The organism is Scytonema hofmannii PCC 7110 (assembly GCF_000346485.2).
In the GTDB taxonomy this organism is placed as follows: domain Bacteria; phylum Cyanobacteriota; class Cyanobacteriia; order Cyanobacteriales; family Nostocaceae; genus Scytonema; species Scytonema hofmannii.
Genome location: NZ_KQ976354.1, coordinates 9,022,018 through 9,137,360 on the forward strand (window position 1 = coordinate 9,022,018; position 115,343 = coordinate 9,137,360).

The 115,343-nt window shown below is 40.6% G+C and carries 85 protein-coding genes, 7 pseudogenes and 1 CRISPR repeat array; of the genes and pseudogenes, 32 read left to right on the forward strand and 60 right to left on the reverse strand.

Going from position 1 to position 115,343, the window contains the following annotated elements:
• Window positions 1-526: 526 nt before the first annotated feature.
• The 5 genes from WA1_RS38150 to WA1_RS38165 form a co-directional block, all read right to left on the reverse strand.
• Window positions 527-1,507 (reverse strand): SMP-30/gluconolactonase/LRE family protein, encoded by a 981-nt coding sequence (locus tag WA1_RS38150; protein WP_017748037.1) that lies wholly within the window; start codon window positions 1,505-1,507, stop codon window positions 527-529.
• Window positions 1,508-1,587: 80 nt separating this feature from the next.
• Window positions 1,588-1,977, reverse strand: coding sequence for a hypothetical protein (locus WA1_RS38155; RefSeq protein WP_017748038.1), 390 nt, complete (start codon window positions 1,975-1,977; stop codon window positions 1,588-1,590).
• Between the two features lie 243 nt (window positions 1,978-2,220).
• On the reverse strand, window positions 2,221-2,457 hold the full coding sequence (locus tag WA1_RS60690; RefSeq protein ID WP_336389854.1) for a recombinase family protein: 237 nt from the start codon (window positions 2,455-2,457) through the stop codon (window positions 2,221-2,223).
• Window positions 2,458-2,463: 6 nt separating this feature from the next.
• Window positions 2,464-2,637, reverse strand: coding sequence for a helix-turn-helix domain-containing protein (locus WA1_RS60695; protein ID WP_272819319.1), 174 nt, complete (start codon window positions 2,635-2,637; stop codon window positions 2,464-2,466).
• 124 nt (window positions 2,638-2,761) lie between these two features.
• Window positions 2,762-3,697: an NAD-dependent epimerase/dehydratase family protein gene (locus WA1_RS38165; RefSeq protein WP_017748039.1), complete on the reverse strand. Its 936-nt coding sequence runs from the start codon at window positions 3,695-3,697 to the stop codon at window positions 2,762-2,764.
• A gap of 282 nt (window positions 3,698-3,979) precedes the next feature.
• On the opposite strand from WA1_RS38165, the gene WA1_RS38170 reads away from it, so the two are divergent.
• From WA1_RS38170 to WA1_RS38185, 4 genes are all read left to right on the forward strand, one after another.
• On the forward strand, window positions 3,980-5,122 hold the full coding sequence (locus tag WA1_RS38170) for a glycosyltransferase (RefSeq protein WP_017748040.1): 1,143 nt from the start codon (window positions 3,980-3,982) through the stop codon (window positions 5,120-5,122).
• Between the two features lie 100 nt (window positions 5,123-5,222).
• Complete coding sequence (locus WA1_RS38175) at window positions 5,223-5,954, forward strand: undecaprenyl-phosphate galactose phosphotransferase family protein (RefSeq protein ID WP_017748041.1); 732 nt, start codon at window positions 5,223-5,225, stop codon at window positions 5,952-5,954.
• A 402-nt stretch (window positions 5,955-6,356) separates the two neighbouring features.
• Window positions 6,357-7,436, forward strand: a complete 1,080-nt coding sequence (gene gmd, locus WA1_RS38180; RefSeq protein ID WP_017748042.1) for a GDP-mannose 4,6-dehydratase — start codon at window positions 6,357-6,359, stop codon at window positions 7,434-7,436.
• A 49-nt stretch (window positions 7,437-7,485) separates the two neighbouring features.
• Window positions 7,486-8,430: a GDP-L-fucose synthase family protein gene (locus WA1_RS38185; protein ID WP_017748043.1), complete on the forward strand. Its 945-nt coding sequence runs from the start codon at window positions 7,486-7,488 to the stop codon at window positions 8,428-8,430.
• 212 nt (window positions 8,431-8,642) lie between these two features.
• Here WA1_RS38185 and WA1_RS38190 read toward each other — a convergent pair whose 3' ends face one another.
• Together WA1_RS38190 and WA1_RS38195 are read right to left on the reverse strand one after the other, a co-directional pair.
• On the reverse strand, window positions 8,643-9,257 hold the full coding sequence (locus WA1_RS38190; RefSeq protein WP_017748044.1) for a hypothetical protein: 615 nt from the start codon (window positions 9,255-9,257) through the stop codon (window positions 8,643-8,645).
• Window positions 9,258-9,409: 152 nt separating this feature from the next.
• Entirely contained in the window at window positions 9,410-9,787 is a 378-nt protein-coding gene (locus WA1_RS38195) for an AAA family ATPase (RefSeq protein ID WP_017748045.1), read from the reverse strand.
• 95 nt (window positions 9,788-9,882) lie between these two features.
• Here WA1_RS38195 and mazE point away from each other — a divergent pair, with 95 nt between their 5' ends.
• The 3 genes from mazE to WA1_RS38210 all read left to right on the forward strand — a co-directional run bounded on the left by mazE (window position 9,883) and on the right by WA1_RS38210 (window position 11,537).
• The gene (gene mazE / locus WA1_RS38200) at window positions 9,883-10,131 is read left to right on the forward strand and encodes a type II toxin-antitoxin system MazE family antitoxin (RefSeq protein ID WP_017748046.1); all 249 of its coding nucleotides are present in this window, start codon (window positions 9,883-9,885) and stop codon (window positions 10,129-10,131) included.
• Window positions 10,118-10,471, forward strand: coding sequence for a type II toxin-antitoxin system PemK/MazF family toxin (locus WA1_RS38205; protein WP_017748047.1), 354 nt, complete (start codon window positions 10,118-10,120; stop codon window positions 10,469-10,471). The genes mazE and WA1_RS38205 overlap by 14 nt, the downstream gene beginning before the upstream one ends.
• Before the next feature lie 136 nt (window positions 10,472-10,607).
• The gene (locus WA1_RS38210; protein WP_017748048.1) at window positions 10,608-11,537 is read left to right on the forward strand and encodes an RpnC/YadD family protein; all 930 of its coding nucleotides are present in this window, start codon (window positions 10,608-10,610) and stop codon (window positions 11,535-11,537) included.
• 58 nt (window positions 11,538-11,595) lie between these two features.
• Here WA1_RS38210 and WA1_RS60700 read toward each other — a convergent pair whose 3' ends face one another.
• From WA1_RS60700 to WA1_RS38225, 4 genes are all read right to left on the reverse strand, one after another.
• A complete protein-coding gene (locus tag WA1_RS60700; protein WP_272819320.1) occupies window positions 11,596-11,727 on the reverse strand; it encodes a hypothetical protein in 132 nt (43 codons plus the stop codon).
• Window positions 11,728-12,005: 278 nt separating this feature from the next.
• A complete protein-coding gene (locus tag WA1_RS38215; RefSeq protein ID WP_066613158.1) occupies window positions 12,006-15,071 on the reverse strand; it encodes an ABC transporter substrate-binding protein in 3,066 nt (1,021 codons plus the stop codon).
• Window positions 15,072-15,093: 22 nt separating this feature from the next.
• On the reverse strand, window positions 15,094-18,135 hold the full coding sequence (locus WA1_RS53930; protein WP_081403021.1) for an ABC transporter substrate-binding protein: 3,042 nt from the start codon (window positions 18,133-18,135) through the stop codon (window positions 15,094-15,096).
• Between the two features lie 29 nt (window positions 18,136-18,164).
• Window positions 18,165-19,451, reverse strand: a complete 1,287-nt coding sequence (locus WA1_RS38225) for an ATP-binding protein (protein ID WP_017748051.1) — start codon at window positions 19,449-19,451, stop codon at window positions 18,165-18,167.
• A gap of 893 nt (window positions 19,452-20,344) precedes the next feature.
• Here WA1_RS38225 and WA1_RS38230 point away from each other — a divergent pair.
• The 4 genes from WA1_RS38230 (at window position 20,345) to WA1_RS38250 (ending at window position 24,601) form a co-directional block, all read left to right on the forward strand.
• Window positions 20,345-21,976 (forward strand): iron uptake porin, encoded by a 1,632-nt coding sequence (locus tag WA1_RS38230; protein WP_017748052.1) that lies wholly within the window; start codon window positions 20,345-20,347, stop codon window positions 21,974-21,976.
• 157 nt (window positions 21,977-22,133) lie between these two features.
• Complete coding sequence (locus tag WA1_RS38235) at window positions 22,134-22,694, forward strand: 5-formyltetrahydrofolate cyclo-ligase (RefSeq protein WP_017748053.1); 561 nt, start codon at window positions 22,134-22,136, stop codon at window positions 22,692-22,694.
• 48 nt (window positions 22,695-22,742) lie between these two features.
• A complete protein-coding gene (locus WA1_RS38240) occupies window positions 22,743-23,672 on the forward strand; it encodes an RpnC/YadD family protein (RefSeq protein WP_017748054.1) in 930 nt (309 codons plus the stop codon).
• A 473-nt stretch (window positions 23,673-24,145) separates the two neighbouring features.
• Window positions 24,146-24,601 carry a 5-formyltetrahydrofolate cyclo-ligase gene (locus WA1_RS38250; RefSeq protein WP_017748056.1) on the forward strand — a complete coding sequence of 152 codons (456 nt, stop codon included), beginning with the start codon at window positions 24,146-24,148 and terminating at the stop codon, window positions 24,599-24,601.
• A 65-nt stretch (window positions 24,602-24,666) separates the two neighbouring features.
• On the opposite strand, the gene WA1_RS38255 is transcribed toward WA1_RS38250, so the two are convergent.
• From WA1_RS38255 to WA1_RS38300, 9 genes are all read right to left on the reverse strand, one after another.
• Window positions 24,667-25,320, reverse strand: coding sequence for a Uma2 family endonuclease (locus tag WA1_RS38255; protein ID WP_017748057.1), 654 nt, complete (start codon window positions 25,318-25,320; stop codon window positions 24,667-24,669).
• 152 nt (window positions 25,321-25,472) lie between these two features.
• Window positions 25,473-26,627 (reverse strand): hypothetical protein, encoded by a 1,155-nt coding sequence (locus WA1_RS38260; RefSeq protein WP_017748058.1) that lies wholly within the window; start codon window positions 26,625-26,627, stop codon window positions 25,473-25,475.
• The gene (locus WA1_RS38265) at window positions 26,624-27,955 is read right to left on the reverse strand and encodes a F390 synthetase-related protein (protein ID WP_017748059.1); all 1,332 of its coding nucleotides are present in this window, start codon (window positions 27,953-27,955) and stop codon (window positions 26,624-26,626) included. Before WA1_RS38265 ends, WA1_RS38260 begins: the two co-directional genes overlap by 4 nt.
• 124 nt (window positions 27,956-28,079) lie before the next feature.
• Window positions 28,080-28,925, reverse strand: a complete 846-nt coding sequence (locus WA1_RS38270) for an MBL fold metallo-hydrolase (RefSeq protein ID WP_017748060.1) — start codon at window positions 28,923-28,925, stop codon at window positions 28,080-28,082.
• Between the two features lie 67 nt (window positions 28,926-28,992).
• A complete protein-coding gene (locus WA1_RS38275; protein WP_017748061.1) occupies window positions 28,993-29,973 on the reverse strand; it encodes an NAD-dependent epimerase/dehydratase family protein in 981 nt (326 codons plus the stop codon).
• A complete protein-coding gene (locus tag WA1_RS60705; RefSeq protein ID WP_026135171.1) occupies window positions 29,970-31,712 on the reverse strand; it encodes an ATP-binding cassette domain-containing protein in 1,743 nt (580 codons plus the stop codon). Before WA1_RS60705 ends, WA1_RS38275 begins: the two co-directional genes overlap by 4 nt.
• 427 nt (window positions 31,713-32,139) lie before the next feature.
• Window positions 32,140-33,162: an aromatic ring-hydroxylating oxygenase subunit alpha gene (locus WA1_RS38290; protein ID WP_017748064.1), complete on the reverse strand. Its 1,023-nt coding sequence runs from the start codon at window positions 33,160-33,162 to the stop codon at window positions 32,140-32,142.
• A gap of 119 nt (window positions 33,163-33,281) precedes the next feature.
• On the reverse strand, window positions 33,282-34,448 hold the full coding sequence (locus WA1_RS38295; protein ID WP_017748065.1) for an ATP-grasp domain-containing protein: 1,167 nt from the start codon (window positions 34,446-34,448) through the stop codon (window positions 33,282-33,284).
• Entirely contained in the window at window positions 34,438-35,430 is a 993-nt protein-coding gene (locus WA1_RS38300) for a beta-ketoacyl-ACP synthase III (RefSeq protein ID WP_017748066.1), read from the reverse strand. The genes WA1_RS38295 and WA1_RS38300 overlap by 11 nt, the downstream gene beginning before the upstream one ends.
• 185 nt (window positions 35,431-35,615) lie before the next feature.
• On the opposite strand from WA1_RS38300, the gene WA1_RS38305 reads away from it, so the two are divergent.
• The gene (locus WA1_RS38305; protein ID WP_017748067.1) at window positions 35,616-36,446 is read left to right on the forward strand and encodes a carbohydrate ABC transporter permease; all 831 of its coding nucleotides are present in this window, start codon (window positions 35,616-35,618) and stop codon (window positions 36,444-36,446) included.
• Between the two features lie 257 nt (window positions 36,447-36,703).
• On the opposite strand, the gene WA1_RS38310 is transcribed toward WA1_RS38305, so the two are convergent.
• Window positions 36,704-37,366, reverse strand: a complete 663-nt coding sequence (locus WA1_RS38310) for a sugar transferase (protein ID WP_051077121.1) — start codon at window positions 37,364-37,366, stop codon at window positions 36,704-36,706.
• A gap of 278 nt (window positions 37,367-37,644) precedes the next feature.
• Window positions 37,645-42,096: a hypothetical protein gene (locus tag WA1_RS38315; protein WP_017748069.1), complete on the reverse strand. Its 4,452-nt coding sequence runs from the start codon at window positions 42,094-42,096 to the stop codon at window positions 37,645-37,647.
• Window positions 42,097-42,508: 412 nt separating this feature from the next.
• Between WA1_RS38315 and WA1_RS38320 the strand changes: the two genes are divergently transcribed.
• The 3 genes from WA1_RS38320 to cobT all read left to right on the forward strand — a co-directional run bounded on the left by WA1_RS38320 (window position 42,509) and on the right by cobT (window position 45,264).
• Window positions 42,509-43,207 carry a Crp/Fnr family transcriptional regulator gene (locus WA1_RS38320; RefSeq protein WP_017748070.1) on the forward strand — a complete coding sequence of 233 codons (699 nt, stop codon included), beginning with the start codon at window positions 42,509-42,511 and terminating at the stop codon, window positions 43,205-43,207.
• A 113-nt stretch (window positions 43,208-43,320) separates the two neighbouring features.
• A complete protein-coding gene (locus tag WA1_RS38325) occupies window positions 43,321-43,944 on the forward strand; it encodes a DUF2232 domain-containing protein (protein WP_017748071.1) in 624 nt (207 codons plus the stop codon).
• 117 nt (window positions 43,945-44,061) lie between these two features.
• Complete coding sequence (gene cobT / locus WA1_RS38330) at window positions 44,062-45,264, forward strand: nicotinate mononucleotide-dependent phosphoribosyltransferase CobT (protein WP_017748072.1); 1,203 nt, start codon at window positions 44,062-44,064, stop codon at window positions 45,262-45,264.
• 698 nt (window positions 45,265-45,962) lie between these two features.
• Here the strand turns inward: cobT and WA1_RS38335 are convergent.
• A complete protein-coding gene (locus tag WA1_RS38335; protein ID WP_017748073.1) occupies window positions 45,963-46,340 on the reverse strand; it encodes a hypothetical protein in 378 nt (125 codons plus the stop codon).
• A 441-nt stretch (window positions 46,341-46,781) separates the two neighbouring features.
• Here WA1_RS38335 and WA1_RS38340 point away from each other — a divergent pair, with 441 nt between their 5' ends.
• A complete protein-coding gene (locus tag WA1_RS38340; protein ID WP_017748074.1) occupies window positions 46,782-47,924 on the forward strand; it encodes an extracellular solute-binding protein in 1,143 nt (380 codons plus the stop codon).
• Window positions 47,925-47,992: 68 nt separating this feature from the next.
• Here the strand turns inward: WA1_RS38340 and WA1_RS38345 are convergent, their stop codons facing one another.
• Window positions 47,993-48,499: a hypothetical protein gene (locus WA1_RS38345; RefSeq protein WP_017748075.1), complete on the reverse strand. Its 507-nt coding sequence runs from the start codon at window positions 48,497-48,499 to the stop codon at window positions 47,993-47,995.
• A 264-nt stretch (window positions 48,500-48,763) separates the two neighbouring features.
• The gene (locus WA1_RS38350; protein WP_336389825.1) at window positions 48,764-50,176 is read right to left on the reverse strand and encodes a sensor histidine kinase; all 1,413 of its coding nucleotides are present in this window, start codon (window positions 50,174-50,176) and stop codon (window positions 48,764-48,766) included.
• Between the two features lie 277 nt (window positions 50,177-50,453).
• Between WA1_RS38350 and WA1_RS38355 the strand changes: the two genes are divergently transcribed.
• On the forward strand, window positions 50,454-51,176 hold the full coding sequence (locus WA1_RS38355; protein ID WP_017748078.1) for a Nif3-like dinuclear metal center hexameric protein: 723 nt from the start codon (window positions 50,454-50,456) through the stop codon (window positions 51,174-51,176).
• 5,211 nt (window positions 51,177-56,387) lie between these two features.
• Here WA1_RS38355 and WA1_RS38365 read toward each other — a convergent pair.
• A complete protein-coding gene (locus WA1_RS38365; RefSeq protein WP_017749713.1) occupies window positions 56,388-57,314 on the reverse strand; it encodes an alpha/beta fold hydrolase in 927 nt (308 codons plus the stop codon).
• Between the two features lie 18 nt (window positions 57,315-57,332).
• Window positions 57,333-57,857, reverse strand: a complete 525-nt coding sequence (locus WA1_RS38370; RefSeq protein ID WP_017749714.1) for a DUF4112 domain-containing protein — start codon at window positions 57,855-57,857, stop codon at window positions 57,333-57,335.
• A 210-nt stretch (window positions 57,858-58,067) separates the two neighbouring features.
• Between WA1_RS38370 and WA1_RS38375 the strand changes: the two genes are divergently transcribed.
• Window positions 58,068-58,529 carry a hypothetical protein gene (locus tag WA1_RS38375; RefSeq protein ID WP_017749715.1) on the forward strand — a complete coding sequence of 154 codons (462 nt, stop codon included), beginning with the start codon at window positions 58,068-58,070 and terminating at the stop codon, window positions 58,527-58,529.
• A gap of 27 nt (window positions 58,530-58,556) precedes the next feature.
• Here WA1_RS38375 and thrC read toward each other — a convergent pair whose 3' ends face one another.
• The 4 genes and pseudogenes from thrC to WA1_RS38395 form a co-directional block, all read right to left on the reverse strand.
• Window positions 58,557-59,669, reverse strand: a complete 1,113-nt coding sequence (gene thrC / locus WA1_RS38380) for a threonine synthase (protein ID WP_017749716.1) — start codon at window positions 59,667-59,669, stop codon at window positions 58,557-58,559.
• 530 nt (window positions 59,670-60,199) lie between these two features.
• On the reverse strand, window positions 60,200-61,693 hold the full coding sequence (locus tag WA1_RS38390; protein WP_017749718.1) for a hypothetical protein: 1,494 nt from the start codon (window positions 61,691-61,693) through the stop codon (window positions 60,200-60,202).
• Window positions 61,694-62,283: 590 nt separating this feature from the next.
• Window positions 62,284-62,496 (reverse strand): annotated as a pseudogene (locus tag WA1_RS53945) (IS4 family transposase); the annotation flags it as partial.
• Window positions 62,497-62,591: 95 nt separating this feature from the next.
• Window positions 62,592-63,518 carry a nucleoside hydrolase gene (locus WA1_RS38395; protein WP_017749719.1) on the reverse strand — a complete coding sequence of 309 codons (927 nt, stop codon included), beginning with the start codon at window positions 63,516-63,518 and terminating at the stop codon, window positions 62,592-62,594.
• Window positions 63,519-63,760: 242 nt separating this feature from the next.
• Here WA1_RS38395 and WA1_RS38400 point away from each other — a divergent pair, with 242 nt between their 5' ends.
• On the forward strand, window positions 63,761-63,976 hold the full coding sequence (locus WA1_RS38400; protein ID WP_051077151.1) for a hypothetical protein: 216 nt from the start codon (window positions 63,761-63,763) through the stop codon (window positions 63,974-63,976).
• Between the two features lie 44 nt (window positions 63,977-64,020).
• On the opposite strand, the gene WA1_RS38405 is transcribed toward WA1_RS38400, so the two are convergent.
• Window positions 64,021-64,854, reverse strand: coding sequence for a DUF3370 family protein (locus tag WA1_RS38405; protein ID WP_017749721.1), 834 nt, complete (start codon window positions 64,852-64,854; stop codon window positions 64,021-64,023).
• Window positions 64,855-65,015: 161 nt separating this feature from the next.
• On the opposite strand from WA1_RS38405, the gene WA1_RS38410 reads away from it, so the two are divergent.
• Window positions 65,016-66,305: an FtsX-like permease family protein gene (locus tag WA1_RS38410; RefSeq protein ID WP_017749722.1), complete on the forward strand. Its 1,290-nt coding sequence runs from the start codon at window positions 65,016-65,018 to the stop codon at window positions 66,303-66,305.
• Window positions 66,306-66,412: 107 nt separating this feature from the next.
• Here the strand turns inward: WA1_RS38410 and WA1_RS38415 are convergent, their stop codons facing one another.
• The 17 genes from WA1_RS38415 to WA1_RS38495 all read right to left on the reverse strand — a co-directional run bounded on the left by WA1_RS38415 (window position 66,413) and on the right by WA1_RS38495 (window position 88,909).
• Window positions 66,413-67,372, reverse strand: coding sequence for an NAD-dependent epimerase/dehydratase family protein (locus WA1_RS38415; RefSeq protein ID WP_017749723.1), 960 nt, complete (start codon window positions 67,370-67,372; stop codon window positions 66,413-66,415).
• A gap of 111 nt (window positions 67,373-67,483) precedes the next feature.
• A complete protein-coding gene (locus WA1_RS38420) occupies window positions 67,484-68,632 on the reverse strand; it encodes a hypothetical protein (protein WP_017749724.1) in 1,149 nt (382 codons plus the stop codon).
• A 109-nt stretch (window positions 68,633-68,741) separates the two neighbouring features.
• On the reverse strand, window positions 68,742-70,301 hold the full coding sequence (locus WA1_RS38425; RefSeq protein ID WP_017749725.1) for a B12-binding domain-containing radical SAM protein: 1,560 nt from the start codon (window positions 70,299-70,301) through the stop codon (window positions 68,742-68,744).
• Window positions 70,302-70,865: 564 nt separating this feature from the next.
• The gene (locus WA1_RS38430; protein WP_017749726.1) at window positions 70,866-71,918 is read right to left on the reverse strand and encodes an aromatic ring-hydroxylating dioxygenase subunit alpha; all 1,053 of its coding nucleotides are present in this window, start codon (window positions 71,916-71,918) and stop codon (window positions 70,866-70,868) included.
• Window positions 71,919-71,925: 7 nt separating this feature from the next.
• Window positions 71,926-73,326 (reverse strand): amidohydrolase family protein, encoded by a 1,401-nt coding sequence (locus WA1_RS38435; RefSeq protein WP_017749727.1) that lies wholly within the window; start codon window positions 73,324-73,326, stop codon window positions 71,926-71,928.
• 33 nt (window positions 73,327-73,359) lie between these two features.
• A complete protein-coding gene (locus tag WA1_RS38440) occupies window positions 73,360-73,674 on the reverse strand; it encodes an Mpo1-like protein (RefSeq protein ID WP_033336769.1) in 315 nt (104 codons plus the stop codon).
• Window positions 73,675-73,691: 17 nt separating this feature from the next.
• Window positions 73,692-74,219 carry a sterol desaturase family protein gene (locus tag WA1_RS38445; protein ID WP_017749729.1) on the reverse strand — a complete coding sequence of 176 codons (528 nt, stop codon included), beginning with the start codon at window positions 74,217-74,219 and terminating at the stop codon, window positions 73,692-73,694.
• A gap of 248 nt (window positions 74,220-74,467) precedes the next feature.
• Window positions 74,468-75,421: a Tll0287-like domain-containing protein gene (locus tag WA1_RS38450; RefSeq protein WP_017749730.1), complete on the reverse strand. Its 954-nt coding sequence runs from the start codon at window positions 75,419-75,421 to the stop codon at window positions 74,468-74,470.
• 190 nt (window positions 75,422-75,611) lie between these two features.
• Complete coding sequence (locus WA1_RS38455; RefSeq protein ID WP_017749731.1) at window positions 75,612-76,853, reverse strand: MFS transporter; 1,242 nt, start codon at window positions 76,851-76,853, stop codon at window positions 75,612-75,614.
• A 296-nt stretch (window positions 76,854-77,149) separates the two neighbouring features.
• Complete coding sequence (locus WA1_RS38460; protein ID WP_017749732.1) at window positions 77,150-78,793, reverse strand: MFS transporter; 1,644 nt, start codon at window positions 78,791-78,793, stop codon at window positions 77,150-77,152.
• Between the two features lie 286 nt (window positions 78,794-79,079).
• A complete protein-coding gene (locus WA1_RS38465; protein WP_017749733.1) occupies window positions 79,080-80,396 on the reverse strand; it encodes a cytochrome P450 in 1,317 nt (438 codons plus the stop codon).
• 435 nt (window positions 80,397-80,831) lie between these two features.
• A complete protein-coding gene (locus WA1_RS38470; RefSeq protein ID WP_017749734.1) occupies window positions 80,832-81,203 on the reverse strand; it encodes a VOC family protein in 372 nt (123 codons plus the stop codon).
• A gap of 25 nt (window positions 81,204-81,228) precedes the next feature.
• Entirely contained in the window at window positions 81,229-81,516 is a 288-nt protein-coding gene (locus tag WA1_RS38475) for a cytochrome P450 (protein ID WP_017749735.1), read from the reverse strand.
• 151 nt (window positions 81,517-81,667) lie between these two features.
• A complete protein-coding gene (locus WA1_RS38480; RefSeq protein ID WP_017749736.1) occupies window positions 81,668-82,915 on the reverse strand; it encodes a cytochrome P450 in 1,248 nt (415 codons plus the stop codon).
• A 168-nt stretch (window positions 82,916-83,083) separates the two neighbouring features.
• Window positions 83,084-83,761, reverse strand: coding sequence for a glutathione S-transferase family protein (locus WA1_RS38485; protein WP_017749737.1), 678 nt, complete (start codon window positions 83,759-83,761; stop codon window positions 83,084-83,086).
• A gap of 2 nt (window positions 83,762-83,763) precedes the next feature.
• On the reverse strand, window positions 83,764-85,356 hold the full coding sequence (locus tag WA1_RS38490; protein WP_017749738.1) for an FAD-dependent monooxygenase: 1,593 nt from the start codon (window positions 85,354-85,356) through the stop codon (window positions 83,764-83,766).
• A gap of 202 nt (window positions 85,357-85,558) precedes the next feature.
• Window positions 85,559-88,909, reverse strand: a complete 3,351-nt coding sequence (locus WA1_RS38495; protein WP_017749739.1) for a ferritin-like domain-containing protein — start codon at window positions 88,907-88,909, stop codon at window positions 85,559-85,561.
• Window positions 88,910-89,836: 927 nt separating this feature from the next.
• Between WA1_RS38495 and WA1_RS38505 the strand changes: the two genes are divergently transcribed.
• The 3 genes from WA1_RS38505 to WA1_RS38515 all read left to right on the forward strand — a co-directional run bounded on the left by WA1_RS38505 (window position 89,837) and on the right by WA1_RS38515 (window position 91,209).
• Window positions 89,837-90,448, forward strand: coding sequence for a GNAT family N-acetyltransferase (locus WA1_RS38505; protein ID WP_017749741.1), 612 nt, complete (start codon window positions 89,837-89,839; stop codon window positions 90,446-90,448).
• Window positions 90,448-90,726: a hypothetical protein gene (locus WA1_RS38510; RefSeq protein WP_017749742.1), complete on the forward strand. Its 279-nt coding sequence runs from the start codon at window positions 90,448-90,450 to the stop codon at window positions 90,724-90,726. The genes WA1_RS38505 and WA1_RS38510 overlap by 1 nt, the downstream gene beginning before the upstream one ends.
• A 138-nt stretch (window positions 90,727-90,864) precedes the next feature.
• Complete coding sequence (locus WA1_RS38515; protein ID WP_201789148.1) at window positions 90,865-91,209, forward strand: OsmC family protein; 345 nt, start codon at window positions 90,865-90,867, stop codon at window positions 91,207-91,209.
• Between the two features lie 158 nt (window positions 91,210-91,367).
• Here the strand turns inward: WA1_RS38515 and WA1_RS38520 are convergent.
• Window positions 91,368-91,814, reverse strand: a pseudogene (locus WA1_RS38520) (DUF4351 domain-containing protein); the annotation flags it as partial.
• Window positions 91,815-92,071: 257 nt separating this feature from the next.
• Here WA1_RS38520 and WA1_RS38525 point away from each other — a divergent pair.
• Entirely contained in the window at window positions 92,072-92,983 is a 912-nt protein-coding gene (locus tag WA1_RS38525) for a DUF4351 domain-containing protein (protein WP_017749746.1), read from the forward strand.
• Between the two features lie 302 nt (window positions 92,984-93,285).
• Here the strand turns inward: WA1_RS38525 and WA1_RS38530 are convergent, their stop codons facing one another.
• The 5 genes from WA1_RS38530 to WA1_RS38550 all read right to left on the reverse strand — a co-directional run bounded on the left by WA1_RS38530 (window position 93,286) and on the right by WA1_RS38550 (window position 99,714).
• The gene (locus tag WA1_RS38530) at window positions 93,286-93,516 is read right to left on the reverse strand and encodes a PIN domain-containing protein (RefSeq protein WP_017749748.1); all 231 of its coding nucleotides are present in this window, start codon (window positions 93,514-93,516) and stop codon (window positions 93,286-93,288) included.
• 475 nt (window positions 93,517-93,991) lie between these two features.
• Window positions 93,992-96,811: an SUMF1/EgtB/PvdO family nonheme iron enzyme gene (locus tag WA1_RS38535; RefSeq protein WP_017749749.1), complete on the reverse strand. Its 2,820-nt coding sequence runs from the start codon at window positions 96,809-96,811 to the stop codon at window positions 93,992-93,994.
• Window positions 96,798-97,799 (reverse strand): AAA family ATPase, encoded by a 1,002-nt coding sequence (locus tag WA1_RS38540; protein WP_017749750.1) that lies wholly within the window; start codon window positions 97,797-97,799, stop codon window positions 96,798-96,800. Before WA1_RS38540 ends, WA1_RS38535 begins: the two co-directional genes overlap by 14 nt.
• The gene (locus WA1_RS38545) at window positions 97,796-98,713 is read right to left on the reverse strand and encodes a hypothetical protein (protein ID WP_148662860.1); all 918 of its coding nucleotides are present in this window, start codon (window positions 98,711-98,713) and stop codon (window positions 97,796-97,798) included. Before WA1_RS38545 ends, WA1_RS38540 begins: the two co-directional genes overlap by 4 nt.
• Before the next feature lie 41 nt (window positions 98,714-98,754).
• Complete coding sequence (locus tag WA1_RS38550) at window positions 98,755-99,714, reverse strand: 5'-methylthioadenosine/S-adenosylhomocysteine nucleosidase family protein (protein ID WP_017749752.1); 960 nt, start codon at window positions 99,712-99,714, stop codon at window positions 98,755-98,757.
• A gap of 166 nt (window positions 99,715-99,880) precedes the next feature.
• Between WA1_RS38550 and WA1_RS38555 the strand changes: the two genes are divergently transcribed.
• Complete coding sequence (locus tag WA1_RS38555) at window positions 99,881-100,447, forward strand: hypothetical protein (protein ID WP_017749753.1); 567 nt, start codon at window positions 99,881-99,883, stop codon at window positions 100,445-100,447.
• Between the two features lie 179 nt (window positions 100,448-100,626).
• Here WA1_RS38555 and WA1_RS38560 read toward each other — a convergent pair whose 3' ends face one another.
• A complete protein-coding gene (locus tag WA1_RS38560) occupies window positions 100,627-101,523 on the reverse strand; it encodes a DUF4351 domain-containing protein (protein WP_017749754.1) in 897 nt (298 codons plus the stop codon).
• Window positions 101,524-101,726: 203 nt separating this feature from the next.
• Entirely contained in the window at window positions 101,727-102,659 is a 933-nt protein-coding gene (locus WA1_RS38565; RefSeq protein WP_017749755.1) for a DUF4351 domain-containing protein, read from the reverse strand.
• A gap of 591 nt (window positions 102,660-103,250) precedes the next feature.
• Here WA1_RS38565 and petJ point away from each other — a divergent pair.
• The 5 genes and pseudogenes from petJ to WA1_RS38590 all read left to right on the forward strand — a co-directional run.
• Window positions 103,251-103,598, forward strand: a complete 348-nt coding sequence (gene petJ / locus WA1_RS38570; protein ID WP_026135347.1) for a cytochrome c6 PetJ — start codon at window positions 103,251-103,253, stop codon at window positions 103,596-103,598.
• 208 nt (window positions 103,599-103,806) lie between these two features.
• Window positions 103,807-104,205 (forward strand): annotated as a pseudogene (locus tag WA1_RS38575) (aldo/keto reductase); the annotation flags it as partial.
• A gap of 192 nt (window positions 104,206-104,397) precedes the next feature.
• Entirely contained in the window at window positions 104,398-105,870 is a 1,473-nt protein-coding gene (locus WA1_RS38580) for a TldD/PmbA family protein (RefSeq protein WP_017749758.1), read from the forward strand.
• Window positions 105,871-106,003: 133 nt separating this feature from the next.
• Window positions 106,004-107,347, forward strand: a complete 1,344-nt coding sequence (locus WA1_RS38585; RefSeq protein WP_017749759.1) for a TldD/PmbA family protein — start codon at window positions 106,004-106,006, stop codon at window positions 107,345-107,347.
• 239 nt (window positions 107,348-107,586) lie between these two features.
• A CRISPR array of direct repeats spans window positions 107,587-108,774; the repeat unit is 37 nt; unit sequence GTTGCAACTTATACTAATCCCTATTAGGGATTGAAAC.
• Between the two features lie 551 nt (window positions 108,775-109,325).
• Window positions 109,326-110,426 (forward strand): annotated as a pseudogene (locus WA1_RS38590) (reverse transcriptase domain-containing protein); the annotation flags it as partial.
• On the opposite strand, the pseudogene WA1_RS62115 reads toward WA1_RS38590, so the two are convergent.
• The 3 pseudogenes from WA1_RS62115 to WA1_RS60720 all read right to left on the reverse strand — a co-directional run.
• Window positions 110,421-110,579: pseudogene (locus WA1_RS62115) on the reverse strand (YdeI/OmpD-associated family protein); the annotation flags it as partial. The pseudogenes WA1_RS38590 and WA1_RS62115 overlap by 6 nt on opposite strands.
• Before the next feature lie 265 nt (window positions 110,580-110,844).
• A pseudogene (locus WA1_RS60715) lies at window positions 110,845-111,273 on the reverse strand (Clp protease N-terminal domain-containing protein); the annotation flags it as partial.
• Between the two features lie 159 nt (window positions 111,274-111,432).
• Window positions 111,433-111,681: pseudogene (locus WA1_RS60720) on the reverse strand (ArsR/SmtB family transcription factor); the annotation flags it as partial.
• 181 nt (window positions 111,682-111,862) lie between these two features.
• Between WA1_RS60720 and hisD the strand changes: the two are divergent.
• Window positions 111,863-113,191, forward strand: a complete 1,329-nt coding sequence (gene hisD / locus WA1_RS38600) for a histidinol dehydrogenase (RefSeq protein ID WP_201789149.1) — start codon at window positions 111,863-111,865, stop codon at window positions 113,189-113,191.
• Window positions 113,192-113,866: 675 nt separating this feature from the next.
• Window positions 113,867-115,198: an RNA-guided endonuclease IscB gene (gene iscB / locus WA1_RS38605; protein WP_017750198.1), complete on the forward strand. Its 1,332-nt coding sequence runs from the start codon at window positions 113,867-113,869 to the stop codon at window positions 115,196-115,198.
• The last annotated feature ends 145 nt before the right edge of the window (window positions 115,199-115,343 follow it).

Genomic DNA, 115,343 nt, shown 5'->3' on the forward strand with positions numbered 1-115,343 from the left:
AAGGCTGAAAGCCGCTACGATCCCTATCTCGTCATGGAAAAGGGTTTTACCTAAGGCCCTTTTCTCTTTTCATTCCCTAACTTCGTTGCAAATTCCAATTGGATTTTGCAATCTTTTCTAATCATTGAAACTTCTATTTTGAAAGCGTTTAAAGCAGACATTGGAGGTATTCTACAAATCGCAGAGCCAGATACTTGTGAATTGCTGTTCTCGATGTTTTGCAGTGGGTGTGGTTGACAAACTCCACACCCTATTTATTTGGAAGTCCCTAAGAGGATGTTTTAAAAGGGTCTTTTTCTCTCATACTGAGGACAGTGCGATCGCTACATCTCAATAATTATTCCCGCAGACAGTACTACCTTAGAGGTAGGTAATAAATGCTACTTTTGGAGGAGAAAAGTTCCTGGTAAATTAAACATACTTTAGTTATTCCTCTTCAGTGCAGGGTTCTTTCTTCTTCAGAACAGGGTGTACTCTTTTTCAAACTTTGTCTGACCTTTTATTCAGTTGGGTGTATCTACTTTTTTCATTGAGTCAAAGACTGAAAATGATAGGAAGGTAGCCCAGCAATATCGGTTTGCACTTCAAACAAGTCGCCAGAAGAAACACTTTTGTCAATTTCTGCTTGACTAAGCCCTACAGAGGCAGTTGTGATATAAAGTAATTTTAAATCTTCGCCAACGAAAGTGCAGTTGGTTGGAGATTTTACAGGGAATTTTACTCGCAAAATCTCTTTACCTGTGGAATCAAAGCGAATCACACATCCTCCTTCCCACATTGCTGACCAAATATGCCCTTCACTATCTACGGTTAATCCATCGGGAAAAAAGGGCGCTTTTGTTAAATCAACAAATATGCGACGGTTGCTAATTTTACCTGTTGGTGCATCAAAGTCATAAGCATAAATTTTTTGCTGCTCGGAATCGGTTAGGTAAAATACTTTTTCGTTGGGACTCCAGCCTAAACCGTTGGAAACCGTCAATCCTGTTTCCATTAAATGGAGTGAGTTGTCGGGGTCATACCGATAGAGACTGGCTTGAGATTTTTCTTGACTCATTGAACCAAACCAAAAGCGACCTTGAGGGTCACATTTGCCATCGTTAAAGCGGTTACTGGGCTTATCTGCTTCAACTTGGATGATTGGTGTAATTTCTCCTGTGTGGGTGTTGAGAAATGCTAAGCGATCGCGTTGCGCCATAATTAACCGATTTGCACCTGCAAGCGCCACACAACCAACAACATCTCCAACATCAAAAAACGAGTTTTGCCCAGTGACAGGGTTGAATTGATGGACTCGGTAGTTATAAATATCGACCCAGTAAAGCAGCTTTTGGGTTGCATCCCAAACCGGGCTTTCTCCCAAACGGGCGCGTGCGGCTAAAACGTTGTTTGGTTGGTATTGAGGGGTATTCATAATTACTTGGAGAATAAGCTTCCGCAAAGCGTTAAGGCGTAACAACATATCGCAGTAAATCGGAGTCAACCCCAAAACAAAACGATTGTTCATTTGTTTCGCAGTCTGATTGACGGTAGTAACTGATTCGTTGGTCAAACAAATCAATTCTCTGAGGACACCGTTTCTAGACCCTACCGCCTACGCCGTAACGGTTTACCTTGTTTGATATGTTTTTCATCCAACCATCCCATTGAGACAGCAGACTCCAAACTATGACCATGATCGGCAAGGAATGACGCAGTTCTCTCTAATAAGATTTTGTGTACCTGTTCCTTCTTCATAAAACGAGTTATTTGAAAGTCAGATGCTCGATTCTTAATTACGATTGCTGCGTTTTTATCTGCCTGCCATACCTCCCCATCAAAGGTGAAGAATCGTTCCGCAATACGTTTCCCTAGTAACGTGCCATTGCGATGATCGACCTGTGAAGAGCAGGCATTGATTAATGTAACTTTTGCACCTTTGCGAATAGATATTTCATCTAAATATTCAGTTGTCTGGACTACTTTCTTCCGTGCCATTGGTGTACTCAGTTCCGTGCATTAACTACACAATCCTACGTTTGACTCCGAATTAACAATCTCTTTTTCCATCTTTTTTTCAGATTTACGTAAAAAGTACAATCTTGAACTGAAACAATGCATGATACTCATAAAATCTTGCATTAGTTCTTGTTGTGGGCTTAGTTCGGCGTTATTGAGAACAGTAATAGTACAATTGTGCAATTGGCAAAACCACTCTATAAACTCAAATCCGAAACGACATCATCGATCTTTGTGTGCAACGACTCTCTCTTTAACCGAACCTTTGGTTACGTCCTCCATCAGGGCTATGAATTTTTTCCTTTTAAAGTTCATCCCTGACCCCATCTCAGATATACAAATACAGTTAGGGTAATTTTTCCCTAAATAATTAATTTGCTTCTCAAGTTCTGGTTTTTGGTTGCTTGTTGAAATTCTGGCGTACAGAACTACAATTCTTGTGTCTGTTCCCCCTTTAATGCGTTCTCAGGAGGCTTGACTATAACGCCTGTGACCGCCTGGGGAACGTACATATTCTATTTTTCCGGCGTCTGCCCAGTCAACCAGGGTCTTAGGGTGATAGCCATATTGTTTGTAAACGTGTTGTGGCGATAAGTATTGCATCACTAAAATGGAGTTAAATATTACGGTTAACTCCATTTTACTCCTAATTAAAGCTACCTAAGCTAATGGGATTTCCAAGAAATAAATTATTCATCTTGTGGTGCGGGCGTCCTGCCCGTTACTAATAGAGGACGGGCGGGACGCCCGTTCCACAAGAAATTCATAAAGACTGTAGAATTTCTTCATCTACTGAAAAATCTATTTCCGAGCGATCTCGACCAGAAGTCAGATAATCATTTTGGTAAGAGTCTTTGAGACCGGAAATCAGGTCATATTCGGGTTGCCAATTTAATTGTGTTTTTGCTTTATCCACTGAGGCGAAAAAGTGCTGTGGGCGCAAGGGAAAGGCTTTGCGCTTGCCGAAATCAAATTTTTTGGGGTCGTAATGTACGATTTTGATTTCCAGAGCTTCAATGCCAGCCGCCACAGCACAAGCGCGGGCTAAGCCATCAAATGTAACGTAGCGATCGCCGGATACATTGTAAATTTGTTTGACTGCATTCGGATTGCCCAAAACTTTGGACATTGCTGTTGCCAAGTCTTTAACGTGTCCAAATTGGGTAATGTGTAAGCCATTACCGGGAATGGGGATGGGACGATCGCGAGTGATTCTGTCAAAAAACCAAGCTTCCAGATCGTTGTAATTTAGAGCACCGTAAATGTAGGTAGGACGGATGGAGGTAAAAGGCAATCCCAGTTGTGTGAGGTAAGCCTCTGTTTCGTGCTTACCGAGATGGCGACTTTTGGGATCGATAGTATCCCCTTCTACATGAGGCATTTGGTCGGATTTAAGATACACCCCAGCCGAACTCATGTATACAAAATGTTGTATCCGGTCTTGAAAAATTTCCGCAAGTGGTTGAGTATCAGAAAGTTCCCTTCCGTTATTGTCAAAGATGACATCAAAATTTTCGTGGGATAATTTCTCCTTGAGTTGAGTAGCATCAGTGCGATCGCCTGTAATTTGTCCTACCCCTTCTACTGGTACCGGACGATTACCACGATTGAACAGAATAACTTCATGCCCCTGTTCCACTAGTAGTTTAGTTAGGTAAACACCAATGAACCGAGTGCCACCCACAATAAGAATTCTCATAAATTGTCATTTCCTTCGTCAGTTAATTTATGGACTGACCCAATTTGAGAGTATCAGGTTGTGGTGTTTCCCTGGAACCTCCGTTGAGAGGATTACGTCTTTTGGTAACAATGGGGCAGTTCCCATGAATGAGTTTCGTGCGGGAAACTTTATGAAGTCTGAAGGATAAAGGATAAAGGATGAAAACAATAAGGTGTAAAGGATAAACAATGAAATACTTTATACTTCATCCTTTAGGTGACTGACCGAAACGTGTTCTCTACCAAATACTCATAGTTAGCTGTGCCCTTGAAGTATGCCTTGGTTCATGAATGGCTGACACCGAAAGCCACTGGTGGTTCGGAACTAGTTGTGCAAGAGGTTCTCAATCACGTTGATGCTGATTTATACGCTCTCATCGACTTTGAATCCATCAATCCCAAAAGCTATTTATACAAGCGGAAAATTGGCACAACATTTCTTCAGCATCTCCCATTTGCCCGAAAAGGTGTACAAAAATACTTACCTTTGTTGCCACTAGCCATAGAACAGCTAGATTTGCGGGAATATGAGGTTATTCTGTCTTCATCTCACGCTGTTGCTAAAGGAGTCCTGACCACACCCGATCAAGTACACATTTGTTACTGTCACAGTCCCATGCGTTATGCCTGGGATCTCACCTTTGATTATCTAAATCACAGTAAGCTAGGTAATGGTATCCCTGGTTGGTTGACACGCTATTTGCTGCACGATCTACGCCAATGGGATGTATCGACAGCGAATCGCGTGGATTACTTTATCGCTAACTCTAAGCATACAGCTCGCCGTATCTGGCGCTGCTATCGACGAGAAGCGGAAGTTATTTACCCACCAGTTAATGTTGACAGTTGTCCATTTTTGCCTCACAAGGAGGAATTCTACCTAATCGTTTCCCGATTGGTAACTTATAAACAAGTATCGTTAATAGTCAGGGCATTTAATAAACTGCAACTCCCGTTAGTCATAATTGGAACAGGACCAGAGATGAAAACGATCCGCAGGATAGCAAACAGCAATATACAAGTACTGGGCTGGCAACCCGATGATGTTGTGAAAAAGTATATGGCAAATGCCAAAGGATTTGTATATGCAGCCTGTGAAGATTTTGGGATTGCCTTAGTAGAGGCGCAAGCTTGCGGCACTCCAGTGATCGCCTACGGTGCAGGAGGAGCGCTGGAAACAGTGCGAGATTTGCGATCAGCAGGTGATAGGGGAACTGGTATATTTTTCCAGGAGCAAACTGAAGCCGCACTAGTAGACGCAGTAGAAACCTTTGAAGCGTATCGAGGGAAATTCAATCCTGAGTATGCCCGAGTTCATGCTACGCAGTTTTCCCCGCAAATCTTTGCCAAGCGCTACCTAGGCTTCTTAAATATATGTATAGAAAAAAGACCATTACCCAATTGATGGTCTTGTTTTGCTAAGGATTGGCAATTTGCCAATCCTTAGCAACTCCTTTTAGCTTTAAGATTGGGACTATGTGTGGTGTGGATTGTTAAGGAGTATGATGACTGCCCAGAGCTCACTCCTCTCCGGGAAGCGCTCGCGTACCTTCTTTAAACGCGGTCAACCAAAAAAGACGCCTCGAATAAAACCCAAAGGTTTGTCTTTCCAGGCTGTAAACGGAGAGTTTGCCAAGCGACTATTCGACATTGTGTTTTCGCTATTGGTACTTATTTTGTTTTCCCCAGTGTATTTACTCTTGGGCTTGCTGATTGCTTTAAGCTCGAATGGTCCAATTTTTTATATTCAGGAACGGGTCGGTAAAAATTACAAACCTTTTAATTGTATTAAATTCCGAACAATGGTAACCAATGCCGATGAAGTTCTCGTTCAAATAATGGAAACATCGCCTCATCTGCGAGATGAGTTTGAGACAAACTTTAAGCTCAAACACGATCCGCGTATTACCAAGATTGGTCGTTTTTTGCGAATTACTAGCTTGGATGAATTTCCCCAGTTCTGGAATGTATTAAAAGGAGACATGAGTGTTGTAGGTCCGCGACCTTTAGTAGAAGAAGAGTTACCGAAATATGGTTGTTACATAGACCAGATTCTCACAATCAGACCGGGAATTACTGGATTGTGGCAAGTCTCCGGACGTAATGATATTCCTTATCCGCGACGGATTCAGATAGATCTGCATTATGTCAAATTCCGTAACTTATGGTTGGATTTGTGGATAATTTTTAAAACTATCGGCGTTGTCATTATTCCTAAAAATAATGGAGCGTATTGATATTGCGTCGATCTAGCTAATATCCTGAATAAATTACAAAGTCAAAAGTCAAAATTGGATGAGGAACTTTTTTTGACTTTTGACTTTTTGCCAGATCCCCGGTTTCTAGGAGAAGTCGGGGATCTAATCTACTCAAATTTTCATACAATCTTAACGAAAATCTATTATATTATGAATTTTCAGTAAAGATTACAAAAAAGTTACAAAAACAATGAAACTTTTTTCGTTATGTTAGGTAAGCCCTACAGCGAGCATTCAATTCAGCAGATTTACTTATGTCAACAAGCTAAGGTGCCAGTGAGACTCGTAGGTTTCCCGTTGGGCAATTGTACAAATACCTGTTAGGTTATACCAGAGTTTTCTGTAAACATTGTAAGCAGTAACAACAAGGAATAATTAAGCATGACGCAACGGAAACGAGCTTTAATTACTGGTATTACCGGTCAAGATGGTTCATACCTGAGCGAGTTTTTGCTAGAGCAAGGTTACGAAGTTCACGGTATCATCCGTCGAACTTCAACTTTTAATACAGACCGTATCGATCACCTGTATGAAGACCCTCATAAAGAGGGAGTACGATTACTTCTCCACTACGGGGACTTAACAGACGGTACCACTCTGCGCCGCATTCTCGAAGACGTTCAGCCAGTGGAAATTTATAACTTAGGTGCTCAATCTCACGTTCGGGTCAGCTTTGATTCGCCAGAATACACAGTGGATTCAGTGGGAATGGGAACCTTACGTCTGTTAGAAGCAATTCGCGACTATCAGCACCGCACTGGCATTCAAGTGAAATTTTACCAAGCGGGTTCTTCGGAAATGTATGGTTTGGTACAAGAAATCCCACAGAAAGAGACCACACGGTTTTATCCCCGCAGCCCTTACGCCTGTGCTAAGGTTTACGCTCACTGGCAAACAGTCAATTACCGGGAATCATTCGGGATGTTTGCTTGTAATGGTATTCTTTTCAATCATGAGTCACCCAGACGGGGTGAAACTTTTGTGACGCGCAAAATTACAATGGCAGTTGCCAGAATTTTTGCAGGCAAGCAGAAAAATCTTTACATGGGTAATCTAGATGCCAAGCGTGATTGGGGCTATGCCAAAGATTACGTGAGAGCCATGTGGTTGATGCTACAGCAAGATGAGGCAGATGATTACGTCATTGCAACTGGCGAAACTCATGCGGTACGGGAGTTTTTAGAACTGGCATTTGGTTACGTCAATCTCGATTGGCAAGACTATGTGGAGTTTGATGAGCGCTATCTTCGTCCGGCGGAAGTCGATTTGTTGATTGGGGATGCTACGAAAGCGCAGCAAAAGTTAAACTGGACACCGTCGGTAACATTTGAGCAACTGGTTGCCATCATGGTAGAAGCTGACCTGCAAGCATTGGGTCTCACCTCACCAAATGGTAAAGTCGCAAAGGTATTACAAGACAATGCCATGATTCGGCAAGAACTGGGTGTGCTCCACTTTTAATGAGCGGTTAGCGATGAGCTATCAGCTTTTTCTACTATGAGGACAAAAAATGAGCACCTTAGAACTTAAGAACAAACGTATTCTCGTAACTGGTGGAGCCGGTTTTTTGGGGCGTCAAACCATCGCCCAACTCTCTCAAGCTGGCGCTGACCAAAATAAAATTACAGTCACGCGATCGCGTGACTGCGACTTGCGTCTATGGGAAAATTGTCAAAGAGCCGTCGATCAACAAGACATTGTCATTCACCTAGCCGCCCATGTCGGTGGAATTGGTCTTAACCGTGAAAAACCAGCTGAATTGTTCTACGACAACTTAATGATGGGTACGCAGTTGATTCATGCTGCTTATCAAGCTGGAGTAGAAAAATTTATCTGTGTTGGTACCATCTGTGCCTATCCCAAATTTACCCCAGTTCCATTCAAAGAAGATGACCTGTGGAATGGCTACCCAGAGGAAACAAACGCGCCTTATGGAGTCGCCAAAAAAGCTCTTCTCGTTCAACTGCAAGCGTACCGCCAACAGTACAACTTTAATGGCATTTACCTGTTGCCAGTGAACTTGTACGGACCCGAAGACAACTTTGACCCCAGAAGTTCTCATGTCATCCCAGCGTTAATTCGTAAAGTTTATGAAGCGCAGGTGAAAGGAGAAAAGAAACTTCCAGTTTGGGGTGACGGTAGCCCAACACGTGAGTTTTTATATTCAGAAGACGCGGCAAGAGGTATCGTTATGGGTACCCAATACTATAATGAATCTGAACCCGTCAACTTGGGAACGGGTTATGAAATTTCTATTCGCGACTTGATTCATCTCATATGTGAGTTAATGGAGTTTGAAGGCGAAATTGTTTGGGAAACAGATAAACCTAACGGTCAACCCCGCCGTTGTTTAGATACAGAACGAGCGAAACAAGCTTTTGGTTTCACTGCCCAAGTAGACTTTAAGCAAGGGCTAAAGAATACAATTGACTGGTGGCGTAAAAACCCTGCTTAATCATGTAACTCCCGCTCCGTAGGGTGGGCATTGCCCACCTATTTGTTCAAAAATAAATCTACACAAACGCCAAAGTGGTCGGTAACAGGATTACCGTTAGTTTTATAAGCTTGCCATTTATTCACATTTTGTACTCTTTTTGCCCATTCCAAACTCAGGCAAATTAGGTTACCCACTTAACAAGAACCTACTTTATGTCATTACAATTTTTATCAAATATTCTTATTTATTTGCAACTCACATTGCTGAAAAACATAATTAACTGCAGCAAATAACTTATCTAAATCCTGAATTACATAGATATTTTTATTTCGAGTAAAAACATCAGCAGTCAACTTGCCAAACTGCCATATTTTGCCATTAGAAACAATTCCAAAAACATTCATTTGAAAATCATTATTTATTCGCTGTACTGCTATCATTTCAGCTAAGCACTGACCCCAACCTTCTTCAAATTTGTCTTGCTTTGCTTCAACCGTTAAAAAATAGGGTTTATCAAAAACAATCGTTGCTAAAGGATTTCGCTGTGTCACCGTGTAATCTGGAACGCCTGATAAGTCTTCATCATAGACTAATGTTTCATGACTCCAAAGTGTTAATTGACGACGATAAAGTTTCCAAACCTCTTTCAAGACTGGATAAATAAGATTTTCACAAATAGCATCTTCGGAATTATCAATAACTCCATCTGTAAATAACAAATCTAATTCTTCTTGGAAAGATTCTTTTACAGGAAAATCGACTTCCATTATAAAATTAGATTGTACGTACTTAATTTGAAACTTTTTAACAACTGCACTAATACTTTTGTAATTGCTAAATGCCATTGTAATTTACCTTCCGTAGAAAACTCTCTCACCGTCTAAACGTCAGTAATATAGACAACTATAGGAATCATAAATGATTTATGAAAAGTTTTAAGTACTGTAGGTAGGGCACTGCCAACCAAGGACATGGAATGCGATCGCCTTCCTCCTGGCTATTCATGAAGGCGTCCTAGACTCTGCTCTGTAATGACGCGTTTGGCGTCGGGAATATCTAAAATTCTCATAACTTGAGCATCGGCTCTACCCTCAAGGCGATAAGTTAATGAAGCATATTCTAGAGTTTTTTGGTTTACAAGCCTCAATAATTGCGAAGAATGAGTGGTTGCTATCATCTGAGTTGTTCCATCAGACAAGTTGCGCTCAATTAGTTGTAACAGTAGATGCAACCGGGTTGGATGAATGCCATTTTCTAATTCTTCAAAGAAGTAAAACGATGCTGGTTCTGGTCCTAGCAAAGCAGCGATTGTTGCTAGAAAGCGCAGTGTACCATCTGACGTACTTAGCGTTCGCTCCGCGCATAGACTACGCAACGTTCCCAGAACAATCGGCGTTCTCGTTGTACTAGCTCAATTTTTTGATAAGATACATGAGTAGGATAAACAAATAAGGTTAAAAAGAAATACCCTTGGCTAAGAAAGTAACAATTACTTTGGATGATGAAATTCTTGCCTTTATAGATCGGCAAGCCGCAATCACTGGAAAGACAGCAAATCGAAGTGGTTACATCAATGCAGTGCTATCAATACATCGTAGGGCTATTCTGGAAGCAGAAATGATAGCCGCTCTGAAGCAAGATGCTGAAGATCCAGACTACCAAGCTGAAATTGCCGCTTGGGATAGCGTAGTTGGAGATGGAATTGATGCCACAGGGTAATTTGACTTATCGACGTGGTGAGATTCGTTGGGTCAGACTCGATCCAACTGTAGGTGCAGAAGCACAAAAAACTCGTTCTTGCCTAATAGTTCAAAATGACGTGATGAACCAGTATGGTCTTCTGACCGTTGTGATACCACTTCGCCCTGGTAGCAAACAAGCTCCTTATGTTGTAAATGTGATAGCAACGCCTACGAATGGTTTAGATCGAGACCGTTATCTTGATGTTGGACAAATTCGTTCTATTGACAATAGTCGAGTTCTCAGTTTAGTGGGTGTCTTGGAGGAAGAATATTGGGAAATGATTCGCACAGCACTAGATGTAGTACTTGGTTTTTAACTACCACACGCTCATATCGTACTTTAAATAACATAGTCAACTTTGAGCCAGAGAAAAAATAGATTGAGACACTCCGGAATTTAACTTTAATGATAGTATCTTTTATTACTAGTAAACTGGAGTGCAGAGAAAATTTGTGACGGAGCAACAAGCAAGCTATGACTCGCCTTGGAAAGAGGCGTTGGAACTCTACTTTGAAGCATTTATTGACTTCTTCTTCCCGCAAGCTTACACAGAAATTGATTGGCAACGGGGTTATGAGTTTTTAGACAAAGAATTTCAGCAGATAGTCAAAGAAGCAGAGATTGGTAAACTTTTTGTAGACAAGTTAGTCAAAGTCTGGCGACGAGATGGAGAACAAGCGTGGGTGTTGATCCACGTAGAAATACAGAGCCAGGTAGATTCAAATCTTGCCAAGCGGATGTACCAATATCACTACCGGATTTTTGACCGTTATGACCAACAAGTCGTGAGTCTAGCAGTATTGGGAGACACCCAAGCTTCTTGGCGACCACAACAGTACAGCTATGAACTGTGGGGTTGTCAGATGAGTCTAAAGTTTCCCAGCGTGAAGCTATTAGACTACGACACACAATTAACAACATTAGAACAGAATCCTAACCCCTTTGCTGTGTTAGTCAAGGCACACTTGCGAACTCAAGCCACGACTCAAGATGCACAAGGGCGATTGCAATGGAAGTTGAGTTTGATAAGGCAGTTGTATGAGTTAGGGTACACTAGAAACAAAATCCTTCAGTTGTTCCGATTAATTGATTGGATGATGGCTTTGCCGGAGGAACTGGAGCGAGTCTTTGATAATGAAATGAATCGTTACGAGGAAGAAAAGAAAATGCCATATATCACCAGTGTCGAGCGAGTCGGAATGCTAAAAGTACAGCGAGAATATCTGATTGATACCCTAGAAACAAGGTTTGGAGAAGTGCCACCAGAGTTAATGGAAAAAATTGAGAATTTGTACGATATGCCTGTTCTTAAGCAACTCCATAGGCAAGCAATCACTATTGGTTCGCTAGAGGAATTTCAGCAGCTATTGGGACAAAATTGATATGGCTGCAAGATCCCCGACTTCTTTAAGAAGTCGGGGATCTGAACACAGCTAATTATCACAAATCAACTGTATCCCACTTTGCAAAGAACATATTGAGGTATTCTTGCAAAATCGCTTTGAGTTCGCTTCCTTTAAATTTATTATTCCACAGAGCGATCGCATCCCTTAGAGTATCAATTGCATCCAAGCACAGAACTAAATAATAAGTAATAATATTAAATAAATAACTACGTTATATTTCCATCTATACGTAGTTGGAGATATAGAGCCTATCTGATGCAAATTGAGATTTCAAATACTGCTGATAGGCTTGTGTAGCAAGTAGTAATAACGACATTAGTGAAGGATCTAAAAAATGCTCTTGGACTGATATATCTGACATATTTACTTATAATTCAATTAATCTTCATACTCTTTAAAATTATCCTCAATTATCAACAAGGTCTAAGAGCTAGGTCGCTTATTTTATCTGCATTCTAGCTCTTTTTTCGCCCCGTCAGGCGGCAAGCACCTAAACTGATTGTTCTCGACCTTAACAAGAATGGGTTTATTCTGACGTTCTCCTTCGTGATTAAATTTAAGTACATCTCCTGATGTTTGGTTGGCGGGAAGATTTATCTTCCGCAGTTCCTGCAAAATAGTTGCTCTCGAAGGGTTGAAGCGCAAAGATTTGATAAAAGCTTGAGTAGCATCAAAGCTAGTTGCTGTAGACCAACTAACAGCTCCTCCCCATAGTTGTTTTGCCTCCGAAGCAAATTTCTTTGATTGTGGTGCTTCCCTAAACCAAGGCACAACAATAACTAAGCCCTCAACAGCATTCCCTCCATCTTGTAATGTTTTCTGATTGTACAGACTCTCACCACCTAACAACTTTAGCCCTAACTTATTATTTGCATTGACTTTAGCAATCTCGAGCGCTACAGAAGTGTGATCTACATCTGAAAACAACATAACTGCCTGTACCTGTTGAGATACACTATCTTTAAGTTCTTGCTCGATATTCAGTTTTTCATCTGTCAAGTCTACCTTGCGAAAAATCCGCTCTTTATCTTTAAAGTTCTTGCTAAATTCTTCTCTGAAACTATTGCTATAAGGGTCGTTGGGATTATAAAAAATTACAACTTTCTTCAAAGCAACTCTTTGAGCGTATTCTGCTAATGTTTTAGCAGATGTCTCATCGGGAGGAGCTGTTCTAAAGAACACATTACCATCCAAAGTGTTGGCAGTGCTAGTGGAAGAAACGATTGGTATACCTTCTCGTTTGTATACAGGAAGAGCCGCTTGAGTCATTCTGCTAGAGTTATGCCCAATTATTCCTAGTACAGATTGATCATTCACCAGTTGTTGAGCGATTTGTTTGGCTTGGTCTGGGTTGTTACCATCGTTGGCAATGACAATTTCCAATAATCTACCATTTAAACCACCCTCAGTATTAAATTGCTCTTGTGCTTGTGCGACTCCACGCAAAATTTGTTGAGATATGGATTTAGCATTGTCTGCGGGTACAACCACTGCTAAAGTTAAGGGATTACTCTTTTTGCGAGCCTGAGCATTGTCGCGAGCCTGAGCATTGTTGTAGTAAATACGCACTTCTGGGTCTTTGCGATCGCGCACAATAGCTTTTTGAAATAATTCAACCGCTTGGGAATAATTACCTTTTTGAAATGCTTCTAGACCTTGGTCGCGCTCAGCATTGGTGATCGAGAAAAAGAGTGTGCGTTCGCCACGACTAATTTTACTCTCAATATTCCCTGGAATTGATGTTTGTGTAGGCGTCGGAATTGGTGTTGCTGTAATCAGAGGAATTGAAACACAACTACCATTTACTTTCTGTTGACCTCCAGAACAGGAAGTGGAAATTTGATAAATACCAATACCACCCACAAGGGCAATCACTGCTGCAATTATACTCAATATAATTGAGGGCTGGCGAATACGAGTTTTTGGAGTTTGTTCAGATAGAATTGGTAGATATTGTTCAGAGATGTCTAAGTCTCTGTCTAGTTGTTGTTGAGAAATTTCTGCTTCAATGTCTCGTAGTTTATATTTTGCTGATACTCTGTCAGGTTCAATTTCTAAAACTTTTTCAAACTGAATTTTTGCTTTTATAAATTCTCTTTGGTTTATCAAATTATTCCCATAGGTTTCTCTTGCAAGTAAAAGCCTTTCTTTATTATGTGTAGAATCTATTTGGTAAGCTCGCTGATATAGTTCTAAGGCTTTCTCAAAATTTCTCACATCTAAGTATCTCTCAGCTAAAACAAGTAGAGTACTAAAGTGATTAGGATTTAGGTTTAAAATTTTTACGTAACAGTCTATAGTCTCTTGTAAGTTTCCAGTTTTATGTAATTGAATTGCTTCTCCCTCGAGTTTATTGATTTCTTCTTTCCCAATTTCTTCCAATTTCCATATTGTTTCTTGTAGTGGGTGATATCTTACTAACCAACGGCGGACTAATTCAATTTTTACGCGGCGATGGGTATCATCTAAAAAGTCATTTAATGTTAGTTTTTGGGCAGCTTTCAGCAAATCGTCTGTCGGAATAACTCCAGATCTTCTTAGCAACGCGAAAGGGTCTTCTGGAAACGGTTGATTTTGCTCAATAGCTATTTGTTGAGCCTCTGCTATGGCTGAAAATACAACTTTTTCCGAAATAGACAGCCCATCCCAAAACCATGTTAATCCACCTGTAGCGCTTTCAATTGCTTTATCTACAATATCTTGAACATCAGAAGGAGTCACGGTTGATTTTTCTTCAATTGTTGCTTGTATAAAGAGATTAAAGCAGATAGCTTGGATTAAATAGGGATGCCCTGCTGAAAGTTGTAAAATTGCTTTGATTGCATCTTCCTCGTACTCAAGTATATCTTGTGCAGGTTTAGTAATAAGTCGTCTAGCACTTAGCTCGTCAAGTAAATCAACTTTTTGGTACGGCGCATTCTTAAACAAATCAAGCAGGTCTTGCAAGTCATCCTTAAACCGCCCTACTACCGGAATAATAAATAGTTTTTTCTGTTTATTTAAAAAGGATTGTAAATATCTTAAAAAACTATCGCCCTGATGTAGTATTTCACTGTCGCTACTGACAACATCAAATTCATCCAGTAATAGCACTAAATTTCTCTCACCTAATTCTTGAAAAACTTGTGCTAAAAAATTATTAGAAAATATATTAGGATCTTTATATAATTCTTCATTGGAAGGAATTGCGATCATTTCTGAGCTTAGATCTAAATCTTCTACAATGGCTTCAGCTAAATTATATAATATATCGCTCAGAGAAGAATGACTGTAACCTTGCAAATCAAAAAGAACGAAGGCAAATTTATCTTGAGCAACCTTGTGGGGAATCTGATGAAGTACGGAGGACACACCAATACGGCGTTGACCGTGCAACAAGATAACTTTTTTACCCCTACTCAGATTATGTTCAATAAACTGGAATAAACTTTCCCTTCCGAAAAATTTTTCCGGTTCATGGCTTGGACGACCGATGATGTAAGGATTTCTTCGAGAAGTAGAATTATTCATATAAAAAGCTACCCGTCGTCTCTTAAGGGGAACATTGTGGCTGCAAGCAGCTAAACTGACCTTTCACAAACGTAACAAGAATCGGTTTATTTTGGCGCTCTCCTTCGTGATTAAATTTGAGTACATCTCCTGATGTTTGCTTGGCGGAAAGATTTATCTTCCGCAGTTCCTGCAAAATAGTTGCTCTCGAAGGGTTGGAGCGCAGAGATTTGATAAAAGCTTGAGTTGCATCAAAGCTAGTTGCTGTACGCCAAGTAATCTTTTCTGTCCCATCTTCTGTCCTATCTCCTGTTCCATCTTTTGACCATAGTTGTTTTGCCTCCGAGGCAAAATTCTTTGATTGTGGTGCTTTCCTAAACCAAGGCACAACAATAACTAAGCCCTCAACAGCATTCCCTCCATCTTGTAATGTTTTCTGATTGTACAGACTCTCACCACCTAACAACTTTAGCCCTAACTTATTATTTGCATTGACTTTAGCAATCTCGAGCGCTACAGAAGTGTGATCTACATCTGAAAACAACATAACTGCCTGTACCTGTTGAGATACACTATCTTTAAGTTCTTGCTCGATATTCAGTTTTTCATCTGTCAAGTCTACCTTGCGAAAAATCCGCTCTTTATCTTTAAAGTTCTTGCTAAATTCTTCTCTGAAACTATTGCTATAAGGGTCGTTGGGATTATAAAAAATTACAACTTTCTTCAAAGCAACTCTTTGAGCGTATTCTGCTAATGTTTGAGCAGATGTTTCATCGGGAGGAGCCGTTCTAAAGAACACATTACCATCCAAAGTGTTGGCAGTGCTAGTGGAAGAAACAATCGGTATACCTTCTCGTTTGTATACAGGAAGAGCCGCTTGAGTCATTTTGCTAGAGCTATGCCCAATTATTCCTAGTACAGATTCATCCTTAACTAGTTGTCGAGCTATTTGTTTGGCTTGGTCTGGGTTGTTACCATCGTTGGCAATGACAATTTCCAATAATCTACCATTTAAACCACCCTCAGTATTAAATTGCTCTTGTGCTTGTGCGACTCCACGCAAAATTTGTTGAGATATGGATTTAGCATTGTCTGCAGGTACAACCACTGCTAAAGTTAAGGGATTACCCGTTTCGCGAGACTTGGCATTGTTGTGGTAAATTCGTACTTCTGGGTCTTTGCGATCGCGCTCTACAGCCTTTTGAAATAATTCAACCGCTTGGGAATAATTACTTTTTTGAAATGCGTCTATACCTCGATCGCGCTCAGGATTGGTGATAGAGAAAAAGAGTGTGCGCTCGCCACGACTAATTTTACTCTCAATATTGCCTGGACTTGATGTTGGTGTCGGTGTCGGAATTGGTATTGGTGTAGGCGTCGAAATTGGAACACAACTACCATTTACTTTCTGTTGACCTCCAGAACAGGAAGTGAAAATTTGATAAATACCAATACCACTCACAAGGGCAATCACTGCTGTAATTGTAGCCAATAGAACTGGTTGATTATTTAGTCTATGAGGTTTCACTGAGCGTTTCTCCACTTCTATTGAGATTAGTTGTTGTTTTTCCAGTTCAGTTTCAATTTTGCTAAGTTCCCGTTTTGCTGATTCCCTATCTGGAGCAATTTCTAAAACTCTCTCAAACTGAACTTTTGCCTTGATTAACTCTTGTTCTCCTATCAAATGTTTTCCATAAATTTCTAGTGCAAGCAAAAGCCCTTCTTTATTGCGTGTAGAATCTAGTTGGTAGGCTCGCTGATATAGTTCTAAGGCTTGGTCGAAATTTTTAGCCTCCAAGTATTTTTTAGCTAGAACAGGTAACGTACTAAAATGATTTGGGTTGAGTTGTAAGATTTTTTCATAATGGTCTATTAAATCTTGATTGTTACCACGACGATACAGTTCTGTTTCGTTTGCTAAAATGACATTAATTTCTTCTATCGCAATTTTCTCCAGTTCAGTTATCTCTTGTTCAAAGGGGTGATATTTTACTAACCAACGGCGAACTAATTCAACTTTTACTCGGCGCTCGGTATCATCTAAATAACCCTGTTTGGCTAGTTTTTGAGCAGCCTGAGTTAATAAATGTGTTGGAATAACTGCAGATCTGTTTAATAGCGTTAACGGGTCTTCTGGAAACTGTTTATTTTGCCCAATAGCTATTTTTTGAGCCTCTGCTACGGCTGAAAATACGACTTTTTCAGAGATAGACAGCCCATCCCAAAACCATGTTAATCCACCTGTAGCGCTTTCAATTGCTTTGTCTACAATATCTTGGACATCAGAAGGAGTCACGGTCGATTTTTCTTCAATTGTTGCTTGTATAAAGAGATTAAAGCAGATAACTTGGGTAAAATAGGGATGCCCTGCTGAGAGTTTCAAAATAGCTTTGATAGCATCCTCGTTATACTCCAACAGACCCTGCGCTGGTCTAGTAATGAGTCGTCTAGCACTTATCTCATTAAGTAAACCAATTTCTTGATATGGTGGGCTATTAAATAACTGAGACAGGTACTGAAAATCATCATTAGCCCGTCCTACTACTGGAATAAAAACTAATTTTGTTTGTTGCTTTAGCAGTGATTGTAAATATCTAAAAAAACTATTTGCCATATTTAATATCTCATCGTCGCTCCTGACAACATCAAATTCATCCAGTAATAGCACTAAATTTTTCTCACCTAACTTCTGAAAAACTTGTGGTAAAAAATGGTTAGAAAATATATTTATATTGTTTGTCAATTCTTCATGGGAAGGAATTGTTATAAGATTTGAATCTAGCTCTAAATCTTCTGCAATAGTTTCAGCTAAATTGTATAATATATCACTCAAAGAAGAATGACTGTGACCTTGCAAATCAAAAAAAACAAAGACAAACTCTTGGCAAGTAACTTGGTGGGGAATTTGTCTGAGTAAAGAGGATTTACCAATGCGCCGTTGACCGTGCAATAAGAGAAATTTTATATTCTCTTCGAGATTATCTTTAATAAACAGTAATAAATCTTCGCGGCCAAAAAATTTTTCCGGAGCATCAATTTGCTTACCGATTATGTAAGGATTTTTCCTAGTATTGATGTTCGTCATCTTCTTTCCACAGAGTTGTCTGGTTAACTTTAGATTAATCCTTTGGGGAACGCAGCTACTAACTTAGCAAACCATTCGATAGTAGATAGAACTTCATCTTTATGCTGCCAGATTGAGTTAATTTGACTGAGTTGTTTATGGCTTATTAATTTAAGAAATACCTTTTCTCTTTGTTGAATTAACGGAACATCAGTATTCCAAACTTCTTGAATTACCCATCGCTGCATCATTAAAGAAGCAAAGGAATATACGGTTTTCTCCTGCTCTTTTTTGCAAACAATCACACCTTGTTCTTCCAAGTTGGTCAATTCCCTTCCTCTTTGAGTAAATATCAGTTCAATATTACTCAAGTCAAAGTTTTTCTTCTTATGCAGACGACCATTTAAATGAAACAAAGCTAGCAACATCAAAAGACTCTGTTCTATTTCACTACACATACCCCAAGTAATTTGGAAAATATGCCTGGTACTTTTTTCAAAGTTTTTGATAAATTCTTGAACATCAGGAACTTTATTATTTTTTCTATCCGTTTCTAGCTGTGCGTATAACTGAAAACCAGCTATCTGTAGCAGAGTCGGATGTCCACCAGCGATTTCTTTAATTGCTTCTCGTAATTCTAGTGTCATTGGCATGACACCCAGTAATTGTTCAATTTCTCTGTCATTCAATAGCTTGAGGTGCTGAAACAGATAGTGGTTATACCACGGGGAAGCGTTGGGATTGAGTTTTGGACCGAGTTCACTTAAGCGCTTGAGTGAGGTCACAACCATTGCGAGAGATTTACCTCCAGGAGAAGCAACAGCCAAACTACGGCACTCGCTCAAGAATTGTTGCATATTTGCTTCGGTATATTCCTTATTTTCTTGCAAGGCTACATCAAAGTCGTTGACTAGCAGCACCAAGAATTTACCTTTTTTACCAAGCCTCTGCAATATTTTGTTGAGGCTATCTTTTGTTGTTTGCCCTTGTACCAAGATCTGCTCAATTTCAGCCTGCAATATAGGTTCACTCTCCAAGTTATCTTTCATAACACTCAATACTTCTCGCCAAAAACCTGAAGGAGTGAAAGGTTGGATATTCTCACAACTGAGAAGAGCAATTACAGCTTTTGATGGATCTAATCTATGTTCTTGCCAAACTGCGGGTGAAGCCAGTAAATCTAAGAAAGAAGATCTACCCATTCCTGGCCCAGCCCAAATAGCTAAGTGACCGCGCTGAGAGATTTGATCGAATGAAACTGCTATTTCATATTTCCGTCCTACAAAAAATTTTGAGGGAACTGGCTTTTTTGGGAAAAAGGGATTGTTTGATATCATGAATCTCTAAGCTTGTTATACATATTGGGAGCATCCAGTTTCGGAAGAAACATAATTCTTTGACGCCAGAACCAGGACTATATCCTTTGTCTAAACAAATCGATCTGCCAAAAGTGGATGCTCCCTAGATATTTTTAAGGATCGCTTCTTTCTAGACGTTCCTGATTTATCCAGGACTGACGTACTTTACAATCACGCTTAAATCTCAATCATGAAAGCGTTTTTTGCTTATCAAAACCACAGAAAGCTTTTGATAAATATCTCTGTCCGTAAATTTTTAATGACTACATTATTGTGTTTGAAAAATATTACTGGCTTTATGTATTAGATAACCCTTTATTTGTCTATTTACGTAAATTTTCTGTGAAGTTTCTGTGAATTTTAGATTTTTTATAAGTATTTTCACGTTGATATAAAGTTCTAGAGCGCCAGTACATGAATAACAATTAGGGCAAAAAGGGCTTGATTTCACCTCCTATTTTCCCTTAATCGAGCAGTTTTGAGAGTGTAGCAACAAAAAGTATCAGATCTTGCGATTTTTACTACGACCACGAATATTAAGATTCCTGTTTTCATCTAAATCTATTACATCCATCCAAGGTAATAATTGTATTATATCTCAGGAAATAGTTATAATTTTCACTAAAGATTGGGTGCTTCTCTATACACAACACTACAAGGAGAAGTTATTGCACAGTAGAACATGGCTGGTATCAAGCTTCATGAGCCGCTTTCATTACATTAACACGTGGGTCAAGAAGCTCCTGTACGTTCGCTCCCATATCTGATATTTTTCAGGCATTAGCAAGGTTCGATACTCAATTATTGAGAAACCTAGACATCAAAGATGGACGAAAAGGTTTCTACAAAATAATTATTTTCAGTAGAAAAATATGTTTAGTTTTTTCAAAGCTTCTATAGGTTTAGGTTCTGCTGTCTTGATTTTGATTTTGGTGCTAACTCAGATTGCAAGGGTTAAGGCTGAAGAGGCGATATCTGGTAACAATCCACCAGAAGTTTTGACAACTGACAAAAGCACTGATTCCCTTCAGCAAGTTAATCAATACGTTCAAATGAGTTCAGCACAAGTCACTTCAGTTTCTCAGCTTTCTGATGTGCAACCGACTGACTGGGCATTTCAAGCGTTACAGTCTCTAGTTGAGCGTTATGGCTGTATTGCTGGATATCCCAATGGTGGTTTCAAAGGGAATCGCGCCATGACTCGCTTTGAGTTTGCTACTGCATTAAACACCTGCTTAGACAGAGTTAATCAACGAATTGCTGTTGATACCGCAGGGACGGTTGCCAAAGAAGATTTGGCGACTGTGCAAAAGCTGCAAGAGGAATTCACAACAGAACTTGCCACCCTGCGGGGTAGAGTTGATGTTTTGGAAGCACATACCGCACAGCTAATGACACAAGAGTTTTCTACAACCACGGAACTCAATGGTCAGTTAATATTTGCTGCTGTAGATGCTTTTGGAGATGCTAGCCGTGGTGGAAATGGAGATAATAGCAACCCCACATTTTCTAGTCGGTTACGCCTCAACTTTAGAGCGAGCTTTACCGGAAAAGATAAGTTCCTGGCACGAATTCAAGCAAGTAGTGTTAATAATCCGTCTGCACCCGGAAATGAAGCTCGCTTAAGTTTCCAATCTGGTAGTAATTCAACTAATGATGCTTTGCTTAGTAAGCTTCATTATAGTTTTCCTATAGGTGATACAGTAAATGTTCTGGTTGCTACAGGCTTTAATACTTACTTTGATGATGGGGATGTAGTTAACCCTCTAAAAAACGATGGAGATGGTGCCATTTCTCGTTTTGGTCGATACAACTCTATCTACCGCCTGGGTGGAGATACGGGTGTAGTTGTGACTTTTGAGCCTAAGCCTAATACGAATATCAAAGCAGAGGTGATGTATCTAGCGAAAAATACCAACAACCCTGCTAGCGGCTTATTTAACGGTAACTATGGTGCATTGGGACAGATTATAATCTTTCCAAATAAAAAAGATACAGGTACCAAAATTGCCTTCACTTACGTCAATGCTTATAACGACGACGGTTTAGGACATAATACTGGCAGTTTATCATCAAACTTGGGAGGCAGAAAAGTTTCTTCTAATTCCTATGGTATTGAAACGAATGTAAAAATTACTAATGGTTTTCAACTTGGTGGATGGGTAGGCTATACGAATGCACGAGCGCTGACTGGAGAAGTGAAAGGCAATGCTAATATCTGGAACTGGGCTATTACCTTAGCCTTCCCTGATTTGGGCAAAAAGGGGAATTTGGGAGGGATGATCATCGGGATGCAGCCTAAATTGACTGGTACTTCAGCACCCTTATCAGACTTACCTCGCCGCGATCCAGATACTGGGTTTCACATTGAAGGGTTTTATCGGTATAAAATCAACGAAAAAATCAGCATTACTCCAGGTTTTATTTGGCTGACAGCACCAAATCATGATAATCAGAATGACGACATTTTTTTAGGAGTAGTTAGGACTACCTTCGAGATCTGAACAAAGACTCAAAGCATAAGTCATAGATTTATCTTTAATGCAATGTATAGGAAGTATTAAGTTAGGTTGAGGGGGTTACTTTCCATGTTTGACCGATAAATAGTTGTATATTGGGGTACAAGTTGGAGATGAAATTGCTGTGGTGTGAGATTTTTAAATGGAAAAAACGGAATTAAGGCGATCGCTCCTCAAAAAACGTCAGTCCATGTCTGTAGCAGAGTGGAAACAAAAGAGCGATCGCATTTGCCAAAACCTCCTACAGTCATCTATTTTTGCTCAGTCAAAAACAATACTTGCTTATTTCAGCTTTCGCCAAGAACCAGATCTCAGCTTTCTATTTACAGACACTTCTCACTATTGGGGATTTCCTCGGTGCGTTGATAATGAACTAAGCTGGCATTATTGGAAACCCAACGAGCCTGTAAAAACTGGTACTTACGGAATTATGGAACCATCACCTAACGCTCCTACCATAAACCCTATGGAAGTGGATTTAATTCTTGTACCCTGTGTTGCTTGTGACTATCAAGGTTATCGCTTGGGTTATGGCGGTGGATATTATGACCGATTGTTGAGTTCTGCTGAGTGGGAAAAAAAGCCAACCATAGGAATTGTATTTGAATTTGCTTATCTGCCCCAATTACCTGTAGACCCTTGGGATAAGCCTTTACAAGGAGTTTGTACAGAAATAGATTTAGACACTCCGGAATTTAACTGAAATAATAGTATATTTAATCACTACTAAACCGGAGTGCAGAGAACAGTTGTGACAGAGCCACAAGCAAACTATGACTCGCCTTGGAAAGAGGCGCTAGAACTCTACTTTGAAGCATTTATTGAATTTTTCTTCCCCCAAGCTCATCGAGAAATTGATTGGCAACGGGGTTATGAGTTTTTAGACAAAGAATTTCAGCAGATCGTCAAAGAAGCAGAAGTTGGTAAACTTTTTGTAGACAAGCTAGTCAAAGTCTGGCGACGAGATGGAGAACAAGCGTGGGTATTGATCCACGTAGAAATACAGAGTCAGGTGGATTCAAATCTTGCCAAGCGTATATATCAGTATCACTACCGAATTTTTGACCGCTATAACCAACAAGTGGTAAGTCTAGCAGTATTGGGAGACACGCAAGCTTCTTGGCGACCACAACAGTACAGCTATGAACTTTGGGGTTGTCAGATGAGTCTGAAGTTTCCCAGCGTGAAGCTATTAGACTACGAAACACAATTGACAACATTAGAACAGAATCCAAACCCCTTTGCTGTGTTAGTCATGGCACACTTGCGAACTCAAGCCACGACTCAAGATTCACAAGGGCGATTGCAATGGAAGTTGAGTTTGATAAGGCAGTTGTATGAGTTAGGGTACACTAGAAACAAAATCCTTCAGTTGTTCCGATTAATTGATTGGATGATGGCTTTGCCGGAGGAACTGGAGCGAGTCTTTGATAATGAAATGAATCGTTACGAGGAAGAAAAGAAAATGCCATACATCACCAGTGTCGAGCGGGTTGGAATGTTAAAAGTGCAACGAGAAGCCGTGATTGATGTTTTAACCACAAGGTTTGAAGAAGTGCCACCAGAGTTAATGGACCAAATTGACAACTTGTACGATATGCCTTTTCTCAAGCAACTGCTTAAGCAAGCAATTACTATTAGTTCGCTAGAGGAATTTCAGCAGCTACTGACACAAAATTGATTGCGCTGTAAGAATCCCAATTTCTCGAAGAAGTCGGGATTCGGAAATCAGGATTGAACCAAAAGCGAGTTATCAATAATTTGACATCAATTCTCTTCAAATTATAGTTTTGGTATTCTCGCAGATAGAAGTGGCTGTTAGGTTTGGAGATCGCACCACTTCAAAAGAACTTGGTTTCCAGGTATTAAGTATTGCTCTGATGGACTCTAAATCATTTAAATATTCATTGACTTCTATTCTCTGCTTCTCAAGCATGGCAATAATTTCAGGAGCCTCTACTTCCTTTATTGCTCGCCACTTCAATATAGAATCAAATTGAGACTGAAATCTATTAATATTGCTCCAATGATGGCATTTAAAAAGGTGCTTTTACCTGCTTTCATTGCTGCAATCACTGCAACATGATATTTTTGTGCTGTTGGTAGATATTTGAGGAACTGAGAGAATGCGATCCGGGTATAAAATGGCTGTGTGTGAAGTCATCTATTTTTGCTCAGTCAAAAACAATACTTGCTTATTTCAGCTTTCGTCAAGAACCAGATCTCAGCTTTCTATTTACAGACACTTCTCGCTGTTGGGGATTTCCTCGGTGCGTTGATAATGAACTAAGCTGGCATTATTGGAAACCCAACGAGCCTGTAAAAACTGGTACTTACGGAATTATGGAACCATCACCCAACGCTTCCACCATAAACCCTATGGAAGTGGATTTAATTCTTGTACCCTGTGTTGCTTGTGACTATCAAGGTTATCGCTTGGGTTATGGCGGTGGATATTATGACCGATTGTTGAGTTCTGCTGAGTGGGAAAAAAAGCCAACCATAGGAATTGTATTTGAATTTGCTTATCTGCCCCAATTACCTGTAGACCCTTGGGATAAGCCTTTGCAAGGAGTTTGTACAGAATTCAGCCACAAGCCTACCTGCTAAGCCATAGAGTAACAAGTTTACAGCCAGCAGTGGTTTGCGTCCTAGTTAGCATTATCTGTTTCCGTCTAGGAATTTATCTGCTTTCTAAGCTCTCTTAGAACTTTACTGCTACCTTCTTGAAACGCCTGCTTTACCAACTTAGGAATTAACTCAAGAATTGGTAAGTCGGGAAAGGTAGGGCTGGTATTAGATTCTACGTATTTGCCATTTGTGAGGACATTAATCGTAAATTTTTCCTGAGTATAGATCCAGACTTCAGGAACTGCTAAAGCTTCGTAGGCATCAAGGGTAGTACTAGAAGTTACATCCGCTTCAATTGCCAAGTCAGGCGGTGGATCGATTGTCAGATCGATTTTCATACGATCGCGAACTTTACGAGCATTTTGAATGTAAAAACAGGTATCGGGTTCAAGTCCTACAGCATTTGCTTGTTTTCTAAATGTCGTTGAGCCAAAATCTTCCCAATCTTGCTCTTGGACATCAAGCAAAATTTTCACGATATCTCCAATAATTCTATGGGGTCTTTCATGAGCAGGTAGGGGTGACATTATTTCTAAAATTCCTTGGCTGTAAGCAATTCTAGTTTTTATTCCCGTTGTTTCTCTTTCCTCCAAAATGGCTTCAAATTGCTCCCAGGTTATATCATGGATGGCGATCGTACTACCTGGGTTTAACTGAATATTTTTGATAGGAATTGTGACGGATGTTGCAGCTGCCATAAACTTGAATCTGACTATTATCGACGATCTTAATACCAATTCAAAAAATTTTTGCTGTTCATTAAGACACAGCCTTTTGCAGGGTATTAGCCCACCACTGACACAGAACGGGCGAGACGCCCGTACCACAACCACAAGAGTGCTGAAAACTTCTATAACTTATATTTCCTCATCAATGGTACAGCCATTTTATTAACCAACACTCCCAAAAATCGCCATACCAGTTGTCGCCACCAAGGTAAATGCTGATAAAAAACAGCACTGTACTCAATATTACTAATAAATCCTCTAAATCTTTTAAAAGAAGCTGCACCAGAACTTTGATGTAATATGATGCCTTTTTCTATAGCTTCTACTGTTAATAGAGCCGATAACATTCGATATAACCCAACTTCTTGGGGTAAGGTCGTGTCATATCCTAAAATTGGTGTAGTCATCACTCCATTGACTTCATAGAACCCGATCGCTCCATCAATTTTTCCCGCTTTTCTCAAGGCTTTGATTTGTAAAGCTTTATTTTCCAGAGCCAGTGCTAAGAAGCGATCGTTAAACTGAGGGTTGTGATAAGAGTATTTTTCTAAATACAAAGCATTATACAATTCTACCAATCGGGGAATTTCTTCAGAAGAAATTTGACTGCTATCAATTACCTCATAACCTTGCTGCTGAATGAGGTTTAAATCTTGCTTTAATCGCCACCTCATTTTTGACCGCATTGCCGATTGGTCTTTGGGATTAAAAAGGTAAATTTGCCTGCTACCTATCATGTGATAGCCGTTGTTTTTAAAGGCATTGAATAAGTCATCGCTAACAAAAGTATTAATAGAACGAGAAATTATAGCATGAGTTGGAAAATGTTTTTTTAAATATTTAGTAATTTCAGTAATTTGTTCTGAAGATAAATTTGGATATAAATTTGTTGAGAGTAGTAAATTATGGACAATAACCACTCGATTGATTTGACCCCAATTTAACAAGAAACCAAATATATTTATGATAATTTCTAAGATTTTTTCAAAAAAAGGATTTTCTAAAGTTTTCAGTTCTTCTTTAGAATAAGTTACATAATGATTGTAAGGAGAACACACATAGCAGTTTTCTAATTCTTTGGAATTAACGGTAACTGGTAAAACCAGGTCATCGATCGCCAGTGCTAAAAGCTGAGTATTGACATTATTGATAAAGTAGGATGAACCAGCTTTCATCATAGGTAACCAATAGTTTTTCGCTAGGATGGCTACTTCTGAGTTGGAATAAGATAAGTTATCTATTGTATCTTTATCGTAAAGATGAATTTCAGCATTCATAATTTGGTATCTACAGAAAATTCTCGTTGAACGCGTCGGAGTTTTTTATGATGTACGGTGCTTGTTTCGTATTCTTTATAACAAATTTCTGGAATTTGGCAATGTTTTTGTTCAAATAACTCTAGTAAATTTTTATAAACTATTGCTTGACTCTCTTGGCGGAATGCTGAAGGCACTTTTAAAGAAATTTCTATAAGGCTAGGGCTTTTCTGAACGACTGCGTATTCTTGAATGTTCTCTGAAGAAACAATAATTGCCCTGCGAATAAAATCTGGAAATAATGGTACTAATTTTTCTTCATTTTTGTGAGGTAAATAAAAAATATCATCCCGACGCCCTTCAACATTATGGATGGCTGTTAGAACTGAACCACACGGACAAGGTTTTTGACATTCAGTTAAAATATCATCGAGTCGATAACGAATAATCGGTTGGGTTTTGCGGTTAAAGTCAGTGATAATTGGCATGAATTTACCCGCATTGCGATCGATATACTCTTTTTGAATCGCTAAAATATCTTCATTGAGGTGTAAAGTACCATATTCACAAGTTCTCCCTAAAAATCCTTCAGTACATTGGTAGAGTTGATGAACTATTTGCTGAAAACAATGACTAATATAAGATTCATCTAAAGGATCTAAAACTTCTGCAACTGAGACAACTCTAATGGGTGTTATCTTTAAATTTCCTTGGACTCGAGCATCTGCTAATAGACGTAGCATAGATGGTGGTGCTACGAGAATACTTGGTGCATATTGATTTAACCGTTCAGTATGACTTTCAACGGAATTGAATAAATCAAAATATTCAAACTGGATGCGTTGTCGGTTAACCGTTTCATAAAGATTGCTATTTGATCGAAGAAAAAAAGCAATACGTTGGGGAGTCAAAATTGATTGGGGTAGTGCTTTTGCTAAAATCGTACCAGCCCAAGCTTGCTGTTCTTTTTGACTGACTATAAACAAGCCGCGATTACCACTTGTTCCGGAAGAAAGACCAACAGTGAAGCCTCGAAGTGTTGAGTTAAAGTTTCGTGTTTTCTCTGCTTCTAACGCCAGTGTTAGCGCTTCTGCTTTTTTGATACCTACTGTATTCAGTTGGTCAAAATTAGCCATCATGATCGCTTTATCAATGATGGGAAATTCTTGCCAGTTATGAAGGTTTAACCCTTGGTAGGAATTACGGTAAAAGGGGGATTTTGGTAGGATTTCTTGGAGGAATTTCTGGACTTTTGTGTCTTGCCATGTTAGTAGTGATTCACGGTTGCGGAAGGGTTGTCTGTATTTTGTTTGTAGGTAATACCTAAGGATTCTGAAAAGACTATTCATTGTATTTGAATGATAATTTTTTGAACCACAAAGACGCAAAGAGCGCAAAGAGAAGAAGAGGAGTTTTAAGATTACTACTCTTCTTTTCCTCTTTCTTCGTGCTCTTTGCGTCTTTGCGGTTGATTTAAGTAATTTTGGGAGGGGAAAGGATCTGCCAAGTATCTGCACAATGGGTGGGAATAATCTTGAGAGTTGGGTTTAACTTATGTAGTTGATGAATTCTTTGCAATGTATCTACATACTGGCGCTTATTGGAAAAGATAAGATTGGTTATGGGATGGGGTTGAAGGAATTCTTGATAAGCACGGCTTAACCAACAAGCATCGGCAATGAGAAAATAATCTTGATGGTCAGCATCTGTAAAAAATAATCCAAGTTGACCAGTTGCATGTCCGGGTAATTCAACGCCTATGAGGGTACTGTCTCCGAATAAATCAAATCCAGTCTTGAAACTATCATACTCTGGTGGTAATGATATTGTTTTTTTCTCCTCGACAAATACGACCCGTTGCTCAAAATCTGGCGGTAGCAACCCAGGTAAAAAACCTGCTTTGAGTGCTGCTATATTGCGGAGAGATTTGACAGCTTTATATGCCGATTTAAAACAGATAAATTGAGCATTTGGAAAGTCTCGCAAGCCGCCGATATGATCTGCGTGAAAGTGAGAAATAATGATATACCGAACAGTTTCTGGAGAAACACCATATTTTGTTAATTGACGGACTGCGCTATCTTCTGGCTGTAAATATACTGGCGTCGTTAGGGCGTAAAGACTAAAGGGAAAAGAGTGAGTTTCTTGGAAGAATCGGTCTGAATAGCCAGTATCAAACAAAATAGCGCCAAATTTTGGGTGTGATATGAGGGCAAAAATTGATGGAAAATTAGCAGTTTTCCAACGTCCGTCTCGGATAACGATCGCTTCAGGATGGGTACAATACCCTGCTTGAAAAAACTTCACTTTAACAGACATTATCTGATTTTGGATGCGTGGATTTTGGATTGGTTATTCAATGTTGGGTTTCGTTCCTCAACCCAACCTACTTCCACCATTGGGCAAAAATATTTAATCCTTCTTCAAGACTGACTCTTGGTTGATAGCCTAATTCTGTTCTTGCTGCTGTAATATCTAATGTTTGGCTAAAAGCTAATACTCCAACTTTATAGCGTGTGAGTATCGGTTCTTTTCCCAATAAAATAGTTTTTGATAAGAATTCCATTGCTGTGGCTGCTAGGTTGGCAGTTTTATAGGGGATGGGTTTGAATTTCAGGGGATAACCAAGTTGATGAGACAGCATTTCTAGCAAATTTCTCAACTCCATTGGTTGTCCGTTGGTAATGTTAAATTTTTTACCTAATAAAGTATCTGGGGCATTTTGACAAAGCAACAAAGCATCAACGACATTGTCAACATAGGTCACATCAATGCAAGCTTTACCTTGATTAATTAAAGGAATACCAGTACGCGAACTGGCTTGAAGCAATCTTGGAAAAATAGCTGTGTCGCCAGGACCAACAATGCTGCGAGGTCGGATGGTTATGACGGGTAAACCTTGCTGGTGTGCGCGGTCAATTTCTTGTTCTGCTAAAAGTTTTGTTTCAGCGTAGGCGTTAGCTGGTATCTTGGGCAATGGGTCGGTTTCAGAAATGTTAAAGCGATCGCAAAAATTAAAATAAATACTGGGAGTTGAAACGTGAATCAGTCTTTTGACTCTCGATTCCTGACAACCTTGGATAATATGGCGAGTTGCTAAAACATTAGAATCATAAAAATCCCGGTATTTTCCCCAAGGTGATGATAGGGCTGCACAATGAAACACGTAATCCTGTCCCTGACACGCTGCAATTGTTGCTTCTTTGTCTCGCAAATCAACTGGCAAAAATTTGAATCCCTCTGCTTCCAACTGTTTCCCAATTTTTTGATTGCGCCCTAATATACTGACGTTATGACCGAGGGATTGCAGCCTCAGCGCCAGATGCTTTCCTAAAAAGCCAGTACCACCAGTCACAAGAACATTCATATCAGTTTTCCATAATCTAGCTTAAGAATCCTATCAGCCAGATGAAAATAACGGTCATCGTGGCTAATCGCCAGCACTGTTTTACCTTTACTTTTCAGTTCTGGTAGCAACTGAGTGTAAAAGATTTCTTTAAATACAGGGTCTTGATCTGACGCCCATTCGTCAAATACATAAAAAGGACGGTCTTCTAAGTAAGCAGTCAGCAAAGCAAGGCGTTTGCGCTGTCCTTGGGACAAAGCAGTTGTCGAAAACTTTCCTTCCTTGACTTTTACCTTGCTGTCAAGGTGGAGTTTAACAAGGTAATCCTGTATCTGGTTATCCAGTTTGGCGCAATCTAAACCTAGCAATTTATCAAAAAGATAAAAGTCGGAAAAAACCGCAGAAAAGTGTTGGCGATACCAGTCTCTATTTTGGTCGTCAACAAGCTTACCATCAACAAAGATTTTCCCTGTCTCTGAAATGTACAGCCCAGTAATCAGTTTAGCAAAAGTGGATTTACCGCTACCATTTCCTCCCACCAAAAATACCAATTCTTTAGGGAAAAAAGTTAAATCAATTGAACCAAGAGTAAAATAGTTATCCTCTTGTTCTCCACAGTAAGCATGGGAAAGGTTTTCAATTTTTAACTGCTCAAATTTAACAGGAGATGTTGTCTGAGAAGTTTTGGGCGAATATAATTCGCTACTATACAATCGAAGTCCGCCTGCGCGGACTAATGAATTTAACCCGCGCAGGCGGGTTTTGCTTGTATAGCCACGAATTCTATTCGTCGAGGCTTGTACGCAATCAGATTTCTCCGACATTTCCTCAGAACGGCTAGCCAATGCTAGGTTCATGGATTCAATCTTTTGTAAAGCAATACTAGCTTTGCTTAAACGAGGGAGTATGGTTGTGATAGCATCTAAAGCAACTACCAAAAAAATGATAGTCAAAGCATAGCCAGACAAAATACTTTGGTCAATTTGCATCACTCTTGGTAATCCAAAATCAACCAATCCAATAACAGTAAATAACAAAAGTTGACTCCAAGTTAAACCAATAGTAAAGGAAGTCATTCCATCAATGTTATAACGACGGGAACGACCAATAGTGCATTCTAGTTCTTCAGCAAAGAAAGCTTCACGTCTTCTTTGGTTCAGCTTGAGTTCTTTAATCCCCTCAGTAATAGCGTGAAAGTGACTAAAAAGTTTATCTTGTTCCGCACGCGCAAGTTCTAAAGATTGTTTGGCTTTTCGAGTGACTATCTCATAGCTCAAGATTGCTGTAACTAAAAAAACAACAAACCCTAAAAAGACTATCCAAGAAAGATATATCAGATAAACTAAACAACCCAAGACCACAGCGATCGCAATACAGAGGCTGGGAATAAAAGCCACAGCATCCGAAACCGCTTGTACATCATCTGTTAAGGTAGCCAGCAAACGCGAACTTCCTAACTCTTCTATATAGCGTAAAGGTGATGACACAATCCGACGACACAACAGCAGTCGAGTATCGAATATGACTTTCTGGGAAAGACGAATTAAACATAATTCGGAGATAAATCGGCTTGTGACTGCTATCAAAACAAGCCCGATAAAACTCCAGATGAGAACGGATGAAAAAGTTTTGTTGCTGTTAATAGCACTGTTAATTAAAGCAATAATTCTAGCACTACAAGCACCACTGACTAAACCTGCAAATATTGCGATCGCTACAATTATTCTGGATGAGTTTAAAAGAAGATAGATTACATTCATTGTAAGGGTGATAGATTAATAAGCTCACGCAAAGGCTTTTGATCCTACTAATACTGTTAAAGTGACGTAATTTTGATTCAGGCGATAATTCCTCATCTTTCTCCTCTGCGCTCTGGAGCGTTGATTCAAAAAACATTTTAACCGCACCAGACGCAGAGTATGCAGAGTTACTCCTATCCCGCTTAAAGATTACCAAGTTAAATGAACCGCAAAGACGCAAAGAGCACGAAGAAAGAGGAGAAGAAGATAGGTAATCTTATGGCGGAAAGGGAGTAAGATTTTTCATAAATGATTCATGACTCCTACAGAATGAAAATACTATAGCCATCCTAAATCATTTGTAAAATTCTCTCCTCTCTCTTTTCTTTGCGCTCTTTGCGTCTTTGCGGTTAATAATTTTTATAACTCAAACAGGACTGTTATATATTTAAACCTTCATCTTAATTGTTTTCTCAAAAAATGGTGACTGATTTTGATTTTCTCCTTGTTTTAACAAATACAAAATATGAGGTTTAAGAACATCAATTTCTGTCAATACAAAGTCTTCTCCTTGAAACTGATTGATATTCCAAGTCTGTAATTGTAAAATTGCCTTATCTTGTCGTGCAGCTTGCTCAAAAAGTGGTTGGGCAATAACTTTTAAAAACCAGTTGGGTAACCAAGAGCGAAACGTAACAATACTATATGCTCTCGTTAATTTTTCTTTAACGGGAGTTAAGAAAAGAGAAATAAATAATCTATTGCGATCGCTATCTGTACGATATTCTAATTGAGCAATACTCGGCAAAATAAAGCGACCGATAGAAATCACTTTGTTACATCCCGGCGCTAATAATTTGTAAATTAAACCAGAAATAGTTTCTTCATTTAGGTAAACTGCTTCTACCATGTTCTCAGAGCGAGTTATTTTAACAGTAATTTCTTTGCGTTGGTTATCTGTCCTAATTAACCCAGAGTGAACAAAGTGAGTATGAGTTGCATCCAGAAAATTTTCGGCTGCATTTTCCAAGGTTGTTTCACATTCCATTTGTCTGCTAAATGTGGAAAACCCTTTTTGCCTTAAATAAGGAAATTCATAAGGCTGAGATTTGGGTAATTCATCAGCTTGACAATAAACCCAAATAAAACCATCTTGCTCAATAACAGGATAAGCAACAGCATTTCTCCGCCGATCTTCATTGCGATCGCAAAGCCCCGGTACTTCCCGACAAACACCTTGCTCATCAAAGCACCAACCATGATATTTACAAATAAGATAGTTATTTTTCACCCAACCTTGTGAAAGAGGAACATTGCGATGCGGACATTTATCCAACAAAGCACAAGGCTTACCATCGATCCCTCGAAAAATAGCTAAAGGAATACCCAATACAGTTCTTCCTATTGGCTTTTGACCTAACTCACCAGAAGCACACGCTATATACCAATTTCTCAACAAAAAATCCTCCATCACCCTCCCCTCTTTTAATAATAGGGTCGCGCAAGATGCTCATCCCACAAGAAACAGAAATTCATGCATTTGTGGGGTGGGCGTCCCGCCCGCCCTTTTGACTGTTGCAACATATGAACTCACCCAATTTCTTCACCATCCCACTCAATATCCTGAGTAGACACCTGCTGAAGAGTTAACCCACTCCTACGACTCATTTGTATAAACTGAAAAAGCACTATCCACAGATGAAAAAAAGGCAAAGGATCGGATAACCGAAAAACAACATCTTGAGTCCTCATAAACATTTTTAACCAACTACCAAATCTTCCCGAACGAATAGCCGAAGCCAAACCATAGACAATCATAGCCATCGCGATCGCAGTCCTTTGACCAACTTTAGGCTGAATAATAATATTTGTCTTATTGAAAAAAGCTCTCTCCAATCCATCCGATGCTTCAAATAAATGAATAGCACTAATAGCCCTAGGATTGCATTCCAAAGGATATAGCACCCCATCATCTGATTCTATAAAATCAAAAGCAATTTGACCCGTGAATTCTTCAGCTTCAACAAAAGTTTTCACCCATTCCAAAAGTCCCGAATGCTCTATAGACTCAAAATAAATACAAGAACCTTTACCAGCAGTAAATATAGTAGGATAAACGGCGTGAGCCACTACCTTACCTTGATGAGCAATACTATAAGTACAATAATGCTTTCCCGAAAGAAATTCCTGAGCAACCCAAGCTTTCTGAGAATTTATTTCTAATAATGGTATTTCACTAAGAGGTTTCGATAATATATGAACATGATTGGCAAATCGAGAATAAACAGGCTTTAAGACTATCTTTTTTGGATTTGGTAAATCTAAAACATCCAGTAAGTCTTTATGAGAGTTGAGTAACCAAGTTTGTGGTGCTACCAAACCTAACTGTTGTACGCGATTGATAAACTGCCATTTGTTATGCAGTCTATTGAGTTTTTCCAGTGGTTCAGCAAAAACCTGACAATAGGGTGTCAGTTGAAAGAGTTTATTAGAAATATAAAAAATCTCTTCACAAGTGGGGATCAAAAACTCGATACTTTCTTGTTGGATTATTTCTAATAAAGCCTCAATATAACCCGTTGGATTAATCCTAGGAGGTGGAACCAAAAAATTTTTGATGACAGCACGTGAAGCAGTACAAAGATGATGTTTTATGCTATCAGCAACAAAAACTCTGTAACCTGCTGCTGATAAGAGTCTGGCTAAATCTAACGTCACAGGAGCGCGTCCCCCCGTTAACAAGATATTAGTATTCAAGGATTATACCTCCAATAGAAAATCCTGCTGATGTACCTAAAAGCATAATGCGATCGCCACGCTGAATTTTCCCTTGAACTATAGATTCATGCAGCGCCATCGGTACAGATGCAGCTATGGTATTACCATGATTGTGAGCAATGACCATAACTTTTTCTTCAGGAATATCCAGTTGTTTACGCATAAGACGTATTGCCATTAAACTCGCTTGATGGGGAATCACCATTTTTATATCCGCCATCTTTAACCCTGCATCCTGAAGCAAACGCTGGACAAAATCTGGCGTGATTTCAGAAGCAAGCCGATAAACAGCTTTACCATCCATTTTAAAAAGAAAATAATCTAGATTCCCGGCATAATCTTTGGGATGATGTTTGTTACCTCCACCTTTGCATTCTGTGAAATGTGCGCCTCGGCTGTAGGTTTCTATTCGAGCAGATAAAATCTTGCAATCCTCTTGTTCGTCAGACTTCGCAATTATCGCCGCCGCAGCACCATCTCCAAACAGGGTACAACTTTCTTTATCTTCCCAATTTAAACCTGTTGCGACTTCTGTGGCTATAATCAATACTCTTTGATATCTTCCTGCTTGAATAAGATAAGATATCGTGTCTAAGCCAACGATGAAACTAAGACAGGTAGAGTTAATATCAAAAGCAGGAATTCCAGAATCAAGCGCACCAAGCTGTTCTTGAATCAGTGCAGCTGTACAGGGAATCGCCTGTTCCGGGATACCACTCGTACAAATCAAACAATCAATATCTTTAAAGGATAAACCAGCTGCTTCTAAGGCATTTTTAGCAGCATAAGCTCCCATCACTGATGCTGTTTCATCTTCAACAAAATGGCGGACAAGCACACCCGATTTTTTCTCAATCCATCCCGGATCTAAACCAAGGCTGAATTCTAGTTCTTTGGCTGTCACTTGCTTTTTAGGCAGATATTTTCCTGTAGATAGGATTTTAATTTTTCTTATATTCATACTGGTAATTGTTCCATATCCGATTAGATCCCCGACTTCTTAGAGAAGTCGGGGATCTAGAAGTCGAAGACCAAGGCTATAATTTTTTAAAGCTGTGGAGGTTTTAATATAACCTAAGAAAAATTAGATGCAAAATCAGTCTTAAGAATTTGTTTGTATATTTTTGTTGCAGAAATAACTTGAAAATGACAAAATCTAAGCTCCAAAATCAGTTAGGGACTTATGGGCTATTGGGAGTTATAGCACTATTAACCCTATTTCCACTATTTTGGCTCATAAGTACGGCGTTAAAATCCCCAACGGAAAATATCTTTCAGTCTCCACCGCAGTTACTGCCAAGCCAACCAACACTCAATAACTTTGTGACTGTTTGGCAAACAAACCCTTTTGGACAGTACTTATTTAACAGTACCTTAGTCGCAGTGCTAACTGTAGGTCTAAATTTAGTTTTTTGCGCTTTAGCTGCTTACCCACTCGCAAGATTGTCGTTTCCTGGAAGAGACTGGATTTTTGTTGCGATCGTCTCTACTATTATGATTCCCTTCCAAATCGTCATGATTCCCCTCTATATCCTGACAGTCCAGTTGGGTTTAAGAAATTCTTATTTGGGAATTATTTTTCCTGGCTTAGCTTCTGCTTTTGGAATTTTTCTGTTGCGACAAGCGTTTATGAGCGTTCCTAAAGAAATGGAAGAAGCAGCACGCATGGACGGTTGTTCGGAGTTAGGTATATGGTGGCATATCATGATCCCAGCAATTCGCCCTGCATTGGTGACTTTGGCAATTTTCGTCTTTATCGGTTCTTGGAGTGATTTTCTTTGGCCATTAATTGTTATCCAAGACGAAAGTCTCTACACCCTTCCTTTAGGTGTAGCAAAGTTGGCGGGTACATTTTCCCTAGATTGGCGGTTAGTAGCAGCAGGATCGGTTATTTCCATTGCCCCGGTACTGGTCTTGTTTCTGTTTTTACAACGTTATATTGTTCCTACGGAAACTGGTAGCGGCGTCAAGGGATAATTTGTCATTTGTCATTTGTTATTTGTCATGATTAGTACAAAATCCGCGTCTTATATCTCCTTGATAATTTAGTCCGCACAGGCGGACTTCGTTTGTATAGCCGCGATTTTTAATCGCTCGGTCTAAGATTATCCACAATTAATAGCACGCACCCTGAATAAGCTAAAACATTTCTTGTGGGATGGGCGTCTCGCCCGTCCAGAAGATGCAACTTAAATGCACATTAGCTGACAAATTTTTTCTTTCACCGCTCGCTCTTAATACGCACCGTTCTTATTCACGACTACCGAGATAGTTTTCACAATTAAATACAGATCGTACATAACTGACCACTTGCGCTGGTAGTCAAGATCCATGCTGACTACAGTCTCAAAGTCAGTAATACTAGAACGACCATTGGCTTGCCATTCTCCCGTAATACCAGGTTTTACTTGCAATCTTTGCCAGTGGTGGACATCATATTTGACAACTTCATCAGGAGTCGGTGGACGAGTCCCAACTAAGCTCATCTCTCCTTTGAGGACGTTCCAAAATTGAGGTAATTCGTCTAAGCTTGTGCGTCTTAAAAATTTTCCTACTTTTGTAATTCTGGGATCTTCGGCTGATTTAAATATGTGACCCTTGGCTTCGTTTTTTACCAAATGCTTAAGTTTATCTGCATTCACTATCATGGAACGGAACTTCCAAATGCGGAATCTACGTCCATTCATACCACAGCGTATTTGACTGTAGAAGATGGGACCTGGATCGTCTAAGTAGGTGGCTATGGCTACGGGAATTGCTACCATACCTGTAATCAGCAGCCCTACAATAGCTCCTAAAATATCAACTAAGCGCTTGATGATACTTGTAACAGAGGGATGTGCGGGTTGCTGTGGAAAATCAACTGAATTATATTCACTGAAAATGGCTACATCAATAGAGCCATTGTATGTTTTATCGGATGTACAAGTTGACACGGTTGGAGTAGTTTCTTAACCACGGAGATTTATACAAGTATTAATATAGACAAGTAATGCCTTTAACTGAAAGGTCACAACCTAAATTTTATACAATCTTTCAGATATCCGGGAAAATTTAAATTTTCCGTGTTGTTAGGGGTTAGGGATTTTGGATTTTGGATTTTGGATTTTGGATTTTGGATTTTGGATTGGGGATAAGTTATTCTCCCTACCCCCTACTCCCTACTCCCTACTCCCTACTCCCTAACCCCTATAGCAAAATTAACCGTGTAGGGTTCATCTAATGATTGTCGGGTACTGGCTTTGATGGCATCAAGATAACGAGCGATCGCTTGCAGTTGCTGAGTATTAGGACGATAGGTGAGACTTCCTTGTTTCTCAAACAGTGGTTCAGCCGAGAGGGCTTGATAATCGGGATTCTCCGATGAACTGGGAACAAGCCAGGTAGCTTCAGTGCTGGTTGGGACTAAACCCGGTGGAAGTTCGCCTTCTAGAAAAGCCAGCAAGCGTTGCTGACAGTTGCGCGTGTTGATACCGCGATTCTCAAATAACTGAATGATTTCTCCAAAGGATACCGGTCGAGTTGGCAAGATTCGCAGCAATTCTGTGAACAAGAAGTAATCGGTGTACTGTTGTCTGGGAACTTCTAATACTTGAGGATGCAGGGGAAGCACAGCTAAACCATATGCTACGCGGCTGCAAGTGGGTGAACCGTTTTCACCAAGATACAAATCTTGGATAATCCTGGCATTTGGTAATTTTTGACGCAGCCACCGACTGACTGCTCCCAAGGAAGCGACCCCTCCTGTTAAGATAGCTTGATTGATTGCTTCTGTGGGTAGACCTTTAGCAACTAACAATCTATTAAGTTCTCGATTGATACGGCGTACAAAGGGGACAAATACTTGACTTTCTAAGTCTCTTCTCTGCAACACCCATTTTTGATCTGCTAATTCTAAGGTGAAGGATTCTTGGTGTTGTAAGATTAACTTGAGGGCAACAGCTGCATCCACAACTGCTTTTCCTAACAACGAACTTTCCAGACGTTGCTGCAAGCGCACTCGTTCTACCAAGTCGGGTTCTCCGGGTCTTGGCAAAGTTAATTCTTCTAAACCCAAGCTAGAAAAACTCATTCGATCTAAGCCAGGAACGGCTGGTTGCCAATGCCAAGGATTGCTGCTGGCAGTTTTACTATCGCTTTGATTGTCAGTTCGCGGTTGTCGCCATTTTGCTGGAAGTAGCAATTGGCAAACAATATCTTGCTCGACTCCCTTACCCGCATAGGTAAAACCGTGGAGCATGAAATCGTTGTGGGTTAAGTCTTCTAAGTTGTCTGGCAAATCTACCAGCGCCATTTCTGTTGCGTCGGCTCCAATACTAATCACAAGAGTGCTACCATTCAAAGGACGATCGCTGGTTTTGGCTAGACGGTTACTTTGCCGACCTTTGATTTTGATGATTTCACCGTTAGCACCATCTAGTTCACAAAGCAAACACGCGATCGCTTCTTCTATAAAAAAGACTTGTTGTGAGTGCCGTACCAGTTTACTTGTTAGTATAGCTTCTCTAATATTAAAGCGGTACTGTTCCGACCAATTCGATGGGCAATTGCAAATAACACCAGTTACGCGACTGATAATAGCCCGGAAAATGTCTGGCTCTATACTAACCGCCGCCGCCGTTAAACCCAAAGTTGTACTGCTGCGGTCTGCCATTAAGGTTAACAGCAATTTTGAGAGCGATCGCACAACCCAAACCAAAGGAACCGTAGAAAATTCATTTAACTGCAAAACTGGTTCCCATGAATGCTGTTCATTTTTGTAGGGAAGGGCGATTTGCAAATACGGTTTTAACTGCGCTGAAAACAGATTTTGGGATTGAGTTGCAGCCGCCTGAGAACTTCCGCCTTCCCCCTCAGGTAACTTTTCTTCACCCACTGTAGCAGGTGAAGTTTGCTCGTGCGAGTGAGAACTTTCTGTTTCACCAACATTCACAGAAGCTGTTGGTAAATAAACTTCTGCAGGTAAACGAAAAGATCGCGCCTTAGAACTTGCTTCTGGTTGATTTTCCGCCGTCCAGTAAAGAGGATAAATCTCTGTTGTAGAGCGATTTAACAGTGCAGCAGAAATTCCAGTAGTCCCTAAATCAATTCCTAAATACCAAACTGAGTTAGCAGCATCAAGCGTGACTTCCGAATCATTTGTGGAACGAGAAATTGAAACTAAAGAACCCACAAGTTGTTCTGGCTCTTCATTTCTGTCAGTTGCAGCTACCAATTCTTTTTCTGCGCCCGATCCCGACTCAGGAAGCGCAGGTTGTGGGGCTTCTTGAGGAACAAGCCGACTTTGTGTATTTTCTCGATTTTCTAAATCGTTAAGAGGTTGCAAGAGAGAATTGAGTTCTCCATCAAAACTCGCCAAATCCTGCTCCAATTGCTGCAACTGTGCTTCTTCTAAAGATATATCAGCAACCTCTGGAGATTGATTTTCATCCTGTGGTAATAAATTTTCTTGTGGAGAAGCAGGAATATAACTTTCTTGAGAAGAATCTGCATCACGACTATCAATGATGACAACTGAAGGTTGAGCTTGGTTCGTCGCAATTCCTGTATTTGCTCCTCTACCAAAAGAAGATTCTTCCAGTACCCGTTCGCCATCACTTGTTTCATTCAGTAAATCAGTTAACGCTGTAATGGTATCAGCGCTTGGCGGTTCATCAACCATCAGAGTTGCTTCATGACTGACAAGTTCATTCATCTCTGTATTTTCCACAGGATGTTTTTGTCTTTCCTGAGTCTCAGTATGAGTGCGATTCAAACGTTTTTTATCCGAACCTTCCAACCAAGGATCTGGTATCGAAGCACCAGAAGCACCAGGCACTTCTTGATTTGTTGGCTGTGCTGCTAAGGTTGTGTTATCTACAATGGACTCTTCCGTTAGATCCTTTACGTTACCCTCTGCCAAATCCGTCGTCGCATTCGGTGCTTCAAAAATCACTTCATGTAAGAAAGTTTCTGAATCTAGCTGTTCTCCATCTGTGGTTGAGGGTAGAGTATCCGCGAATAAGTCATCTAAAAAACTTGTTGACTTTTTAACTTCAGGAATCACCTCAATAGGCAATACCTTTGAGACTGGATTTGTTGTTAGGGGTGGAGTTTGGGTAGATGAGGATGGCGTTATATCCATGAATAACTCATCTATAAAATGTGTCTCGCTTTTGATTTGAGGAGTGATGTCTGGTGAAACTACCTTTGGGACTGGATTGATTTTTGGTGAAGAAGTTTTTGTGGATGGGGAGGATGTGATACCCATAAACAACTCATCTATAAAATTTGTCGCCTTTTTGACCTCTTTAGCCTCCACAGGCACTTTCTGCGATGGAACTTCTGGTTGAACTTGGGCAATCACAGGTGTAATGGGAGCATCAGCCGTTAAATCATCCGTTACATTCGGCACTTCACTCACTGCTGCGTCTGTTGTGACATTTTTTTCCTGATCCTCTGCTTCATTTTCAAACAGACTGGCATACAAGCGATCGACTTCATCAGGTTTTGTTTGAGAACTATCCGGAGCTAAGCTATGAGGAGTAGTAGATGTAACTAAGTTTTCTTGCGTGTCTTGATTGAGAGGAGATTGCACTGCACTTACATTTTCTGTCGTAGTAGTGACCTCATATACCTTAGAGCCGACCTGGGTAGCAATAGCAATATCTGTGGGTGAGGATGAAGTTTCAACTCGCTTGGGTTCTGGTAACTCAGGTGTTAACTGTTGAGAGCGGGAAGGCTTTAAGGTTTCCTTTTTTACATCATCAATAGGTAGTTCGCTCTCTAAAGTGTACTGCTGTAAATGCTGTGTTAAATTACCAATCAAACCCGTTAGTAACTGCTCTCCCTGCACTCCTTTGCTGTGCATTCTTGCAAGGGCTTGTGATAAAGAGTCATGATACGTGTGAATATTGCGCTGAAGAGAATCAAAAACAACATTTACAGTGCCATCAAGCGCTAGTAACTTTTGATCGAGTTCTCGGGCGAGTCTTGCAACCTCCTCAACTCGATCTGCTGAATGCAGTGAAGGTTGTTGAGTAGATGTTGTGACTGGCTGTACATGACTTCTGGAACTAACCGTAGCAGGAGTAGTGTCAGTACTGGGAATTGGCGGCTCTTGAGAATTAGTCTTAACTTCTTGAGATGTTGAACCAGAGACAAGGCGGTTCTTGAGCACCTGCAAGAATTCTGAAATCATGTGCTCTTGATTCGCCAATTGTTGTGCCAAGGAGTAGTTATGCAACCGCCTTTGTTCTAATTGCCTGATTTCCTCCACAAGATTTGCCCGTTCTTGCAGGAGAGTTTGTAATTCCGCTTGCAAAGGTGCCAGAAAAGCGGAAAACTCTCCTTTCACAGTAGAAGTATCGGCGAGATCCTTTTGTTGAAGTTCGTTTTGCCCTACAGAAGATGTTTGGGGAGTTTCTTCGTGTCCTGCAAATCTCGCAAGCAAGGGAGATTGCTGCATTTGTTGCTCGCGTTCATGTTCGTCGCTTTGGGCCAACCTTACTAGGAAACTTCGAGTTTGTTCTAAAATCTGTCGGGGTTCTGACGCTTGACTGGAGAGAAACCTAGACAGTCGCTTGTTCGTCAGTAAGCGGTCAATATCTGCAATTAAGTTTTGAGTTTCAGTTAACCGGGAAGTCACGTTAAGTTACCTTAATTATAGAACTGTAGGTTGGGTGATATAGGAATTGCTGTACAACTGTTGCAATTTATGTTATTCGTGAAACTGGCGTCTATCAATATGATGTGTCAAAAATTTGCCTGCTTTGAGAAAATAGCTTAACAGCTCGCTGCTGTCTAGGCACACAAAAAGCGTTCTTAATCGGCAATTTGACCAGAAAGCGAGCTGCACTCTGTTCTTTTTCTCTCGTGCCTATATTTTTGTTGCGGCTCACCGTTAAAAATCTTAGGTTACCAAAAATAAATTATCTTGAGTATCATGGGTGTAGTTTATCTACATTTAGCTTTATATTTCGTGGATTGTGCTTTAATAGCATATGCTTACAGAGGAACTGTTATATATTGCTGCTTAACAGTACAGTAAAGATGTTGTAATGGAAGAAAGGTATAGCTTACAAGCACCTGGCAATTCCTGGATGAACTTGGCTCCCTTTTTTCAGGGGCTGCCAGAAACGGTCGTAGAACCTGCTCTCACCCATCTTGTGACCCGCACTCACCCAGCAAACCAAGTTATTCTGTTGGAAAATGATTGGGGCGGTTCTGTGTATTTTATTATGGAGGGCTGGGTAAAAATTCGTACTTATAATCTAGAAGGTAAAGAGGTCACGCTAAATATCCTTGGAAAAGGAGAATTATTTGGCGAAATGGCAGCCCTCGACGAAGTACCTCGCTCCACCGACGTGATTACACTAACTCCTACAGCGATTGGCAGTATGCCATCCCAGGATTTTCTCAAATTGCTTTATACAGAACCTATGGCAGGAGTGCGATTGGCACAACTGATGGCGCGACGATTGCGCCAAGTCAATCGGAGGCTGCGATTGCGGGAATCTGACAGTCAATCGCGAGTGGCAGACACATTGTTGTTTTTGGCTGAAGGACAGGGTAAGAAAGCGCAAGCAGGAACAGAAATTCCTAACTTACCTCACCGGGAATTAAGCAGTTTAAGTGGATTAGCGCGAGAAACTGTCACACGAGTGTTAACAAGGTTAGAAAAAAAAGGATTGATTAGACGAGAGCAAGATGTTCTCTGTATTCCCGATCTATTAGCGCTCGAACGAATGATTGTATAACACCTGACCAGTGACCAGTGACCAGTGACCAGTGACCAATGACCAATGACCAGTGACAAATGACCAGTGACAAATGACCAGTGGTAAAGCAAAACGATTTAAATAAAAATTCTATGAAGTTGGAAACACCACTAAGAGTGGTGGAAACAGCATTTTTGGCTAGTACTGCGAGCTTAATTTGGTTTATTAATTTTTACTTTCCTTTAGGACCAGTTTTGCGGATATTTTTCCCCGTACCTATTGCCCTAGTCTACCTTCGCTGGGGTAGCAGGGCAGCATGGATGGCAGCTGTAACTTCTGGTTTGTTGCTTTCGGTGCTAATGGGACCAGTCCGCAGTCTTCTCTTTGTTATGCCCTTTGCTTTTATGGGTGTTCTTTTGGGAGCAACTTGGAATCGCCGCGTTCCTTGGATTGTTTCCATCAGTTTGGGTACGCTATTAGGAACTTTGGGCGTATTTTTTCGCGTGTGGCTGCTGTCTGTATTGTCTAATGAAGACCTCTGGATTTACGTAATCAATCAGGTGACAGATTTCATAGAGTGGATATTCCTCAAATTAGAAATTTTGTCAACCCCTAGCGTATTCTTGATTCAAGTCGGTGCGATCGCTCTAATTGTATTGAACAATTTTATTTACCTATTTGTAGTACATTTGGGAGCATGGGTGCTGTTGAATCGCTTGGGAAACCCAATTCCCCTGCCTCCACGTTGGGTACAAGTTATTTTAGATTATGAATAATTGTTGGTTGTTGGTTGTTAGTTGTTAGTTGTTGGTTGTTAGTTGTTGGTTGTTTTTTACTACTATCTACTAACCACTAACCACTAACCACTAACCACTAACCACTAACCAACCCATATGATTCGCATTTATACACAAACTGAGCAAGCGAAGAAATGGATAACTAAGTATCGAGGTTGTCCACCCGTGTTTGCTTGCATTTTAGGATTTACTGACACTTGTTTGATCCCTGGTATTTCTGCGGCTGGTTCAACGCCGGAGGATAGAAAATACACTGCTTGTGCAGATGCTGAGTTTTTATACTATGGTACTGGCGTGAAACCTAAGTATCCCCTACCTTCACTCTTAGCTGGGGCTTCTCCAGTCTTCATCACCCGTGCTGTAGTTGAAACATTAAAAATTCCAGTTTATATATTTAATGCTGGTTTGCCTCAGTCCCCTCCTGTTCCTGTAATAGATTTGGGCGGTTCTCCTGCCAAGTGTTTGAGCCAAGGTCAGGCTATGGACATAGCAACAGTACGCCACCTCTTCAAGCAAGGGATGGAATGGGGCGAACGATTGGCAAATAATGACCGAAAAGACTATTACATTTTAAGCGAGTGCGTCGTTGGCGGAACAACAACTGCCCTAGCAATATTAACTGGCTTGGGTATCCAAGCTGTCGGAAAAGTTAACAGCAGTCACCCTGTTTGCAATCACGCTCAAAAGTGGGCGCTTGTGCAAGCGGGTCTTGAAAAGGCAAGATTGGGAACTGGAGACTGGGGGCTGGTAACTAGAAGAGAAAGTTCTCGAATCCCAATCCAAAATCCAAAATCCAAAATCCAAAATTCCCCCGATCCCCTACAACTTGTTGCTGCAGTGGGCGATCCCATGCAAGTCGCAGTTGCTGGAATGACTCTTGCTTTGAGTCGCAGTTGTGGTGTTTTGCTTGCAGGTGGGACACAAATGTTGGCAGTATATGCTTTGACTTGTGCGATCGCACACGCTTATGACGTACCTTGGCGAGTTGAAGAAGTCATTGTGGGAACAACTCGTTGGGTAGCAGAGGACTCAACGGGTGGTACTGTTGAATTAGCCGAACTTATTGGTCGGGGTAGCAGCACTCCTGATGAATTATTCACTCCACCCTTACTGGCCACCGAACTAAGCTTTGCTGAATCTCGTTATGAACAACTCAGAGCTTACGAAAAGGGTTTTGTAAAAGAAGGTGTAGGTGCTGGTGGCTCTTGCATTGCGGCTTATCTCTACCAAGGCTGGCAACAACACCAAGTTTTACAAGCTACTGAAAAACAAATACAGAGTTATTATCAAAATAAGTAATGTTGCTGACGTTGGTACTGGCAATGGATGTAAAGGGGTAATAAACTGTAAATTGAAACCGATACACCTTTACCCAAAGCTTGACTTTTTAGGTATATTGAGGTATTGTGTTCAGACGCTTGATTAGTGCGGGATGCAAAAGCTTACTTGGCGTGAGAACCTTGAAACACTTAGCACAAACTAATTGTTAAAAACTGAATACATTTTTAAGTCTCGTACTGAATTAATTTCAGTATCTCTAACTGGGGATTAGTGGTGAGCCAGCGCTGCAGGAGGGTCTCCCTCCGTAGGCGACTGGCGAACCCGAAGGGTCAAGGAACCTAAGACATGGGGCAAGGGAACCAAGCCAAATGGCACTTCTAGTTGAGCGAACTTATACCGTAGAGTTGGGTTTGTACAGATTTATCTACTTGTGGGTAGCTTTGTCCAAACTTTTAGAAGCGGCGTCCTACAAGTTTTCGCCTCATAATATGAGCTTCTACACAAACAAAGTCCGCCTATGCCGATTAATGGAAAGTTGTTTTTTGAAACCGCGTAGGCGGGGTTTGCTTGTATAGCCACGATTTCTAGTCGTTCGAGCTTTAATTTGTCAAAAAAAGACTTATTTTTTTAATTTAAAACTCGGGGAGGCGTCAATACTGACTGGATTTAGTAGATGAGAGTAAAAACTCAAAAGCAAAAAGCTATTTTGATTTTAATTAAGAGTTTATTCTTTTAAGAAGTAATTGTTCTTCTAGAGCAGCGATACGATTGTATGCTGCTGTTAATTGTGCTGTCAGGCGTTGGATTTGAATTTCCGGTGTTATTTGTTTATCCCCACCTTGAAGGTTGCTATCTGAATAAGTGCCGTCTGCTATGACATCCTTATGTTCAAAGTCTGAATTGAAACTGGTATGTCCTTTTAACTGGTGACGGCGATCGCTACCGTTTTCCGGAAAATTATCCCTAGACTCTTCTTTTGCCAAGCTGCAATCTGATAAAGCCTGAGAAACCTTACCATCAAGCTGCTCAATGACTTGGTAGAGGGCATCCAGTTTTTGACTCAATGTCAGGACTTGCTTTTGTAATGGCTCCATTTAATACCCTCGTCCGCTTATTTCTCTCTATGTTATTAAATCTCCTGGCAATGTTAACTATACTTATGATTTTTTTAACTTTTAATATCTTCTGTCGAAATAAAATATTTAAGTCTTTCATTTGAAATATATCTACATATTTTCTTAAGGTCTTGTTCAACATTTGTGTGTAAAAAAATAAACATCTTCAATTGAAGACATTATTGCCCCAAACACCCACGAGCAATTACCCTAAACTGGTCACTGGTCACTGCTCACTGTTAGACTTACACTTGAAGTTACAGCAAAGCGGTTAGGACTTACGCACGCTCTACGAATTCTTGGCGCTCTTGGCGTCTTGGCGGTTCAATAAATCAAGGTTTCTAGCAATTTTTGCGTAAGTCCTGGCGGTAACTGATGGTGTTTTTAACTGAAAGTTCATCCATCTCAAATTGAAAATCAATGGAGCGACGGTCTTTTTTACTGAATACAAGTGCGCTAGCACTGTCACAACTGATGCTAGGATGTAGTAACAATAATCAAGGGACACTCAACGTACAGTTGTTAAAAGGTTCCATCCCTGGTCAAGTGGTAAGTCAATTTAGCCGAGGATTGAAGGCACAGTTAAAGTTTGCTCCGGTAGAGCAGTTACAAGATTTATTTGAGAAATTGAAAGAGTGGCAGAAAAAAACAAATACTCAGGAAGCAGAATGGAGGATTTCCGTACCATTCATGACATCTAATCAAAAATCGGCTACATCTGACTTAGTAACGATGGGAGATTTTTGGTTAACTCAGGCAATTCAGGAAAAGCTCATTAAACCATTAGAAGAGTCAAAAATAAAGCAGTGGTCTGCTTTACCCAAGCGGTGGCAAAACTTAGTAACCCGTAATGACAAAGGTCAGATCGACCCCAAAGGAAAGGTTTGGGCTATCCCTTATCGTTGGGGTACCACGGTGATTGTTTATCGCCGTGACAAATTCCAAGAATTAGGATGGACACCCTCAGATTGGAGTGATTTGTGGCGAAATGAGCTGCTTGGACGTATTTCGGTGCTGGAACAGCCAAGAGAAGCGATTGGTTTAGTCTTAAAGAAACTGGGTCAATCTTACAACCTGGAAAATCTCGATAAAGTTCCAAATTTAGAAAAAGAACTAGTATCACTGGATCGACAGGTAAAATTTTACAGTTCCACAAAGTATTTAGAACCTCTGATCGTCGGGGACACTTGGTTAGCAGTGGGTTGGTCTAATGATGTTGTCCAAACACTTGGGCGTTACCCCCAACTTTCTGTAGTTGTTCCCAAGTCTGGAACAGCAATATGGGCTGACCTCTGGGTAAGCCCTGCAGGGAAAGAAAATGAAGATTTACTATACAATTGGTTAGATTTTTGTTTAACGCCTCAAATTGCTCAAGAAATATCTTTGCTCACCAAAACGAATTCACCTGCGATCGCAAATCTACCCAAGTCCGATATTCAAGAGTCCTTACGTAAACTACTACAGATGAACGTTGAAGTTTTTGATAAAAGTGATTTTTTACTTCCCCTATCCCCAACTGCGACAGCTCGCTATCAATCCTTATTTGCTAGCATCCAAGGGTAGGGACTGGGTATTGGCTAAGTCATTCGTTGATTCCTATTCCCCATTCCCTATTCCCTATTCCCTACTCCCTACTTTTGAGTTTGTAACCCTAGCTTGCTTTGAAGATTCATGTCTATTCTGCACATAGCTGGACTCGCACTAAAATTACACGTGTAGGTTGCTAATCGTTCTTGTTGATAGTTAAACACGCGGACGTTGTAACCGTAATTGCGTGCGACTGTACCCAAACGATTTACAAAATCATAACGTTCCAGATAATCTAGCAAGCTCCAAATTTGTTGATTGACGATCAAGTCAACTCTAGCAGGTTCTGCACTAGAAACTGGGTATGCTATCCAGTTATCTAGGAGTTTGTTTTCTGAATTTTCCTTTGCCAACCACAAACTAGGAACAGTCAAATGTTCTTGGTAGATAGTGTTAGCCGTAACAACAGAACCTGTAGGATTAGTCAATAAATTTAATTCTAACGGTTTGTCAGAAACTGGTGGAATTGGTGAATTTTCTGCAAAGGAGGATTGATTGGGCAGTAAGACTGCAGTCAAAAAAATACTTAAAAGTAGTGCAAGCTGACGCATTTTTGAATGAAAAAGTAGAAATCAAGGGTGAAGTTAATGGTTTTACTCACAGCTTTTGACAAAGCACAACTTGGTGTTTTTGAAATGAGTTTCCCACCCAAGTATAATACAGAACTTACCAAATTAGGTTTCGTTTTTTCTGTTGGTACTGTAATAATAACCAGCAGCCAGCCTTATACCAAACAATGGAACAAATGCTAAGACTATAGAAAGTTCAAGAACAGACTTTATTCCAGTGGAAGTACTGGTATCACTGGTCACTGGTCACTGGTCACTGTTCTGAGTCACAGGCAATTCAATGAAAAATGTTGTTCCTTGATGAGAGTCTGAATGACACCAGAGTTTTCCATTGTGTTGATTAATGACAATTTGATAACTGATAGATAATCCTAAACCTGTTCCTTTACCAGGAGATTTTGTTGTAAAAAATGGATCGAAGATTTTTGATTGGATGCTTGGCTTGATTCCACAACCATTATCAGTAATATTAATGACAACATAGTCTTGTTCTTGCAGATAATGACTTTTTGTCTTATCTTTTTTTATACAGGTAAAAATCTGAAGCCTTGGTTGTACAACCTGAACTTGTCTATCAAAATCTATTTCTTTTGTTTTCATTTCATCTAAAGCATCAATGGCGTTACTAAGAACGTTCATAAATACTTGATTCAGTTGACTAGGATAACATTCTATAAGAGGGATATCACCGTAATCTTTGATAACTTGAATTTCTCCAGATTTATGTTGTTGCAAACGATGTTGCAGCATGAGTAGAGTACTATCTATACCTTCATGAATATCAGCTTTTTTGAGTGCTTCTTCACCGAGACGGGAAAAATTACGTAAGGATAACACTATTTGACTAATTCGGTTAGCACCAGATGCCATTGAAACTAATAATTTGAAAAAATCTTCTGCAATAAAATCTAAATTGATGTATTCTATTTGTTGTTGAATTTCCGCTACAGAGTTGGGGTAGTATTGCTGGTAGAGTTTTATAAGATCTAACAAATTTTGAGTATAGGTCTGAGCGTAGGTGATATTGCCATGGATAAAGCTGACGGGATTGTTAATTTCGTGAGCCACACCTGCAACTAATTGCCCCAAGCTTACCATTTTTTCATTATGAATTAATAAACTTTGAGTGCGAGTGAGTTCTTCTAGGGTTATTTCTAGCTGAGTGGCTTTCAAGCGTTCTTGTTGCGAGAGTGTCCGCAAAGCTTCTTCCATCTTCTTTCGTTCAGTAATTTCTTGTTCTAGTTCTAGGTTGATTTTTTTCAAAGACTCCGGGCTGGGAAGAGCAAGTGCTAAAGGAACTAACGGCACTAGAGTGAGTGCAGTATATAGCGAAATAATGGCAGTTATGGCTTTCAACAATCCACTAACCCAATAAATTGGATGCCAAAGCGTCCAGATCTCCATGACATGGGTAGTCCCACAAGCGACAATGAATGCTCCAAATAGCAAAAAAATCCAAGAGAAAGGCAAATCTTGACGCTTGTGGACAAAATAGAGTATCACTACTGGAATTGAGTAATAGGCGATGGCAATACAACTATCTGATAAGACATGAAGCCAAACTAATCCAGGATTCCAAAGATAGCAATGACCGTGAGGAATAAAAGCTATGGGCATAAAAAGATTTTGCAAAACCTCCAGCATTAAATTACTCTGCAATTATGTTTTATCTCAATACTTGTTTTTTATGATTCATCCGGGTAAGGCAGAGGGTAGAGAGAATTTATTACATCTGCATTATAAAAACCTCAAATAAAAAGGAGTTGATCTGCAAATAGCTTTTCATTTAAAGCCTTAAATTTAAAATATATGTGATTAGTGGAAAATACTGAGTTGTAGAGACCCCTATCTAGAAGATATTGAGTCTCTTTATATCATAAATGCTATAACAAATAATATTGTATTATTCTGTCTAATTACAACCGTTAAAGTACTGATGATTCTTGAGCGTAACTCTCTTCTCTTAAAGGAAATAGCAGAATTCTTAAATGACTATTTAGCAATTGAGAAATATTTTCAGGAAGAACAGGGCGGCGTGTATCTTCCTTCAATACGTCCTATCAAGCGTTTGGGTTTAGCGCTAGAACCTTGGACGGAGTTGCAGGAATGGGTTGACGCAGAAAATTTAGACGCTGTGTTCTTACATCGACCTTGGAAACTTCAACCAGGACAACTTACACCAGATATCGGTGTCATCTCTTATCATTTGGCATTTGATGAACGCCTAACACTCTCATTTAACCCCGAATTGGCGAAAATTTTGGGAATGTCTTGTGTGTTCGTTTTGGGTGAGAAAAAAAATAGACCGATTGGAATGATTGGAGACATCCCAACGCAAAGTTTTGCTGAGTTGTGCGATCGCATCAGTCAAATTTTTGGTGGATACGAGCAAATACGTGGAGTAGATAAACCTGAAGAAGTCCGAAAAATTGCTGTTGTCGGTGCAATGACAGACGAACTGGTACGAGAAGCAACAAATCGTGGTGCAACAGCCTACATTACAGGACAGTTACGCAAAGGGGCTGATTTTGCATTGCAGGAAACAAAAATGAATGCGATCGCAGTAGGTCATTACCGTAGCGAAGCATGGGGTTTGCGGGCGCTAGCTAAGGTACTGTACGAACGCTGGTCTAGTCTCGAAATTGTCTATGCTTTATAAAAATTTTGTTTGACAATAGGGCAATGAACTACTTAAAAAGTTTCCTGAATGATTTTAAATTCGTCTAATAAATTATTTTTTTTTATAAAACCGTATTGTATTTAACAGTCTTTAATTAATAGAAGAATTGCCAAAATGGCAACTTAGAAATGAATAAGCTCTATACATTAAAGACAGTTAAAGATGGTAAACGACTTCAAGGGTGTTATTATCAGGGTGTATCACATATTCAATCATTTGTGATACACTTTTCGCAAAACAAGAAGGTAGACGGAGTAAAAACAGCTAGATTCAGGAATGTAAACATGGCTGAAATCCCTACCAATCATAAAGCTTCAGCAGCAAAAAAAGAGTGGGAGCGTGAAAGCGATTGGTATGCTTGCTTCCGCTCTTTTTTTATCTTAAAAAGGATTTTCGTTACTTGCTAACAGTTTAGAGACTGTTAGAAAAGACTGACATATGAGGGGTATTGCCCTGCATTCTTAGCAATAAAGAGAATGATATATTTCAAGATAGTTAAGTTATTTCATGTCATGAAAGAGGAAGTTACACACTTTTTCATATAAATTTGTAGTGAATTTAACGGTTATGTTAATTCTAACAAACGTGCCATAGTGGCAACAAAGAAAAGAGCAAATGAAATAAATTAAAGACAAGAAATGACGGCAAAGTGTTGTTCTAAAACTGTACAAAATATCAAAAAACCTCAAGAACATCTACTAGAAAAGAGAACTCAGACACAGAACACATATCTAAAATTGATAGACAACCCATTGCCTAAAAGAAAAAATCTTATCTAAATAATCAAGCGTGCATTTGTCGCAACAGGACTAGTAGAGACGTTGTTAACTACAGAAAGCCCCCTAAATAACTGACAACGTCTCCACATATTCCGAAGCGCTTCAGCGACAAATGGCGAGTGGGAGCAGAAAAGCGATTGGTATGCTTGCTCCCACTCTTTTTTTTATATTTCCTAGACTTTTGGTTAATTACTAACATTTAAAATGCGGTAATAACAAAAATAACAGATGAGGGGTATTGCCCTGCATTCTGAGTTAAGAGAAGAATGATATATTCAAGATAGTTAAGTCATCTAGTGTCATGAAAGAGCCAGAGTTTTCTCTTCTCATTTTCTGATTTTGTGATGAATTTAACAGTTAACAAACTTCTAAAAAACGTGCCATAGTGGCAACAAAGAAAAGATAAAATGAACTAAATTAAAGATAAGAAATGACGGAAAAGGGTGTTATCTAAAACAGGATAAACTATCAAACTAACTTAAAGGCATCCACTGCAAAAAGGACTCAGAAATTCTCTGAAATATCCCAAATTGATAGACAACCCATTGCCTAAAACAGCAAATCTTATCTAAATAATCAAGCGTGCATTTGTCGCAACAGGACTAGTAGAGACATTGTTAATTACAGAAAGCCCCCTAAATAACTGACAACGTCTCTACATATTCCGAAACGCTTCAGCGACAAATGATGAGTGGGAGCAGAAAAGCGATTGGTATGCTTGCTCCCACTCTTTTTTTTATATTTCCTAGACTTTTGGTTAATTACTAACATTTAAAACCCAGTAGAACCAGATGAATAAATGAGGGGTATTGCCCTGCATTCTGAGTTAAGAGAAGAATGATATATTCAAGATAGTTAAGTCATCTAATGTCATGAAAGAGCCGAGTTTTCTCTTCTCATTTTCTGATTTTGTGATGAATTTAACAGTTAACAAAGTTCTAGAAAACGTGCCATAGTGGCAACAGAGAAAAGATAAAATGAACTAAATTAAAGATAAGAAATGACGGAAAAGGGTGTTATCTAAAACAGGATAAACTATCAAACTAACTTAAAGGCATCCACTGCAAAAAGGACTCAGAAATTCTCTGAAATATCCCAAATTGATAGACAACCCGTTGCCTAAAACAGCAAATCTTATCTAAATAATCAAGCGTGCATTTGTCGCAACAGGACTAGTAGAGACGTTGTTAATTACAGAAAGCCCCCTAAATAACTGACAACGTCTCCACATATTCCGAAACGCTTCAGCGACAAATGATGAGTGGGAGCAGAAAAGCGATTGGTATGCTTGCTCCCACTCTTTTTTTTATATTTCCTAGACTTTTGGTTAATTACTAACATTTAAAATGCGGTAATAACAAAAATAACAGATGAGGGGTATTGCCCTGCATTCTGAGTTAAGAGAAGAATGATATATTCAAGATAGTTAAGTCATCTAATGTCATGAAAGAGCCGAGTTTTCTCTTCTCATTTTCTGATTTTGTGATGAATTTAACAGTTAACAAAGTTCTAGAAAACGTGCCATAGTGGCAACAAAGAAAAGATAAAATGAACTAAATTAAAGATAAGAAATGACGGAAAAGGGTGTTATCTAAAACCGGATAAACTATCAAAATAACTCAAAGGCATCCACTGCAAAAAGGACTCAGAAATTCTCTGAAATATCCCAAATTGATAGACAACCCATTACCTAAAACAGCAAATCTTATCTAAATAATCAAGCGTGCATTTGTCGCAACAGGACTAGTAGAGACATTGTTAATTACAGAAAGCCCCCTAAATAACTGACAACGTCTCCACATATTCCGAAACGCTTCAGCGACAAATGATGAGTGGGAGCAGAAAAGCGATTGGTATGCTTGCTCCCACTCTTTTTTTTATATTTCCTAGACTTTTGGTTAATTACTAACATTTAAAATGCGGTAATAACAAAAATAACAGATGAGGGGTATTGCCCTGCATTCTGAGTTAAGAGAAGAATGATATATTCAAGATAGTTAAGTCATCTAATGTCATGAAAGAGCCGAGTTTTCTCTTCTCATTTTCTGATTTTGTGATGAATTTAACAGTTAACAAAGTTCTAGAAAACGTGCCATAGTGGCAACAGAGAAAAGATAAAATGAACTAAATTAAAGATAAGAAATGACAGACAAGGGTGTTATCTAAAACCGGATAAACTATCAAAATAACTCAAAGGCATCCACTGCAAAAAGGACTCAGAAATTCTCTGAAATATCCCAAATTGATAGACAACCCATTACCTAAAACAGCAAATCTTATCTAAATAATCAAGCGTGCATTTGTCGCAACAGGACTAGTAGAGACATTGTTAATTACAGAAAGCCCCCTAAATAACTGACAACGTCTCTACATATTCCGAAACGCTTCAGCGACAAATGATGAGTGGGAGCAGAAAAGCGATTGGTATGCTTGCTCCCACTCTTTTTTTTATATTTCCTAGACTTTTGGTTAATTACTAACATTTAAAATGCGGTAATAACAAAAATAACAGATGAGGGGTATTGCCCTGCATTCTGAGTTAAGAGAAGAATGATATATTCAAGATAGTTAAGTCATCTAATGTCATGAAAGAGCCGAGTTTTCTCTTCTCATTTTCTGATTTTGTGATGAATTTAACAGTTAACAAAGTTCTAGAAAACGTGCCATAGTGGCAACAAAGAAAAGATAAAATGAACTAAATTAAAGATAAGAAATGACAGACAAGGGTGTTATCTAAAACCGGATAAACTATCAAAATAACTCAAAGGCATCCACTACAAAAAGGACTCAGAAATTCTCTGAAATATCCCAAATTGATAGACAACCCATTACCTAAAAGAAAAAATCTTATCTAAATAATCAAGCGTGCATTTGTCGCAACAGGACTAGTAGAAACGTTGTTAATTACAGAAAACCCCCTAAATAACTGACAACGTCTCCACATATTCCGAACCGCTTCAGCGACAAATGATGAGTGGGAGCAGAAAAGCGATTGGTATGCTTGCTCCCACTCTTTTTTTATATTTGCCAGATTTTTGGTTAATTACTAACAGTTAAAACCCAGTAGAACCAGATGAACAAATGAGGGGTATTGCCCTGCATTCTGAGTTAAGAGAAGAATGATATATTCAAGATAGTTAAGTCATCTAGTGTCATGAAAGAGCCAGAGTTTTCTCTTCTCATTTTCTGATTTTGTGATGAATTTAACAGTTAACAAAGTTCTAAAAAACGTGCCATAGTGGCAACAGAGAAAAGATAAAATGAACTAAATTAAAGATAAGAAATGACGGAAAAAGGTGTTATCTAAAACAGGATAAACTATCAAACTAACTTAAAGGCATCCACTGCAAAAAGGACTCAGAAATTCTCTGAAATATCCCAAATTGATAGACAACCCATTGCCTAAAACAGCAAATCTTATCTAAATAATCAAGCGTGCATTTGTCGCAACAGGACTAGTAGAGACATTGTTAATTACAGAAAGCCCCCTAAATAACTGACAACGTCTCTACATATTCCGAAACGCTTCAGCGACAAATGATGAGTGGGAGCAGAAAAGCGATTGGTATGCTTGCTCCCACTCTTTTTTTATATTTGCCAGACTTTTGGTTAATTACTAACAGTTAAAATCCTGTAATAACAAAAATAAAAAATGAGGGGTATTGCCCTGCATTCTAAGTCAGAAGAAAAATGATATATTCAAGATAGTTAAGTCATCTAGTATCATGAAAGAGTCGAGTTTTCTCCTCTCATTTTCTGATTTTGTGATGAATTTAACAGTTAACAAAGTTCTAGAAAACGTGCCATAGTGGCAACAGAGAAAAGATAAAATGAACTAAATTAAAGATAAGAAATGACGGACAAGGGTGTTATCCAAAACCGGATAAACTATCAAACTAACTCAAAGGCATCTACTGCAAAAAGGACTCAGAAGTTGTCGGAAATATCCAAAATTAATAGACAACCCATTACTTAAAAGAAAAAATCTTATCTAAATAATCAAGCGTGCATTTGTCGCAACAGGACTAGTAGAGTCGTTGTTAATTACAGAAAGCCCCCTAAATAACTGACAACGTCTCCACATATTCCGAAACGCTTCAGCGACAAATGGCGAGTGGGAGCAGAAAAGCGATTGGTATGCTTGCTCCCACTCTTTTTATGGTGATACGAATTTAAAAAATGTGATAAATAATTAGATGAGAGTAAGTCTGAGTAAGACTTTCTCAATCCAAAATTCACGCATCTAAGAGGATGTTTTAAAAATCCTGACCTCATATAATGAGCTACTATACAAACGCTCGTCCGCCTACGCAGACTAGTATTTTGAAACCCACGTAGGTGGGTTTTGCCTGTATAGACGCGAATTCCATTCGCCAAGACTTTATAAACATCCTCTAAAATCCAAATGGGATTAGCTATCTCGTAAAAACTCAAGAATCGCTGCATTCACATCTTTTGAAGCACCAAAAGATGCATCATGGCGACAGTTAGGCAGTATTTGTAACTTTGCGTTAGGCAGATATTGACACAGTTTTTCCCCATCACTTGTAGGAAACCACGTATCTTGTTCACCCCACAAAACAAGTGTGGGACATCTAACCGCGCTTAGGTTATTTTGAATATTGGCAAGAAAACTGGGTTTATTGGTTTGCAAATGCTCAATTTCTCGTGCTGCTATTTGTAATTCTTCTGCTACCTTTGCAAGAGTACCGGGAAGCTCAACATAGGGGTAAGTTATCCAATAAACGTCTTCCTGGGTGAGTATGGATGGGTCGAACAGAACACCGCGCCTTTCTACTGCCATAATTTCTCTAACGATTGGTGCGTACAACAGTGGTAGTCTCAACGAGTCAATGATTTGCACTATCTCTATGGGTATTTGCGAAAGTAACCACATTCCCCAATGAGGTAGACGTTGTGCAAAGATAGGCACATTGAGTACCACCAGGCGTGCTATTAATTGGGGATTTTTTTGTGCGATCGCTAGAGCAACTAATGCACCTAATGATTCTGCTACAAGAATAACGGGTTCATCACAGAGGGAACGAATAATTCTCTCAAATTCAACCACTTGATGACCATTCTTTTCTTTACGAGTCACGGGTTTTTCTGAAAAACCATAACCTTTGGCATCAAAGCAGATCACTCGAAAATGTTGAGATAATGTATCTATACTGGAACGCCAATTATAACTCCAGCTACCAACGCCATGTAGTAAAAACAGGGGTTGACCCGTACCTTTTTCAGCATACGCGATTTGTACGGGATACCCATTAGCATCTGTAATAATTAGACTTTGCCGACCTTTAGGGAAAGTCGTTTGCCACCAATCTTTCATCTATTATTTTGTACTCATCTAACTGCCACTTAAGGATCTCAGCAGAGTTTCAAGCAAGGTTCCAAACAGCCTCATTAATATCACGGCAAATGTTACTAGTCCAATAGTGACAATGAACAATACAGTTAACACCGCAAATACAAACCACTTGTCTGTGCTTTTCCTCTGCCTGGGAAACTTTAAGTAATCTTCCAGTAGTCTAATGTTGTACTCATTAGCTGTCCAGGCAAAATCGAACAAGTCTCCCACTAACGGTACAGCACCTAATATTCCATCTATTATTATATTTAATACCATTCTGCTTATCGTAGCTGCAGGCGCACCCGACCTGGCTGCTTCTAAGACTATATATGCCGAAAACAGAATTCCTAAAAAATCACCCCCAACAGGTATCAATCCCAAAATCGGATCTAGACCAATACTAATCGGGGTTCCAGGAATGGTAATTGCTTTGTCCATTACACGGCTTAGCTGACGCAGCCGTTTTATAGTCAGTGCTTTGGCATCAGAGTCCATAATGGGATAGTGAGGGGGTTGAGACATTAGGGCGATCGCATTTCTATGATTAAACAGCTGGTTATTCTACTTCTTCCCAGCCATAGTTGATAAATTTACCTGCTATACGTAATAACTTGTTACGGTTCACATCTCCTACTTTTAATATGGAGATTAACCGGTCACTGGTCACTGGTGCGTATATTCATATTTCTTTGTATAAAGAATACAGTGTATAAATAAGCTTAATTAACTGATATGACTCAAGAATTAACACCACAGTGGTTAGCAGAAATCAAAGCACTCAAACAACAGATAGCAGAACTGCAAGTAGAGCGTGATGCCGGTTGGCAAAGCGCAGAAAAATGGCGTAAGCTTTACAGCACTGAAGCAGAACAGCGTCGTTCCGATGCTCAAATGGCACAACAAACGGTAGATTCGTTAAAAAAACAAATACAGTTTTTCAAGGGTCTTGAAGCAGAATTACTTGACGATCCAACAGCGACAACAGCCATTCAGCAAGAAGTCGAACAGATCAAATCCGTTGAGGAGTTAAAAACTCAACTCATTGCTGTTATCAAAGAACGCGATCGCATACTTCAAGCTTTAAAAACAGAGCAAGAAAATCACTCCCAGACCCGCAAAAGCCTGACTACAGCTTTAGGTGATGCCATAGATAGATTAACAAGGGAAAGAGAGGGAGTAGGGAGTGGGGAGTAGGGAGTGGGGGGATTCACCACTCCCCATTCACCACTCACCACTCCCTTCCTCAAATCCCATTGCTTCAGCCACAGCCTTAAGTTCCGGTTGAATACCTTGTTTAAATTTGCTGGAACTGTGTTTAATAGCTGTGTCTGGGTCTTTCAGCCCGTTACCAGTCAGGACACAAACTACTGTCGCCCCTGTGGGAACTTGGTCTTTTACCTGTAACAAACCAGCAACAGAAGCTGCACTCGCAGGTTCGCAAAAAATTCCTTCTTCTGATGCCAACAGTCGATAAGCTTCAAGAATTTCTGTATCGGTTACAGCGTGAAAACTTCCCATACTGGCTTGCTGAACGGCAACTGCTTTCTCCCAACTTGCTGGGTTACCTATACGAATGGCTGTGGCTATGGTCTCTGGATGCGTCACTGGTTGACCATTTACTAGAGGTGCTGCACCCGCAGCTTGAAAGCCCATCATTCGGGGTAGGCGATCGCATTTCCCTTCTTGATGGTATTGACAAAAGCCCATCCAATATGCTGATATATTTCCCGCATTGCCTACGGGGATACACAGCCAATCGGGAGTATCACCCAAAGTATCAACAATTTCAAACGCAGCTGTTTTCTGCCCTTCTAGACGGTAAGGATTCACCGAGTTCACCAAAGTGATTGGGTAGCTGTTTGCCATGTCGCGCACGATTTCCAGCGCCCGATCAAAATTCCCTTGAATTGCCAGAACTTCTGCTCCATATAGCAATGCCTGTGCTAATTTACCCAGTGCTACGTAGCCATCTGGAATGATCACAAAGGCACGCATTCCTCCACGTCTGGCATAGGCAGCTGCCGCAGCTGAGGTGTTGCCCGTGCTTGCACAAATAACAGCCTTTGCCCCAGCTTCCTTTGCCTTGGAAATTGCCATTGTCATTCCCCTGTCTTTAAAGCTACCAGTGGGATTCAGACCGTCATATTTCACAAATACACGGACTTGTCTGCCGATCAGTTCTGCAATTGAGGGAACCCGAATCAAAGGAGTATTGCCCTCTAGCAAAGTCACCACTGGTGTATTTTCAGTGACAGGCAAGTATTGACGGTAGGCTTCTATTAGCCCCGGCCAGGGTTGGCGGTATGATTTAGCAGCAGTCAGGCTTAGAGTCACGGTATTTAAAAACTTTTATTTTTAGCTGAGATGGTAACAACTAGTGATATATCTTTATTTTGCACATTAAATGTGACCGATATGCAAGGTCGCAACAATAAATGTTTTTTTTGGAACAAAAATGCTATGCAAGTAGTCCAGGCAATGTACGACATTAGACAGGTTACAACCAATTATGAGGAGTATAGAATTATTTAATGATTCTTAAAACTTCTCTATTATAATATCTCTAATGGTGTGAGTCGATTTCTGTGGTTCGTATGGTTATGACTACTTCTAGCGTTTCAAACACTGAATCCCAAACATACTGGGCAACCAAATTGAATAAATGCCTTTATCAGGCCGAGCAGCAAGCAAAATTTATCAACCTGCAAGCTGAAGTTGATTGCTTGTTAAGGCAACTGCAGGATATGAAAGTCCAAAAATCATCTGATACGAGCAGCCTGGAAAGCTAAATAAGCACTGCACGTATATCGCTTCTACCACATTTTGTACAGCAATAAAACAAGTGTTACTCAAAGCGAATAACTTCAGAAGCCAGTACCGTACTCGCAAGACTCAGTATGCGATTGCTCGCACTGTGGAACTTTACCGTCTAAAAGTTCTATGAGGCTTTGAGCGTAAGCAATAGTGTCTTCTGAGATCGGCGATCGCTGGCTTAACCACTTATTCCCTCGTTCTTTCCCGTGACGGGCTGCTACAATCAAAGCACCCCAAGCTTGCACCGACTGTCGCTTTGGATTGACTTGCAATTCTGTTTCCACGCGATTCCATAATATGTCCCCATCTGCTTTAAGGAGGCTAGAAATTTCCTGAGCGTTTTGTGGCGAAGCCTTGAACACCTGTAAAGCTTTTTCCCAACGGCCATCTATTATATCTGCCAAAACTTCTTGGCTGGGGCTTGCCCAGATTGTATTGGCTTGCGTCTTTGTTAATTCGGAGTGCAAGCGAATGACATCTATTTGGGAATTCACTATCGGTGAAAAAAGCTTTTTTTGGCGTTTCTTCAGAGATTCCAACCGTTCAAGAGCTGGTGTCCACAATCCGCTACGGGCTAACAAGAGAGCATCTCGATACACTGAATTCTTAAGAAATTGTTGTGTGAAAGCAATTGCTTCTAATTGGATGGGATTGAGGAAGTATTTGACAGATTGGACTTGGTAAATTTTTAACTGAGGTTCTAAACCTACTGTTTGATCTACAACGAGTTCTTTGTTCCCACCACCTGTGACTTGTCGCCATTCAGGTAAATGCCCGTTTGGGCTAGTCCAGGGCAACATGAATTGTAAATGAGTGCGATCGCTATTGTAATAAACAACAATACCGTAAGCAATGAGACTCGTTCCTTGTTGGCGCTGACCCTGTAAATAAAACCAAACACCAGATGATGGCGTCTCACCTTCAAAACGCCCCACTTCATTAAGAGGTAAGGACAAACTAGAACCTTGATTTTCATCTGTAGCCTTAACAAAAGACGCTACCACAAAAGACTCTTCCGGTCCTGCGACAGGTAACTGAGTTGCTAGACGATAATATTTCTCCGATACGGATTTCAATTCCAATTCTTTGGAATGTTGATAAACTCTAAGTTCAACTATAGATTTACAATCAGACTGGCAATTAGAGCGTTGCTTCAAAACTGGGAGCAAGAAAGAAACTGCTGTATCACCTTTTAAAGGTAAGATTTGTCCTGCTTCCAACCCCTCCTGCTTGAGAGACTCTTGAATTTGTTTGAGAGTATAAGGACGTTCTGCGCCAGTTGTGGAAATTTGCACCCAATCCGGCAAAAATTTAGTGAGCCATCCTACTTGATAGGGATTGAGTATGAATTGAATGCTTATCCAAGCAAAAGTGACAACTAACCCTCCGCTCCCCATCAAAACCGCCAATGCGATCGCTGACACCAGCCAACTTTTCTGCTTGGGTTTCTTTTTAGGTTTTTTATAGACACGCTTGACGCCACCTTCTTTTGGTTGATTTTGTCTGTAGGCTTTTGGCGCAGGGTTTGACGAAGAATTTGCCATGCTACTTTTTAACCAGTCTAATTAATCATCGTGTTTAAAGTATTTCCCTTTATACTCGCGTTTTTCATTAATGGATAGTGGTTAGTTGTTGGTTGTTAGTGGTTAGTAGGGAACCACCAACCACTATCCACTAACAAATATAAATTCCGTGAAACTACTCATGTCATCACAAGAACTTTTTAAATACACTTTTGAGCATAAGTGTGATGTGGGTTGAGTGTAAAAAGTTAAAAGGTAGAATAATTCGTAGCAGTTATGGTACTGATAGAACTCTTACATAATTGAAGAGTTACTCAACTACCAAATGAAGCGATGCTTATTCTTAAAGAGAAGTAGGAATAAACCTCGAAGGTTTTGCTTAAAAAAGACATAAGGATATGGAAATGCAGAAATAAATTTATTTGTGTGTCCACATTCTTATGTCTGATTTTTTATTAATATGTATTGTTGGTATTAGATTTCCAGGAAATAGATTATTCCATACTGTGGTACGGGCGTCCTCGCCCGTCTTATATGAGTAACGGGCGAGGACGCCCGTACCACAAGAAATTTAGATGCCAATTTGATAGGTGCTGACCATTGGTAACAAGTTAAGCCTGCACGGCAGTTGTTAAGGGAGTTCCAGAAGATACCTTAAAGAAAAATTGGTCGGAGCCTCGCTGTTTTTCTGGAAATGGTGCGACAATTAACTTAACATTCGGTTTTCGTTGCTGTTTAACAATACCTAAATCTTTATTTTCGGACGCAGCAAAATACTGTATTGGGTCAGTAGTCTTACCTTTTTGATGAGCTACATAAAAATGGTTATGTAGTAAGCTTTTCTAGACCATCTTGCTGAAAATTACACGGATCTCGGCTCAACCCCATATTCGTTGGAAGTCCCAAAGAGGGATCGCTTCTATTTTCTTAAGCAACTATATAAAATCTCTTTCCATCTTGGTATGTCAATTTCTCGAACTACAGTTATGTTTGGTTCTTTATGAAGGACATCTAATTCATCAATAACTGTCATACCGCGAGTTAGATCACTTGTTATTTCTATATCTACAAAATATTTGCCTTGACGGGTTACAATCGTAGGATCAAGAGCAACTGCCATCGCTACTGGATCTGCTAGTGTTAATCCAATAGCTCCTTGTAGTTTTCTAGAAGCTTCAAAAGAAAATCGATTGCTATTCACTGCTAAAAGCGATTTATCTGTTCCGAAAGCCTCAATCATGTCGATTTCAGTAGAGGTCAATGCGGCAGTATATCGGCTGAGTTCCCAACCAACCATTTCAATTGGCATTCCACTATGAAAAACGACCTTTGCTGCTTCTGGATCTACCCAAATATTGTATTCAGCAGCAGGTGTAACATTACCAACTGTATTAGCACCACCCATTACTACACAGCGAGGAACTAGGGAAGCAATTTCAGGAGCACGGCTTAATGCAATAGCAATATTTGTAAGAGGCCCCAAGGTGACGAGGGTAATTTCATCAGGATAAGTTTTTAGTAAATCTATGATTGCATCAGTTGCATGTGACATTTTGGGTTTGATATGTGAATCGGGATAGTACATATTTCCCATGCCATCTTTGCCATGAAACCATTCAGCATAATTACTTTTTCTTAGAATTGGTTTTTTACACCCAACATACACAGGTGTAATAGCCTTACAAGTTTCTAACGTGTACAGTGCATTTTTCAAACCCTGTTCAACAGACACATTTCCATTAACAATTGTTATTGCAACAACTTGTACATCTGTCCAAGAATGGGCCATCATAATTGCTACAGCATCATCAGAAGCAGTATCTGTATCAATTAGTAGTTTACGCATAAAAAGTGTAACGTCTTTTGTAGTAAAGAACAAAATAAATCGGATATTTACGTATTTGGCTCAGACTCTCTAGATCGCAAAATAGCGATCGCACTGCTCATGCTAAGGACAATCAATACAATAAAGTTTTCTAGCTGTGCAAATTAACGATCTCAAACCGGGCATTGTATCGAAGACAAGTCTATCAGGCTTTTGTCACCGATATCATAATTTTGGAATTAATTCAACACAAAGAGAACTTTATGCAGTCGCTTAATGGAACAATTCTCAATGCTACTGCACTAATTGATTTTTGCTGGGTAAATGATTTGGAGTGGCTACAACATTACTATAGCCCATTGTACATTGCCCAGGAAGTGCTGGATTCAGATCAACTGGAACTCCCTACTCGTGAGGCTGCAAAAAGTTACTTAACTGCACTCTCTCTTTCCACCGAAGAAATGTTTTTCACGAGCTAAAAAATTGATAAATAGTCATGAACGCACGATCGCTGCATTAAGCACTAACCATCCAAAGTTTTCACGGTTAACACTTGTGGTGGTGTTGAATCTGGTGGGTAAATCAAATCAATTTGCACGGTACGACGAGAATTGCTTGGCATTACAAGCTTAATGAGTGGTTCTAATATCTGACCAGTTCTATGCCATAAATGTACGTAACGAGTTTTTTGTTCTCCTTTGTCATCAATATAACGTAGCCTTACCGTACCTCGGAAAAAAGGAAAATCTAAAGATGGTTTACGAAACCGCAAACCTCCTTTGGATAAAGTGTCTTCTTTCAAAGGGGTTTCTAATGTCAAGTATACAGTTTGATTTTGATTGGTGGAGTTGATTAAAGTGACGAATGGTGCATCTTGCATCAAGTAACTTGCTGCCTGTAAAACATCCACTGTCACTGGTTTTTGACTTGGATTGTGCAAAATCAAGCCCAAATAAAGCGTTTGCAAATCTTTAGGAGTGTGGGTGTAGTGATGGGCAAATAAGTCAAATCTTCCCTGAAAAGGAAAGTTTAAGTGTGCGGCTGAAACTTTTTTTCTGTTTGTAGGAAAGGTAGAGAGTAAAATTCCTTCAGTTTTGATCCACTCAGGACTATTGCTATTAAAGACAGATACTGTATCTAGCTTGCCTGGTAAAGAGCGTACTTCCCCAACTTGGACGATTTCTTCAGGTGCTGGTTTAAGTGGAGTTTGGGCAAGAGCTTTTTCTGAACTTGTTCCTTTTTTGCTAGAAGAGAAACGCGTGTTTGTGACAAATCCAAGGCTAGCAGTGATAAGAAACCCTAATATAAGTAGGAATACTGAGGCAGGTAATTTATTTTTGGGTCGATGGACTGGCATGAAAATTAATTTTTAAGAAAGCGCGGTGTAAAGGATGACTCATTATAACTACAGGTTCCTTGATATATTTCCTGAGTGCGATCGCAGTCAATAGAATGATGATGGGAGTGCTCGGTTAGGAACTTGTGGTTGCCAACATAACAATAGGCGTTTAGCATACTATGGCTAATGTCAGACTAAAAAAATTTATTAATATACCAGCTTTTCTTATGGTTTCGATTGCCCGTAAAAATCTGCTTGAAGACATTCCTCGCTTTCTAGCAGCACAGGCAGGTATTATGTTTGCCGTTAGCCTAGTGACTATTCAAACTGGTATCTTTAATGGGTTTACGCGCTCCTCTACTAAATTAATTAACAATTCTAGTGCTGATATTTGGGTAGCGTCTGACAGCATGATTTACCTTGACCTCACGCTGCCAATGCCTTTAGCGCACATCAATTTAGCTAGAGTTGTCCCTGGTGTTGCAAATGCAGAAGCGCTGATTGCCACTGGAGGAGTATGGCGTCACCCCATGGGGAGAATAGCTCCAGTCAGAGTGATTGGATTCGATCCAGATGGGCAATTGTTTACACCTAATAATATCATCCAAGGCAGTAAAAATGCCCTGAAAGAGCCGTATACTGTAATAGTAGATACATTTAATACAGAATCTTTAAGTGTACGACGTGTAGGTGATAAAGCACAAGTCAATACTTTGCCTGTACGTCTGGTTGGCTTCACTCAAGGAAACCGCTCCATTGCATCGAATCCTTATATGTTTACTTCTCTAGAAAACGCCACTGCTTACGTAAGTTCTGGTAAAACTTCTAATGTGTCTTGTCGAATGCAATCGGGTTCAAAAGACATTCAATGTACCACCACTTACGTAGATCCAGAGAAGAACACTACTCCCGCACCAAAACCTTTATCTTCATTAGACCCCATCACCTATATCCTAATTCAAGCTCAGCCCGGTCAGGATTTGCAGGCACTCAAGAAAAGACTAAACGCTGCCTTACCCAATACCCAAGCCTACACCCGTGCAGAAATGATTAAAAGAACTGAGGTTTACTGGCAAAAGCGAACTGGTATTGGATTCATTTTAGGGCTGGGTGCAACAGTGGGAATCATTGTAGGAGCCATTGTTGTTGGTCAAATACTTTATTCCTCCGTGTCAGAACATCTCAAGGAGTTTGGCACACTCAAAGCAATGGGTGCATCTGATTGGGCGATTTACAGCGTCATTGTTGAGCAAGCTATATGGATGGCTGTTCTAGGTTATATCCCAGGTATTACACTTTGCTTCGGAGTCGCCACTTGGACATTGGCAAGTCAAGGCATCCTAATTTTAATTACACCAAAAACCGCGATCGCAGTTTTTGGTGTCACTATTATCATGTGTACTGGCGCAGCCATTTTTGCCATTCAAAAAGTCACCCGTCTCGATCCCGCCACAATATTTAATAAATAGGGATTGAGGATTGAGGATTTTGGATTTTAGATTTTGGATTTTGGATTGGGGACAAGGGAGAATTTTCTTCCTCATCCCCCTAACAACTAACAACTAACAACTAACAACTAACAACTAACAACTAACTCACGAAGAGTTTCTGTGACTGAACGAGGATGCCAGCCCAGCTCATTACGGGCTTTGGTAGCATCTACTCGGACACATCGGTCATATATATAGTGAACGCGTTCCCGACTGATGGGTGGTTGCCATTTCAGCAACCGTCCAATTGGGTCGAGTAAGTTTCCCGCCAATCTCACTAGGGGTTTGGGAACTTCACGAGGCGCTGGAATACCTGTTTCTTGGGAGACAATCGCAAACATTTCGCGCAGTGTTAAATCACCAGCAGAAATAATATAGTAATCTCCTGGTTTACCTTTTTTTGCCGCTAAAATCATTGCATCTGCAAGATCGTCAACATGGACAATCCCTGTGATGCGATCGCCACCAGCCCACACTTTGAGCCTTCCTTTGCAAAACAGATCCATAACCGGACCAAAGTGCGGGTCATCAGCACCAAATATTCCAGAGGGAAGAACGCTAACAGCATGAAAACCAGCTTCAACAGCTCGATCTACTAATTGTTGAGCTTGGTATTTCGTGCGATCGTAAGCAGAGGAAAAGTGCTTTTGCGTTCTTTGGAAAGTTTCATTCACTGCTTGACCTTTTGTATCGCCGAATACACCAATAGTGCTACAATAAACTAGCTTAGATACGCCAGTTTCTCGAGCTACTTCTAAAACGGCTCGCGTCCCCTCTACATTTACCCGCTCCATCTCGGCTTCATTGACAATTCCTAGCTCCACATAAGCAGCAGTGTGAAAAACAGTATCTGTATCAACCATTGCTGATTGTAATGCCTCTTTGTCAGTAATATCACCGTAAACCAATTCTACGTTAAGATTCTCAAGACGGGTTAAATTACTAGATTTACGTACTAATCCAATAACAGTGTTGCCTTGCTTTTGCAAAGCCCTCACTAAATGAGAACCAGTAAATCCATTAGCTCCAGTCACCAACGTTTTCATACAGCTTTTTCATAAATTCTGTAAGTACTGTAGGGTGGGCATTGCCCACCATATCATGCTTGTGGTGGGCAATGCCCACCCTACGTAGATTTGAAAAATCAAATAGGATTCCTATAAAGCTTTTTCATAAATTCTGTAAGTTTTATAAATTTTGCCACCAGCCGCTTCAATTAATTTGCGCGAGGGAAAATTATCTTCAAATACTGTAGAAAGTTCAGCTCTTTTATAAGGTTTTCCCTTTTGTATTCCACCTTGCATTCCCAAATAAATTAAAGCTAGAGGTACCATTTTTGAACGGTATTCTGGTAACGAACAGATGACAATCACTCGCCCTCGATCGATTTGCCGACGATACCAGAGAAACTTAAGAATTCCCAACCAGTTAAGTTTTCCATTAACGTGTTTGAGGGGAATGTTGTAGTCAGGTAGCCCCATAAAAAAGCCAATCATTTCCCCGTTATACTCTGCAATGGGAAAAACATCTGGATCTATTACACTCTGTAAGTCTTTAGCTTCATCTAGAAATTCTGCCTCAGTGCGAGGTGTCGAACTCCAGTTAGCAGAAAAAGCACGGTTAAAAAGGTGATAAATGTTCTTGGCATCCTGCTCGAACGCTTCACCTTTGGTTCTAATTGGGCGAAATTTTACTCCAGATTTACACGCAATACGATAACCTTTCTCAAACTCTGGTGCAAGGGGTTTATCTAAAGGGAAATTATAAGCATATGCATCTTTAGCTTTATGCCACCCATCCCGCTCCATAAACTTTGGGTAATAAGGCGGATTATATGGCATCATCATCATTGGTGGTGAGTCAAATCCATCAACTAAAAATAGGCAACCATTATGAGTAGAGAAATCAATTGGGCCTCTAGCTGCGGTCATTCCTTGCTCTCGCAACCATTTGCAGGCAGCATCTAGTAAGGCTTGAGCTATGGTAAAATCGTCAACACATTCAAAAAAACCGAACAAGCCAATATTCTGACCTTCACGATCTATTAAACGTTGATTGACAGCAGCAACAATGCGTGCCACTGCTTGAGGCTCTTTTGCTTCTTGGGATATGGCAATAAACTGTTGCCGTTTCCCATACTCCAAGAAGGTATTAGCAGATGTAAATTGCTTGGCAATACTGCTACGGATGGGAGATACCCAATAAGGATCTTTAGCGTATACTCTTGCGGGGACATCCAAAAACATTTCGTTTTCAGATGCAGTTGTGACTGTCCGAATCTCAAATTTTGTTTGATTTATAACCATTTTGGATTAACCAATTTTGGATTTTAGATTTTGGATTTTGGATTGAGAAATTCCTATTCCCTATTCTCTATTCCCTATTCCCAACTCCCCACTCCCCACTCCCAACTCCCTATTTTCTAGCTAGGGTTAAGGGTGGTGAAGTTTTCAAACATTTATCAAGTTGTTCTTGAATTTCATTGCGAACAATTTGGCGGTACTCAGTAAAGTGCTCCAAGTGGGCGCAATTCACTATATAGGATTCAAAGACCCCTGGATTGTGCCAAATGATGGAGAACAACTGACGCCAGAATTGAAACCGCGTATCGCGTTTAATTCCTTGTCGCCAACAAATAATCAGAAATGCCTGGATATACTTTAATTCAGGTATGCGGAATTTCTTTTTAATGGGGGAGGGCTGCATGACAATAAAGTGTCGAAAGACTCGCGCTAAATAGCGTTTTGGCTCATAAAGTTCCCAAAAACATCTCATATACTCTTCAGCCAGTTCTTTTAGAGAACGAGAGGGAATAAAATTAGTCAACGTGGTTTGGTTGATATTAGCGTCCTCATTCAGCAACCGCCCTTCTTTTTGAAGCCGATGCCAAAGTGCTGTGTTGGGCAATGCTTGAAGCATGCTACACATTGCTTGAGGAATAGCCGTCGCTTCTACAAAATCAATAATGCGATCGCCCGCCCCTGTTTTTTCTCCATCAAAGCCAATAATAAATCCAGCCATCACTCGCAGACCTGCTCGATTAATTGTTTGTACTGATTCTACAAGAGAATGACGCGTATTTTGGAATTTTTGCGTCAAAGTTAAACTATCGGTATCTGGTGTCTCAATTCCTACAAAGACACTACCAAAGTTGGCAGCAATCATCAAATCTAATAATTCCGAATCTTGTGCCAAATCCACAGATGCTTCAGTTGAAAACTTAAAGGGATAACCGCGATCTGCCAACCAAGGAATCAGTTCGCGCAGCAGCAGTTTGACATTACGCTTGTTACCGATAAAGTTATCATCCACTATAAAAACTGAACCTCGCCAACCCAGATTGTAGAGAAACTGCAACTCAGCTAGAAGTTGTGAGGGAGCCTTAGTACGAGGTTTTCGTCCGTATAGCACAATAATGTCACAAAACTCACACTGAAACGGGCAACCTCGCGAAAACTGTACGGACATATCACTGTAAGCATTTAGCTCCAGCAGGTCGTATCTTGGAATGGGTGTAACAGTAACATCTGGTTTTTCTCCATTAGCACTGAATACTCCTCTTGTTTCACCCCTTTCTAAGGCTTCAACTAGCATTGACAAGGTAATCTCGCCTTCATCCAAAACCAGAAAATCTGCTCCAGTCTCCTCCGCGTCCTTGGGTACAGAAGTGACGTATGGACCCCCTGTTGCCACCAGTTTGCCCCGTCGTTTTGCTTCGCGGATAACCTGTAGCATATCTGATTTTTGGACGATCATACCTGAAACAATCACCAAATCTGCCCAGTTCCAATCAGATTCAGTTTCAAACCGAACATTGCGGTCTACCAAACGGAACTCCCACGTTTGAGGTAAGATTGCTGCAACTGTAATTATTCCTAAAGGCGGAAATGAAACTTTACGTCCGATCAGTTCTATAGCTTTATCAAAAGACCAGAAGGATTTTGGGAACAGTGGATATAACAGTAAAACGCGCATTATTTTTTAACAGTGTTGGGCGATTGGTAACTATTGAATTTTTATAAGAAATTTGCACCCTCGATCTCGTTCTGAGGCGGAGCTTGGGAATGCTCGTTTGCCAGACGGAGCCTCCTAATTAATATATTATGTCGAGGCAGCAGCCCCGATAAATGTATTCCCGTGCTCTGCATGGGAAAAAGAAATGTAGGTTGGGTTGAGGAACGAAACCCAACAAATGCTTTAGAATGTTGGTTTGACAGAGGAAACCTTTAGAATGTTGGGTTGAGGAACGAAACCCAACAAATGCTTTAGAATGTTGGTTTGACAGAGGAAACCTTTAGAATGTTGGGTTGAGGAACGAAACCCAACAAATGCTTTAGAATGTTGGTTTGACATAGAAACCTTTAGAATGTTGGGTTGAGGAAGGAAACCCAACAAATGCTTTAGAATGTTGGTTTGACATAGAAACCTTTAGAATGTTGGGTTGAGGAAGGAAACCCAACAAATGCTTTAGAATGTTGGTTTGACAGAGGAAACCTTTAGAATGTTGGGTTTCGCTATCGCTCAACCCAACCTACAAATTTAATTGCTATTCCGTATAAATTTTTCGTATTGAGAGACAATAACTCGTTGGAGGGCAATAATAGCAGGGTTGATTTCGACATAACGCCTCTGAGGATTGGCAAGATATGTTTGCTGTTCGCTCTCAATCATCTGTATATCTTGGTCGAGAAATTTACGAAACAAGAAACGCCAGATCAACTTAGCTAAGAGTGTCTTGGTCGGCTGAAGTATCCACCTTGGAAGGCGAACTTTGAGAAAGAAAAGGGAAAACGATCGCGTTTCCGTTAGACCGACGGGCAATCTCATTAAATACAATGAGGAAACTCCTTCAAGGGAGCTGTGATAGTGGGGGTAGCTGTAGTGAATTGAAATAGTGCGAGTTGTGACTCCAGTTGCTTTCTCACTCAATCCTAAAAACTGAGTCAGAACACCTTTGTAAGAAACTCTGTAATCAGAACGCACTGAGGATTCGGTTGCCTGTAAGTTAATCAAAATAGGATTGAACCAGCCCTGTAGTTCTTGGTGTAAATACCCATGAAAGACATCCATTGTGTTTTCATTACAAATGGAGAAATGTGCTTTAAAGTGGGCAGGAATTGGCACCATCAACCATTCGGGCTGGTCGAATTCTGGAACTTTGAGCAATTCGCATTTCCCAGATAAGACACTATCACCCGGAAATATCCAAATCAGGTTATATCTTTCCTGAATTGGATAACTGCGGGCTTGGGCGCAGGGAAGTTTTTGCCCTTTTGGCAGATAAGGGATGTTTACGCACTCACCACTTCCATCAAATTCCCAACCATGATAAGGACAAGCAAGGTTGTAACCTTGAACTTTCCCCTTATGCAGTGCAACTCCCTTGTGAGGACAAGCATCCTCCAAGGCGTGGAGTTGACCGCTTAGATCGCGATAGATAACTATTGCCTGGTGCCAGACTACCACAGGCAGAACGTTACCAGCTTTGAGTTGGTCGGCCCAGAGGACTGGATACCAGTAATTTGGGTTGATACCAACTTCACGAACACGGTTTTGAACTGTTTGGCTTTTGAGGGTTGTGGCTAGTTCCATGAGTTCCCTATACTGCGGCTTGAGTCGTTTGTGTTAACAAATCTTGAGGTAGGGATTGACGCAGGCGATCGCCATACAGTGATAAAGCATTACCACCTAGTAATAGCGCTAAATGCTCGCGATCGTAATCAGCCACTGTAGCAGCATCTTGGACACAGTTGTGAAGGACACCATCCCAGTGACCGTAATCTCCTGAAAAGCAAGCCAAGCGCTTGCCCACTTCTCCCATAGCAATGTGAAGATAAGAAGGACCCGGATCGTCTGACTCAAAAGAGGTAAAGATTTGTCCCCGTTCAAAGTACTCTAGCGGATCTCTGTGACGGAGATCGTAATGCTCGTACAAACTAGCATCGTCAATTTTTTCGGGGTTATGTTGAACATTCCACAACAGGTCAAAGAGATTTTTCGCCTGACTAATCAAATTGATATTGTTGTGGCTACCTCTTTCCTGAATCATCAATTTTGTGAATTCCATCAGGGAGGGGCGATAAGGATGTTTGGGGTCAAAGTCACGAATGCGCTTTTCCCAATGTTCGTGAAAGGCATGAGCAAGATCCGGTACCCAACCGCAACCGCCTTCTAAAAAGCCAACTCGGAGTGTGGGGAACTGCTCAAAAGCTCCATCAAACACCATGCGTGCTAATGCCAGTTGTTGTTGGTTCCGTTGCACGAAAATATGGGTAAGAACAAAAGTTTCCGTATGGTCGGAAATGCCACCTACCATGTAAGAACCAGGACCCCCGTGAATGCCCAGTCCAATATTTAAATCAACAGCTGCTTGTAATATTGGACGAAAGTCAGGATGGCTGATTGTTTTACAGGTACGAATTTCTGGGAACGCCTGAGGTGCTTTGGGATGGGGAATTGGCATATTTGGAGCAACCGCCACGCTTATCATGCCCAGTTCATTGACACAACGCTGCATCTCAGCGACTGCTGCGTCCACATCCTGTAGTGGAAGAACGCCAATTGGCTTGAGGCGATTGTCATATCCCCGGCAGTCTTCAGCAATATAGTTGTTATAGGCGCGGCAAAGTGCAATTGCGAAATCTTTATCTAGGAGGCTTGAGAAGATCAAGTTTAATGTGCCGTAAATTACTTGAACATCAATACCTTCTTGGTTCATATGTTCAATTCGCACTTTATTGAACATTGCACCTAATGTCGTATCTGGATGCAAGTTGCGAAAGCCACCTTTACCCAAACCTTGAGGCTGAGGGAACATACGCTGGTAATCGTTTTTACCTGTTGCTGGATTAAAGTCTACAATTCTTGCCCGTTGATCCCCCAATTTATCTATCACAAGACCGATGCGATCGCGATACTCCGGTTCCAGATAATCCCGCATAACTAGGGGATTTTCTAGCTTATGGGCATCTGCATCAATTACCGCTAGACCTTGATACATGAACGACTCCTTATCACCAGTTGCTTGCGAGTATTAGGCTGTTTTTTGTGTAAAGTATTTCCAGAGTTGGCGTAGACCAAACCAGTTCTCGAAAGACCATGATAGTGAGACCAGGATGGTGATACCGGGATACTTAACAAAAGCGGGATGATTTTTCTCAAAAACCGCATGCCCACCCAAAGCAAAAACTTGAGTAAGCACCAGACAAACAATTGTCAGTCGCCAATCGTAGAACAAAAAGACGACTGCTGCAATTGCCAGCAGGTTTGTTAAGTGATGCAAAAACTGGTTAATGGGATGTTGATGACTTGCAACAAAGTGGGCTTTTGCCTCGTGGAAATAATTCAAATTTTTTTTCCTCACTGTTACCACCAGCGCATCTGTAAATAACCCCGTTCTGGTTGGTTGAGTTCTTCTGCTGTCAACCATTCCACTCTTTTGTAAGTCCCAAAAATATGGTCCCACCAATCCACTGCTAGACCAAAGTTATGATGCCACATACCATATTTATGATGTACGTAATGCACTGGCATCTTCATCCAGAAGCACTTAGTTGGGTTTTCATGTTGGAGTTGATGGGCATAAGCTGAAAATGCAGCATAAACGAGCGCGCCCAAAAACCAACCGATTCCAGCTTGCCAAGAGTGGAAAAACATCAAAAACATCACCACAGCGCTGCCTTTGATATAGTCCCGAAACTCCCACACAACTCCTTGTCCTTCATTACGGCGATGGTGATCGCGATGACGTTCGCCGAACCGAGGCGAGACGTGCATCAATCGATGTATCCAATATTCAACCAAACTTGCTAAGACAAATGCCATGACAAAACAAGCGATTCCCACCCCCAGGTCGAAGGCTGGGCTTGTAGAAAGCTTCTCCAACTCGGTCATCGACGTTCTTTCCTCACACTTTCTATTGCCTATTTTATAACCTGTGAGAAATTTTGCTGAATTTTTGTTTGCTGACGGTGTTACGCTGTACAACCTGGACAAACAGGGCATACGCGATAAATTTGGATGAGGGTATGGCACGAATGCGAGAGTGGTTGCTCAAAAATCATATTTGATGTCAATCCTCATTGGTAAGGATTTCAGGCATATTTACATTTTGTAATGTAATTCTGTTGATTTCCGCCTAGCTACTTATTGTCAGGTTCTCGATTGACCATTCGGTAGCGATCGTACCTTCTAATTGCCATAACCAAACTCAATTTCATCCGCGTAAAAGCTTCTACCAAACTACCTATTTCATCATTCGAGACTTTCTCAAACTCAACATCAAAATTACCAATACTGACAGATTCTGTTACCCGAACAACTTGTTTAATAGGTTTCACAACATAACGTTTGAGCCAAAAGTTAGCTATATATATCGCACTGGCAAAAATCAGAGTGACAATTCCCATAACTAAAACTAGAGACTGCCGAGCTTTTTGCAAAACTTCACTGGCTGGAATCGAAACAATTTGAGCACCATTTACCATATTTAATTTCCAACCAAATCCATGGCGATCGCCATACACATCAATCATAGTTTTAGGAGCAACATCAGGTGTGCTGTGACACCTCAAGCAACTAGATTCAGTTATAGATATAGGGAGAGCAATGTAAAAAAAGTTTTTTCCCAAAAGAGAACGAAATCCTGACAAGTTTTTGAGATTTTTATTTTTTTGAAATTTTTTAACAATTGTTGTTTCCAAATTATCAGCTTTATCTCGAATATTTGTAGGATTCAGCATTGCTTCCTTATAAATAAAGTCTTTGAATTTCTCATTTTTCTTTTGTAAATCTTCCAAGACTTTTCGTGAAGAATAAGCTGGAATAGCCTGCTGTAAAAACTCATTATTGTCTAAACGAGTTTGTAATTGAGGAACAACTTCATTAGTCGTATAAGAGCGGACAGAGTTTATAGTCTGAAGCAGTAACCATGCACTTGAGCTAATTTCATCTTGAGTTTTGTAATTTAGAACACTAGCTAAAGCTATTCCACTTAGGGCAATTCCTTCAATAAATATAAGGAGCAGGAGCACAGTCAGTTTTTTAGCTAAAGTTAAATTATTAAAAATTAATAAGATTCTTCTTAGAATATACATAGAAGTTATTTGTCATTGGTCATTGGTCATTTGTCAAAAGAAATATAAGTAGCTATCATGAACTGCGTATACCAGAACGTAGAAAAATGGGCAAGGGTAAGGGACAATAGGCAATAACCCACAAAAATTGCATGAAAATTTTCTTACCCCTACTCCCTACTCCCTACTCCCTACTCCCTACTCCCTATTTTCAACCTATGTAATGCTCACCTTTTCTGACAAACTCAGGTTTTTGTGTTGTTCTTACCAGGAAAGAATTCAGCACTATGAATGTGATAATGGCAAAAATAGCGCTAGCATATAAGGCTCCTTGAATTCCGACAAATCCAAAGGCAATGCCTACTAAAGCAGGACCAAGCGCCCTTCCCAAAGATTGGAAAGTAACATTCATAGCCATAAACCCAGCACGATTGTCCTCTGGCGCAAGGCGTGCAAATACTGTTTGGATAGATGGTAGCCCAATACCAAAACCCGCACCAAATATTAGAACAGGGATAAACAGCAGCCACACATTGCTCATTAAAGGAGCAATCAATAGCGCTAAAGCACAAATCACGAAAGAGATTTTGATAAGTGTGACTTCAGAGAACTTCTGAGCAAACCATCCTAATTGAGAAGCAAATAAAGCAAGAGTCAGTTCCATACTAGCAAGAAGCATACCAATGACTGCACCAGATGCACCGAGAGTATTTGCTGCTAGAAGTGGGATACAAATAAAACAAGAACCAACTTCCAAGATGAATAAAGAAAGTACCGCAAACAATAGCGCCAATACAGAACGATTGTTAATGCTCTTCCAAGTACTTCTTACATAAGCTTTGAGATTGAAATCTTCAACAGACCTTTGGCTTTGAGATTTTGGTAGTTTTAGCTTTGTCAACGCTAACAACGCAATTGGAAGAGCAAGAAGTGAGAGTAAAAATGGATATTGCCAACTTAGTTGTGCTAATGCACCACCAACGAGAGGATAAACTGTTGCACTAATGCCAATCATGCTGGCGTTAAATGCCATAGCTGCAGTCAGCATCTTCCCGGAGTAAATATCAGCAACTACAGTGAGAGATAAAGACTCCAAACTGGCTGCACCAACGCCTTGCAAAAATCTCCACTCTAATAGACTGCGAAAATCGCGTGCAAAAGCACTTAAAATTCCGCCAAGTGCAAACAGCAGTAAAGAAGGAATGAGAATTTTCTTTCTGCCAATACGGTCAGCCAAAACCCCGAATATTGGAGTTCCAATTGCAATTGGTATCAAAAAGCTTGCCATAACCAATCCAATTTGTTCATTTGGAACTTTAAAAGCTTCCCCAATGGCTGGTAGTGCTGGGTTGATAGCCATCACACCCATAACTGATATCAGTGTTATACTGATGATAATATAAAGATTGTTATCTTTGTAGATGGGATTTGATTTATCTTGTTGAAATTTCATAATGGTTAGTGGTTATTTGTTAGTGCTTTTAAGTGAATGTTATCTATATTTAACTACCATCTAGAATTGAGGCATTTTCGGAAACAAAGTAGCTCTATTGCTTGAGTACAGACTTTTTCTGACCTTTTCTGTCTTTTGATGACTCTTGTATCAAATTACTTTCTACAAGATTCCCGACTTCTTCAAGAAGTCGGGAATCTACTAGAAATCTATACAGTGTGAAGAATGTTAATTATTCATTGTTAGTCTGACATTAGTAATTACCAACTAACCACTAACCACTAACCACTAACAAATTAAGCAATTTGAAATCTAAAAGAAACTGCATCTCGTCTACCGATGCTGAAGGTCAAACCGGGCTTTAACTTATACCAAATTCCAGGTAATAGAGGATATCTGTTAATATAAGTTCCATTAGAACTACCCATATCCTGAATGTAGTACTCTCCCCCCTCAAACTTAATTTCCGCATGAATCCGAGAAACAATATCAGAATTGGGTAATGTAGACAAATCGATATCAGGAAAACTGCGTTTGTTGGGTTTTCCTATCCGAATAAGAGAAAATGTTTCCGGTAATTCAATAACTTTATTGCTTTGAACATGGAATAATCTGGCAACAGGTTTTTCTGCAACTGTAGGAACTTCAACAAAGCTTTCTTCAAGACTGACTTGTTCTGCATTAACAAAGCTGAGAGCAACTGTAGGACTGTCTGGATAGAGGCTGGGACTTGGTTTTTTAGTTGTTAAAAGAACATTGAAAATGACTAATGCGATTAATGAAATAAAAGCACTAGTTGCAAAGACCGCTCGCGTTCCCAAAATCATATCAACAATGCTTCCAAGCAAAGGACCGAGTGTTTGTCCCCAGGATTGAACTGTTGAATTTACTGCCATAAAACCGGCTCGTGATTCCTGTGCAGCAAGCCCTGCTAACAACGCTTGCGTGGATGGAAACGAAAGACCTTGGGCTGCACCAATTAAAACAATCGGGATAAATAGTAGCCAAACGTTATGAACAAAGGGAATAATGAGGAATGCTATGGCAGCAAGAATAAAAGAAAACTTGATCAGCTTAATTTCGGAAAATTTCTGTGTAAGTCGTCCTAGTTGAGAAGCAACAACAGCAACAGCAATCGATATAGCAGCCAGTAGAAAACCATTAAAAGCTTCAGAAGCACCTAACTCATTTCCTGCCAAAAGTGGAATGTAGGTTAAGCAAGCTCCTACTTGCAGCATGAATTGTACCATCACTGCAAACATCAGACCCAAAACCTGGCGGTTGTTAATGCTACTCCAGGTATTTTGGAGATAAGGTTTTAGTCGAAAATTTTGGGCGTTAGTTTGTTGCTTTGGTAGCTTGAGCGTGAATAACACCAACAGCGCAATCGGAATGGCAAGCAACGATACTATAAATGGATACCGCCAGCTAAAACCAGCTAAGATTCCACCAATCAGAGGAAAAAGTGCAGAACTAATGCCGATCAATCCAGCATTAAATGCCATAACAGTGCCTAACTGTCTTCCTCTGTAGAGATCGCCAATTATGGTCAGTTGTAAAGATTCTAAGCTCGCCGTACCAATACCTTGTAAAAGTCTCCATTCTAAAAGGCTGCGAAAGCTTTGGGCAAAACCACTTAAAGTTCCGCCAAGAGCAAACACTAGCAAAGAAGGTACTAAGATTTGCTTTCTACCAAAAGTATCAGCTAAAATTCCAAATATTGGAGTTACAATGGCACCAGGAAATTGAAAAAGTGTTGCCACCAATGATACCTGTTCGCTTGAAACACTGAAAACTTTTGATATGGTTGGCAGTGCTGGATTAAAAACTGTCCCCCCTAGAATGGCGATAAGTGTTATGGCATTAATAATGTAAAAATTTTTATCCTGGTGTATGTTAGTAGCAGGTCTATGTTTGGTTGAACTGGTAGAAGAACTCATCTGTTTTCTTCCTTAATTTACGATTATTTTCTGAATGATTTGAGTTTGCAGAGCTACAAAAAACAGTATTTTTACCAAGTCGCTTTCATCAAATTTGACAATTTGAATATGTTTATTATAAAGAATTAAGTTCCCATACACATCTAAAAAATGTCTTGAATTTTACATTCAAAAAATATGTATATTGAGTGTCAATATGGCTCACAGAAGGTGGAACAGAAACCCGGTTTCAAGGGAGAAACCGGGTTTCTCGCAGCGCGAACAATTCTTAAAAATCTAAAATGGTCTAAACCACATCCCATTCCACGTAGAGTTGTGCGTAACCACGGTTAAGCAATGCAGGGATATGAGTTGGTTGTTGGTTCGGACGAAGTCGGAGATTTGGTAGACGCGAAGACAATACTTCTAGAGCAATCCGTCCTTCCCGACGGGCTAAATGAGAGCCAGTACAGTGATGAACTCCATGACTAAATGCAAGATGGTTAACAGCTGTCTCTTTGAAACGTTCAATGTTGAAGCGATCGCCATCAGGATACTGTTTTTCATCATGGTTGGCGGAACCATAGAGCACAAGGATGCGCGTGTCCTTAGGTAGTGTAACTCCAGCTAAGGAAACCTCTTGTGTGGTAAGGCGAATCATGGATGCAGCAGGAGTATCGTACCTCAGTACCTCTTCTAGAGCAATAGGAATCAGCGATGGCTCATCACTGAGGCTTTGCCATAACTTAGGTTGTTCCAGTAAAAGTTTTAAAGCTTTCCCAATTAAATTAGCAGTCGTTTTATGTCCCGCTAAAATCATCTCACACAAAAGCAGCACAATCTCTGGCACACTGAGGTCACTAGTTAAAATCTCGCTAATCATGTCACCTTTAGGCGCAATTCGTCGTTCTTCGACTAGATCTGCCATAAAGAGCTGTAAAGCAACATAACTGTGAGCGCACTCAATTTGTCGTTCTGGCGTTAACACTGTAGAGAACAAAGCTGTAATTTCACTACCCCAATGCTTAACTTCTGCCATCTTCTCTAGTGGGACACCATACATATTGAAGATGACTTCAAGAGGTAAAGGATAAGCAAATTTTGATAAGATTTCTACCTGACCATCATTGATAAAATCGTCTACTAACCTGTTAGCGATCGCACGAAGGTCGTCTTCCATCACGACCAGTTTCTCTGGAGCGAAAGCTTTCACAAAAGGAGCACGCAATCGCTTGTGTTGTTCGCCATCGCTCCCAATCAGAGAAACAACAGGAAATCCTTGGCGTAACACTTCAATTGTCTCAGGAGCAAATTCGCCAACGGACTGGAGACTTTGTGCAGAAGAAAACCGTACTGGATCTCTTAGTACAGTTAAGATATCTTCATAACGAGTGATAACGTAGGCATTTAATAATGAACTGAAAAATATTGGTTCTTCGTTTCTTGCACGCTTATAGAATGGATAAGGGTCATCAAGTAATGGGTTAACAAATGGTTGGAACTCTTTTCCGAGATGAGGACAAGTTTTTGACTGTTTTTCTATACTTTTGTCCTCACTAAAATTTTTATCTTGTTGTTGACCGATCGATTGATGCTGTTCTGGTAGATTATTAATGTTGTCCATTTTTCCAAACTCTTAAATTTACAAAAAATCTCAAAATAAATACTGCCACAAACGATGGAGCAACTTTTTGCATCATCTATATCTAATTACAATTAAGACTAAGGCTGTTTCGCAAACAAATTCCCTCTAGGACTAGGGTTCAGACTTTTTATGACTTTTTCTGTCTTTTGATGACCGAACTAGGGAATTTCCAGGAAATAAATTATGCCATATTGTGGGACGGGCGTCCCCACCCATCTTCTCTGAGTGGCGGGCGTCTTCTCTGAGTGGCGGGCGTCTTCTCTGAGTGGCGGGCGAGGACGCCCGCACCACAAGAAATTTTGGGGGGCAAAAAACCCAATTTCTCTCTACAGTCAAGCTTGATATCTCGTAGGCTCAACTCGAAGAAACCGGGTTTTTGGGACTAATGTACTAATTCTCTAGCTTTCCTCATTCTTACTCCTGATAGTAAATAGAGAAAGGGTTACCTTCTGGGTCAAAACCATCTGCTACTTTTAAACCAGGTCTGCGGGAACGAATTTCAGTTAATTTTGCACCACGCTCAGTCAACATCTTGTGAGCAGTTTCCATGTCATTAACGCTAAATGCAAGCTTTGGTCGATCCTGACCGAGTTGCTTATCTTTGTCTAAATGGAGTACTAGACTGCATTCTCCTGTTGCAAACTCCACCCAGATGACATTGTCGTAGTTATCTACATTAGTCGGGTCTATAACTGTCAAATTCAGTACATCACGGTAAAAGCATGCTTGGGTATTCATATCTCTTACATAGATGATAGCTTTTGTCAAGCCTTTTATAATACTCATTTGATTAATTCCTTGGTTGTAAAAACTAAAAATTACGGTTATCCCATTCCACTTCAAGACGTGTAAAACCACGGAGTATCATTGTTGGCACGTGGGTGAATTTTTGGTTTGGGCGAAGTCGCAGATTTGGCAATCTCGAAGACAAGATTTCCAGAGCGATTCGTGCTTCCCGACGAGCTAAGTTTGAACCAATACAGTGATGGACTCCGTGACCAAATGCGAAATGGTTAGCTTGTGCTTGTTTAAAACGTTCAATCTCAAAGCGATCGCTATCACTATACTTAGTTTCATCGCGGTTAGCGGAAGCATACATCAATTAGACGTGAGTTCGACGAAGTCAAAGCAAACCTCACCCCAAACCCCTCTCCTACGAGGAGAGGGGCTTCAAACCTTGATTATCGCGTTGCTCCTCCCTCTCCTAAAAGGAGAGGGAGGTTGGGAGGGTGAGGTCTGTCGAAGTCTCGTTATTTAACACTCCGTCTAAACGCAACTGGTAGATTGTTAGGACCATGGAAAATGATGTTGTTTGCCCAATCAACTGTCTCATTCACCAAACGAAGTTCAGGTAAACGATTAAGAAGCACATTCAGCGCGATTTGACCTTCAGCACGAGCAAGAGTTGAACCAAGGCAATAATGGATACCGCCACCGAAACTGCTATGCTTGTTATCTTGACGCTGTATATCAAAAACCTCAGGGTTCTTGAAATGAGCCGGATCGCGATTAGCAGAACCAAGCATTAATCCCACACTATCACCACGCTTAATCGACTTACCACCCAATTCCATATCTGCATATGCCCAACGCGTAATCATTTGAATGGGAGTGTCATAGCGTAAGATTTCTTCAATCGCTGCAGGAGTGAATTCAGGATGAGAACGCAACAGCGTATATGCTTCGGGATTACGCAGCAACGCCAGTGTTCCCTTAGCTATCAGGTTGACTGTCGTTTCATGACCTGCAGTTAACAAGTGAGTACAAGTAGCAACAATTTCTTCATCAGTTAGCTTATCACCTTGATCTGCAGCTTTAACAAGGTTAGAAATCAAATCTTCACGAGGATTGGCACGTCGATCTGCAATGATGGGAACAAAGTACTCAATAAATTCTTTGCTTGCCTGTTCTGCTCGTTCGTAAACTTCTTCAGGGGGTTTAATGCGGGAAGCGCTAGCATGTTGCAAAGCCAAAGCCCATTTGCGGAACAAATCGCGATCGTTTGGATCTGCTCCCAACATAATAGCAATCACCATAATTGGTAGAGGAAAAGCATAATTCTCAACCAAATCCATTTCTCCACTGTCGTAGACAGCATCAAGCAAGCCATCCGCAATGGAGTAAACAACAGGACGGAGGTTTTCCACCACTTTTGCAGTAAACGCTTTGGTGACCAAGGATTTCAAACGCGTATGATTAGGTGGTTCGCGGAAAACAATCCACTTACTTACCATTGACAGAAATGTATTATACGCTGTCGGTACTGGTGTGGTTTCTGCATCCTCGCGTTGCACAAACTCGCGACCAAACCTGCGATCTTCCATAACTTTCATCACATCATCATAACCGAAGATGTACCAAGCTCCTTCCAGTTGGGGATTAGAGGAAACACCCCAATGAACCGGATCTACCTCTCTGTAGTAACGATAAACTGGATAAGGATTTGAAATAAATTCATGTACAAATGGGTTTAGTCGCTCAACAGTGGTAATAGACATTTTTGACTCCGTTAGTGGTTAGTTGTTAGTGGTTGGTGGTTAATACAATTAGCAATGACTCCCTTCGGTGCTATAAGATTACGGATTTCTTTTCCTCTTTCTTTGCGCTCTTTGCGTCTTTGCGGTTCATTTAAATTAGGTAGTCTTCGGGCGGGAAAGGAGTAGCAATTAACCATTATCCAACGGTACTAATTCAAGTGGGTTTTTTAACGCCGACAGCATTTGCACCATTTGCTCGCGTCCAGAGTTTTGAACCCGCGCCACAGATGGTCTAGATTCCAAACGCCGAACGTAATCCGTTAACTTAGGCAAGTGCTTGTAGCTGTAAACCATACGCAGGTAACTTAAAGTGGGTGCAGCAGCACAGTCTGCAAGGGAAAACTCTTCCCCAGCCAACCAAGTTCTACCAGATAATCGTTCTTCCAGTTGCAAGCACGCTGTCTCTAGTAACCGACGTGCTTTATTTACCTCGCTACTCCCTTGTTCTTCCACCGGACGCTGAGAGTCGGAAAATAACGCATCACGTCCTCGGTTGATATACACATCAACGATCCGTTCGAGCATTCGGACTTCTAAAGCTAGTTTTGGATCTTGTGGGATGAGATAGGGTTTATACTGAAAGTATTGGTCAATATGCTCGATAATGATACAAGCCTCAAACAGTATTTGACCGGATTCGGTTTCTAGCGTGGGAATTTTGCCAAAAGGGTTAATTTTTGTATAGCGCGATCGCTCTTCTTTATCAAAAAGATTCACTTCTATCGGTGTAAAAGCTGCGTCTTTTTCATAGAGAGCGATGAGGACTCGTTGGGAGTAAGATGAAGCTGGGGCATAATAAAGTTTCATAATTAAAAGCAACCTCGGATGCGATCGATAAGAGTACCTGAGTCACTAGGTAAGCGATCGCCTCTCCAAGCAACATGTCCGTCTGGTCGCACAAGTACATAAGCTTTTTCATAAAGTTGGGCAATCTCCGGTTTTTCGATCAAACTTATTGTCAGTGGAACGCGTCTTTCGTAGCAAGCTTTGGCAAAAGTTTCAGTTCCTTGTTGTCCTTGGAAGCACAACAGCACATACCCTTGACCAAAAAGATCTAATATAGATTTGTTAGGTTCTAACCATGCATGAGGTGCTCGCGATCCGGGATAACTATTCTGAGTCCATTGGAAGGGATCGCCGTTGGGAGCCGTACCATCAAGAATAACAATAGGTGACTCGTAACGGAATCCAAAATGAACTCCTGGTGCGTCGAACTCGCGCTTAACGCCACTACGCTCTAAACCTTCAGCCATGGAATTGCGGATGGCTTCACCTTCAGGCGAATCGCTCATAATTGCTGGGGGGACAGCACGTTTTTGACCGCGTTGGAGGTTGGCGTTAGCTTCTTCAAGGTTTCGGACTGCAATGGGACGCCTTTCCATGTCATAGGTATCGAGCAAGTTTTCTCCGCCCCAGCCTTTGAGTGTAGCAGCCAGTTTCCAGCCCAGATCGAGTGCATCGCCGATCCCCGTGTTCATACCAAAACCACCGGAAGGTGAGAGTGTATGAGCAGAATCGCCTGCAAAGAAAACGCGTCCTTGACGGAAGCGATCGGCAACGCGATGGGTGAGATACCATTTAAGATTGGAAACGATCTCAATGGGGGTATCGATTGCGATCGCTTCTCGAACTGCTTCTTCTGGGTTCCGCAACTGACCATCTTCTTTTGGCTTAAGAATCAAGCGGTACGATCCCCGTCCATCCACAGATCGGAGTGGTTCTTGTAAAGTGGGGTTAACCAGGAAGAAAACCATAGCGTTGCGCGATCCCAATTGACTGGGTAACTCTGGTGCTTTAAACACAACGCTTTGAAACAGTTGGGTGGGATGGAATGATGGAGTCTCAACGTTACAAGCTTTGCGGACTGTACTGCGAGCACCATCGCAAGCCACCATATACTTGGCACTGATAGTTTCCGTGTTTCCCGATACTAGATTTGTCACATGAGCAACAACTCCTTCCTCCGTTTGTTCAAAGCTTTCCAAACGACAAAGAAGCTTAATGACTCCTGCTGGATATTGTCCCAAAGCATCCATCAGAACTGGCGCGACCAAATTTTGAGGGCAAACTTGCTCTGGTTCTGGCGTATAGTCAGGTAAACTTCTCTCTGCATAGGATGGAAAATTAATACGGTATATTTCGTAACCACCAACAGCCGTTACCCATGCAACATCTAAAGTGTGGTCAAAAGGCCATCCCGCATTGCGTATTTGCTGAGAGATACCCCAACGGCGGTACAGTTCCATTGAGCGGGGTCCAACGGTGCTGACTTTCGGGTCAGTCACAACTCCGTCGGATTGCTCTATTAGGATACAATTAATACCTTGATAACGCAATTCAAGTGCTGTTGATAAGCCGACTGGTCCACCACCAACAATGAGAACATCTGTTTCCTGTTTCATAACTTCTCCCTAAGTTTCTTAAAAATTTGATTGAACCGCAAAGACGCAAAGGTCACGAAGAAAGAGGAGAAGAAAGTCGGTAATCTTGTAGTGGGAAGGAAGTAAAACACATTTAACTTGCATATTTTTAAGGTTTGATAAAAAGCCCCAAACTCCTCTCCCTCTTACTCTGCGCCCTCTCTTGCCTCGTGCGGTTTAATTATTAACCCAAAATATGCTGGGGATTCTTTGCAAAATCCTCAAAATATCTCGCGTAAAAATCAAACATTTCGTAAACCATGCTAGGGATGACTTCGCATGCTCTAGCCTCATGACTCAGTTTTTCAAATCGACTTGCGATCGCTTGATATGCAATTTCTGGTGTGGGAATATATGCAGGTGGGTTGGCAATCTCAAAAGAAGGACCAGCCGTTTTTCCGCGTTTACCAGAAGGCATAGTCATGAGCAGTTCACCTAAAGGACGCATCATACCTGTCATCACATCAATCGCTGGATTCATGAGTTTTGATCGCCGTAAGCTACCATGAGGCATTAACCCGAAGTGCTGCACCATCAGTTGCATCATTAAATAGTAGGACTCGTTAAAAATCTGCATGACAGCCCTGGTTTGGGGAACCGTGACAACAGTAGAGTTGTAATCTTTGTGATGGAGCGTGGGGTTACGCAGTGCGGGATATGCTGGATTCCAGGGTAATTTATGCCCAGTGATAGCATCAACGGTTTGCTCGCGAGCCAGTGCATCTGCAATGCGGCGAAATTTTTGATAATGAGATTCTTCAAATTTAGGTGAATTTGCCTCACAACCCTCTCCCTGCTCGACAATTAAGTCTATAGCAAAGAGAGCGCTGTTCACATCATCCACATGGAACTGATAATCAGGGTGAGATTTATTAGTCTCTTTTCGTAAAAATAGATGGTGTTCGCCACCCACGCAACCCTTTTTAACAACAATTAAATCTGGAATATTTTCGATCGCAGTGCGGATTTGGCGATACAGTTCGCTTAAGGAACCATAACCATGCAGTTTATCAACGGTTGGATCGTTTGGTTCCGTTTCATGAGCCAAATCTTCGACTAAAAAGTCGGGTAATTCAAATTGTAAGAATCTCTGTAAGCTAGATGGACCAAAGGGTTCTAGAGCAAAGTCCACGTCAATAGGGAAGCGTCGATTGGCTTCATTCCAGTTGGGTATGGCTGGGTAGAAAGGTTCGCCTATCGCCATGAGGATATTATTGACCATTAAAAAATGAACCATCTCTTCGCGAGAGATATCCAACAACACACCCCGCATTCCATAGTTGTGTCCTTCCTGACCATCACCGCAAGCTAGACGCAGTTGTTCGGGAGTCCACAAGCTCCGACGCACGTACTCTTCACCGGTCACATAATTGGGAATGGAGTAGGCTGCGTAGACATACTGCAACATAACTGCAACCTCAAGTTCTGCAGCGTGTCGCAGGGCGGCTACTAGTTCATCGCGGGTTTGAATAGTGCGTTGAGTGCTCTTTGGTGTTGGCTTGGTTTCAGGGACATAGCCCACTCGCTGTTGGTTTTGCAAATATTTACGCAGAAGCATTGCTTGAGGTTGGGACATATCTCGTGTGGGTGGCATATAATAGGTTTTGTTTTTGTTGCAAGGGTCGCACATTTGCCACATGAGGCGAGCATAGGTTTCTACCTTGCATTTGTCCGCTAAACTGAAGACCTCGGCTTTCATGAAGGAAAAGGAAAGTTCGTAGAAAGCTAGGATATGTTTGTAAATGAGGTTAAAGTCTACTGATTCATCTGGAATGTCTTCTAAGTGCCAATCGTTGGTGAGGACTCGAACGGCAAAGGAACCTGCACCAGACCAGAAGCCAAGGCGATCTTCGTTATCATAGCTCACGAGGGCTTGGTCTGTAGGTGAAGGCTCTCCCGGTATTTCGTCAGCCTGGGTTGATAGCAGTACCCGTGTTGTTCCCGATCGCACTCCGCGCACAGTGACCCAACCGCGTCCTTGGTTGTCAGTTGAGATCGCAATCTTTGCAGTAAAATCACCTATTTCGTCCTGCTTACCGGGTTTGAAATGTACGATCTCTATACTGGGGGGAAAGTGGAAAGTTTTATCGGCATTTTCTGGATTGCGTTCAAAGTCATAGCGTAACTGAGGCAAACCTTTGGGATTGTAAAATTGGTGCAAGTAGATTGTTTCAACTGGTGCGGGACGACCCCGAACAAAAGACCGCACTTCTAATTCTACGGCGTAGTCTAACCCACGCTTTTCATCTGGAAATTCTACAAACAAGCAGGCGTCATTAACTTGAAGGTTAATTTCTTCTTCCTGAACTAAAATCTGTTGCTGACCGTTCAGTGTTCCAACAATGCACAAGCCCTGCTGTTCAATCTCATGATACAGATGCTCAAAGGATTCTGCTAAAGGTACGTCTACGATTCCGCTTGTGAGTTGATGTGCTTGTTGTTGGTATGCTTCCTTGGGAATTCGCGCTACTAATCGCTGAGTTTTAACTGTACGCAGTTCTAAGTCACCCAGGTCTAGTTTGGAAGCGATCGCATGAGTTGGTCCCGGTCCTGCTTGAGTTGCGCGTCCGTTACAAGGGACTGCTGTCACCATATTCAAGCTAGCACCTTGAGGGGTAACTTCAACTGTTAGGTTAGACAGTGTTCTATCTTCGGGATTTTGGAGGACATGACGGGGAGTTAACAATCGACCTTGTGGGTAAGTCGTCAGTTCACCTTCACACCACAAACCGATGGTTCCATGTAAATGCCAAAAGACTGGTGAGTCGGGTTGTAATGGAGCCGACATATTGCTTAAACTGAACTGTACAACCACTCCCAACACATCTTCCCGATCCATTGCAGAACGTAGTAGGGAAACTGTCGGTGAAAGTGCTGTGTCTTCGCCCCAAAGCAAATCTTTGGCGTCTTTAGGGATGACAAATTGATAGACTTCTGCACGCTTAAACTCACTGTTGAGGGAATGTTCTGGCAATTCTCGGATGTAGTTAAAGTTTTGCCAACGAGCTGGTTGCATTCCCTCCACAGGCGCTGAGAGCATATATGGGACTTCATGGGATACACCCTGTCTTCCAAAAGTCAGTTGACCGACCATGATTGTGGTTGTCCAATTGGAAGCAGGATCGCAGTCAAAGATACGGGCGCGATTAAAAGTTGTGGCTAGGTAATCATTGAAGTGACCCCACATATCAATGCTGCGTCCGACTACGGGGTCTTGTTGGTCAACTTTTCCTAGTTCGCGTTGAGTACTGACAATTTTTGCTTCGATCGCAAAGTGACCATTTCCTCCAAAGTCCCAACCCTTTGCCATACTGAAAGAGCCGTTTTCATCCCATTGTCCTTCAGCATTAAACCGAGGTCCCAAGTTTTGGAGGTATTCGTGGTATTCAGATAAAGGACGGTTGTGGTCGAACCGTTCGCCCTCCATATAAACTGTGTTGGTACTCAGATCTACCAAACCGTTTTTATGTCCCGTGGGGGCGTGAGTGCGGGCAAATCCTTGAAAGTGCAGGCGTGGAAAGTCTAAGATGCTCATAATAAAATGGGGAGTGGGGAGTAGGGAGTGGGGAGTAGGGGAAAGAACAAAATTTGAGGTAATAACTTGTTTTACCAATCCCGCTCAAGCTGAAAGTTTAAAAGGTTTGAATTTTGATAAACTTTGGCAAATTGTTAATAGAAGCATCAAGATTGTTACTGTTTGTTATATTCTTAGGATAAATTTTGTTTTCATTTTTTTTTATATTATTGAAAAATAGGTGGTGTTGACTGATTAACATAAATTAATATTTCCTTTTTGTAGATAAGATATTATTTACTGTCTGCTTGCAGTCAATTGGCTACCGTTGGAGAGAACGGCTTCTCTCGTTGTGTCTCTGTACTTTGTCATCAATACTTGTTTCCCATATTCCGTAAATGTTGCAGTCTCTGCAAGCATCTTAAGACTATTTCATACTTTTTCTGACTTTTTGTGACGTTTTATCAGTGACAAGTGACCAGTGACCAGTGACCAGTGATATCGTGTTTGGTTAATAACTTATAAAACAATTCGTTTGTAGTTGCGCTGTCTTCGCTAAAGTACAACTACGAACGTAGCGTAAGTGTTTACCTGAACCTGATATGACCGGATCTGATCCATCTTGTCGTGGTGACCTAACACGGTATTTGTGTGCTGGTGCAAAAATTAATATAGCAATCCTAGTTGAATTGTGAGAAAATACGTATTAATGTGAACAGGGATAAAAGTAAAATTTAATTCAGAGCTAGCAAATAGAAATCGCAGCTATGTAAACGAAACCAGACAAGCCTAGGTTATCTTATAAAGTTTACGTAGGTGTAATTTGTTTGTATAGTAGCAAATTTTATTCGCTCGCTTGGTTATAAATTTCTTATGAAGGATATAAGATTGTTCTATAAATAACAAGTAGTAAAATGCTGGAGTCAGATAAAAAATTGATATAAAGTTATGATTAATCCTTCAAATTTCAATCGATTCACTTATGTAATAGGAGCAAATCAAGATACCAAAGATGAATTGATTACCTGGATTGTAAAATTGCAGGAATACATCAACCAATATTTTGAAGGAGATAAAAGCAGGATAATGAGAACAACTTTTGGAGATTGTGTTTCAAAAGTAGAAGTCTTGGTAGATTTAGTTATTGATAATAGTTACGCATCTGATTTTAGAGGAGTTAGAGACCAAAACGATCGCCTACAAGCAGGAGCAATAATTTCCCGACAAATAGGAAGCCTTTTCCCTTATACTGAAGAAAGAGTTTATTTATCAATAGACCCATTTACAACACCTCCTTGGAATTGCTTAGGTCTAGAAGGCGTAGAGTTACCAGAGAAGATTAAAGGAGCAGCAAGATGGTTAATGTCAGAAATAGTTCAAGAAATAATAGATACTGAAATTGAGGGAGTTACTAAAGTTCTGTCAATAGATAGAGCAAAAGATTTTTATTTGAGTATTGGATTTCAAGAAAACCCTGAGTATTTCCGAGAATTAGTTCTAACAAAAGAAGCAGCATTAGCTTTTCTACAAGACCAATTGTATCTTAGAGGAGAAACATAATGACAAGTCAAAAATATCAACCAACAACAGAAGATTGGGAACGATGGGAAAGAGTAGATGAACTTGGTACGATCGCAATGTGTGGTACACCTATGTCAGATGAAGAGTATGAACATCGACTTCAATCTGTTATAGATGGTAGCTGCTTTGTGAAGTATCTCGATAAGGTATTACAACAAAAGCAAGAACTCCAGGATAAGTTAGCAGGTATCGAAAAAACAGAACAAATACTAAGGGCAAAGATTGCAGAATTTCAAACTAAAAAGACTCAAGCCTAAAAAACTCTCGTGTTGATGAAAGAAGTACTGGCTCAAGAAAGGATGAAGGATAAAGTACAAAGGATGAATTCTGTTTACACTTAATCTTTATGGTAAAATCTCATAGTTACTCTGTTGCGATCGCTTGGACTGGTAATCTTGGGGAAGGAACAGCAAATTACCGAGCATACAGCCGCAACCACGAGATTCGTTCGTCAAGACAAACCTATTATTTATGGCTCGTCCGATCCATCTTTTCGTGGTGACCCAACACGGTATAATCCAGAAGAACTGCTGGTAGCATCAATTTCTGCTTGTCATATGCTCTGGTATCTTCATCTATGTGCTAGTGCAAAAATTGTTGTGACGGATTACGTCGATCATCCCGTTGGTGTGATGGAAGAGACAAATAACGGAAGTGGACGATTTTCTGAGGTAACACTCAAACCTCGTGTGGCGATCGCGCTTCAGCGCAAACATCGAAACAGCAACCCGTTTACATGAAGAAGCTCACAAAATGTGCTTTATTGCTAATTCTGTCAATTTCCCAATTCGTTACTCTGCTGAAACTGTTGCAGTTGATAAGTAGTACTTAACCACATTAATTTTGATGGGCTACCAGATCCCCGACAACTTTTGCGAAGTCGGGGATCTGAGGTGTTTTATGCTTCAGTTTGATTTAACCATGCTTGCAAATCAGCTACCTCAGAAAAGTCTAATAAAACTTCTCCCAAAGCTTCAAGTTGTTCGGTGGATAATGCTCTAATTTGTTGAGTCAATGATGCATCGATTTCACCAAAGAGGCGATTTAGCTGACGCATAATCATACGTTGCTCTCCTTCAAGTCGTCCTTCTTCTTTGGTTTGTTCTCGATTGCGCTGATAAAGTGGCTCTAATCGCATAACTAACTCCTGGTCATCTTTATTTATATTTTGATTGACTCTCAAATTTTCCTGCAGGTTGTAAACTAATTCTAGCGTTGCTTTTTGGTAGGGATGATGTTCAGGTAACCCAAGAAGTTCAGCAATTGCTTGCTCTTGTACTTTTCCCCTACCCAACAGTCTCAACCATAACGTCTCTGGCGTTGAAGGTAGCTGATGTATGACGACATCAAACCTCGTGTGGCGATCGCCTTAGTTTGGTTAAGCGGAAATTTAGAACCCCGGTTTTTTCAAGAAACCGGGGTTCTGACACCTCAATTATTGTTAACCGAGTAGTATTATTCCCAATATAAAATTACCAATCTTCTTTTCCTCTTTCTTTGCGTCCTTTGCGTCTTTGCGGTTCATTTCAATAGATAATCTTTTAACAGGAAGGAAGTATTTATCTAAAATTCCTAGATTTTCCGTTCTTTGAAGAATTTTACATGACCGAGCAGATTGACCACGACCAACTTTTCAAAACACTTCTGTCCACGTTTTTCGTGGAGTTCATAGAGCTATTTCTACCAGAAGTAGCAAACTATCTTGAGCGTACACCCATTACCTTTTTACCACAAGAGTACTTTACTGACCTCATGACTGGAGAACGCAAAATTATTGATTTGCTCGCACTAGTAAAGTTTCGAGGACAGGAGACTTGTTTCATTATCCATGTAGAAAATCAGTCTTACACCGAATCTGATTTTGCGCGGCGAATGTTTTTCTATTTCGCTAAGCTACATCAAGAATACTTGCTTCCTATTTATCCAGTTGTTGTATTTTCTTTTGATGAGCCAAAACGGCAAGAACGGAAACAGTATCAAGTAGAGTTCCCAAATTTAAAGGTACTGGAGTTTAACTTTACGGCAATCCAACTCAATCAGCTTAATTGGCGAGATTTCTTACAACAAAAAAATCCGGTAGCAGCAGCTTTGATGGCAAAAATGCGAATTGCGCCAGAAGATAGGGCGAAAGTGAAAGCAGAGTGTTTGCGATTACTGACAACTTTACGGCTCGATCCGGCTCGAACAAAGTTAATTTCTGGATTTGTGGATACTTACTTAGAGTTGAATGCGTCAGAAGAGCAGGTTTTTCAGCGTGAGCTTGATAGTATGGGTCTAAGGCAGGAGGAACAAGTTATGGAAATTGTCACGAGTTGGATGAAAACGGGAATGCAGCAAGAGGCTCAAAAGCTCGTTCTCCGACAGTTAAATCGTCGGTTAGGGACAATTGAGCCACCTTTAGAGCAGCGCATTCGTGAATTACCATTGGCTCGATCTGAGGATTTGAGCGAGGCTCTACTAGATTTTGTTGAAATATCAGATTTAGTGAATTGGTTAGAGCAATCTCGCAGTTAAGAGAATGAATTGTTTAGATCCCCGGCTTCTTCAAGAAGTCGAGGATCTGAGGTTTTCTATGCTTCAGGTTGATTTAACCAAGCTTGTAAATCAGCTACATCACAAAAGTCTAAGAAGCAGCAACCCATTTGCACGAAGAAGCTCACAAAATGTGCTTTATTGCTAATTCTGTTCATTTCCCAAGTTGTCACTCTGCTGAAACTGTTGCAGTTGCTAACTAGTAGTTGATAACATGAACTTTATAGCGTTTCCCAGTCTGCTAAAGTACAAATTTATCAGCGTCCATCCGCGTTCATCAGCGGTTAATTCATCTTTTCTGGATGTGCAATATGAAGCGTATGGGTTGGTGTACTATGAATGGCGTACCGACCCATCTCAATAACCTGGGTATCGTTGTTTGATATAAAGTCTTTAAAGTTACCCGTAACCAACACTTTTGCTCGACCAGCGATCGCAGCTTCAAGAACGTGGGCGTCTTCACCATCGCGTAGCATAACTACACCAGTTCCGCCCAAAGTCAAATGAGGTCCCACAACGGATGGACCAAGCTCAGCATATTTCCTAATCGTATCAATGTAGCCATCAGCTACTAACTGGGGAATATTAAAACTTCTTTCTAAAACTAAATGCAGACGCCAGACTGCAAGGGATGCGATCGCTGAGGTCTCAGAACCCCGGTTTCTTTAAGAAACCGGGATTCTAATTTCCACTTAGGAGCAGCCCCACGGGCGGCGCACCACCCGCTACGAATGAAAGAAACACTCTTTCCCCTACTCCCTACTCCCTATTCCCCACTCCCCTGTTTCTTGAGAGAATAGTATTGCCGTCCCTCCCACAATATGAGACAATTTATCTATTGGAAATTCCTAATTCTCAAACTCAGGTCTTGACAAGATTAGAGAGTTTATAGATAATATAGGGAGTCGTGCAAATCTCAAAAAAAATCGATCTGCCAGAGGCAGCAAAAAAAAGAATAGGGAAAAGGGTTAGAGAGGAAAGTGTAAAGAATTATAAACTTCTCGCCCCGGAAAGCACCACCCGAAACCCGGCGGAGTCGTCCCTGCTGTCCGGATGAACGTCGTTGCGATACGCCGAACGGCAATGCCTCGGATTGATGAGCCAGGAACCGCCACGAAGCATCCGATGATTATCATTATCTTTTGAAGACTGAGTTAACCAAGCACTGCCATCAGAAGATGCATTTTCATAGTTTTTATGCCAACGGTCGGCACACCATTCCCAGATGTTGCCGTGCATATCAAACAGTCCGAAGGCATTAGCTACTTTAAAGCTGCCTACAGTTGTTGTCTTTTCACGAAACTCTCCCTTGGAACCAGAAGCGTAAGTGTAGTTGCCGTCATAATTTGCCAACTCTGGCGTAATAGTTTCGCCAAAGTGGAAAGGTGTCGTCGTGCCTGCGCGGCAAGCATACTCCCACTCTGCTTCACTGGGAAGTCGGTAGTTTTTTCCAGTGTATGTTGATAGTCTATCACAAAACTCTACTGCATCATACCATGATATTGACTCTACTGGTCGGTTAACTCCTTTAAAATTCGATGGGTTGGGATGGAGTTCGCGGTTGACTTGAGGGAAAGCAGCTACAACTCGCCACTGCTTTTGAGTGACGGGGTACTTACCCATAAAAAAAGGTTGAACGGTAACTTTGTGCTGAGGACTCTCCTCATTTTCATAACGTCCCTCTTCAGTTTCCGGTGAACCCATGAGGAAGCTACCACCAGGAATATAAACCATGTCCAGAGTCACCCTATTGCCAAGGTCTTCCTTAAAGTACTTAGCTTGGTGGGTTTCCCGTTTGATGATTTCTCCTGTAGCGTTGACAGTCACAACATCAAAGGAAAATTGCGGGAGTTTGCGACCTGGAATCCATAGTTTCACCCCTTCTATATTAAGTTCTGGTGATTTTTTAGGCAATTGCTCAAATACTTCTTTCGCCTCTTCTTGGTATCCCCTAGCCAAACGTCCCCAACCACGAGCAAAGGTGAGAAGGGGTTGAAAGTTAGCTTCAGCGAGGGGTTCTGCAAATGTTGCAGTTAAGGATACACTTTTGATTTTTTCAGCTTTGTCTCCTGAATAAGTTTGGTGTAGCATGAGAGCCAGTTGACGAGCGACTTCACTGGGTTTAGTGTAAGCGAGTGCAATCCATTCTGGGTTTTCGCCAAAATCTTGGTTCTTTAAGTTTGGATTGTTTAATCCTTGTTGCAGGTAGTAAAGCAAGCAGTCAGACAGTTCATCAAGCCTTTTGTTACCAAATCGTTCTTCTTGTTGTAAGAGTTTTAGCAATAAATGCCGCACGGCGCTATCCATTTCATAAAGCTGATACCCTATGGGATAGCAAAGATTCGATAGCAAGAGGTCTGGAACAGCAATCCAAGGGATATTTAACTTTTTCCCTTTTTGATCGAAGAAGGAAAAGTTCTCTCGTAAGTAGTAAACTAAATCTGGAGTGATGGCAAGGGGGAAAGCCGCGTGACAGGCTAAATCTAAATATGCTTGACCCCGTCTGGCAAAATCAGCAATGTAACGAGAAGCGTTTTCGTAGCGATACAACTTATCTGGGTCGTTTTTCGTGTCAGGTGGTTGCAAACTCACAAGACGTTTATAGAGCTGCTCAACGGATTCTTGATTTGCGACTAACTCTGACCAGTTGAGGAGATAGTCAAAATCTTCTGGTGAAGACTTCTGTTTTCCCCGCAGGACATCAATCATCACCCGCCACCCTTGTTCGCTGAAGGGGTACATGAAGACTTTGTCCGACAGCTGACTAGCAGTAGTCCCAAACCAACGGTATTTTGGTACTGGATTCAACCACACTACTTTTCGCACCGCTGGTTTGAGTTGATTGAGAAATTTCTCTGTTAATTTCACTCGCTCTTGATTGTAACCGCCACGTGCTGCACCACCATCACTGAAGATAAGAACAACAGTACGGTTTTTATGTAAGTGGGGAATGATGTTGGTAAGGGATTGCTTTTGTAACAAATCGAGATCTCTGAAGAGAAAGTCTTTTGGACTGTTGCGAAAATAGTAAGTTTTCGTTTCCCCCAAACGTCCGTCCTTTTGAGCTGTTTGAACTAATTGCTCTGCTAGAGGCGCAAAAGGCATCATGGAATTACTTTGGTCGAGTAATAGCAATAATTCAGTTTGATTGGTGCGCTTGGGGATAAGCACGGGATCGAGAAATAATCCCTTTTGGCTAATGCGTTTGATTGTGGCGGGAATATCTAATTCCGTTCCTACACCCTCTCGCAGCGAAAGGCGCAGTTTTCGCCAGCTTTGTTGCATTTGCCGTCGATGTACGGGAAAATATTCTTTTGTAAGGGTAAAGTATGTTGATCGAGGTATAGGAACTGCTTGACCCACCCGCGCTGCTTCTGTAATTACCGTCTCAGGTAGAGGTGACGGAGTGGGCGTTGATGGTGGTGTCGTTGCTTCTATTTTCTGTTGGAGTCTCGCTTGAGGTGTACCGGACTGAGCATCTCTTGATGAACCTTTGGTTAGTTGTCTTCCTTCCCCAGAAGATTCATCGGAAAACGAAGAGTTAGTTTCTAGTTGGAATAACAACTGTTTCAGATGTTCCAAATACCGGTCAGAATATTTATTAAAATATTCATCAAAAAGCTTTTTCTCTTTCAAAGACTTTACCCACAAGCGCTGACATAATTCCCCTAATTCTTGAATGTTGTTTGGACAAAAACCTTTCTCCCAAGCTTGGCAAAGCAACTGGTAATCTTCTATTCTCAGGGACAACCCAGCTTTCCGCAGTCCCCAAAACAGTTCTAGCAGGTGATGGTCGTTAAGTGGTTTCACGGCGCTGTCCCTTATAGCGGATTTGGGCGTCCCAAGTTTTTAGCAGCAACCCTAAGAAGGGTAATTCTCCTGGTTTGAGTTGTTCTCGAATCTGCTCTGGTGTTTTATAGTATTCTAACAGTGCTGCAACCCAGTCAATCAGTTCGCTGGTACTCACCTTTTTACCACTACTATCTGTATATTGCCTAACGCCTAAAAAGCTGTTAACAACATTTTCTAAAAGCTCTTCAGTTAGGAATTCTGGTAGCTTTTTCCCGAAGTGAGCTTTAATAATGTCAATTAATTTATCTTTCTCCGGAAATTCTAGGTAGTGGAAGATACAGCGACGCAAGAAAGCATCGGGTAAGTCTTTTTCATTATTGCTGGTAATAATGATAATGGGAGAGGGTGCTTTTTTCTGAGGATTGCGATCGGGAACCCACCTTTGAGTTTCTTCTATAAAAAACCGTTTTTCGTCGAGTTCTAAAAGAAGGTCGTTAGGAAAATCAATATCAGCTTTATCAATTTCATCAATTAGAACAATAGTTCTTAGGGAATTTTGAAAAGCTTTTCCTAAGGCTCCAAATTTGATGTAATCTTTTTGCTCTGAGTCATTAAGACGTTTTTGACCCTCTTTATCTAGTTGATTTACCCCTGCAAGTTGAGCATCCCGCAAGCGTGCGATCGCATCATATATATAGAGTCCATCTCTAGCACGACTGGTAGATTTAACATACCATGCTTCGTAGGGATAACTGTCAAGATTTAAAGACTTTAAAAGGTCTTGATTGTTTTCAGTAAATTCATAGGCGATCGCTTTTGCCAACTGTGTTTTTCCAGAACCCGGTTCACCCATGATTAACAAAGGGCGTTCGAGTTTGATAGCTAAATCCACACTTTTTTTTAATTCCTCACTGGGAAGGTAAGGTTGATAGTCTATATCATCGGGTTTAGGGTTAGTTGTACCTGTGTACTCAAGATTGCACGAGGAGGAAATATCATTATTCATAAGTTTATGCGGTTCATAAGATCCGACCATTGACATTCACATTTTTTACAAATCGCCTTCATAACATCCTCAGGAACTCCGCAAGTACTGTCATAAAACTCTTGAGCTAAAGTCTCAAGAGCGAGATAATTATCAACTGGTATCTTAAAAAGTTTAGGGTTTGTCCTCACCCACTTTTTAAGTGTTTGAAGAGAAAACCTCTCAATTTTTGGCAACTTTATAGGTTGAATCATACGTTGGTTCGGATTGCAGTTTTCCAATTGTAGAAAATTAATATTCCACTCAGGCGAACAACCTGTATTATCTACTAAAAACATTAATAAATAGGGTCTTTCACGTTCGTTCGTATTTTCCAATACCTTTTCTACTAAAGGAATCCAAAATTGATCAAGAATTTTTCCGATCTCCTTGTTGTACAATTTATCTAAATTATCAAACAATAATATAACTGTATCTGCGTAATGACGATAGACAGCTTCAACTATTTTTTCAGGAGGTGTATCCCGTCCTATATTTAATTGAGCAGCAAGAATTTTCCAGAAGTCTTCAATATGACTTTCATTTTTATCCAGGCGAACCAAAATCTTCTTCGGATCTGTATCACCCGGAACATGACATATTAATCTATGAACTAACCATTGCTGACAACTTTTTGATTGTCCGTGAATCAAAAAAGCACCTATGTGATCCTGAGAATATGTTTCAAAAAAATCACGATACCGATCAAATTGTTGATTGTAGTTTAAAGGCAATAAAGCATTATCAAGTTGTGTACCTGATAAAATTTTTTCTTTACATTCTTTAATCTGCTGCTGGATGTTCTTTTTCATAGCAGGATCTGATGCGCTCGATTCTTGTTGCTCAAGATAAGCGAGTTTTTCCTTCCAAGTATTAAGAGCCTTCGCATCCATCATTTTTTGACAACAAAATCATCCATCATTTTTTGACAACAAAATCATCCTCTATTCTTTAATTCCTGAATTTTGTGTTGACATTCCTCAATCTGCGTCTTGAGTTGAAATTTCATACCAGGATCTGATGCGATCGCTTCTTGTTGCTGCAAATATGAGAGTTTTTCTCCCCATACTTGGAGTGCTGTTTTATCTTTAGTTAAAGAACCTAATGAAGTTTCACTGAGGTTTGAAGAATTTAACCCATTTGGAGCTAGCTTTGCCAGAATTTCAAAAGCAAAAGCACTAGCGTGGCGTGCTGCGATTTCCTGATAGCCACTAGCATCAGCATCGCTCTTATGCTCAATCAAATCAGAGATACCACGAACGATTAATACGTTAATTTCTGGATTAGCACGAACTGCTTTGAGAACACCGTGGCTTTCCATCTCTACCGCTAGGGCATCATTGTAATTTGAGCGGAGAAGTTTGTAAACTTCAGAATCTTTTGAAGCTAAAACTTTATCGCCTGCAGCTATTGCTCCAATATAAGCTGATGGTGATGGCGTTTTTGTAGGGGTGTCTCCTTTAATGCGCTTTACCCAATCATCTTCTCGCGCCTCAGCTTTAGCTAACTGTTCCAAACGGTAGCTCACTGTGCTGACGTTAGGACTAGTTAAAAAGGTTTCTTTTATAGCTTTCCCTGACTCGTATCCATAAACCTTCGTTGCTGCGACTACATCACCCAAGGAAACATCCTTGATTCCTCCAGCGACTCCGACAAAAAATACAACATTCGGCTTGAAGTAATCGATCGCCCGTTTGGTTTCTACCGCAGCATCAGTATTCCCGGCTCCAGTTTCGACAATTCCTACTTGCCAAGATATATCATCAGATGAAAAGATTCCTCGATGGTATATAGTTCCTTCACGATGTGTTTCTCTTTGAGGATTGCTTAAATGGGCGCGAACAGCCTTATACTCTACAGGAATAGCAGTGAGTATAACAGCGCAAGGCAAAGCCATAGGTTAAATCTCTTATTTCACTGATTTTCTTTATATTTTGCCGCTTTTATAAGTATTTGGCAAGCAGTATCTATTGTAAAATGTGTTAGCGTCAAAAAAGTCGCTCTATGGTCAGTCTGGCAAAAAGCTAAGTTAATACACTTATTTTATATATCAAGGAACTGTTATGAGTGATAAGCAACCGATGCTGGAAGTTTATCTTCAAGAATACGAGAAACTTAAGGATGAGCAAACGCAAAGAATTGGCTTTCGAGATAATCTGCTTTATGTGACACTAGGGGTTATTGGTGCAATCATCGCTGTTGCTATCCCCAATAAAGCGAATGACAACCAAGCAAATTATTATGCACTTCTTGTTATCCCTTGGGTTTGTCTTATCTTGGGCTGGACTTATGTTGTCAATGATGAAAAAATCACGGCAATTGGCAGATATCTTCGCTTGACACTAGTGGAAAAAATTAAAGAACTGACTGGTAACACCGATACTGAATCAATCTTTGGGTGGGAAATAGCTCATAGAAGCGATCCCCGTCGAAAACGACGCAAGATAGAACAATTAATTGTTGACCTTATCGCTTTTGTTGGTTCTGGTATAGTTGCATTGATAGCCTTTTGGTTGCTTGTATCAAAGCCTCCTTTAGCTGTTAATCTTCTAGGTGTGATAGAACTGTTACTTTTGCTTGTCTTGGGTTTAGAGATTGTAATTTACGCTGACCTAGCAAAGGGAAAATAGCTGCTGTTTGAGTTCAGAAACTGACTTAGCTCAAATTTACCATAAAAAAGTTTTGTTGTAAATTAGAGAAAAACATCTCTTTTGAAAAATGGCACTCGAGCAAAAGTGACTCTTCCAGTGAGTTGCGATCGTAAAAAAGATCCCCGACAACTTCTGCGAAGTCGGGGATCTAAGGTGTTCTATGCTTCAGATTGATTTAACCAAGCTTGTAAATCAGCCACCTCAGAAAAATCTAATAAAACTTCTCCCAAAGCTTCAAGTTGTTCGGTGGATAATTCTCTAATTTGTTGAGTTAATGATGCATCGATTTCACCAAAGAGGCGATTTAGCTGACGCATAACTAGACGTTGCTCTCCTTCAAGTCGCCCCTCTTCTTTGGTTTGTTCTCGATTGCGTTGATAAAGTGGCTCTAATCGCATAACTAACTCCTGGTCGTCTTTATTTATATTTTGATTGATTCTCAAATTTTCCCGCAGGTTGTAAACTAATTCTAGCGTTGCTTTTTGGTAGGGATGATGTTCAGGTAACCCAAGAAGTTCAACAATTGCTTGCTCTTGTACTTTTCCCCTACCCAACAGTCTCAACCATAACGTCTCTGGTGTCGGTGGTAGTTGATGTATGGCGACAATTGCTGCTCTCAACGCACCTCCTAAAAAGTAAATTCCTGGTAACCATCCCGGTTTTTGGTTAATATTAAAACTTGATAATCTGTCAGCAGATGCTGTGGGAGTGAGAATCCAGAGTTTGGGAATTTTATGTTTTGGAAGTTTCGTTTTCTTGGCTTTTGCTTCTCGCCGCATCGAGGCTCTGACTTCCAATAATTTTAGCAGGCAGTCGCAGATTTCATCTTCAGATGCTGCATTGCGGAATGGTTCTACTATCATCGGGAATTCGGCAAATCTCCCCAGTAGTCCTAGTGTTTGTAGATCGGCACTTCGGGGTTGAGCGGGAATGAAGAAAACATCTATCTCTTTAATCTCTCCTGAAACTTTTTCTGAGGTTTTGACCTCCCCGTAGCTTTTGAGTAATTCTTCAAGGTAATCTTTGGCAAATTTGTCATGTATAAAGCGGGTCATTGAATTAGAAACATGGATTTTGGCATTTGTTAAGCGGTCATTGTATCAGATTTTATTTCCAGAAAAACTGAAGTGATGAGAATTTTCAAGCGCGGAGACTGCTTGCAGAAGCTAATTTTCTCTGCTGACATTTATGATAGGTGCGGTTGATTGAACAATATAGATCCCCGACTTCGCAAAAGTTGTCGGGGAGCTAAGGTTTTCTATGCTTCAGATTGATTTAACCAAGCTTGTAAATCAGCCACCTCAGAAAAGTCTAATAAAACTTCTCCTAAAGCTTCAAGTTGTTCGGTGGATAATTCTCTAATTTGCTGAGTTAATGATGCATCGATTTCACCAAAGAGGCGATTTAGCTGACGCATAACCAGACGTTGCTCTCCTTCAAGTCGTCCCTCTTGTCGTCCCTCTTGTCGTCCCTCTTGTCGTCCCTCTTCTTTAGCTTGTTCCCGATTGCGCTGATAAAGTGGTTCTAATCGCATAACCAACTCCTGGTCGTCTTTATTTATATTTTGATTGATTCTCAAATTTTCTTGCAGGTTGTAAACTAATTCTAGCGTTGCTCTCTGGTAGGGATTATCAGAGGGTAATCCAAGTAGTTCAACAATTGCTTGCTCTTGTACTTTTCCCCTACCCAACAGTCTCAACCATAACGTCTCTGGTGTCGGTGGTAGTTGATGTATGGCAACAATTGCTGCTCTTAACGCACCTCCTAAAAAGTAAATTCCTGGTAACCATCCCGGTTTTTGGTTAATGTTAAAACTTGATAATCTGTCAGCAGATGCTGTGGGCGTGAGAATCCACAGTTTAGGAATTTTATGTTTTGGAAGTTTCGTTTTCTTGGCTTTTGCTTCTCGCCGCATCGAGGCTCTGATTTCCAATAATTTTAGCAAGCAGTCGCAGATTTCATCTTCAGATGCTGCATTGCGGAATGGTTCTACTATCATCGGGAATTCGGCAAATCTCCCCAGTAGTCCTAGTGTTTGTAGATCGGCACTTCGGGGTTGAGCGGGAATGAAGAAAACATCTATCTCTTTAATCTCTCCTGAAACTTTTTCTGAGGTTTTGACCTCCCCGTAGTTTTTGAGTAATTCTTCGAGGTAATCTTTGGCAAACTTGTCATGTATAAAGCGGGTCATTGAATTAGAAACATGGATTTTGGCATTTGTTAAGCGGTCATTGTATCAGATTTTATTTCCAGAAAAACTGAAGTGATGAGAACTTTTAAGCGCGTAGACTGCTTGCAGAAGCTAATTTTCTCTGCTGACATTTATTACAGATGCGGTTGATTGAACAATATAGATCCCCGACTTCGCAAAAGTTGTCGGGGATCTGAGGTTTTCTATGCTTCAGTAAAGTCTTAATTCATACTTGCCTTGGCGATTAGAAATCGCGGCTATACAGGCAAAACCCACCTACGTGGGTTTCAGAACCTTGATTTTTCGTGAGTCCGCGCAGGCGGACTTTGTTTGTATGGTAGTCAAGACAAACCTATTATTTATGGCTCGTCTGACCCATCTTTTCGTGGTGACCCAACACGGTATAATGCAGAGGAACTGCTGGTGGCATCAATTTCTGCTTGTCATATGCTTTGGTATCTCCCTCTGTGTGCTAGTACAAAAATTGTTGTGACGGATTACAGAGGAAGAGAATACGGCATTTTGCCGCATACACCTTTGTCGCATACTACAACCAATTGGTTAACAGGAATGAACTTATTTAATGTTGATATGAATATCAAACTTCCAAAGCTCATCACTATTTTATTAGTGATATTCGTGGTTTTAAGTTTCTCTTTCCTTCCTGAAGCAATAGCAGCAGATACAAATAATGGTGCTAAAATTTTTAGCGTAAATTGTGCTGGGTGTCATATCAACGGGAGCAATATTATTAGACGAGGAAAGAACTTAAAATTGAAAGCACTTAAGAAATATGGGATGGATTCTGTAGATGCGATCGCATCTATCGTAACCAACGGGAAAAACAATATGTCAGCCTACAAAGATCGGTTAACCGAGGAAGAAATACAAGATGTCTCTGCTTATGTTTTAGAGCAAGCACAAAAAGACTGGCGATGAGAGAAAATCACCGATGATGACAGGCGAGACGCCTATCCTACACCACCAACCACCAATGATGACAGGCGAGACGCCTATCCTACACCACCAACCACTAATGATGACAGGCGAGACGCCTATCCTACACCACCAACCACTAACAACTAACAACTAACTAAATTCATGAACCTACAATTCACCACAGATTTAAACATTTGTCGCCTCTTAAACAGTTTGTGGTGGTTTTTTATCAGAAAAATATTTAGGTGTTCCAGAACCAAGAGGGTCTGAATTGACGACTGTCAGCTTGAAAAAATACAAAAATATGATAAATGGTTGGGGTGATTGGCAGCTATTCCAAGAATTACTGTCTGCTGTCAAGAGCATAGCTGACAAACACAGTGTTAGTATTCCCAATGTAGCACTGCGTTATATTTTAGACAAACCAACAGTAGCGGGTGCGATCGTTGGCGCAAGGCTTGGTATAACCGAACATCTGGAAGATAATGCCAGAGTATTCAGCTTTACATTAGATACTGAGGATTTGCATCAGATAGAAGCAGTCTCTAGCAAATCGAGGGACTTATATCAGTTAATCGGTGACTGTGGGGACGAATATCGGCGATAGGTGCTTATAGCCTAACACTTTTTTAAGTTTCAAGAAAAAGGTAGAAAGTCGGATTCCCCACCTGTCATCCTCTCACCTTATGACCATAATAGGTAAATAGGTATGATTGTACACAGTTCATTCAACCCGTCATATTTTACCTGAGTCAGAACTGCTAAAACACTTCTTAAACCTAGCTTACCGAAAATACTAATGCTTACAATTACTCCACTTCTCTCGAATCAACTTCCTAGCCTACATTACTCCTTCACCCCAGAGCGCTTCGATGAAACCTGGGAAGCTCCCTTGTCTACCCTTTTGGGACTGGGACGTGCGGCGGGTGCTGATTTTATTGAATTTTTCTTAGAGCGTGTTAATTATATTAGCTGCCTTGCAGAAGAAGATACCATCACCAGCATTACACCCCGTCTGTCTACAGGTGCGGGAGTCAGAGTTTTTCGTGGTCAAGCAGATTGTTATGTTAGCACCAATGACCTAACATTTTCCGGGTTGAAAGCAGCGTTGGAAAAAGGGCTTTCTATCATGGGGTTGCAACTCCCCGCACCCAACTCTTTTATCCCAGAAATTAACTTGGAACTGCTGCGAGACTACGCCACCAAAAGAGGTAAAGATGGGTGGCTACCTCTTTGTAGCTCAATTCGAGAAATGGGAGAACTATTGCTTGAAAGTACCGACCAACTCAAGCAAAAGGCAAATCACATACAATCGCGCCGCAGCACATATTTCCGTGATTGGCAAGAAGTTTTAGTCGCCGCTAGCGATGGGACTTTTGCTCGTGATATTCGCCTCACCCAATCGGTAGGTCTCAGCCTTCTGTGTGCTGATGGAGCTAATCGCACTTCTATTGGAGAACGTGGTGGTAACACTAGCGACCCCAATTTCCTGAGAACTTGGGACTACAAGGAAGCAGTAGAACAAATTTCCGAATCAGCTGGAAAAATGCTCTACGCTGATTACGTAGAGTCAGGAACTTACCCCATTGTTATGGCAAATCACTTTGGTGGGGTTATCTTCCACGAGGCATGCGGACACCTACTTGAAACGACTCAAATCGAACGCAACACCACTCCTTTTGCTGATAAGAAAGGTGAAAAAATTGCCCATGAAAGTCTAACTGCTTGGGATGAAGGGCGGACAGAAAACGCTTTTGGTACCATTGACATGGATGATGAAGGAATGCCAGCCCAAAGAACCCTGTTGATTGAGAAAGGAGTTTTAAAGAACTTCTTAGCTGACAGGACTGGTTCTTGGCGCACCGGACATCCCAGAACAGGTAGCGGTCGCCGTCAGAATTTCACCTTTGCTGCAGCAAGCCGGATGCGTAACACATATATTGCGACAGGCGAGTACAGTGTTGATGATATCTTTGGCTCCATTGACAAAGGAATTTACTGTAAAAAGATGGGTGGCGGTAGCGTTGGTGCTACAGGTCAATTTAACTTTGGTGTAGACGAAGCTTATTTGATTGAAAACGGCAAAATCACTAAGCCATTAAAGGGAGCGATTTTGATTGGTGAAGCTAAGGAAATTATGAACAAAATTTCCATGTGCTCTCAAGATTTATCTCTTGCGCCTGGTTTTTGTGGTTCTGTCAGTGGCAGTATTTATACCACTGTAGGACAGCCCCACATTAAAGTTGATTCCATCACCGTAGGTGGACGGTAAACAGTGACCAGTGACCAGTGACCAGTGACCAGTGACCAGTAAACAGTGACCAGTGACCAGTAAACAGTGACCAGTGACCAGTGACCAGTGACCACTAACAACTAACCACTAACAACTAACCATCAACCAGACTATGCCCAATATTACTGAGATTGCAACTTACGCCAAGGAAAATGCAGAAAAGCTTGGCATCAACAAATTTGATATTTATGGCTCAAGTGCAGACCAAACCAGTGTACAAGTAGATCGAGGTGAGCCGAAGCAAGTGAAAGCTTCCAATCTTTCTGGTGTCACTGTTCGTGTTTGGAATGAAGACAACACAATGGGTGTCACCACGACAACAGATGTAGACCCCAAAGGACTTGAGTTAGCTTTGAAAACTGCATATGAAGCAAGTTTCTTTGGTGTTAAAGAAAATGTGCCAGATTTTAGTCCTGAAGCGACTGTTCCCATAGACCGTTCCTCTGACGAAAAAGCACCTCAAGTCCCTGTTGCTCAACTTATTGATAGTTTATTAGCAGCTGAAAAAGAATTACTGAATGCTCATCCAGCGATTAAGGGAGTGCCTTACAATAGTTTGGCGCAAAGAGATATCGATAGGTTCTATCTCAACAGCAATGGTGCTATGAGAACAGAATCTCGCTCCGTAGCATCAGTTTATCTTTACAGCAAAACAGAAGAAGACGGGAAAAAACCTCGTAGTGCTGGTGCTTTTAGAATTAGCCGGGGTTTAGAAAATTTAGACATTAATGGTTGTATCAAGGAAACAGCAGAGAAAACTATCAGCCATTTGAATTATGAAAAAATCAAGTCGGGTAAATATCGAGTTGTTTTCTCACCAGATGCTTTTTTAAGTTTACTGGGTGCTTTTTCTAACATATTCAACGCTCAGAGTATTTTGGACAAGCAAAGCTTATCTACCCCTGATGATTTAGGAAAGCAAATTGCTTCTCCTCTGCTTTCAGTCGCTGATGATGATTTACATCCAGCCAACGTTGGTGCAGAAGTTTTTGATGGTGAAGGAACTCCTACTCGCCGAATTTCACTCATTGAAAATGGCGTTTTAACAAACTTTCTCCACAGTGCAGGTACTGCAAAAAGAATGAACGCAACCCCAACGGGTCATGCTAATATTGGTGCAAAAGTCACTGTCAGCCCCAATTTCTATCATGTCTTTGGATCTTCTGCGACGGCTGAACAGGAATTGAGCTTGGAAACTGCTGAGAATGTCATTTTGATTGATGATTTACAAGCTCTGCATGCAGGGGTGAAAGCTTTACAAGGTTCTTTCTCTCTGCCGTTTGATGGTTGGTTAGTGAACAAAGGTGAGAAAATTAGCATTGAGTCAGCTACTGTTGCGGGAGATTTTTTGGAAGTCCTCAAGTCTATTCTTTTTGTGGAAAAAGAAGCGGAATTAACTCCTGGTGGGGTTTGTCCCAGAGTTTGGGTTGATGAACTCTCTATTACTGGTGAGTAGCTAGATTTTATTGCGCGGATGGGTAGGTGTAGAAAAATAAGTTCCCAAAAAAAGTACTCTAAAGCTTTGATATATAAGGCTTTGAGTCCATTTAAAAACAAAAACCATCCGCGATACTTACCAGATAAGCTTTTCAGCGATTTTCTCTTGTCACTACCACCCGCGATCGTGCTATGATTAGACCATCCGCGCTACCGCACCTTGAAAACCACATATAGTAAGCTTTTCAACTCCAAGCAGTTGCAACTTATACTAATCCCTATTAGGGATTGAAACAGATATAGATTTAGATACAGTAGTTAGAAAAACATCTGGTTGCAACTTATACTAATCCCTATTAGGGATTGAAACGGGATGCTCTGGCTCATCGCTCTGTTTCTCGAACTTGTTGCAACTTATACTAATCCCTATTAGGGATTGAAACAATTGTGATTTTGTTTCAAGATTCCAATATTTAGGTTGCAACTTATACTAATCCCTATTAGGGATTGAAACAGTACTGATGCCTGACCGCACCGATTATTTTTGTTGCAACTTATACTAATCCCTATTAGGGATTGAAACGAAAGAAAGCGCATAGGTCTGCATATCCTTCTGCAAAGTTGCAACTTATACTAATCCCTATTAGGGATTGAAACGGTAGTAAAACAAAGGGATACACAGCTTATTTAGGTTGCAACTTATACTAATCCCTATTAGGGATTGAAACATATTGAAAAATTTAACCCTATATTTCTATAGGGTTGCAACTTATACTAATCCCTATTAGGGATTGAAACAAGTAAAAATGGTTCACAAGCCATTGCAAACTCGTTGCAACTTATACTAATCCCTATTAGGGATTGAAACTTCTACTAATTCTAGTTCGTTTACAAAAACCCATGGTTGGTTGCAACTTATACTAATCCCTATTAGGGATTGAAACCCATTGGCGTTAGACCCAATTGTACCCTTTAACGTTGCAACTTATACTAATCCCTATTAGGGATTGAAACGCAACTAACCCCGATATGAGCGGAAAAATTTCTCGTTGCAACTTATACTAATCCCTATTAGGGATTGAAACCCTTTATCTACAGGTAGTACACGTGTAGCATCAAGTTGCAACTTATACTAATCCCTATTAGGGATTGAAACTTTGCCATCATGCCCCACTGCTTGAGGCACTCACAAGGTTGCAACTTATACTAATCCCTATTAGGGATTGAAACGGCGCAATCACGTATGCAAAACGCCACGCTGACGGTTGCAACTTATACTAATCCCTATTAGGGATTGAAACCTTTTGATAAAATACGCCAGCAAGATAGCCTTGGCAATGTTGCAACTTATACTAATCCCTATTAGGGATTGAAACGGAACTTTTTGCTGCCAATAATTTCAAAAGAGAGTTGCAACTTATACTAATCCCTATTAGGGATTGAAACAGTGCGACTCGTTTTAGAGTAAAAATACTTAAGTATATAGCTCTAAGTGAGAACGACAAGGAAAAACCTTGAAAAGCTCATAACTGATTTCTGGATGTAGGTGAAAGCCCTACCCTGGAAAGGAAACAGTGACCCCCAACCTGCCCACGCTGAATAGACTCGGAATTCTATAGAGCGAAGCTGGGAACAGGACGCAATCAGAGCCAAAAGCAGATATGGCACACTGGCGTTAAAGGGAAGATGAAATGGATAAACAAGACCTAAAAAAGCGTCTTAATCCCAAGCGGTAATCTGGAAACAAAATACTGACCTCACACCCGATTCTCGCGGCAATCTTGTTTCGTTAGCCGTATTCCTATGAGAAGAGTGTAGGCGAAATGGTCTGTCCTAAATCATCAATCAATCAGAAATTGGAACGAGGAAAAATGGTGATGGAGTCTGGGGGGAGGTCGAAACCCTAGTAAGCGAGACGAGACGCCGAAAACTTCACATCAGGTAGGACGAACCGTAATTGGTTTGAGGCAATCAGAGTATAATTAACAGAGTAGAGTATGGTTAGACACGTAGAAAATAACTACAGTGAACTCTGGAAAAAGTTAGCGTGGAAAAAACTCCGCAAAAACCTATTCCGCCTACAAAGTCGATTATATAAAGCGAGTCGAGAAAATGACCGGAAACGAGTCAACAATCTACAGAAGCTAATACTGAGGTCGCGAAGCGCAAGATTACTGGCAATTCGACAAGTCACGCAATTAAATGTGGGAAAAAAAACGGCTGGAGTGGATGGTAAAAAGTCCTTAACCTTTCAACAAAGGTGGGAACTTGATGACCATTTAAGAAGAAATATCCCAGAATGGAAACATCAAGAACTCAAAGAAATTGCCATAGCAAAAAAAGACGGGAGTCAAAGAATACTAAAAATTCCGACTCTTGATGACAGAACATGGCAATGCATGATGAAATATGCCATAGAACCAGTACATGAAGCATTATTCAACGCCAGAAGCTATGGATTTAGACCAGGACGCTCAACACATGATTGTCAAAAATTGCTTTTTCAAAATTTGAATTCAAGTGTGAACGGCAAGGAAAAACAAATTCTAGAAATAGACATTGAAAAATGTTTCGATAGAATCAATCACAACTTCCTCATGTCCAAGGTCATAGCGCCTCAAAACGCAAAAAAGGGACTCTGGAGATGTCTGAAAATAGGAGTCCATCCAGATTTCCCGGACTCTGGAACACCACAAGGAGGCGTATGTAGCCCATTACTTGCGAATATAGCATTAGACGGAATCGAAGAAATCCATAAATCTCTGAGATATGCAGATGACATGGTATTTATTCTGAAACCCCATGAAAATGCTCAAAAGATACTTGAAAAAATTCAGGAATTTCTGCACAAACGAGGACTAAATATTAAAGCTTCAAAGACCAGATTAGTATCCGCGACAGATGGTTTTGACTTTTTAGGCTGGCACTTCCAAGTCCAGAAAAATGGCAAGTTTAGATGTACTCCCTCTGCGGAAAACTTTAAAACTTTCAGAGCCAAAATCAAAACGATTGTCAATAACTCGAATTTGGGGGCTTTAGAGAAAGCGGAAAAATTAGCTCCCATCGTCCGGGGATGGCGAAATTATCATCGTTACTGCTTCACTGTATTGAATACTTGGCTTACCACTTTTTACTTTATAGTAGAAAAGCCACACACCAACATAATTTTGATGATTTTTCTCCAACCATTCCCGCCATTCTTTCCGATTTTTGGCATAAAAGGTTTCTAATTGATTATCAAACTTCGACATAATAAGAACTTCTTAAAGTTTCGGGTTGGATTATTGTAAGACTTACGCAAACTTAACAGTATTCTGGGGATTTCACCTGTTGCAGATCTCCCCTAACCCCCTTAAAAAGAGGGGCTTTGCGTAAGCCCTGCATAAAATGAAACCGTCTTTTAAGATAGGGAGTGCAAGGGTATTTCGTCTTGCACTTTCTTGCTGCAAGTTTGATACGTTCTTGCGAATCGCAAATCTAACTTAAAGCACTTCGCAGCCTTTGTTCAAAAGCAACTAAGTCTATTCCCAGGTTTTGCAGCACTTTAATTGCGGCTCCTCCTCCACCTCCTGCACCTTCACGAAGAATACCCAATAATAAATGTTCTGTCCCAACATAGTTGACACCAAGTTTTTGAGATTCTTCTACCGATAGTTCTAAGACTTGCTTGGCTCTGGGTGTGTAGGGAATATCTAAAGGCGTATAACCTTTACCTCTACCTATAATTTTTTCGACTTCAATCCGTGCTTTTTCCAAGCTCACCCCTACAGAAGTGAGAATCTCAGATGCTACCCCACTACCTTCACCAATCACGCCTACTAAAATTTGTTCTGTCCCAATAAACTCATGTCCTAAGCGGCGAGACTCACTTTGTGCAAAAAACATAGCATTAATGGCTTTTTGGGTAAATCTTTCATATCCTTGAAGGCGAAATCTCTCAGACATGAATCCGAACAATTTTTGAAAGATAGCCTCAAAAAATCTTTCAAACATAAATCCTTCCTCTGTGTGTGTCTTGTTAGTGGCTCGAGAAGCACGATCGCCAAAAATACCCGTGCGATCGCTTCTTGTTTTCCCTGTGGTTAAAAAAGCAAGCAAATCCTCCATCGTCTCAGCATTTGCTGAGTACCACAAAAATTGCCTATCTTTTCGGCTAGTGACTAACCCCTCGTTTCGCAGCTTCTCCAAATGGTGAGATAAGGTGGAGTTCGGGATTTTTAGTTTTTCCTGAATCTCTCCCACTGTCAAGCCTTTTGGGTAAGCTGCAAACAGCAGCCGCATAATTTCAAGCCGTGGTTCTGACCCTAGTGCAGCAAACATATCTGCATAGCGAGCCGTTTCTTCATTATCCATATTACTAGAATAATCGAAATAATGTGGATGTCAATGTTAATTTTCTAGTAGGGGCGCAAGGCATTGCGCCCCTACATCTTTTTAACTACGAACGGAACATAGAGATTTTACCTTTTACCCTGTAAGTTGGTAATATGATAAAATTCCCTTTTTTCACCCAACCAAAATCAACCTTTAAGAAATGAGTGAGGGCAGGCATCTAGTGGTTAGAATTCTCAGACTGGCAGAAATGACACCTCAAGATCTCTCAGCATTGAAGAGACGAGCTGAGTTAAACATCGAACAAGCCCTCTCCATTGCAAAAGAGGTGATTGACCAAATTAGGCAGCGTGGCGATGCAGCCTTAATTGAATACGTGAGAAAATTTGACTATGCAGGCGCAGAACTAGAAAACCTAAAAGTCAGCGAACAAGAATTTGCAGATGCTCGCGAATCCATTGAACCTGAAATCAAATCAGCCCTCCATCAGGCATTTGTCAATATAAAAGAAGTTCATCAAAGACAGATGCCTGAAGAAATCCAACTGGCAGAAATTGACAGTGGAATTTTCGCAGGTGAAAAAGTGACACCGATCGCTAGTGCAGGGTTGTACGTTCCCCGAGGAAAAGGTGCTTTTCCATCAGTAATGCTCATGTTAACAATACCAGCAAAGGTGGCTGGTGTGAGCAAAATTATTGTGTGTACCCCCTCAGACAAAAATGGCAAGGTAGAACCTGCATCTCTTGTCGCCGCCGAAATGGCTGGAGTCAAAGACATATACAGGCTGGGTGGAATACAAGCGATCGCAGCCATGGCTTTGGGTACGGGAACAGTCCCCAAGGTTGACAAAATTACAGGTCCGTGTAATGTCTATGGTTCCGCCGCTAAGAGAATTTTATATGGAACAGTAGATGTAGGGCTACCAGCCGGACCAAGCGAGTCCATCATCTTAGCTGACGAACATACCGATCCTCAAATTGCAGCCCTCGATCTGTTAGTTGAAGCGGAACATGGTCCGGAGTCAGCAGCGTTACTCGTTACCCATGATGAATCCCTTGCTCTCAAAGCGGCTAAGTATGTAGCTGAGTATTTAACGAAACTTCCAGATTGGAGGCGAGAGTTTTGTGAGAAAGGGCTTTCTTCTTATGGTGGCATTTTACTCACACGCAGCCTAGAAGAATCACTTGATTTTGTCAACGATTATGCTCCAGAACATTTGGAAGTTTTAGTAAAAGAACCTTTCAGCGTACTCGGAAAGATAAAGAACGCTGGAGAAATCTTACTCGGTCCCTACACACCCATACCCGTGAGTAACTATTGTTTGGGAGTCAATGCTATTCTTCCAACAGGAGGCTTTGCGCGATCGTATTCGGCTGTGTCAGTCTTTGACTTCCTCAAGCGGGCGGGAATTGGCTATCTAACTCCAGAAGGCTTTGCCAAACTGAAACACACAACTCAAACACTCGCAACCTACGAAGGTTTTGCAGCCCATGCTATGGCAATTCAGGAAAGGGAAGGTTTATTGGATTAGGGAGTAGGGAGTAGGGAATAGGGAGTAGGGGGTAGAGGGCTAGAAGCTGTTACTTAATCTCTATGCAGGGCTATGCATTGCTACTCAAAAATGTGTAGCAATGCATTTTTTGGTCGTTAATTATATACGGTTTTCTCTACTTGTAGTGCGGGTCATACGCGGGTAGTGTAGAAATATAGAGACGAGGGACACGTATGAGGCTTCGAGAGAAATGGTTAAAAGTTCAATTAACCGAATGGGAACAGCATAAGCTGGATGCTTACGCGCAACGCGAAGGTTGGACAAAATCGCAGGCTGTCAGAGAATGGATTAAAAACTTACCATGTTACTTGGATTCAAGACCGAACTAAAGCTGAATAATACGCAACGCACCATGATGGTGACGACTCCACACATTCCCCTGGGTACAGGGTGAATGTGGGCTTCTTAAGAAATTAGGAAGTACGTCATTAGCCTAGGTGGTTCGTTACGCAAGAAATCACCACGTTTAACCAGAATATATAGGTACTTCAGAATACAGAGAGTAGCGTCTCGATCCCTAGTTCTGAACTCTACGACCAGTGATTAAACATTTCTACAGGAAGAGGAAAAGTGTTGCTGGTATAAAACCTGGATAAACATTGGCAAAGGGAACCACGCTGTAAGGCGATTACCTGTTTATTAGGAATACAAATCATGAAAGTCTACGTTGTCAACAAACACGGCAAACCGTTAATGCCTACGACTCCCCGTAAAGCTCGGTTGCTTTTGAAGGAAGGGAAAGCCAAAATTTATTGTCGCGCTCCATTTACCATTCAATTAATTTATGGTTCTAGTGGTTATACTCAACCAGGAAATTTAGGGATTGATGCAGGTTATCAAAATATTGGGTACAGTGTAGTCAACGAGAAAGAAGAATTAATTGGTGGTGAAGTTCAGATGTTAAAAGGTGTGTCTGAACGATTGACAGAACGAAAAAAATACCGTCAGCAAAGAAGAAATAGAAAAAGATATCGTGCGCCAAGATTTGATAATCGTAGGCGTAAAGACAATTGGCTAGCACCAAGTATTCAGCACAAACTAGATACTCATCACAAAATCATTGATAAAATTCAGAAAATAGTTCCAGTCAAAAAAATTACGATTGAAGTAGCTAGTTTTGACATTCAGAGAATAAAGGATGCTGAAATCCAAGGTGTGGGTTATCAACAGGGAGAAAAATATGGCTTTGATAATTTACGTGAATACATTTTGCACAGAGATGGGCATAAATGTCAAAACCCCAATTGTAAAAATAAAGATGTCAATCCAATATTAGAAGTACATCACTTAGGGTTTTGGAAAGAAGACAGAACAGATAGACCTGCCAACCTGATTACCTTATGTAATAAATGCCATGCATCCAAAAATCATAAAAAGAGTGGTTTCCTTTGTGGATGGGAGCCAAAGCTGAAGTCATTTAAAGGTGAAACCTTTATGACAACAGTTAGATGGCGTTTGACTAATGATGGACGATATAGTTCAACTTATGGCTACATCACCAAAGGCATTAGAAGAGAATTTAAAATAGAAAAATCTCATCACAACGATGCATTTGTTGTTGCAGGTGGTACTATTCAGAAAAGAGTAGAATCATTAATCCTAGAACAAATTAGGCGAAATAAGCGCTCGATGGAGCAGTTCTATGATGCCAAATATATTGATAGTAGAGACGGCTCAACTAAATCTGGTTCGGAATTATCCTCAGGTAGGAGAACTCGCAACAAACAAAAAAATGGTGAAAACTTGAGACTTTACCGGAAACACAAAGTATCAAAAGGGCAACGTCGAATTAAAAAATACCGTTACCGATACCAACCCAAGGATTTAGTTCAATTTGAAGGTCAGGTATACGAAGTTATTGGAATGCAAAACTTAGGTACTGGTGTGAAGTTGAAAAACTATCCTGGTGTCAAAAATAAGGTGGTTAACGTTAATAAAGTCAATCCTGTTAAAAGGAGATCTGGTTTATGTCAAATCGTGCCGTAATTGGCAATTCCTCATCGACTTCACTCCCGCGTTAACCTACGGTTAACATAAGTCGGAAGTCAATTCGTCATTGCCCCAAGATTCATCTCATCATTCCTCTGAGGTAAGAATTCAGGTATGAAAAAGAGGCAAGCAGGGGGAGCAG

What these genes read in the sequence shown, in the direction of transcription:
- WA1_RS38235 (WP_017748053.1), top strand. Translation starts at nt 22,134, where the DNA reads ATGGAAAAAACGGAATTAAGGCGATCGCTCCTCAAAAAACGTCAGTCC.
- WA1_RS38365 (WP_017749713.1), bottom strand. Translation starts at nt 57,314, where the DNA reads ATGAAAGATTGGTGGCAAACGACTTTCCCTAAAGGTCGGCAAAGTCTA.
- WA1_RS38260 (WP_017748058.1), bottom strand. Translation starts at nt 26,627, where the DNA reads ATGAATGCTGAAATTCATCTTTACGATAAAGATACAATAGATAACTTA.
- WA1_RS38565 (WP_017749755.1), bottom strand. Translation starts at nt 102,659, where the DNA reads ATGACCCGCTTTATACATGACAAGTTTGCCAAAGATTACCTCGAAGAA.
- WA1_RS38485 (WP_017749737.1), bottom strand. Translation starts at nt 83,761, where the DNA reads ATGAAACTTTATTATGCCCCAGCTTCATCTTACTCCCAACGAGTCCTC.
- iscB (WP_017750198.1), top strand. Translation starts at nt 113,867, where the DNA reads ATGAAAGTCTACGTTGTCAACAAACACGGCAAACCGTTAATGCCTACG.
- WA1_RS38475 (WP_017749735.1), bottom strand. Translation starts at nt 81,516, where the DNA reads ATGTATGCTTCCGCTAACCGCGATGAAACTAAGTATAGTGATAGCGAT.
- WA1_RS38375 (WP_017749715.1), top strand. Translation starts at nt 58,068, where the DNA reads ATGACTCAAGAATTAACACCACAGTGGTTAGCAGAAATCAAAGCACTC.
- WA1_RS38450 (WP_017749730.1), bottom strand. Translation starts at nt 75,421, where the DNA reads ATGTATATTCTAAGAAGAATCTTATTAATTTTTAATAATTTAACTTTA.
- WA1_RS38425 (WP_017749725.1), bottom strand. Translation starts at nt 70,301, where the DNA reads ATGCGCGTTTTACTGTTATATCCACTGTTCCCAAAATCCTTCTGGTCT.
- hisD (WP_201789149.1), top strand. Translation starts at nt 111,863, where the DNA reads ATGAGTGAGGGCAGGCATCTAGTGGTTAGAATTCTCAGACTGGCAGAA.
- WA1_RS38435 (WP_017749727.1), bottom strand. Translation starts at nt 73,326, where the DNA reads ATGTATCAAGGTCTAGCGGTAATTGATGCAGATGCCCATAAGCTAGAA.
- WA1_RS38510 (WP_017749742.1), top strand. Translation starts at nt 90,448, where the DNA reads ATGACAAGTCAAAAATATCAACCAACAACAGAAGATTGGGAACGATGG.
- WA1_RS38305 (WP_017748067.1), top strand. Translation starts at nt 35,616, where the DNA reads ATGACAAAATCTAAGCTCCAAAATCAGTTAGGGACTTATGGGCTATTG.
- WA1_RS38325 (WP_017748071.1), top strand. Translation starts at nt 43,321, where the DNA reads ATGAAGTTGGAAACACCACTAAGAGTGGTGGAAACAGCATTTTTGGCT.
- WA1_RS38445 (WP_017749729.1), bottom strand. Translation starts at nt 74,219, where the DNA reads ATGACCGAGTTGGAGAAGCTTTCTACAAGCCCAGCCTTCGACCTGGGG.
- WA1_RS38460 (WP_017749732.1), bottom strand. Translation starts at nt 78,793, where the DNA reads ATGAGTTCTTCTACCAGTTCAACCAAACATAGACCTGCTACTAACATA.
- WA1_RS38390 (WP_017749718.1), bottom strand. Translation starts at nt 61,693, where the DNA reads ATGGCAAATTCTTCGTCAAACCCTGCGCCAAAAGCCTACAGACAAAAT.
- WA1_RS38420 (WP_017749724.1), bottom strand. Translation starts at nt 68,632, where the DNA reads ATGGTTATAAATCAAACAAAATTTGAGATTCGGACAGTCACAACTGCA.
- WA1_RS38265 (WP_017748059.1), bottom strand. Translation starts at nt 27,955, where the DNA reads ATGAATAGTCTTTTCAGAATCCTTAGGTATTACCTACAAACAAAATAC.
- WA1_RS38370 (WP_017749714.1), bottom strand. Translation starts at nt 57,857, where the DNA reads ATGTCTCAACCCCCTCACTATCCCATTATGGACTCTGATGCCAAAGCA.
- WA1_RS38495 (WP_017749739.1), bottom strand. Translation starts at nt 88,909, where the DNA reads ATGAGCATCTTAGACTTTCCACGCCTGCACTTTCAAGGATTTGCCCGC.
- WA1_RS38545 (WP_148662860.1), bottom strand. Translation starts at nt 98,713, where the DNA reads ATGATGGATGCGAAGGCTCTTAATACTTGGAAGGAAAAACTCGCTTAT.
- WA1_RS38430 (WP_017749726.1), bottom strand. Translation starts at nt 71,918, where the DNA reads ATGGAACTAGCCACAACCCTCAAAAGCCAAACAGTTCAAAACCGTGTT.
- WA1_RS53930 (WP_081403021.1), bottom strand. Translation starts at nt 18,135, where the DNA reads ATGACGAACATCAATACTAGGAAAAATCCTTACATAATCGGTAAGCAA.
- WA1_RS38185 (WP_017748043.1), top strand. Translation starts at nt 7,486, where the DNA reads ATGAGCACCTTAGAACTTAAGAACAAACGTATTCTCGTAACTGGTGGA.
- WA1_RS38555 (WP_017749753.1), top strand. Translation starts at nt 99,881, where the DNA reads ATGAGTGATAAGCAACCGATGCTGGAAGTTTATCTTCAAGAATACGAG.
- WA1_RS38560 (WP_017749754.1), bottom strand. Translation starts at nt 101,523, where the DNA reads ATGACCCGCTTTATACATGACAAATTTGCCAAAGATTACCTTGAAGAA.
- WA1_RS60705 (WP_026135171.1), bottom strand. Translation starts at nt 31,712, where the DNA reads ATGAATGTAATCTATCTTCTTTTAAACTCATCCAGAATAATTGTAGCG.
- WA1_RS38150 (WP_017748037.1), bottom strand. Translation starts at nt 1,507, where the DNA reads ATGAACAATCGTTTTGTTTTGGGGTTGACTCCGATTTACTGCGATATG.
- WA1_RS38205 (WP_017748047.1), top strand. Translation starts at nt 10,118, where the DNA reads ATGCCACAGGGTAATTTGACTTATCGACGTGGTGAGATTCGTTGGGTC.
- WA1_RS38300 (WP_017748066.1), bottom strand. Translation starts at nt 35,430, where the DNA reads ATGAATATAAGAAAAATTAAAATCCTATCTACAGGAAAATATCTGCCT.
- WA1_RS38230 (WP_017748052.1), top strand. Translation starts at nt 20,345, where the DNA reads ATGTTTAGTTTTTTCAAAGCTTCTATAGGTTTAGGTTCTGCTGTCTTG.
- WA1_RS38505 (WP_017749741.1), top strand. Translation starts at nt 89,837, where the DNA reads ATGATTAATCCTTCAAATTTCAATCGATTCACTTATGTAATAGGAGCA.
- WA1_RS38165 (WP_017748039.1), bottom strand. Translation starts at nt 3,697, where the DNA reads ATGAGAATTCTTATTGTGGGTGGCACTCGGTTCATTGGTGTTTACCTA.
- WA1_RS38540 (WP_017749750.1), bottom strand. Translation starts at nt 97,799, where the DNA reads ATGAATAATGATATTTCCTCCTCGTGCAATCTTGAGTACACAGGTACA.
- petJ (WP_026135347.1), top strand. Translation starts at nt 103,251, where the DNA reads ATGAATATCAAACTTCCAAAGCTCATCACTATTTTATTAGTGATATTC.
- WA1_RS38395 (WP_017749719.1), bottom strand. Translation starts at nt 63,518, where the DNA reads ATGCGTAAACTACTAATTGATACAGATACTGCTTCTGATGATGCTGTA.
- WA1_RS38480 (WP_017749736.1), bottom strand. Translation starts at nt 82,915, where the DNA reads ATGTCTATTACCACTGTTGAGCGACTAAACCCATTTGTACATGAATTT.
- WA1_RS38410 (WP_017749722.1), top strand. Translation starts at nt 65,016, where the DNA reads ATGGCTAATGTCAGACTAAAAAAATTTATTAATATACCAGCTTTTCTT.
- WA1_RS38320 (WP_017748070.1), top strand. Translation starts at nt 42,509, where the DNA reads ATGGAAGAAAGGTATAGCTTACAAGCACCTGGCAATTCCTGGATGAAC.
- WA1_RS38340 (WP_017748074.1), top strand. Translation starts at nt 46,782, where the DNA reads ATGGAGCGACGGTCTTTTTTACTGAATACAAGTGCGCTAGCACTGTCA.
- WA1_RS38455 (WP_017749731.1), bottom strand. Translation starts at nt 76,853, where the DNA reads ATGAAATTTCAACAAGATAAATCAAATCCCATCTACAAAGATAACAAT.
- WA1_RS38400 (WP_051077151.1), top strand. Translation starts at nt 63,761, where the DNA reads ATGCAGTCGCTTAATGGAACAATTCTCAATGCTACTGCACTAATTGAT.
- WA1_RS38255 (WP_017748057.1), bottom strand. Translation starts at nt 25,320, where the DNA reads ATGGCAGCTGCAACATCCGTCACAATTCCTATCAAAAATATTCAGTTA.
- WA1_RS38415 (WP_017749723.1), bottom strand. Translation starts at nt 67,372, where the DNA reads ATGAAAACGTTGGTGACTGGAGCTAATGGATTTACTGGTTCTCATTTA.
- cobT (WP_017748072.1), top strand. Translation starts at nt 44,062, where the DNA reads ATGATTCGCATTTATACACAAACTGAGCAAGCGAAGAAATGGATAACT.
- WA1_RS38275 (WP_017748061.1), bottom strand. Translation starts at nt 29,973, where the DNA reads ATGAATGTTCTTGTGACTGGTGGTACTGGCTTTTTAGGAAAGCATCTG.
- WA1_RS38270 (WP_017748060.1), bottom strand. Translation starts at nt 28,925, where the DNA reads ATGTCTGTTAAAGTGAAGTTTTTTCAAGCAGGGTATTGTACCCATCCT.
- WA1_RS38345 (WP_017748075.1), bottom strand. Translation starts at nt 48,499, where the DNA reads ATGCGTCAGCTTGCACTACTTTTAAGTATTTTTTTGACTGCAGTCTTA.
- WA1_RS38465 (WP_017749733.1), bottom strand. Translation starts at nt 80,396, where the DNA reads ATGGACAACATTAATAATCTACCAGAACAGCATCAATCGATCGGTCAA.
- WA1_RS38215 (WP_066613158.1), bottom strand. Translation starts at nt 15,071, where the DNA reads ATGAATAATTCTACTTCTCGAAGAAATCCTTACATCATCGGTCGTCCA.
- gmd (WP_017748042.1), top strand. Translation starts at nt 6,357, where the DNA reads ATGACGCAACGGAAACGAGCTTTAATTACTGGTATTACCGGTCAAGAT.
- WA1_RS38355 (WP_017748078.1), top strand. Translation starts at nt 50,454, where the DNA reads ATGATTCTTGAGCGTAACTCTCTTCTCTTAAAGGAAATAGCAGAATTC.
- WA1_RS38550 (WP_017749752.1), bottom strand. Translation starts at nt 99,714, where the DNA reads ATGGCTTTGCCTTGCGCTGTTATACTCACTGCTATTCCTGTAGAGTAT.
- WA1_RS60695 (WP_272819319.1), bottom strand. Translation starts at nt 2,637, where the DNA reads ATGGAGTTAACCGTAATATTTAACTCCATTTTAGTGATGCAATACTTA.
- WA1_RS38490 (WP_017749738.1), bottom strand. Translation starts at nt 85,356, where the DNA reads ATGAAACAGGAAACAGATGTTCTCATTGTTGGTGGTGGACCAGTCGGC.
- WA1_RS38525 (WP_017749746.1), top strand. Translation starts at nt 92,072, where the DNA reads ATGACCGAGCAGATTGACCACGACCAACTTTTCAAAACACTTCTGTCC.
- WA1_RS38470 (WP_017749734.1), bottom strand. Translation starts at nt 81,203, where the DNA reads ATGAGTATTATAAAAGGCTTGACAAAAGCTATCATCTATGTAAGAGAT.
- WA1_RS38290 (WP_017748064.1), bottom strand. Translation starts at nt 33,162, where the DNA reads ATGGAGGATTTTTTGTTGAGAAATTGGTATATAGCGTGTGCTTCTGGT.
- WA1_RS38405 (WP_017749721.1), bottom strand. Translation starts at nt 64,854, where the DNA reads ATGCCAGTCCATCGACCCAAAAATAAATTACCTGCCTCAGTATTCCTA.
- WA1_RS38190 (WP_017748044.1), bottom strand. Translation starts at nt 9,257, where the DNA reads ATGGCATTTAGCAATTACAAAAGTATTAGTGCAGTTGTTAAAAAGTTT.
- WA1_RS38175 (WP_017748041.1), top strand. Translation starts at nt 5,223, where the DNA reads ATGACTGCCCAGAGCTCACTCCTCTCCGGGAAGCGCTCGCGTACCTTC.
- WA1_RS38225 (WP_017748051.1), bottom strand. Translation starts at nt 19,451, where the DNA reads ATGATATCAAACAATCCCTTTTTCCCAAAAAAGCCAGTTCCCTCAAAA.
- WA1_RS38335 (WP_017748073.1), bottom strand. Translation starts at nt 46,340, where the DNA reads ATGGAGCCATTACAAAAGCAAGTCCTGACATTGAGTCAAAAACTGGAT.
- WA1_RS38580 (WP_017749758.1), top strand. Translation starts at nt 104,398, where the DNA reads ATGCTTACAATTACTCCACTTCTCTCGAATCAACTTCCTAGCCTACAT.
- WA1_RS38585 (WP_017749759.1), top strand. Translation starts at nt 106,004, where the DNA reads ATGCCCAATATTACTGAGATTGCAACTTACGCCAAGGAAAATGCAGAA.
- WA1_RS38155 (WP_017748038.1), bottom strand. Translation starts at nt 1,977, where the DNA reads ATGGCACGGAAGAAAGTAGTCCAGACAACTGAATATTTAGATGAAATA.